Source organism: Catellatospora sp. KI3, assembly GCF_029948125.1.
Taxonomy (GTDB): Bacteria; Actinomycetota; Actinomycetes; order Mycobacteriales; family Micromonosporaceae; genus Catellatospora.
On record NZ_JASAMB010000026.1, the window covers coordinates 1 to 95,924 of the forward strand.

The 95,924-nt window shown below is 72.8% G+C and carries 80 protein-coding genes; 37 read left to right on the plus strand and 43 right to left on the minus strand.

Annotated elements, in window-relative coordinates; translation table 11 throughout:
- The 3 genes from QEZ54_RS30640 to QEZ54_RS30650 all read left to right on the plus strand — a co-directional run.
- On the plus strand, positions 1-510 hold a 510-nt coding region (locus QEZ54_RS30640), incomplete at its 5' end, for an RICIN domain-containing protein (RefSeq protein ID WP_281308227.1).
- 95 nt (positions 511-605) lie between these two features.
- A complete protein-coding gene (locus QEZ54_RS30645) occupies positions 606-2,144 on the plus strand; it encodes an alpha-N-arabinofuranosidase (RefSeq protein WP_281308228.1) in 1,539 nt (512 codons plus the stop codon).
- Positions 2,145-2,412: 268 nt separating this feature from the next.
- The gene (locus QEZ54_RS30650) at positions 2,413-3,906 is read left to right on the plus strand and encodes an arabinofuranosidase catalytic domain-containing protein (protein WP_281308229.1); all 1,494 of its coding nucleotides are present in this window, start codon (positions 2,413-2,415) and stop codon (positions 3,904-3,906) included.
- A gap of 44 nt (positions 3,907-3,950) precedes the next feature.
- On the opposite strand, the gene QEZ54_RS30655 is transcribed toward QEZ54_RS30650, so the two are convergent.
- The gene (locus QEZ54_RS30655) at positions 3,951-4,502 is read right to left on the minus strand and encodes a sugar O-acetyltransferase (protein WP_281308230.1); all 552 of its coding nucleotides are present in this window, start codon (positions 4,500-4,502) and stop codon (positions 3,951-3,953) included.
- A 27-nt stretch (positions 4,503-4,529) separates the two neighbouring features.
- Positions 4,530-5,159 (minus strand): NAD(P)H-binding protein, encoded by a 630-nt coding sequence (locus tag QEZ54_RS30660; protein ID WP_281308231.1) that lies wholly within the window; start codon positions 5,157-5,159, stop codon positions 4,530-4,532.
- Between the two features lie 101 nt (positions 5,160-5,260).
- Between QEZ54_RS30660 and QEZ54_RS30665 the strand changes: the two genes are divergently transcribed.
- From QEZ54_RS30665 to QEZ54_RS30690, 6 genes are all read left to right on the plus strand, one after another.
- A complete protein-coding gene (locus tag QEZ54_RS30665; RefSeq protein WP_281308232.1) occupies positions 5,261-5,620 on the plus strand; it encodes a helix-turn-helix domain-containing protein in 360 nt (119 codons plus the stop codon).
- Between the two features lie 205 nt (positions 5,621-5,825).
- Positions 5,826-6,449 (plus strand): GNAT family protein, encoded by a 624-nt coding sequence (locus QEZ54_RS30670; RefSeq protein ID WP_281308233.1) that lies wholly within the window; start codon positions 5,826-5,828, stop codon positions 6,447-6,449.
- A gap of 11 nt (positions 6,450-6,460) precedes the next feature.
- Positions 6,461-7,588, plus strand: a complete 1,128-nt coding sequence (locus tag QEZ54_RS30675; protein ID WP_281308234.1) for a ThiF family adenylyltransferase — start codon at positions 6,461-6,463, stop codon at positions 7,586-7,588.
- Between the two features lie 108 nt (positions 7,589-7,696).
- A complete protein-coding gene (locus tag QEZ54_RS30680; RefSeq protein ID WP_281308235.1) occupies positions 7,697-8,791 on the plus strand; it encodes a winged helix DNA-binding domain-containing protein in 1,095 nt (364 codons plus the stop codon).
- Between the two features lie 195 nt (positions 8,792-8,986).
- Entirely contained in the window at positions 8,987-9,214 is a 228-nt protein-coding gene (locus QEZ54_RS30685) for a hypothetical protein (protein ID WP_281308236.1), read from the plus strand.
- On the plus strand, positions 9,211-10,356 hold the full coding sequence (locus QEZ54_RS30690; protein WP_281308237.1) for an RICIN domain-containing protein: 1,146 nt from the start codon (positions 9,211-9,213) through the stop codon (positions 10,354-10,356). The genes QEZ54_RS30685 and QEZ54_RS30690 overlap by 4 nt, the downstream gene beginning before the upstream one ends.
- A gap of 141 nt (positions 10,357-10,497) precedes the next feature.
- Here the strand turns inward: QEZ54_RS30690 and QEZ54_RS30695 are convergent, their stop codons facing one another.
- A complete protein-coding gene (locus tag QEZ54_RS30695; RefSeq protein ID WP_281308238.1) occupies positions 10,498-12,060 on the minus strand; it encodes an amidohydrolase in 1,563 nt (520 codons plus the stop codon).
- A gap of 200 nt (positions 12,061-12,260) precedes the next feature.
- Here QEZ54_RS30695 and QEZ54_RS30700 point away from each other — a divergent pair, with 200 nt between their 5' ends.
- Complete coding sequence (locus QEZ54_RS30700; RefSeq protein ID WP_281308239.1) at positions 12,261-14,111, plus strand: glycosyltransferase family 39 protein; 1,851 nt, start codon at positions 12,261-12,263, stop codon at positions 14,109-14,111.
- 85 nt (positions 14,112-14,196) lie between these two features.
- Positions 14,197-14,892, plus strand: a complete 696-nt coding sequence (locus tag QEZ54_RS30705; RefSeq protein ID WP_281308240.1) for a copper homeostasis protein CutC — start codon at positions 14,197-14,199, stop codon at positions 14,890-14,892.
- A 51-nt stretch (positions 14,893-14,943) separates the two neighbouring features.
- On the opposite strand, the gene QEZ54_RS30710 is transcribed toward QEZ54_RS30705, so the two are convergent.
- Positions 14,944-16,383 carry an RICIN domain-containing protein gene (locus QEZ54_RS30710; RefSeq protein ID WP_281308241.1) on the minus strand — a complete coding sequence of 480 codons (1,440 nt, stop codon included), beginning with the start codon at positions 16,381-16,383 and terminating at the stop codon, positions 14,944-14,946.
- Positions 16,384-16,666: 283 nt separating this feature from the next.
- On the opposite strand from QEZ54_RS30710, the gene QEZ54_RS30715 reads away from it, so the two are divergent.
- Positions 16,667-18,313, plus strand: a complete 1,647-nt coding sequence (locus tag QEZ54_RS30715) for a fibronectin type III domain-containing protein (protein WP_281308242.1) — start codon at positions 16,667-16,669, stop codon at positions 18,311-18,313.
- A 78-nt stretch (positions 18,314-18,391) separates the two neighbouring features.
- Here QEZ54_RS30715 and QEZ54_RS30720 read toward each other — a convergent pair whose 3' ends face one another.
- Positions 18,392-19,408, minus strand: coding sequence for a LacI family DNA-binding transcriptional regulator (locus QEZ54_RS30720; RefSeq protein ID WP_281308243.1), 1,017 nt, complete (start codon positions 19,406-19,408; stop codon positions 18,392-18,394).
- 243 nt (positions 19,409-19,651) lie between these two features.
- Here QEZ54_RS30720 and QEZ54_RS30725 point away from each other — a divergent pair, with 243 nt between their 5' ends.
- From QEZ54_RS30725 to QEZ54_RS30740, 4 genes are all read left to right on the plus strand, one after another.
- On the plus strand, positions 19,652-20,581 hold the full coding sequence (locus QEZ54_RS30725; protein WP_348650591.1) for a sugar ABC transporter permease: 930 nt from the start codon (positions 19,652-19,654) through the stop codon (positions 20,579-20,581).
- Between the two features lie 72 nt (positions 20,582-20,653).
- Complete coding sequence (locus tag QEZ54_RS30730) at positions 20,654-21,454, plus strand: carbohydrate ABC transporter permease (RefSeq protein ID WP_281308304.1); 801 nt, start codon at positions 20,654-20,656, stop codon at positions 21,452-21,454.
- Positions 21,455-21,497: 43 nt separating this feature from the next.
- Entirely contained in the window at positions 21,498-22,838 is a 1,341-nt protein-coding gene (locus tag QEZ54_RS30735; RefSeq protein ID WP_281308244.1) for a sugar ABC transporter substrate-binding protein, read from the plus strand.
- 90 nt (positions 22,839-22,928) lie between these two features.
- Positions 22,929-24,965 (plus strand): beta-galactosidase, encoded by a 2,037-nt coding sequence (locus QEZ54_RS30740; RefSeq protein WP_281308245.1) that lies wholly within the window; start codon positions 22,929-22,931, stop codon positions 24,963-24,965.
- Positions 24,966-25,029: 64 nt separating this feature from the next.
- Here QEZ54_RS30740 and QEZ54_RS30745 read toward each other — a convergent pair whose 3' ends face one another.
- Positions 25,030-25,338, minus strand: a complete 309-nt coding sequence (locus QEZ54_RS30745) for a hypothetical protein (protein WP_281308246.1) — start codon at positions 25,336-25,338, stop codon at positions 25,030-25,032.
- A 134-nt stretch (positions 25,339-25,472) separates the two neighbouring features.
- Between QEZ54_RS30745 and QEZ54_RS30750 the strand changes: the two genes are divergently transcribed.
- The 5 genes from QEZ54_RS30750 (at position 25,473) to QEZ54_RS30770 (ending at position 32,267) form a co-directional block, all read left to right on the plus strand.
- Positions 25,473-25,973, plus strand: a complete 501-nt coding sequence (locus tag QEZ54_RS30750) for a hypothetical protein (protein WP_281308247.1) — start codon at positions 25,473-25,475, stop codon at positions 25,971-25,973.
- Between the two features lie 450 nt (positions 25,974-26,423).
- Positions 26,424-27,827: a glycoside hydrolase family 43 protein gene (locus QEZ54_RS30755; protein ID WP_281308248.1), complete on the plus strand. Its 1,404-nt coding sequence runs from the start codon at positions 26,424-26,426 to the stop codon at positions 27,825-27,827.
- A 63-nt stretch (positions 27,828-27,890) separates the two neighbouring features.
- Entirely contained in the window at positions 27,891-29,321 is a 1,431-nt protein-coding gene (locus tag QEZ54_RS30760; RefSeq protein WP_281308249.1) for a family 43 glycosylhydrolase, read from the plus strand.
- Positions 29,322-29,346: 25 nt separating this feature from the next.
- The gene (locus tag QEZ54_RS30765) at positions 29,347-30,858 is read left to right on the plus strand and encodes a family 43 glycosylhydrolase (protein ID WP_281308250.1); all 1,512 of its coding nucleotides are present in this window, start codon (positions 29,347-29,349) and stop codon (positions 30,856-30,858) included.
- 20 nt (positions 30,859-30,878) lie between these two features.
- Positions 30,879-32,267 carry an AbfB domain-containing protein gene (locus QEZ54_RS30770; protein ID WP_281308251.1) on the plus strand — a complete coding sequence of 463 codons (1,389 nt, stop codon included), beginning with the start codon at positions 30,879-30,881 and terminating at the stop codon, positions 32,265-32,267.
- Between the two features lie 72 nt (positions 32,268-32,339).
- Here the strand turns inward: QEZ54_RS30770 and QEZ54_RS30775 are convergent, their stop codons facing one another.
- Positions 32,340-33,266 carry a hypothetical protein gene (locus tag QEZ54_RS30775; RefSeq protein ID WP_281308252.1) on the minus strand — a complete coding sequence of 309 codons (927 nt, stop codon included), beginning with the start codon at positions 33,264-33,266 and terminating at the stop codon, positions 32,340-32,342.
- Between the two features lie 153 nt (positions 33,267-33,419).
- Here QEZ54_RS30775 and QEZ54_RS30780 point away from each other — a divergent pair, with 153 nt between their 5' ends.
- Positions 33,420-34,493 carry a hypothetical protein gene (locus QEZ54_RS30780; protein WP_281308253.1) on the plus strand — a complete coding sequence of 358 codons (1,074 nt, stop codon included), beginning with the start codon at positions 33,420-33,422 and terminating at the stop codon, positions 34,491-34,493.
- A gap of 283 nt (positions 34,494-34,776) precedes the next feature.
- Here the strand turns inward: QEZ54_RS30780 and QEZ54_RS30785 are convergent, their stop codons facing one another.
- The 6 genes from QEZ54_RS30785 to QEZ54_RS30810 all read right to left on the minus strand — a co-directional run bounded on the left by QEZ54_RS30785 (position 34,777) and on the right by QEZ54_RS30810 (position 41,573).
- Entirely contained in the window at positions 34,777-35,358 is a 582-nt protein-coding gene (locus QEZ54_RS30785) for a dihydrofolate reductase family protein (protein ID WP_281308254.1), read from the minus strand.
- Positions 35,359-35,421: 63 nt separating this feature from the next.
- Positions 35,422-36,261, minus strand: a complete 840-nt coding sequence (locus QEZ54_RS30790) for a helix-turn-helix domain-containing protein (protein WP_281308255.1) — start codon at positions 36,259-36,261, stop codon at positions 35,422-35,424.
- A 101-nt stretch (positions 36,262-36,362) separates the two neighbouring features.
- The gene (locus QEZ54_RS30795) at positions 36,363-37,685 is read right to left on the minus strand and encodes an extracellular solute-binding protein (RefSeq protein WP_281308256.1); all 1,323 of its coding nucleotides are present in this window, start codon (positions 37,683-37,685) and stop codon (positions 36,363-36,365) included.
- A 41-nt stretch (positions 37,686-37,726) separates the two neighbouring features.
- Complete coding sequence (locus QEZ54_RS30800) at positions 37,727-38,617, minus strand: carbohydrate ABC transporter permease (protein ID WP_348650592.1); 891 nt, start codon at positions 38,615-38,617, stop codon at positions 37,727-37,729.
- Entirely contained in the window at positions 38,614-39,552 is a 939-nt protein-coding gene (locus tag QEZ54_RS30805; protein ID WP_281308257.1) for a sugar ABC transporter permease, read from the minus strand. The genes QEZ54_RS30800 and QEZ54_RS30805 overlap by 4 nt, the downstream gene beginning before the upstream one ends.
- Positions 39,549-41,573 (minus strand): beta-galactosidase, encoded by a 2,025-nt coding sequence (locus QEZ54_RS30810; protein ID WP_281308258.1) that lies wholly within the window; start codon positions 41,571-41,573, stop codon positions 39,549-39,551. Before QEZ54_RS30810 ends, QEZ54_RS30805 begins: the two co-directional genes overlap by 4 nt.
- Before the next feature lie 159 nt (positions 41,574-41,732).
- On the opposite strand from QEZ54_RS30810, the gene QEZ54_RS30815 reads away from it, so the two are divergent.
- Together QEZ54_RS30815 and QEZ54_RS30820 are read left to right on the plus strand one after the other, a co-directional pair.
- Positions 41,733-42,752 (plus strand): LacI family DNA-binding transcriptional regulator, encoded by a 1,020-nt coding sequence (locus QEZ54_RS30815; protein ID WP_281308259.1) that lies wholly within the window; start codon positions 41,733-41,735, stop codon positions 42,750-42,752.
- Between the two features lie 129 nt (positions 42,753-42,881).
- Complete coding sequence (locus QEZ54_RS30820; RefSeq protein WP_281308260.1) at positions 42,882-44,267, plus strand: DUF1996 domain-containing protein; 1,386 nt, start codon at positions 42,882-42,884, stop codon at positions 44,265-44,267.
- Positions 44,268-44,315: 48 nt separating this feature from the next.
- On the opposite strand, the gene QEZ54_RS30825 is transcribed toward QEZ54_RS30820, so the two are convergent.
- The 8 genes from QEZ54_RS30825 to QEZ54_RS30860 form a co-directional block, all read right to left on the minus strand.
- Positions 44,316-44,909: a hypothetical protein gene (locus QEZ54_RS30825; RefSeq protein WP_281308261.1), complete on the minus strand. Its 594-nt coding sequence runs from the start codon at positions 44,907-44,909 to the stop codon at positions 44,316-44,318.
- 4 nt (positions 44,910-44,913) lie between these two features.
- A complete protein-coding gene (locus QEZ54_RS30830) occupies positions 44,914-45,555 on the minus strand; it encodes a response regulator transcription factor (protein ID WP_281308262.1) in 642 nt (213 codons plus the stop codon).
- Positions 45,556-45,569: 14 nt separating this feature from the next.
- Entirely contained in the window at positions 45,570-46,766 is a 1,197-nt protein-coding gene (locus tag QEZ54_RS30835) for a histidine kinase (RefSeq protein ID WP_281308263.1), read from the minus strand.
- Positions 46,767-46,882: 116 nt separating this feature from the next.
- Positions 46,883-47,878 carry a LacI family DNA-binding transcriptional regulator gene (locus QEZ54_RS30840; protein WP_281308264.1) on the minus strand — a complete coding sequence of 332 codons (996 nt, stop codon included), beginning with the start codon at positions 47,876-47,878 and terminating at the stop codon, positions 46,883-46,885.
- A 94-nt stretch (positions 47,879-47,972) separates the two neighbouring features.
- Entirely contained in the window at positions 47,973-48,341 is a 369-nt protein-coding gene (locus QEZ54_RS30845) for a hypothetical protein (RefSeq protein ID WP_281308265.1), read from the minus strand.
- 117 nt (positions 48,342-48,458) lie between these two features.
- Complete coding sequence (locus tag QEZ54_RS30850; protein WP_281308266.1) at positions 48,459-49,316, minus strand: NAD(P)H-hydrate dehydratase; 858 nt, start codon at positions 49,314-49,316, stop codon at positions 48,459-48,461.
- Positions 49,300-50,022: a histidine phosphatase family protein gene (locus QEZ54_RS30855; protein WP_281308267.1), complete on the minus strand. Its 723-nt coding sequence runs from the start codon at positions 50,020-50,022 to the stop codon at positions 49,300-49,302. Before QEZ54_RS30855 ends, QEZ54_RS30850 begins: the two co-directional genes overlap by 17 nt.
- A gap of 125 nt (positions 50,023-50,147) precedes the next feature.
- Entirely contained in the window at positions 50,148-51,062 is a 915-nt protein-coding gene (locus QEZ54_RS30860; protein ID WP_281308268.1) for a hypothetical protein, read from the minus strand.
- 168 nt (positions 51,063-51,230) lie between these two features.
- Between QEZ54_RS30860 and QEZ54_RS30865 the strand changes: the two genes are divergently transcribed.
- The gene (locus QEZ54_RS30865; RefSeq protein WP_281308269.1) at positions 51,231-54,332 is read left to right on the plus strand and encodes a BTAD domain-containing putative transcriptional regulator; all 3,102 of its coding nucleotides are present in this window, start codon (positions 51,231-51,233) and stop codon (positions 54,330-54,332) included.
- A 10-nt stretch (positions 54,333-54,342) separates the two neighbouring features.
- Here the strand turns inward: QEZ54_RS30865 and QEZ54_RS30870 are convergent, their stop codons facing one another.
- Together QEZ54_RS30870 and QEZ54_RS30875 are read right to left on the minus strand one after the other, a co-directional pair.
- Positions 54,343-55,071 carry an isocitrate lyase/phosphoenolpyruvate mutase family protein gene (locus QEZ54_RS30870; RefSeq protein WP_281308270.1) on the minus strand — a complete coding sequence of 243 codons (729 nt, stop codon included), beginning with the start codon at positions 55,069-55,071 and terminating at the stop codon, positions 54,343-54,345.
- A complete protein-coding gene (locus QEZ54_RS30875; RefSeq protein WP_281308271.1) occupies positions 55,068-55,742 on the minus strand; it encodes a hypothetical protein in 675 nt (224 codons plus the stop codon). The genes QEZ54_RS30870 and QEZ54_RS30875 overlap by 4 nt, the downstream gene beginning before the upstream one ends.
- 64 nt (positions 55,743-55,806) lie before the next feature.
- On the opposite strand from QEZ54_RS30875, the gene QEZ54_RS30880 reads away from it, so the two are divergent.
- The 4 genes from QEZ54_RS30880 to QEZ54_RS30895 all read left to right on the plus strand — a co-directional run bounded on the left by QEZ54_RS30880 (position 55,807) and on the right by QEZ54_RS30895 (position 62,348).
- Positions 55,807-56,505 carry a helix-turn-helix domain-containing protein gene (locus QEZ54_RS30880; protein WP_281308272.1) on the plus strand — a complete coding sequence of 233 codons (699 nt, stop codon included), beginning with the start codon at positions 55,807-55,809 and terminating at the stop codon, positions 56,503-56,505.
- 182 nt (positions 56,506-56,687) lie between these two features.
- Complete coding sequence (locus QEZ54_RS30885; protein ID WP_281308273.1) at positions 56,688-58,499, plus strand: cellulose binding domain-containing protein; 1,812 nt, start codon at positions 56,688-56,690, stop codon at positions 58,497-58,499.
- A 125-nt stretch (positions 58,500-58,624) separates the two neighbouring features.
- Positions 58,625-60,037, plus strand: coding sequence for a pectinesterase family protein (locus QEZ54_RS30890; protein WP_281308274.1), 1,413 nt, complete (start codon positions 58,625-58,627; stop codon positions 60,035-60,037).
- Between the two features lie 169 nt (positions 60,038-60,206).
- The gene (locus QEZ54_RS30895) at positions 60,207-62,348 is read left to right on the plus strand and encodes a sigma-70 family RNA polymerase sigma factor (protein ID WP_281308275.1); all 2,142 of its coding nucleotides are present in this window, start codon (positions 60,207-60,209) and stop codon (positions 62,346-62,348) included.
- 38 nt (positions 62,349-62,386) lie between these two features.
- Here the strand turns inward: QEZ54_RS30895 and QEZ54_RS30900 are convergent, their stop codons facing one another.
- Both QEZ54_RS30900 and QEZ54_RS30905 read right to left on the minus strand, forming a co-directional pair.
- A complete protein-coding gene (locus QEZ54_RS30900; protein ID WP_281308276.1) occupies positions 62,387-62,944 on the minus strand; it encodes a M15 family metallopeptidase in 558 nt (185 codons plus the stop codon).
- 164 nt (positions 62,945-63,108) lie between these two features.
- Positions 63,109-63,849 carry an SDR family NAD(P)-dependent oxidoreductase gene (locus QEZ54_RS30905; RefSeq protein WP_281308277.1) on the minus strand — a complete coding sequence of 247 codons (741 nt, stop codon included), beginning with the start codon at positions 63,847-63,849 and terminating at the stop codon, positions 63,109-63,111.
- Between the two features lie 49 nt (positions 63,850-63,898).
- Here QEZ54_RS30905 and QEZ54_RS30910 point away from each other — a divergent pair, with 49 nt between their 5' ends.
- Positions 63,899-64,810, plus strand: coding sequence for an AraC family transcriptional regulator (locus QEZ54_RS30910; protein WP_281308278.1), 912 nt, complete (start codon positions 63,899-63,901; stop codon positions 64,808-64,810).
- 88 nt (positions 64,811-64,898) lie between these two features.
- Here QEZ54_RS30910 and QEZ54_RS30915 read toward each other — a convergent pair whose 3' ends face one another.
- A complete protein-coding gene (locus QEZ54_RS30915; RefSeq protein WP_281308279.1) occupies positions 64,899-66,035 on the minus strand; it encodes a peptidoglycan-binding protein in 1,137 nt (378 codons plus the stop codon).
- Between the two features lie 307 nt (positions 66,036-66,342).
- Here QEZ54_RS30915 and QEZ54_RS30920 point away from each other — a divergent pair, with 307 nt between their 5' ends.
- Together QEZ54_RS30920 and QEZ54_RS30925 are read left to right on the plus strand one after the other, a co-directional pair.
- Positions 66,343-67,578, plus strand: coding sequence for an ATP-binding protein (locus tag QEZ54_RS30920; protein WP_281308280.1), 1,236 nt, complete (start codon positions 66,343-66,345; stop codon positions 67,576-67,578).
- Complete coding sequence (locus tag QEZ54_RS30925) at positions 67,575-68,264, plus strand: LuxR C-terminal-related transcriptional regulator (protein ID WP_281308281.1); 690 nt, start codon at positions 67,575-67,577, stop codon at positions 68,262-68,264. Before QEZ54_RS30920 ends, QEZ54_RS30925 begins: the two co-directional genes overlap by 4 nt.
- 40 nt (positions 68,265-68,304) lie before the next feature.
- Here the strand turns inward: QEZ54_RS30925 and QEZ54_RS30930 are convergent, their stop codons facing one another.
- Complete coding sequence (locus QEZ54_RS30930; RefSeq protein WP_281308282.1) at positions 68,305-69,243, minus strand: helix-turn-helix domain-containing protein; 939 nt, start codon at positions 69,241-69,243, stop codon at positions 68,305-68,307.
- A 100-nt stretch (positions 69,244-69,343) separates the two neighbouring features.
- Here QEZ54_RS30930 and QEZ54_RS30935 point away from each other — a divergent pair, with 100 nt between their 5' ends.
- Positions 69,344-70,375 carry a saccharopine dehydrogenase NADP-binding domain-containing protein gene (locus QEZ54_RS30935; RefSeq protein ID WP_281308283.1) on the plus strand — a complete coding sequence of 344 codons (1,032 nt, stop codon included), beginning with the start codon at positions 69,344-69,346 and terminating at the stop codon, positions 70,373-70,375.
- 6 nt (positions 70,376-70,381) lie between these two features.
- Here QEZ54_RS30935 and QEZ54_RS30940 read toward each other — a convergent pair whose 3' ends face one another.
- The 10 genes from QEZ54_RS30940 to QEZ54_RS30985 all read right to left on the minus strand — a co-directional run bounded on the left by QEZ54_RS30940 (position 70,382) and on the right by QEZ54_RS30985 (position 80,360).
- Positions 70,382-71,464, minus strand: coding sequence for a PIN domain-containing protein (locus QEZ54_RS30940; protein WP_281308284.1), 1,083 nt, complete (start codon positions 71,462-71,464; stop codon positions 70,382-70,384).
- A gap of 5 nt (positions 71,465-71,469) precedes the next feature.
- Complete coding sequence (locus tag QEZ54_RS30945) at positions 71,470-73,593, minus strand: MMPL family transporter (RefSeq protein WP_281308285.1); 2,124 nt, start codon at positions 73,591-73,593, stop codon at positions 71,470-71,472.
- A gap of 82 nt (positions 73,594-73,675) precedes the next feature.
- Positions 73,676-74,326: a tetratricopeptide repeat protein gene (locus QEZ54_RS30950; protein ID WP_281308286.1), complete on the minus strand. Its 651-nt coding sequence runs from the start codon at positions 74,324-74,326 to the stop codon at positions 73,676-73,678.
- 131 nt (positions 74,327-74,457) lie between these two features.
- The gene (locus QEZ54_RS30955; protein ID WP_281308287.1) at positions 74,458-76,002 is read right to left on the minus strand and encodes a choice-of-anchor P family protein; all 1,545 of its coding nucleotides are present in this window, start codon (positions 76,000-76,002) and stop codon (positions 74,458-74,460) included.
- Between the two features lie 211 nt (positions 76,003-76,213).
- The gene (locus QEZ54_RS30960) at positions 76,214-77,212 is read right to left on the minus strand and encodes a M23 family metallopeptidase (protein WP_281308288.1); all 999 of its coding nucleotides are present in this window, start codon (positions 77,210-77,212) and stop codon (positions 76,214-76,216) included.
- 103 nt (positions 77,213-77,315) lie between these two features.
- Positions 77,316-77,456 carry a hypothetical protein gene (locus QEZ54_RS30965; protein WP_281308289.1) on the minus strand — a complete coding sequence of 47 codons (141 nt, stop codon included), beginning with the start codon at positions 77,454-77,456 and terminating at the stop codon, positions 77,316-77,318.
- Positions 77,453-78,175, minus strand: a complete 723-nt coding sequence (locus tag QEZ54_RS30970; RefSeq protein WP_281308290.1) for a class I SAM-dependent methyltransferase — start codon at positions 78,173-78,175, stop codon at positions 77,453-77,455. Before QEZ54_RS30970 ends, QEZ54_RS30965 begins: the two co-directional genes overlap by 4 nt.
- Positions 78,172-79,008, minus strand: coding sequence for a glycosyltransferase (locus QEZ54_RS30975; RefSeq protein ID WP_281308291.1), 837 nt, complete (start codon positions 79,006-79,008; stop codon positions 78,172-78,174). The genes QEZ54_RS30970 and QEZ54_RS30975 overlap by 4 nt, the downstream gene beginning before the upstream one ends.
- A complete protein-coding gene (grrM, locus tag QEZ54_RS30980; protein ID WP_281308292.1) occupies positions 79,005-80,144 on the minus strand; it encodes a cyclophane-forming radical SAM/SPASM peptide maturase GrrM/OscB in 1,140 nt (379 codons plus the stop codon). Before grrM ends, QEZ54_RS30975 begins: the two co-directional genes overlap by 4 nt.
- A gap of 33 nt (positions 80,145-80,177) precedes the next feature.
- Positions 80,178-80,360, minus strand: coding sequence for a hypothetical protein (locus tag QEZ54_RS30985; protein WP_281308293.1), 183 nt, complete (start codon positions 80,358-80,360; stop codon positions 80,178-80,180).
- Between the two features lie 368 nt (positions 80,361-80,728).
- On the opposite strand from QEZ54_RS30985, the gene QEZ54_RS30990 reads away from it, so the two are divergent.
- Together QEZ54_RS30990 and QEZ54_RS30995 are read left to right on the plus strand one after the other, a co-directional pair.
- Entirely contained in the window at positions 80,729-82,471 is a 1,743-nt protein-coding gene (locus QEZ54_RS30990) for an NB-ARC domain-containing protein (protein ID WP_281308294.1), read from the plus strand.
- The gene (locus QEZ54_RS30995) at positions 82,471-84,819 is read left to right on the plus strand and encodes a hypothetical protein (RefSeq protein ID WP_281308295.1); all 2,349 of its coding nucleotides are present in this window, start codon (positions 82,471-82,473) and stop codon (positions 84,817-84,819) included. The genes QEZ54_RS30990 and QEZ54_RS30995 overlap by 1 nt, the downstream gene beginning before the upstream one ends.
- Here QEZ54_RS30995 and QEZ54_RS31000 read toward each other — a convergent pair.
- Together QEZ54_RS31000 and QEZ54_RS31005 are read right to left on the minus strand one after the other, a co-directional pair.
- On the minus strand, positions 84,785-86,902 hold the full coding sequence (locus QEZ54_RS31000) for an AAA family ATPase (RefSeq protein ID WP_348650593.1): 2,118 nt from the start codon (positions 86,900-86,902) through the stop codon (positions 84,785-84,787). The two genes, QEZ54_RS30995 and QEZ54_RS31000, sit on opposite strands and share 35 nt — an antisense overlap.
- A gap of 57 nt (positions 86,903-86,959) precedes the next feature.
- Positions 86,960-87,331, minus strand: coding sequence for a hypothetical protein (locus tag QEZ54_RS31005; RefSeq protein ID WP_281308296.1), 372 nt, complete (start codon positions 87,329-87,331; stop codon positions 86,960-86,962).
- Positions 87,332-87,460: 129 nt separating this feature from the next.
- Here QEZ54_RS31005 and QEZ54_RS31010 point away from each other — a divergent pair, with 129 nt between their 5' ends.
- The gene (locus tag QEZ54_RS31010; protein ID WP_281308297.1) at positions 87,461-90,247 is read left to right on the plus strand and encodes a BTAD domain-containing putative transcriptional regulator; all 2,787 of its coding nucleotides are present in this window, start codon (positions 87,461-87,463) and stop codon (positions 90,245-90,247) included.
- Between the two features lie 144 nt (positions 90,248-90,391).
- Positions 90,392-90,901: a hypothetical protein gene (locus QEZ54_RS31015; RefSeq protein WP_281308298.1), complete on the plus strand. Its 510-nt coding sequence runs from the start codon at positions 90,392-90,394 to the stop codon at positions 90,899-90,901.
- A gap of 50 nt (positions 90,902-90,951) precedes the next feature.
- On the opposite strand, the gene QEZ54_RS31020 is transcribed toward QEZ54_RS31015, so the two are convergent.
- The 4 genes from QEZ54_RS31020 to QEZ54_RS31035 form a co-directional block, all read right to left on the minus strand.
- Complete coding sequence (locus QEZ54_RS31020) at positions 90,952-92,655, minus strand: GDSL-type esterase/lipase family protein (RefSeq protein ID WP_281308299.1); 1,704 nt, start codon at positions 92,653-92,655, stop codon at positions 90,952-90,954.
- A gap of 125 nt (positions 92,656-92,780) precedes the next feature.
- Complete coding sequence (locus tag QEZ54_RS31025; protein WP_281308300.1) at positions 92,781-93,563, minus strand: class I SAM-dependent methyltransferase; 783 nt, start codon at positions 93,561-93,563, stop codon at positions 92,781-92,783.
- A 123-nt stretch (positions 93,564-93,686) separates the two neighbouring features.
- Positions 93,687-94,325 carry a M23 family metallopeptidase gene (locus QEZ54_RS31030; protein WP_281308301.1) on the minus strand — a complete coding sequence of 213 codons (639 nt, stop codon included), beginning with the start codon at positions 94,323-94,325 and terminating at the stop codon, positions 93,687-93,689.
- Positions 94,326-94,394: 69 nt separating this feature from the next.
- Positions 94,395-95,924 (minus strand): glycoside hydrolase 43 family protein (locus tag QEZ54_RS31035; protein ID WP_281308302.1); only part of this gene is annotated, 1,530 nt, incomplete at its 5' end.

Sequence of the window (95,924 nt, forward strand, 5' to 3'; positions counted from 1 at the left end):
AACAGCGGGGGCGGGGCGAAGGCGGCGTACATCTCCGTCCTCAACGTCCTCAACTCCGCCAACCCGCAGCCGTCGTCCACGGCGTCCCCGTCGCCCGCGCCGTCCTCCTCGCCGCCTCCGTCGGGCGGGGCCGGCCGGATCGTGGGGGCCCAGTCGGGCCGATGCGTCGACGTGCCCAACTCGTCCCAGAGCAACGGCACGCGGGTGCAGCTGTACGACTGCCACGGCCTGACCAACCAGCAGTGGACCTACACCTCCAGCAGGCAGCTGAAGGTCTACGGCTCCATGTGCCTGGACGCGGCCGGCTCCGGCAACGGCTCGGCGGTGCAGATCTACAGCTGCAACAACCAGGCCAACCAGCAGTGGAACGTCAACTCCAACGGCACCATCACCGGTGTGCAGTCCGGACGTTGTCTTGACGTGTGGAGCACCGCCAACGGTGCCCAGGTCCAGATCTACGACTGCAACGGCCAGGCCAACCAGCGCTTCAGCCTGGTAGCCAGCTCCTGACCGACGCCAGAGCGTCAACCGTCGACCCGGACCGGGAGCACCGGTCCGGGTCGACGGCGCCCCGCCACCGCGCCCGACCACCGACGAGGACCGACATGACCCATCCCGCTCCAGCTACCGCCCGGCTCACCCTCGACCCGGCGTTGCGGATCGCACCGGTGTCCCGGCGCACCTTCGGCGCGTTCGTGGAGCACCTGGGCCGGTGCGTGTACACGGGCATCTTCGAGCCGGACCATCCCGGCGCCGACGCCGACGGGCTGCGCACCGACGTGATCGAGCTGGTGCGGGAACTGGGCGTCAGCACGGTGCGCTATCCGGGCGGCAACTTCGTCTCCGGGTACCGCTGGGAGGACGGCATCGGCCCGGTCCAGCACCGGCCGACGAGGCTGGACCTCGCCTGGCACAGCACCGAGCCGAACACGTTCGGGCTGGACGAGTTCATCCGCTGGACCGGCAAGGCCGGCGTCGAACCGATGATGGCGGTCAACCTCGGCACGCGTGGCATCCAGGAGGCGGTCGACCTGCTGGAATACTGCAACTTCCCGTCCGGGACGCGGCTGTCGGACCTGCGCGTGGCCAACGGCGCCCCGCAGCCGCACGGCATCCGGATGTGGTGCCTGGGCAACGAGATGGACGGCCCCTGGCAGATAGGCCACAAGACCGCCGGGGAGTACGGGCGCCTGGCGGCGGAGACCGCGCGGGCCATGCGCATGATCGACCCGGGGCTGGAGCTGGTGGCCTGCGGCAGCTCGGGGTCGGGCATGCCGACCTTCGGGCAGTGGGAGGCCACGGTCCTGGAGCACGCGTACGACCTGGTCGACTTCGTCTCCTGCCACGCCTACTACCAGGAGAAGGACGGCGACCTGGCCGGCTTCCTGGCCAGCGCGGTCAACATGGAACGCTTCATCAACGACGTGGTGGCCACCGCCGACCACGTCCGGGCGAAGCGGCGCGCCGACAAGCGCCTGATGATCTCATTCGACGAGTGGAACGTCTGGTACATGGACCAGCCGGCCTCGCAGACCCCGCGGGAAGCGGACTGGCCGGTGGCACCGCGGCTGCTGGAGGACCATTACCACGTGGCCGACGCGGTCGTCGTGGGCAGCCTGCTCATCACGCTGCTGCGGCACAGCGACCGGGTCACGGCCGCGAGTCTGGCCCAGCTCGTCAACGTGATCGCCCCGATCATGACGGAACCCGGCGGCCGGGCGTGGCGGCAGACCACCTTCCACCCCTTCGCCCAGGCGTCCCGCCATGCCGCCGGCGAGGTGCTGCGCGTGGAGCCGACCTCGCCCACCTACCCCACGACCGAGTACGGCGAGGTGCCCGTCTTGCACGCGGTCGCCACCCACGACCCGGAGACCACCGGCACCACGGTCTTCGCGGTGAACCGCTCACTGGACACTCCGCTGTCGCTGGCGATCGACACCCGGCCGATGGGTTCGATGCGGGTCGTCGAGGCGTCCGTGCTCACGTCGCGGGACCCGTACGCGCGCAACACCGCCGACGCGCCCGAGCGGGTGTCGCCACGGTCCAACCCGTCGGTGTCGACCGATCGCGACGGGTTCACGGTCGCGCTCGCGCCGGTGTCCTGGAACGTGATCCGACTGGAGTCCGCGAGTCGAACCGGTTGACCGAGTGTTGCGCGCACATTTCCGCCGATGTATGTTAGCGCGCACATAGCGTCGAACGTTTTCGGCGCCCGGGAAGGTGTGGGCGCTCTCAACCGAGGGAGGTCCCGCAAGCCGCACCGAGCAGGCGCCTACGTCGACCACTTTGCTCTCGCCGCAGCGAACCCGAACTGACGGACCAACCGGACCGCAGCGCGTCGTCCACCGACGCGCGATGAACCATGCCCGGACGGCGGTCCCCAAGTCCCCCACCGCAACGGAAGAGGAAGCAATGGCACTCGATCAGAAGCATCGGCACCTGCGTACGGCCGCGCTCGCGGTGGCCACCGCGGCGGCACTCGTCGCGGGCCTGCTCACCGGCGCGGGCACCTCGCTGGCCGCGACCACCGGCCCGTGCGACATCTACGCCTCCGGCGGCACCCCCTGCGTCGCCGCGCACAGCACCACCCGGGCCCTGTTCGGCACCTACAGCGGCGCGCTCTACCAGGTCCGGCGCTGGTCCGACGGCGCCACGACCAACGTCGGCGTGCTCGCCGCCGGCGGCTACGCCAACGCGGCGACCCAGGACTCCTTCTGCTCCGGCACGTACTGCACCATCGTGCGGATCTACGACCAGACCTCGCGCCACAACGACCTCACCATCGCCCCCGGCGGCGGCGCCAACCCGACCGCCGACCAGGGCGCCAACGCCGCCGCGCTGCCGGTGACCGCGGGCGGCCACAAGGTCTACGGCGTCTACATCTCGGCCGGCAACGGCTACCGCAACAACGCGACCAACGGCATCGCCACCGGCAGCCAGCCCGAGGGCATGTACATGGTGACCGAGGGCACGCACGTCAACGACCGCTGCTGCTTCGACTACGGCAACGCCGAGACCAACAACATGGACACCGGCAACGGCGACATGGACGCGATCTACTTCGGCAAGCTGTGCTGGTTCTCGCCCTGCGCGGCGGGCCCGCGCGTGGCGGCCGACCTGGAGAACGGCCTGTTCGCGGGCGGCAACGGCTCCTGGACCGCGAACACCGGCCGCAGCAGCGCGTTCGTGACCGCGATGCTGAAGAACAACGGCACCACCACGTACGCGATCAAGGACGGCGACGCCCAGTCCGGCGGCCTCAAGACCCAGTACAACGGCGGGCTGCCGACCCAGGCGGGCTACAAGCCGATGACCAAGCAGGGCGCGATCATCCTCGGCATCGGCGGCGACAACAGCAACGGCTCGGTCGGCTCCTTCTTCGAGGGCGTCATGACCAGCGGCTACCCCAGCGACGCCACCGAGAACTCGGTGCAGGCCAACATCGTGTCGGTCGGCTACGGCAAGAGCGTGACGTTCCCGGTGAACGGGGCCACGTACCGGCTCACGAACCTCGCCAGCGGCAAGGTGCTCGACGCCGTCAACTGCGGCACCGGCAACGGTACGGGGATCCAGCTGTGGCAGTCGCTGGGCAACGCCTGCCAGCAGTGGCGCTTCAACAACGTCGGCCCGAACAAGTGGACCGTCACCAACGTCAACGCCAACCGGGTCCTGGACGCGGTCAACTGCGGGCAGGCCCTCGGCACCGCCACGAACCTGTGGGACTCGCTGGGCAACACCTGCCAGCAGTGGGCGGTGATCCCCGCCGGCAACGGCCGCTACGAACTGGTGGTCGAGAACAGCGGCATGGTCCTGGACGGCCAGAACTGCGGCACCGCCAACGGCACCAAGGTGCAGATGTGGATGTGGCTCAACAACACCTGCCAGCTCTGGTCCATCGCTCCGTAGCGTGAGCGCTGTGGCGCGGTCGCCCGACCGCGCCACAGCCCGCTTCACGCCGGCTTCAGGCGCCTGCGCTCGACGATGCTCGTCGCCGTCACCACGCTCAGCGGCGGCACGTCCTTCGCGACCACCGCACCCGCGCCCACCACCGAGCCCCGGCCGATCGTCACCCCGGGGGTGACCGTGACGGCGGCGCCGATCCACACGTCATCCTCGATGACGATCGGTGCGTGCGTGATGAAGTCGAGGCGTTCGTGCAGCTCGACGGGGTGCCCCGCAGTGCTCAGGGTCACGCCGGGCCCGATCAGGACCCGGTCGCCGATTTTGATGCCCCCGTAGTCGAGGAAGTAGCAGCCCTGGTTGATGAACACCCGCTCGCCGAACGACGCGCCGAGCCCGTAGTCGCAGTGGAACGGCGGCAGGATCGACAGCGAATCCGGTACGGGCCTGCCGAAGATCTCCGTGAGCAGCGCTCTGCGCCCGTCCAGATCGTCGAACGGCAGCAGGTTGAGACGCGCGGACAGGCTCATCGCGAGCTGCACGCGCTGCGCGAAGGCCCGCGACTCGGCCGTCCCCGTCTGCAGGCGTTGCTCGTTGCGCACGGACGATTGTGGCACGGCCGGCGGATCTCACCCGGCCTCGATGCCCAGATGGATGCGGTGGTGCGTCGGGTTCTCGATCTCGTCCACCACCGCCACCGCGAAATCCGGGTAGCTGATGCGGCTGGCCGCGTCGGCCGGGGCGAGGCGGTGCCGACCGGTGCCTGCGGCGGCATGGTCGAAGTCTCCGGCCGGGCTGAGCACCAGCCAGTCCAGGTCGGTCTCCGCAGCGCGGAGCACGGCCGTGCCCGCCGCGTGGCCGAGGTAGAAGGACCGGTACTCCTGGGGATAGCCGGGGGTGTCCATCAGCGGGGTGCCGGCGGCGGTGTCCAGTACCGAGGCCAGGCCGACGGTCACGAGGCGGCCGACTCCGGCCCGCGGCAGCCCGTCGAGCAGGGCGTGTGCGGCAGCCGGGAAGAACGTGCCCGGGTCGGCGGTGAGATCGACGGCGGCGTGCACGGCCGCGTCGTGCCCGGCGGCGACCCGCGCCACGTCGGCCGGGTCGGTGACGTCACCGGCCGCGATGCCGTCGGCGGCGAGGCCAGGGTGGCGCGCGGGGTGCCGTACCACCGCCGTCACCTGGTGGCCCCGCCGCCGCGCCTCGGCCGCGACGGCCCGGCCCGCCCGGCCTCCGGCTCCGAAGACCACGATCCTGCGCATGGCGTCACTCCTCAGGGTGCTGGCCGGGCACGCCCCGGCCTCCGGGGCGGACGGTATCCGGGTACGTGGTATCCGTTCGGATACCGGCTACCATCGCCCGGGTGATCGAACCCCTGGCCCCGGACATGTTCGACGAGATCTGTCCGTCCGATCTGTCGCCGATCCGGTTCGGCGACAAGTGGACCGGCATGGTGGTGCGCTGCCTGGAGCACGGCCCGCGCCGCTTCTCCGAACTGCGGGTGCCGCTGCGCGGCGTCACCGCGAAGGTGCTGACCAAGTCGCTGCGCACGATGGAACGCGACGGCCTGGTGCGCCGCAGCGTCGCGGGAAGGCAGGTCGCGTACGAGCTGACTCCGCTCGGCCGCAGCATGGTCGCCCCGATGGACGCGGCATGCGCCTGGGCCCGGGAGCACTGGGACGAACTGCTCGACGCCCGCGAAGGCGTCCTCGCCGACCGCTGAGGAGCGCCGCTGCCTCGGGAGACAGGCGGCCACTGAGCCGACTGTGCGCCCGCGCCGACCGCGCGGCGCATCCATGTGTCGACGTGGTTCGATGGCCCTGCCCGGCTGGCTGAGGCGGCCCGCCGCCGCGTCCCCCTACGCTGCAACAGATCAGCGGAGATCGAAGTAATGGCTATGGGGGCTCATCAGATCAAAGGGGTGGCGAGTGCCCTTTCCGGTGACCATCGACGGTGGCGACATCGTCCTGCGGGAGCTGTGCGAGCAGGACCTTCCCGCGCTGACCCGCCTCTACACCGATCCCGAGCTGACCCAGTTCATGGGATTCGACAAGCTGACGTCCGACCAGGTGCCAGAGGCGCTGAGAACGCATCTGGCCGCGGCCCGCCGCACGCCCCGCACCCAGTACACCCTGGCCATCACCGTCGACGGGGCACCCGACCTGGTCGGCGTGGTGCGGCTGCTGGTGGAGGAGTACGGCCGCAACGCCATGCTCGGCGGCCTCATCGTGATCCCGGAGTCCCCGGGCGTGGGACGGGGCGTGACCGCCTCCCGCCTGCTGATGGCGTACGGGTTCGGCCCGCTCGCGCTGCACCGTATCTGGGGCGGCAGGCGGACCGACTATCTGCGCATGCACGAGCGGATGACCCGCCTGGGCCTGGTGCAGGAGGGCTTCATGCGCGAACTGTTCCACACCCAGGGGGTATGGCACGACGTGGTCAGCTACTCGGTGCTGGCCCACGAGTGGAAACCCGACGGGGCCGAGGTGTCCATCATGGAGTCGACCGGCCCCGCCGCGCTGTCGGCCTCAGGCCCGGCCGGGCTCGTCTGAGAGGAGGACAGGTGACCATCCCGGAGCTGCTGTCGGAGCGGGAACGCGAAGGCGACGTGCTCGCCTGGCGTCCGGAACTGCTGCGCCTGGGCGACGAAGGCGACCGGCACCGGTTCGAGGCGCTGCTGCGCTCCGGCCGGGCACGCGAGGTCTGCGACACCTTCGCCGAGCAGGTGGCCGACCTGGTCGCCACGCTGCACCCGCCGCTGAAGGGCGATCGCGACCAGCTCGCCCGCCTGGCGGCCGAGTACCTGGGCGGTGCGCCGCTGTGGCAGGCCGGCACCTGGGTTTTCTACCCGTGGTCGGGGCGGCTGGTGCACCTGCTGGACCGCGACGACTTCCGGCTGCTGCGCACCGACCGCAACCGGGGGAAGATCAGCCGTGAGCAGCAGCGCAGTCTCGCGGGCCGCCGCATCGGCGTCATCGGGCTGTCGGTGGGCAACAGCGCCGCGCTGACCCTGGCCACCGAGGGCATCGCGACCGCGTTCACCCTCGCGGACTTCGACACCCTGGCGCTGTCGAACCTCAACCGGCTTCGCGCCGGCGTGCACGACCTGGGCGTCAACAAGACCGTCATCGCGGCCCGGCAGCTGTTCGAGCTCGACCCCTACCTCGACGTGGACGTCTACCCCGACGGGCTGCACGACAACAACATCAAGCGGTTCTTCCTGGGCGGCAGCGGCCCGATCGACCTGCTGGTCGAGGAGTGCGACGAGCCGCGCGTCAAACTGGCCGCCCGCGAATGGGCGCGCAGCTGCCGCATCCCGGTCCTGATGGACACCAACGACCGGGGCATGCTCGACATCGAGCGCTTCGACCTGGAGCCCGACCGGCCGCTGCTGCACGGCATCCTCGGCCCGATCGGCTCGGCCGACCTGGCCGAGCTCAGCCGCGCCGAGGTGATCGAGAACGTGCTCAAGATGATCGGCGAGATCAGCCCCAAGCTCGCCGCCTCGATTCCGCGCATCGGCGTCGAGCTGAGCAGCTGGCCGCAGCTGGCCTCCGGGGTCGGTCTGGGCGGGGCCCTGGTCGCCGACGCGGCCCGGCGGGTGCTGCTGGGCGAGCTGCGCGAGTCGGGCCGGTTCTACGTCGACCTGGATCAGCTGATCCGCGACGGCGCGGGGGCCGACCCGGTGTGAGCGGCCGGACCGCAGCCCGGGCGGGTGAGACCGGCCGGACGCCGAGGAGGGCGCCCGGCCGGTGCGCCGGTGCGACCGGGTCTCCGGCCACCGTGAAATGATCCGTCTGTGCTGACCCGCCGTGACCTGAACCGTGCGCTGCTGGCGCGGCAGCTGCTGCTCGAGCGCGTGCCGATGGACCCGCTGGCGGCGCTCGAGCACCTGGTCGGCCTGCCCGCCCAGGCGCCGAACCCGCCGTACCTCGGGCTGTGGACGCGGCTGGAGAGCTTCGCGATCGAGGACCTGTCGGCGCTGGCCGCCTCCCGTGCGGCGGTGCGGCTGGCGCTGATGTGCGGCACGGTGCACCTGGTCAGCGCTCGCGACGCGACGGACCTGCGCCCGCTGCTGCAGCCGGTGCAGGGCCGCCACCTGGACGCGGCGGCGCGCGAGCGGCTGCGGGGCGCGGATCCGGCGCGGGTGGCCGCCGCCGGGCGGGAGCTGGTCGAGCAGCGCCCGTACACGCTGAAGGAGCTGGGCGCCGAACTCGCCGGTCCCTGGCCGCAGGCGGACCCGGCCGCCCTCGCCGCGGCCGTGCGGGCCGCCGTGCCGCTGGTGCAGGTGCCGCCGCACGGGCTGTGGGGCGCGGTCGGCCAGTCGGCGTACACCAGCGCCGAGCACTGGCTCGGCACCGCCGGGGCGCCGCGGCTGACAGCGGGCGAGCTGGTGGTGCGCTATCTGCGCGCGTTCGGGCCGGCCGCCGTCGCCGACATGGAGGCCTGGTCGGGGCTGACCGGGCTGGGCGAGATCGTCGACGGCCTGGGCAGCCGGCTGGTCGCCTACCGGGACGAGGACGGCGTGGAGCTGCTCGACCTGCCCGACGCTCCGCTGCCGCACGAGGACACCCCCGCGCCGGCCCGCTACCTCGCCGACTTCGACGCGGTCCTGGTCTCCCACCACGACACCAGGCGCATCCTGGACGACCGGGACCGCCGTGACGTGTTCGCCGTGCCCGGCGTCGTCCCGGGGACGGTGCTGGTCGACGGCTTCGTCCGGGCGCTGTGGCAGATCACCCGGCGCAAGGGCGTGGCGACGCTCGTGGTGCGGCCGCTGTTCCAGATCCCCACCCGCGACGTGCACGAGTTGACCGAGGAAGGCGAGCGGCTGCTCGCCTTCGCCGCCGCCGATGCCACCCGCCGCGAGGTCAGGTTCAACTCCCGCTGGTGAGCGGCCGTCGTTCGGACGGGACTGCCGCGCGTTCTCCTATGGAGAGCGCTTTCACGAAGTCTTGCTCTTGTAGAAGTCGTTTTCGGAGAGCGATTGCTCATCTAAAAAGTATTGACTCCGGCCAAGTGGCAGTCATAATTTTCACTGTCTCGATCGAGCCGTGAACATAATGCTCGCCGTCCCCCGGAGGTCCTCATGTTCCGAAAACCCGCTGTGTCGAGTGCGGCGGTCCTGCTGCTCGCCGCCGGGCTGGTCAGTGTCGCCCAGCCCTTGCCCGCGGCCGCTGCCAGCTGCAGCGTCCTGTTCGACGACTTCCAGTACAGCTCGTCGAGCGACCCGGCGCTGGCCGCGCACCACTGGACGGTCCGCGGCGGGGCGGCGGACCGGGCATCCCCGGGGCCTCCTGGCTGCCGGCCAACGTGACGTTCCCCGTCGCGGACGGGCAGAAGGTCCTCCAGCTGTCGTCCTACACCGACGGCACCGGCGCCGGTACGGCGCAGACGGAGATCTACCACCAGCGGAAGTTCTTCGAGGGCACCTATGCCAGCCGCGTCCGCTTCACCGACGCGCCGGTGTCCGGCAACGACGGCGACCGGATCGTGGAGACCTTCTTCACGATCACCCCGCTGGCGTACCCGATGGATCCGAGCTACGGCGAGATGGACTTCGAGTACCTGGCCAACGGCGGCTGGGGCGAGACGGGCTCGGCGTTCTTCGAGACCACCTGGGAGACCTACCAGCCCGACCCGTGGGTCGCCGACAACGTCCATGCCGTGCAGCGCCGCAGCTACGACGGCTGGCACGACCTGGTGGCGCAGGTCAGCGGCGGCCGGGTCAAGTACTTCATCGACGGCGCGCTGGTCGCCGACCACGGCGACAAGTTCTACCCCGAGACCCCGATGTCGATCAACTACAATCTGTGGTTCATCGACAGCTCCGGCCACACCGGCGGGCGCAGCACCTACATCCAGCAGGTGGACTGGCTCTACTTCGCCGGCAACGAGGTGATCTCGGGCGACGTCGCCCGCAACCGGGTCAACGCCTACCGGAGCCTGGGCACCACGCACGTGGACGCGGTGGGCACCGGCGGCACCTGCACCGAGCCCGGCGGCGGTGGCGGCGGCACGATCCCGTCCAGCACCTGGTACAGCATCGTCAACAAGAACAGCGGCAAGTGTGTCGACGCCCGTGCCTCGGGCACCGCCAACGGCACCGCGATCCAGCAGTACACCTGCAACAACACCTACGCCCAGCAGTACCTCTTCCAGCCCACGAGCGGCAGCGACGTCCGGGTCAACAACCGGAACAACTCCGCCCAGGTCCTGGACGTGAGCGGGGTGTCGGCCGCCGACAACGCGGTCGTGCACCTGTGGGGCTACGTCGGCGGCGGCAACCAGCAGTGGACCCCGGTGGCCGAGGGCGGCGGCTACTACCACTTCGTGTCCGTGCACAGTGGCAAGTGCCTCGACGTCCCGAACGCCTCGACCGCGGACAGCGTGCAGCTGGTGCAGTACACCTGCAACGGCACCGGAGCGCAGTCGTTCCGGCTGGTGGCCCAGCCGTAGCTGCCCACCTCGTGAGCACGGGGGCTACCACTGCCGGTGGATGTCGTTCGACCTGTGCGGCGAGGGCGCGGCCGGCACGTACCGGATCATGAGAACAGGCGTCGACCCCGGCCGCTGGCACGGCCGGGGTCGACGCGGCGGCTACGCCGCGCTCCAGCGGACCTCGCCGCCGACGACCGTCGACAGCACCCGCGTACGCAGGACCGCCTCGGGCGACTCCCGGTAGAGGTCGGTGTCGAGCACGGCGAAGTCGGCGAGCATCCCCGGCACCAGCAGGCCCTTGCGGCCGTCCTCACCGGCGGCGTAGGCGGCGCCGACCGTGTGCGCCCGGATCGCCTCGGCCATGGTGATCCGCTGCTCGGGCTGCCAACCGCCGACCGGGCTGCCGTCGGGGCGGGTCCGGGTCACCGCCGCGTACAGGGCGGCGAACGGGTCCGGGTCCTCCACCGGCGCGTCGGAGCCGAAGGCCAGCGCGGCTCCGGCGTCGAGCAGGTCCCGCCAGGCGTACGAGGCCAGGTCGTGCCCGGCCAGCAGCGAGTCGACCAGGTCGATGTCGCTGGTGCAGTGGACCGGCTGCATCGACGCGACCACGCCGAGCCGCGCCAGCCGTGCCACGTCACGCCGCTGCAGGTGCTGCGCGTGCTCGATCCGGTGCCGCAGTCCGGGCGTCGGACCGAGCTCCTCGTACGCATCGAGCACCAGGTGGTTGGCCTGGTCGCCGATGGCGTGGGTGGCCACGGCGATCCCCGCGCCGGCCGCGGTGCGGAACAGGCGCAGCAGCTCGTCGTAGGGCACGATCGCGATGCCGTGGTCGCCGCCGCGCATCGGCCTGCTCATGTGGCAGGTGTGCGAACCCAGCGCCCCGTCGCTGAACACCTTCAGCGGGCCGGTGCGGAACCAGTCGTCGCCCTGCCCGGTCCGGCGGCCCTCGGCCAGGGCCGTCTCCAGATGCTCCAGCCGGATCGCCTTGTGCACCCGCAGCTTCAGCTCGCCCTCGGCCCGCATCCGCAGGTACGCCGCCCGGCAGTCCTCGCCGTCGATGTCGTGCACGCTGGTGATGCCCAGCGCCAGCAGCCGCTCCTGGGCGGTGCGCAGCAGGCTGCCGAGGTCGTCGGCGGCCGTGAACCGGCGCAGCGGCTCGGTGGCGGTCTCGCGCAGGATCCCGGTCGGACGGCCCGCGTCGTCGCGGACGATGTGCCCGCCGACCGGGTCGGGGGTCGAGGCGCCGATCCCCGCCGCCCGCAGCGCGGCCGAGTTCACCCAGAGCGTGTGGACGTCGACGGTGGTCAGCGCGACCGGGTTGTCGGGGCACACCGCGTCGAGGGCGTGCCGGTCCGGCTGGACCGGCGGCTCCCAGACGTTGCTGTTCCAGCGGCCGCCGAGCAGCCACTCGCCTGGCGGCAGGCCTGCCGCGCGGGCTGCGATCCGCTCCAGGGCCTGCGCCAGCGAGCGCGTCCCGGACAGGTCGACCGTGGTGAGGCTGTGGGCGTACTGCGCGGTGTGGATGTGACCGTCGTAGAACCCGGGGATCACCGCGGCGCCGTCGAGGTCGACGAGCTCCGCGCCCGGTCCGGTCGCGGCCCGGACCTCGGCCTCCGACCCGACGGACACCAGTTCGCCGTCTCGCACGGCGAGGGCCTGGGCGGTCGGCCGCCGGTCGTCGCCGGTGTGGATGGCCGCGTTGCGGAAGACCACGATGCTCACGCGAGCAGACCATACCGGCTTCGCCCTGGCGGCCCCAGCGGGCCCGGCTCAGTATCCGGGGCGCACTCTATCAGGGTCCGCCCTGGTCGCCCCGCTGTGCCGGGCACGTGGGGCCCGAACGGGTGCTGTGACCCGATCGGCGGGCCGACCGTGCGGCGTGTTCGCCGCGCTGCGCGTCGGCCGGCGGCTGTAATCGCCGGATGGGGAGCGAGTGGATGTCGCCGGGCGGCCGACCGCGGTGGGCCCGGCCGCTGTCACTTCTCCTGGTGACGCTCGCCGCCGCGGGTTACGCCTGGCACCTGGACCTCGCCCGGCTGCACCCTTACTACGGGCCGGCGGTCAGGAGCATGGCGTCCAGTTGGCGCTGCTGGTGGTACGGGGCCTTCGACCCCGAGGGCAACCTGACCCTGGACAAGCTGCCCGGCGCCTTCCAGCTGCAGGCCCTGTCGGCCAGGCTGTTCGGCTTCCACCACTGGGCGGTGCTGCTGCCGCAGGTCCTCGCGGCGGCGGCGGCCGTCTGGGTCCTCTACCGGCTCGTATCGCGCTGGCACAGCCCGGCTGCCGGCCTGGTCGCGGCCGCGGCCCTGGCCACCACACCCGTCGTCGCGGCGCTGGCCCGGACCCAGTTCGCCGACATGGCCCTGATCGCCCTGCTGCTCGTCGCCGCGAACGCCTGGCACCGCGCGGTCACCCGCGGCCGGCTCGCGCCGCTGCTGGGCTGCGGCCTCGCCGTCGGCCTCGCGTTCGGGGTGAAGATGGTCCAGGCGTGGGCACTGCTGCCGGTCTTCGGCCTGCTCTACCTGGTCGCGGCGCCGAACCCGCTGCGTACGCGCGCGGCCCACCTCGCGCTGGCGGCGGTGACCGCCGCGGCCGCGTCGGGCCCGTGGATCGCGGCGGTGCTGCTCGTCCCGGCCGCGGACCGGCCCTTCATCGACGGAACCGTCGACAACTCCCCGCTGTCCATGGTGTTCGGCTACAACGCGCTGCACCGGTTCGGCGACGGGGGCATGGGCTACGCCGCCGACGGGGTCCCGCTGGGGTGGAGGACGCTGCTGGCGGCCCCGGTCGCGGTCGAGGTGGGCTGGCTGTACCCGCTGGCTCTGCTCGGCCTGGCCGCGGGCCTCGCCTGGCGCGGCCGGGCCGCCCGCACCGACCAGCTCCGCGCCGGATACCTGCTGTGGGCCGGCTGGCTGGGGGTCTACGCGGCCGCGTTCAGCCTCGGCAGCATGGCGCACAAGTACTACGTCATCGCCGTCGCCCCGCCGGTGGCGGCCCTGGCCGGGGCCGGCGCGGTGCGGCTGTGGACGTGGCGGGCGCGGCCCCGGCTGCGCTGGGTCCTCCCGGCGGCCGCGGCCGTGAGCACCGCCTGGTCCTGGCACCTGGCCGCGGACCACCCGCAGGACATGCCATGGCTGCCCGAGGCCGTGCTCTGCGCCGGCGCGCTCGCCGCCGTCGGGCTCGCCCTGGCGATCGGGCGCCCGTCGCTGCCGCGCCACCTCGCCGGGCACAGCCAGGTCCGGCGCGTCGCCGGGCTCGCCGTCGCCGCAGCCGCCGCGCTCGCCGTGTTCGGCGGTCCGGCCGCATGGGCGGTGTCGGTCCACGACGGCATCGACCCCAGGCCCGCCGAGGCGGGCCGCCACACCGACGGGGTGAGGGTGGCGGGCGTCGTGCCGCCCCTCGGACTCGCGGACTATCTCGCCGAAAGGCGCGAGGGCCGCCGCTACCTGCTCGCCGCCCAGGGCTCCAAGATCGCCGGGCAGTACCTGCTGGCCGGGTACTCCGTCTTCACCATGGGCGGCTACAGCGGGAACGTGCCGTTCCCCGCGCCGGCCACGCTGGCCGAGCTCGTCGCCCGGAACCGGGTCCGCTACGTCCAGTTCGACCCGCACCGGAACCTGCGGTCGGCGCTCGCCCGGTGGGTCGGCTCGCACTGCGCGCCGATCGATCCGGCGGCCTACGGCGGAACCGGGGAGCCGTCTGTCTACGACTGCGGGCCCACCGGGGGCGGTCGTGCGAGCGCGCCGCCCAGGCACGGGTCGCGCAGCTCGTAGCGGGGGCGATCCGCCTCGGTGCCGAGGGGTGGTATCGCGAGGACTCGGTCCGACCGGGTGCCGGGCACGGCGATACATTGCTCCGGTGACCACGGTGGAGATCTGCGTCAGCGACGTGCCGACCGCGCTGGTGGCGGAGGCGGCCGGGGCGCACCGGCTCGAACTCTGCGCCGACCTGGGCCAGGGCGGCACCACGCCGAGCCTCGGCGCGGTCGCGATCGCCCTGCGCACGCTGACCACGGCCGGATTGCGGGTGATGGTCCGGGCCCGCGGCGGGGACTTCCGGGTGAGCGAGGTCGAGGAGCAGGTGATGCTCGCCGACATCGCCGCGCTGCGCGCGCTGCCCAATCCGCGCGGGCTGCCGCTCGGGGTGGTCGTCGGTGCCGTCGCCGACGGCCGCCTGGACCTGCCCGTCCTGGGCCGCCTGATCGAGGCGGCCGGGCCGCTGCCGGTGACCGTGCACAAGGCGTTCGACGAGGTCAGTGACCAGTTCGAGGCGCTCGACCAGATCATCGGGCTCGGCGCGGACGCGGTCCTGACCTCCGGCGGAGCGCCCACCGCGCTGGACGGTGCCGTACGCATCGCCGCGCTGCGGCAGCGGGCCGGCGACCGGCTGCGCGTCATCGCCGGGGGCGGCATCCGCTCGCACAACGTCCGGCAGGTGCTCACCGAGACCGGCGCGCGCGAGCTGCACCTGCGCGCACCGGTGCGGCGCGACGGCCGCGAGGCCACCGACGCCGCCGAGGTGCGCCGGGTCGTGGACGCCGTCCGCACGCACTGACGGGTGCGGGTGTCGGCAGGTCGGCACCCGCCGACACCCGGCCGCCGCGGTTCAGGACTGGGTCCGCGACCACTGCTGGTTGTTGCCGCTGCCGCAGCTGTACTGCTGGATGTCGCTGCCGTCGCCGGTGCCGGAGCCGACCACGTCCAGGCACTTGCCGCTGTGCCGGGCGACGAGCCGGTAGTAGCCGCCGGTGGCCTGCCACTGCCACTGCTGGTTGGTGCCGGTGCCGCAGCTGTACTGGATGATGTTGGCGCCGTCGGCGGTCGAGGCCGAGGCGACGTCCAGGCACTTGCCGCTGTTGGCGTTGACGATGCGGAACCAGCCGCCGCCGGCGTCCTGGAAGGACCACTTCTGGTTGCCGCCGCCGTTCCAGCTCCACTGCTTGACTTCGGCGCTGTTGGCGGTGGAGCTGCTCACGACGTCCATGACCTTGCCGCTGTTGCGGTTGGTGATCCGGTACACCGTCGCCGCGACGCCGCTGACGGTGCCGGCCGCCGCGTCGATCGTGATCTGGGGGTACCAGGTCAGGCTCATGCTGGTGGCGGTCGGGAAGGCGATCGGCAGCCACACGTACTGGGAGTCGTTGACGGGGCCGCCCCAGGCGCCGGCCCAGCGGTCGCCCAGGTAGAGGTAGCTCGTGCCCGCCGTGCCCTGGACCGGCAGCACGTACGCGGGCTGCGAGCCGAACGTGGTGCCGTCGCCCACATTGGTCCAGCCGGTCCACGGACCGGAGATGCTGCTCGCGGTGGCGTACTTGGCCTGGTTCGGGCTCCAGCCGGTGGCCGCCGAGGTCAGCATGAAGTAGGTGCTGCCGCGTTTGAACAGGGCCGGGGCCTCGCGGTGCGCGTCGTTCCAGAAGTTGCCGACCAGCGTGCTCACGCTGAGGTAGTCCGCGGTGAGCCGGTAGATGTGCAGGTCGTAGTTCTCGTCGGCCGCCGAGATCATGTAAGCGGTGCCGTTGTCGTTGTAGAGCGTGATGTCGCGGGACATGTGCTGGCCCAGCGGCCGGAAGCTGCCGTGGTAGGTGTAGGCGCCGTCGACCGTGGCCGAGGAGGCGACGGCGGCGCGCGCCTCGCCGTAGTCGGATCCGTTCTCCTTGTGCATCCACATCACGTACCGGCCGGTCGCGCTGTTGTAGACGACCTTGGGACGTTCGATGTTGGCGACGTTGAGTTCGGCGGCCGAGGACTGGGTGAGCACGTTGTTGCGGAACTCCCAGTTGCGCAGGTCGGTCGAGCGGTAGACCGAGACGGCCTTGAACGTGCCGTTGGGGTTGCGGTTCTCGCCGAACCAGTAGTAGTAGTCGCCGACCTTCAGCATGCCGCCGCCGTGGGCGTGCAGCACGCTGCCGGCGGTGTCGGTGAACTGGGTGCCGTTGGTGACGGTGACCGGTGCGGCGGTCGCGGGGGAGGGGGCGGTCAGCAGGGTGGCGCCGGTGAGCAGGAGCGCGAACAGGCATGCCGCGCCGCGTCGAGCGGGACGGAGCATTGCTTCACCTTCTTCGGGTAGGGCGGGCCCGGGCAGACCCGCCTCCTGCGGAATTTGCGGTGATTGGCGAAATGTTAGCGCGAACATTTATGAACGTGATACTGGCACAGCGCCCGCCGTTCGCCAAGAACTCGGGGCTGCCAACCGCGACGGGGGCGCCGACATCCAGACAGCGACGATGCTCGATGACATTGGTCCGATCTGGACCTATGCTGTAGGCAGCGGCGAGCCACCGGGCGTGTATCCCCACTGGTCACTCCTCACTCTGCAGGAGATCTTCGCCATGCCGTCTTCCGAAACGAGGCTCCGGTCGCCGCGCACCGCCGTCGCGCTGCTGGCGATCGCCGTGATGTCGCTGGTGTCCGCGCCCGCCGCGCACGCGGCCGCGGACACCGCGGCACCCACCGCACCCGGTGCTCCGACCTTCTCCCAGGTCACACCGTTCGCCCTGACCCTGACCTGGCAAGCATCCACCGACGACACCGGCGTCAGCGGGTACCTGATCCGCCGGACGCTGCCCACCGGCGGAACGTGGGTCGAGAGCACCTCCGGCCCCGCCACCACGCTCACGATCCGGGACCTCACCCCGAACAACGGCTACACGTTCACCGTCGTGGCCACCGACGCCGCGGGCAACTGGTCCGCCGCGTCGCCTGCGGCGGGCGTGCGGACACTCGCGTACACCGCCGGCAGCATGTGCTCGGTGGTCTACCAGCCGGTCAGCTCCGGCGGCGGCTCGTTCTCCGCCCAGGTCGCCATGACCAACCTGACCCCCGGGGTCTGGCAGGAGTGGACCCTGGGGTTCGCCCTCGCCTCCGGACAGCGGATAAACCCGGAGTGGGGTTTCCAGCAGAGCGGGACGCGCTGGCGCCAGACGTTCGTGTCGCTGTGGTCCAGCGGCGCCGGTCCGCTGCTGTCCGGCGGCACCAGGTCGGTGAACTTCACGGGCACCTACAGCGCCGGCGGCAACCCGCCGCCGACCGACTTCAGCATCAACGACCACCCGTGCACCGTGACGGGGCAGCCCGTCCCGCCGGGCTCGCCCGTGAACCTGACCGCGGGCGACGTGACGCCGGGCAGCGTCTCGCTCACCTGGACCGCGGCGACCGCGGGAACCAACCCGATCAGCGGGTACGAGGTGCTCGTCAACGGATACCGGTACACCTGCGTCGGGGTGAATCCGCTCGGCTGCCTGGTCACCGGCCTGTCGCCGGGCACGGCCAACGCCTTCGCGGTACGGGCGGTGGACACCGCCGGCCTGGTCGGCCCCGCGACGACGATCGTGGTGCAGACCCCGGCGGCGCTACCGCCGACGGCACCGGGCAACCCCGGCGTCTCCGCGATCACGCCCACCGGTGCCACCCTGACCTGGACCGCCGCGACGCCGGGCACGGCACCGCTGGCGGGGTACGTCGTATTCCGCCTGGACGGCGCCACGGAGACCCCGATCGCGGTCACGCCCAACGCGACCACAACGACCGCGACCCTGACCGGGCTGACCCCGGGCACGGCGTACTCCGTGCGGGTGCGCGCCCGCGACACCGGCGGAGTCCTGTCCGGACCGTCGGCGACGGTGGGTTTCAGCACTTCGGCCGTGCCCCGGACCTGCGCGGTCGGGTACACCGTGGCCGACTGGGGCAACGGCTCCGGCTTCACCGCGACCGTCACCGTCACCAACACCGGCAGCACCGCCCTGTCCGGTTGGACCCTGCGCTTCAGCTTCCCCTCCTCGCAGCGGGTGGTGCAGGGCTGGAACGCGAACTGGACCCAGCCGCCGGGCAGCCCTGACGTCACGGCGACGAACCTCGGCTGGAACGCGACCCTGCAGCCGGGCGCCTCGTTCTCCATCGGCTTCAGCGGCAGCTACAGCGGCGCCAACCCCAGGCCCACCGCCTTCACGATCAACGCAGGCGCCTGCGCCGTCTCGTGAGCCGGTGCCGGGTTGCCGCGAGCCCGAGCCCAGGGCCCGCGGCAACCCGGCCCGGCGGTGCCCCGTGCGGCGCCGTGGTCAGGCCGGTCGGGGCGGCGCGGTGCTGGCCCGGACCACCAGGCGGGTGGGCACGAGCGTGGTGCCGTGCTCGGTCTCGCCGTGCTCGATCTGGCGCAGGATGCCCTGCACGCAGTGGCGGCCGACCTCGGCGAAGTCCTGGTGGACCGTGGTCAGCGGCGGGATGAACGAGCCGGACTCCGGGATGTCGTCGAAGCCCACCACGCTGATCTGTGCGGGCACGGCACGGCCCCGCTCGTGCAGGGCGCGCAGCACGCCCAGGGCCATCTGGTCGTTGGCGGCGAAGACCGCGGTGCAGTCCGGTTCGTCGGCCAGCCGCAGGCCGGCCCGGTAGCCGGACTCGGCCGACCAGTCGCCGCGCAGCGGCGGGGGCACCTCCCGCCCGGCGGCGGTGAGCGTGTCGCGCCAGGCCTGGGCGCGCCGCTCGCCGGCGAAGGACTCCTCGGGGCCGGTGACGTGCCACACCGTGCGGTGGCCCAGGTCCAGCAGGTGCGTCACCGCCTGCCGGGCGCCGTCGGCCTGGTCGGTGTCCACCACGGTGTACCGGTCACCCGCGTCGGAGTCGACGACCACCACCTGCACGTGCGGGGGCAGGGTCACCGTCGCCGAGTCGAGCAGGTGCACCTCCATGATCACGATGACGCCGTCCACGGCGAGCTCGCCCAGTCTGGTGAAGGCGCCGAGCACGCTGTCCTGGGTCGGCACGGCGACCGGGATGAGGGTGATGGCGTACCCCTCGAGCGCCGCGTGGGTGGCGATCGCCTCCAGCGTGCGGCTGTTGCCGGTGGTGGACAGGGTGAACAGGATGACGCCGATGGTGCGGAACTGGCCGCTCTTCAGGGCCCGGGCCGCGCTGTTGGGCCGGTAGCCCAGCTCCTTCATGGCGTCGAGGACCTGCTGGCGGGTGCTGCCGACCACGCCGGGATGACCGGTGGAGACGCGGGAGACGGTCTGCGAGGAGACGCCGGCGAGCCGGGCCACGTCGGCCATCGACACGCGGGCCTTCGGCCGGCCCATCGCGCGCTCCTTCCGGTGACGCCCGCCGCCGGGCGCGATGATGCGGTGTAACGAATCCGAACCGGTGCTTGACGCCTGTCCGACGACGGTGACACTATCACTCGGCCAATGTTTACGTAAACATGGCCGCCTGTAACGACTTGCCTCCCGTTCGTGCCGAGCGCTCCTGGGCGTGGAGGCGGACCGCGGTCAGTGATGTTTGCGTAAACATAGTCAATCGCCGACCTGTCGGAAGGAGTAGACGTGACGGTGCTCGGCCCTCCGACGATCCAGGCCACCGGCAGAGCGGGCCGGGGTAGCCCCGCCCGGCGCCGCCGGGCCTGGACGGGCTGGGCGTTCGTCGGGCCGTTCATGGCGGTCTTCGCGTTCGTGTTCCTCGCGCCCATCGCCTACGCGGTCCAGCTGAGCCTGTTCCGGACCCGGATGATCGGCGGGACCAGCTTCGTCGGCCTGGACAACTACGAGCGCGCCTTCACCGACCCGCAGTTCTGGTCGGCGGTCGGCCGGGTGTCGCTGTTCCTGGCGGTCCAGGTGCCGGTCATGCTGGCCCTGGCGCTGCTGGTCGCCCTGGCGATCGACAGCGGCAGGCTCTACGGCAGGGCGTTCTTCCGGGTCGCCGTCTTCATGCCGTACGCGGTGCCGGCCGTGGTCGCCACCCTGATGTGGGGCTTCATGTACGGCTCCCGCTTCGGCCTGGTCGGCGACCTGAACGACGCGCTCGGCACCTCCCTGCCCGACCCGCTCTCCCCGGACCTGATCCTGGCCTCGATCGGCAACATCGTGACCTGGGAGTTCGTCGGCTACAACATGCTGATCCTCTACAGCGCGCTGCGGACCGTGCCGAAGTCGCTGTACGAGGCCGCCGACATCGACGGGGCCGGCCGGCTCCAGGTGATCCGGTCGATCAAGCTGCCCGCGATCCGGGGCGCGCTGCTCATCGCGACGATCTTCTCGATCATCGGCAGCTTCCAGCTGTTCAACGAACCGAGCATCCTGCAGAGCCTGGCGCCGAACGTGATCACCACCTACTTCACCCCGAACCTGTACGCGTACTCGCTGTCCTTCTCCGGCCAGCAGTACAGCTACTCGGCGACCGTCGCGATCGTCATGGGCCTGCTCACCGCGGTCGTCGCCTACGCCGTCCAGCTGCGCGCCGCGCGCCGGGAGCGCTGAGCCGTGGCCGCGACGACCGCCCGCAAGGCGCACCGGCGGCGCAGCCCGCTGCTGACCGCGCTCACCGCCGCCATGCTCGTCTACAGCCTGGTTCCCCTGCTGTGGCTGGTCGTCAACGCCACGAAGACGCAGGCGAGCCTGTTCGACTCGTTCGGCCTGTGGTTCTCCGGCGACTTCTCCCTCGGCGCGAACATCGCCGACACCCTCACCTACGACGACGGCGTCTTCGTCCGCTGGCTGCGCAACACCCTGCTGTACGTGCTGCTCGGCGCCGGAGGCGCGACAGTCCTCGCGACGCTGGGCGGGTACGCGCTGGCGAAGTTCGACTTCCCGGGCAGGCGCGGCGTCTTCGCCGTCGTCATCGGCGCCGTCGCGGTGCCGGGCACCGCGCTGGCCGTACCCACCTTCCTGATGTTCGCCAAGCTCGGCCTGACCGACACCCCGTGGGCCGTGATCATCCCCTCGCTCGTCTCCCCGTTCGGCCTCTACCTGATGTGGACGTTCGCGGCCCAGGCCGTTCCGGGTGAGCTGATGGAGGCCGCGCGGGTCGACGGCGCGGGGGAGCTGCGCACGTTCCTGCGCATCTGCGTGCCCCTGCTGGCGCCCGGCATCGTCACCGTCGCGCTGTTCACCATGGTCGCCACCTGGAACAACTACTTCCTGCCGCTGATCATGCTCAAGGACCCGGACTGGTACCCGCTCACGCTGGGCCTCAACGCGTGGAACGACCAGGCCGCCACCGCGGGCGGGCAGCCCGTCTTCCACCTCGTGATCACCGGCTCGCTGCTGACGATCCTGCCGCTGCTGGCCGCCTTCCTGCTGCTGCAGCGCTACTGGCAGTCCGGCCTGGCCGCCGGCGGCGTCAAGGACTGAACCCGCACCACCGACCGTCCTACCCCCGTTCGAGAGGACACTGATGTTCGCCAACCGACGCGCGCTCCTGCGCACCGCGGCGCTCGCCACGGCCGTGGCCACGGCCGCGGCCCTGGCGGCCTGCGGCACCGATGACAACGACGGCGCGACCACCCCCGTCACCGCCGACCAGGTGCAGTCCGCGCTGGAGGCGGGCGGCTCGATCACGGTATGGGCCTGGGAGCCGACCCTCAAGCAGGTCGTCACCTCGTTCCAGGCGAAGTACCCCAAGGTGAAGGTGAACCTGGTCAACGCCGGCACCGGCAACGACCAGTACACCGCGCTGCAGAACGCGATCGCGGCCGGCTCCGGCGTGCCCGACGTGGCGCAGATCGAGTACTACGCCCTGCCGCAGTTCGCGCTGGGCAAGTCGCTCACCGACCTGTCCTCGCTGGGCGCCGGCGCCCTGGACGGCACGTTCACCCCCGGCCCGTGGTCGTCGGTCAAGGTCGCCGGCGGCACCTTCGGGCTGCCGATGGACTCCGGCCCGATGGCGCTGTTCTACAACAAGGAGGTCTTCGACAAGCACCAGCTCGCCGTGCCCACCACGTGGGAGGAGTACGTCGCGGCGGCCCGCAAGCTGCACGCGGCCGACCCGAAGGCGTACATCACCAACGACACCGGTGACGCGGGCTTCACCACCAGCCTGATCTGGCAGGCGGGCGGCAAGCCGTTCAGCGTGGACGGCACCAAGGTGAAGCTCGACCTCGCCGACCAGGGCTCCACCACCTTCGCCGGCACGTGGCAGCAGCTCATCAGCGACAAGCTGGTCGCCCCGGTCGGGTCGTGGAGCGACGGCTGGTACAAGGGCCTGGGCGACGGCACCATCGCGACCCTCGTCATCGGTGCCTGGATGCCGGCGAACCTGGAGTCCGGCGTGCCCGCCGGCAAGGGCAAGTGGCGCGTCGCGCCGATGCCGCAGTGGACCGCCGGCGGCACCGCCGCCGCCGAGAACGGCGGCAGCTCGCTGGCCATCCCGAAGGCGGGCGCCCACAATGCGCTCGCCTACGGCTTCCTCAAGTACGCCACCGCGGGCGACGGCGTGAAGATCCGCATCGACAACGGCGCCTTCCCGGCCACCAACGCCGAGCTGAAGTCCGAGGCGTTCCTGAACAAGGAGTTCCCGTACTTCGGCGGGCAGAAGGCGAACGAGGTATTCGCCCAGTCGGCCGCCGACGTCGTCAAGGGCTGGTCCTACCTGCCGTTCCAGGTGTACGCGAACAGCGTCTTCAACGACACCGTCGGCAAGGCGTACGTCTCCGGCACCAGCCTGGCCGACGGCCTGAAGGCATGGCAGGAGGCCGCCGCCAAGTACGGCAAGGACCAGGGCTTCACGGTCGACTGACCGCCGGCCCCGGCGTCGCGGACAGGCCCGCAGCGACCGCCCGCGACGCCGGGTCCTCGCCGACCCGCGCAACCCGCAAGGAGCACCCCCGTGACCCACCCCGCCCGTCCGCACTGGCTGCGCCGGCCCGACCGCGCCGCCGCGGGCCTGGCCTACGGCGCCGACTACAACCCCGAGCAGTGGCCCCGCGAGGTGTGGCGCGACGACGTCCGCCTCATGCGGGAGGCGGGGGTCGACATCGTCTCCCTCGGCATCTTCTCCTGGGCCCGCCTGCAACCCGCCGAGGACACCTGGCGCTTCGACTGGCTCGACGAGATCATGGGCCTGCTGCACGAGCACGGGATCGCCGTGGACCTGGCCACCGCGACCGCCTCGCCGCCGCCGTGGCTCACCTCGAAACACCCCGAGATCCTGCCGGTGAACGCGCGCGGCGAGACGATCTGGCCGGGCGGCCGCCAGCACTGGCGACCCACCTCACCGGTCTTCCGCCGGTACGCCCTGCACCTGGTCGAGACGCTGGCCGGCCGCTACGCCGACCACCCGGCGCTCGCGGCCTGGCACGTCTCCAACGAGCTGGGCTGCCACAACGTCTACGACTACTCCGACGACGCCGCCCGTGCCTTCCGCGATTGGCTGCGCGCCCGCTACTCGACCATCGCGGCGCTGAACGAGGCGTGGGGCACCGCGTTCTGGTCGCAGGAGTACGGCGACTGGGCCCAGGTCCTGCCGCCGCGCCTGGCCGCGACCCACCCCAACCCGGGCCAGCAGCTGGACTTCAAGCGGTTCTCCTCCGACGCGCTGCGCGAGCACCTGCGGGCCGAGCGCGACATCCTGCGGCGGTACACCCCCGACGTGCCGGTCACCACGAACTTCATGGTCATGGGCGGGACCAAGGGCATGGACTTCGCCGCCTGGGCCGCCGACGTCGACTTCGTCGCCAACGACCACTACAGCGAGCCGGGCCCGCAGGCGCGCGACGAGCTGTCGTTCTCGGCGAACCTGACCGGCAACATCGCCGGCGGGCGGCCCTGGTTCCTGATGGAGCACGCCACCAGCGCGGTCAACTGGCAGCCGGTCAACGTCGCCAAGAAGCCGGGTGAGCTGGCCCGCGACTCGCTCACCCACGTCGCGCACGGTGCCGACGCGGTCTGCTTCTTCCAGTGGCGGCAGTCGGCGGCCGGCGCCGAGAAGTACCACTCCGCGATGCTGCCGCACGCCGGTGCCGACAGCGACGTGTTCCGCTCGGTGGCCCGCCTCGGGGCGACGCTGCGGGAGCTGGCCCCGGTCGCGGGTGCGACCCGTGAACCGGCGCCCGCCGCCGTCCTCTTCCACTGGGACTCGTGGTGGGCCGCCGAGGCCGACTCCCACCCGACCGACCGCCTGCGCTACCGCCAGGAGGCGCTGGACTGGTACACCGCGTTCCTGAACCTCGGCATCCGGGCCGACGTGGTCCCGCTCGGCACGCCGCTCGACGGCTACCGGCTGGTCGTCGCCCCGATCCTGCACGTGGTCAGCGAGCCGGTGGCCAAGACGCTGCAGGGGTACGTCGAGTCCGGCGGCCACCTCGTCACGACGTACTTCTCCGGCATCGTCGACGAGCGCGACCACGTCTGGCTGGGCGGCCACCCGGGCGCGCTGCGGGACCTGCTCGGCATCCGGGTGGAGGAGTTCGCCCCGCTGCTGGACACCGAGACTGTCACCCTCGACAACGGACTGCGCGCGGTGCTGTGGTCCGAGCGGGTGCGGGTGACCGACCAGGACGCGGCCGTGCTGGCGCGCTACGCCGACGGCGAGCAGGCCGGGCACCCGGCCATCACCCGCCGCGCGGTCGGCGGCGGGTCGGCGGCGTACGTGTCGACCAGGCTGGGGGCCGCGGGCCTGACCGCGGTGCTGGGCGGCCTGGCCGCCGCGGCGGAGCTGGAGAGCGACCTGCCGCCGGCCGTCCGGGGCAAGGTGGAGTCGGCGGTACGCCGCCAGGAAGGAGCCCGCTTCGCGTTCCTGATCAACCGTTCCGAGCAGCCGGTCACCGTCGCGGGGGTGCCCGGCGAACCACTGGTCGGCAGTCGTGGCCCCGACGGCGCGGTGACGCTGGAGCCCCGGGGGGTGGCCGTGCTGCGCCAGACCTGAGCGGCCTGCCGCCGCACCGTCCAGCCGCGCACCGGAGGTCCGGGGCGCGGCCGGACGTGCTGTGTCACCCGCGGGTGCTGACCCACACGTTGACGATGGTGTGGGACGCGCACGAAGCATAGGAGACCTGGCCCACGGGGGCCCAGTTGCCGGGGCACGCGATGTAGCCGACGCCCGGCATGAAGTGCTGCTGCAGCATGTTGACCTGGTGCTCACCGGTGCCGCCGGTGCAGATGCTCTGCGCCCAGTTGGCGCCGTAGGTGACCGTGCAGCCCGTCGGCGCGGCGGACGCGGCCGAACCGGTCGCGGCCACGGTGCCGGTGGCGACCAGCAGGCCCAGGGCCGCGTGGGCGGCCGCCTTCCTGAGCTTCATACTCCTCCTTCAGTTAAGAAGCCTTTCAATTAACGCGCACCCTATGGTCCGCGATTCGCACTCGTCAATACCGAAGGATGTCGATCAATGGTGCGCGATTGGAAAGGCCGGCTCGGCCGTGGTGCGATGGAGTCATGAGCCATGACGGATCCTCCACTTCGGACAGCGTCGCCGCGCCCGGCCCGGGAGCCGCGGCCGGCGGAGACGCGCACCTCGCGGTCATCCTGGGCGCGGCCCTGGCGCTGGCCGGCTACCTGCTGCCCTGGTTCAGGAAGCAGGACGGCTACCTCTGGTCGTACTCGGGCTGGCAGTACGCCGATCTCAGCGGTGGCGGCGGCTGGACCCTGGGCGCGATCGCACTGCTGGGGGCCGCGTTCCTGGCCGCCTTCTGGACCGGCCGCTCGAAGACGGCCGCCGTCGCCTGCCTGGTGTGCGGCGTCGCCGGCGGGTTCTGGGCGTCGGCGGTGGTCGCGGCGAGCTTCGGCACGCTGGGGGAGCGGTCCTCGCTCAACGACCTGACGGAGCTGCCGTTCGGCCCGGGCCTGCCCGCCCTGGCCCTGGGCCTCGGCCTGCTGGTCGCCATGGCGGGGTACCAGCTCGTCCGCCACCTGATCAACGAGAGCGCGGCCAGGTAACCCCGAGCGTCCCGGCGGTCGGCGGCGCTCGCCGACCGCCTTACATTCTTCGATCCGTGTGCGGTCCCGTTGACCTGCGGGCGAAAGGTTTCGAGCCTGCTCGCGGCGGTCTTGACACTCGAAATGTTATCGATAACATGCCTGTAACGCGGATCCGCTCGGACCGCGTGGTACGGGAACACCGCGCCCGAACCAGTAGCACGACAAACTATGCCCTCCATCCGTCCCTGGACGTAAGGGCCCTGTCGAGGCGCGGCGTGTTAACGGTAACAGCTGTGGCTTGACGGGTGCACCTGGCGTCCCCGCCGCGCACCGTCCCCACCCACCGCGACACCGCAGGCGCCCGCCCGGCGTCCGGCTCGCCGTGGCCGCAGACCGTTCCACCACCCGTCCCTGCACGTCCCGGGAGCGACGATGACCCACCGGTTCCGACGATTCGGGCTCGGCGGCATGATCACCACTCTGCTGCTGACCCTCGGCCTCACCACGGCGGCGCAGCCCGCGGCCGCCGCCGACCCCAACACCGCGTACCTCATGGCGCACTTCACCGGCGAGAGCGCCACCGGCGAGCAGATCTACTTCGCCACCAGCACCGACGGTCTGCACTGGACCGATCTGAACTACTCCCAGCCGGTGCTGCTGTCCAACGTCGGCGAGAAGGGCGTACGCGACCCCAGCCTGGTGCGCTCACCGGCGGGCGACAAGGTCTTCCTGATCGCGACCGACCTGCGCATCGCCAGCGGCAAGGGCTGGGACGCCGCCCAGCACGCGGGCAGCACGTCCCTGGTCGTCTGGGAGTCCGCCGACCTGGTCAACTGGTCGGCTCCGCGCCTGGTCAACGTCGCGGGCGGCATCGCCGGCGCCGGCTGCGCGTGGGCACCCGAGGCGATCTACGACGCGGCCAGCGGCGACTACATCGTCTACTGGGCGACCATCTCCCCGCTCAACGGGGTCGACAAGGCCCGCATCTACTACTCCCGCACCCGTGACTTCCGCACCTTCAGCACCGCCCAGCTGTACATCGACCGGCCCGGCAGCCAGGGCATCATCGACACCCAGATCATCGAGGTGGCGGGCAGCACCGGCGGCTACCGCTACATCCGCGCCTCCGGCGACGGCCAGATCAGCATCGAGGGCAGCAACTCCATCCTGTCCGGCTGGTCGCGCCTGGGCGACATCTCGCACCTGGGCCTGACCGGCGCGCAGGTCGAGGGCCCGATCCTGCACCAGTTCAACGGCCGCAACGAGTGGGGCCTGTGGGTGGACCAGTACGCCGCCGGCAAGGGCTACCTCCCGCTCACCACCACCAACCTGGCCAGCACCGGAACGTACCGGGTGCGCGGCACCTCCGAGTACAACCTCGGCGCCAGCCGCAAGCGGCACGGCTCGATCATGGGCATCACCCAGGCCCAGTACAACACCCTGCAGTCCCGCTTCGGGGGGAACGCCAACCGGCTGCAGTCGTACAACTTCAACACCCGGTACGTGCGGCACGCCAACTACGACGCCCGGATCGACGCCAACGTCAGCCCGCTGGCCGACTCGCAGTGGCGCATCCGGCCGGGCCTGGCGAACGCCAGCGGTTACGTGTCGTTCGAGTCGGTGAACTTCCCCGGCTACTACCTGCGCCACTCGAACTACGACTTCGCGCTGGTCCGCAACGACGGCACGGCGCAGTTCGCCGCGGACGCGACGTTCCGGCAGGTCGCCGGGCTGGCCGACGCCTCGGCGGTGTCGTACCAGTCGTACGGCAACACGAGCCGGTACATCCGGCACTACAACTACCTGCTGCGGCTCGATCCGATCAGCACCGCCACCGAACGCGCCGACGCCACCTTCCGCATCACCAGCTGACAGCCGGTGCGCCCCGGGTGGAGCCACCGCCCGGGGCGCACCCTGACCGGAAAGCGAGCCGTCGTGACCCACCGTTCCCGCAACCAGCCCCGCCGCGCATCCGCGGCGTCCCGATTCAAGAACTCGATCTCCCGGGTGCTCACCGTGTCGCTGCTGGCCGGCTCGCTCACCGCCGCCGTCGGGCAGCCCGCGGCGGCGGCCGAGATCCCGACCGGGGCCCGGTCCCTGCAGTCGGTCAACGTGCCCGGCTACTACCTGCGGCACAGCAACTACCTCGGCGGCATCGCGGCCGTCACCTCGGCCAGCGCCGCCACGGCCAAGAGCGACGCCACCTTCACCGTGACGCCCGGACTGGCCGGCGGCGCGGGCTGCGTGTCCTTCCAGGCCGCCAACGGCATGTGGCTGCGCCACCGCGACTACCGGGTGCGCCTGGAGGCCAACAACGGCAGCACCACGTTCCTGGCCGACGCCACCTTCTGCGTACGGGACGGCTCGAGCGCCGGGTCGGTGCGGCTGGAGTCGCTCAACTACCCGGGCCGGTTCATCCGCCACCGCGACTACGAGCTGTGGCTGGACACCTCGGCGACCAACCCGGGCACCTTCACGGCCGACAGCTCGTTCCTGGTCGGCACCCCCTGGGCGGCCGGCCGGCGCAGCCCCGTGATCAAGGGCCTGTACGGCGACCCGAACATCGCCTACCTCAACGGCCGCTACTACCTCTACCCGACCACCGACGGCTACGCCGGCTGGAGCTCCACCAGGTTCAAGGCCTTCTCCTCGACCGACCTGGTGAACTGGACCGACCACGGCACCATCCTCGACCTCGGCCCGCAGATCAGCTGGTCCGACAGCCGCGCCTGGGCGCCGACCATCGCCTACCGGAACAACCGGTACTACTTCTACTTCTGCGCCGACACCAACATCGGCGTCGCCACGTCGACCAGCCCCACCGGGCCGTTCACCGACCCGCTGGGCCGCCCGCTGGTCGCGGCCGGGTTCCGCAGCGGCCAGATGATCGACCCGCACGTGTTCACCGACGACGACGGAGCGTCCTACCTCTACTGGGGCAACGGCTACGCCTACGGTGTGCGGCTCAACGCCGACATGGTCTCGTACGACAGCGCGCAGGTGCGCACGTTCAGCCTGCCGAACTTCCGCGAGGCCCTGTTCGTGTTCAAGCGCAACGGCGTCTACTACATGTCGTACTCGGTGGACGACACCCGCTCGGAGAACTACCACGTCGAGTACGCGACCGGCACGACCCCGTTCGGGCCGTGGACCCACCGCGGCACGATCCTGGCCAAGAACCTCAGCCTCGGCGTCAAGGGCCCCGGGCACCACTCGGTGGTGAAGGCGCCCACCGGCGACACCTGGTACATCGCCTACCACCGCTTCGCCGTTCCGGCCGGGGACGGGACCAACCGCGAGGTCACCATCGACCCGATGCGGTTCAACGCCGACGGCACCATCCAGCCGGTCACCCCCACGCTCTGAACCGTCCGCCCTGAAGGGGATTTCCATGGCCATTCCCATCCCGTCCGGCCGGGGCGGCGTGCGGCGGCGCACCGTCCGGACCCTGCTGGCCGCGGTGACCGCTGTGCTGGTCTCGGCGGTCGTGGCGCTGGTCGCACCGTCGGCCGCGCACGCCGGTCCGGCGTTCACCAACCCGCTCAACAGCACCGGTCCCGACCCGTACATGACCTGGTACAACGGCAACTACTACCTGATGACCACGCCGTGGAGCGGGCCGCTGACCATGCGCAAGGCCCCGACGATCGCGGCGCTGAAGACGGCGACGCCTGCCGCGGTGTTCAGCGCGCACGCCGCCGGTCGCGACCACTCCATCTGGGCGCCCGAGTTCCACCTGCTCAACGGGCCGAACGGGCAGCGGTGGTACATCTACTACTCGGCCGGCAACGGTGACATCGAGACGCAGCGGGTGCACGTGCTGGAGAGCGCGGGCCTGGATCCGCTCGGGCCGTACACGTACAAGGGGATGATCTTCGGTTCGAACAACTGGTGGGGTATCGACGGCAGCGTCGCGACCATCAACGGCCAGCTGTACTTCACCTGGTCCGGCGTGCCGACCGTGCTGTGGCGCGACAGCGACCCGCACATCTACCTCGTCGCGCTGGCCAACCCGTGGACCGTCACCGGGGCACGCACCGCGATCTCCGCCCCGACCTACGACTGGGAGCGCCAGGGCACTCCGATGAACGAGGGGCCCGTCGCGATCCAGCGCGGCGGCCGCACCTTCATCACCTACTCCGCCAGCGCCTGCCAGGGGCCCGACTACAAGATCGGCCAGCTGGAGTACACCGGCGGCAACGTGCTGTCGGCGGGTTCCTGGACCAAGAAGGCCATCCCGATCTTCCAGCGCAACGACGCCGCCGGGGTCTACGGGCCCGCCCACCACGGATTCTTCAAGTCACCCGACGGCACCGAGGACTGGATCGTCTACCACGCGAACAGCTCGGCCGGGGACGGCTGCGGATCGACCCGCACCACCCGCATCCAGAAGATCACCTGGAACGCGGACGGCACCCCGAACCTCGGCGTGCCCGTCGCCACCAGCACGATTCTCGCCCCGCCCGCCGGTGAACCCGCCGGACCGGCCGTCGCGATGCGGCTGCAGTCGTACAACTTCAACACCCGGTACGTGCGGCACGCCAACTACGACGCCCGGATCGACGCCAACGTCAGCCCGCTGGCCGACTCGCAGTGGCGCATCGTGCCCGGCCTGGCGAACACCGCCGGCGGGTACGTGTCGTTCGAGTCGGTGAACTTCCCCGGCTACTACCTGCGCCAGTCGAACTACGACTTCGCGCTGGTCCGCAACGACGGCACGGCCCAGTTCGCCGCCGACGCGACCTTCCGGCAGGTCGCCGGGCTGGCCGACGCCTCGGCTGTCTCCTACCAGGGCTACAGCGCCCCGACCCGGTACCTGCGGCACTACAACTACCTGCTGCGGCTGGACCCGGTAAGCACCGCCACCGAACGCGCCGACGCCACCTTCCGACTCACCGCCTGACCCCCACAGGAGATGACCCGATGCGCAGAAGACCACCCTCGCGTACGGCGCTGCGGCGCGCCGCGTCCCAGCTGCTGGCCGCCTGCCTGGCGGCCGCGGCGGCCGTGCTCGCCGTGCCCGCCCCCGCCCAGGCGGCCAACCCGATCGTCACCCGGTTCGCGGCCGACCCGTCCGCGCACGTGTTCAACAACCGCATGTACATCTACGCCACCGACGACGAGAGCAACAGCGGCACCTACTGGGACTCCAACGCGTGGCGGGCGTACTCGTCCAGCGATCTGACCACCTGGACCGACCACGGCGCGCCGTTCTCGGTCACCGGGTTCAGCTGGGCCACCCAGTACGCCTGGGCGCCCTCGGCCGCCCAGCGCAACGGCTACTACTACCTCTACCTGCCCGTCGACCGCACCAAGATCGGCGTGGCCCGCAGCACGTCACCCACCGGCGGGTTCACCGACCCGCGCGGCAACCCGCTGATCGAGCGCGGCCGCGACGCCAACACCGGGGACGAGCCCATCGACCCGGCCGCGTTCGTCGACGACGACGGCCAGGCCTACCTGTACTTCGGCGGCGCCCGCGCGCCCAAGGTGGTCCGCCTCAACGCCGACATGATCTCCACCAGCGGTGCCGTGCAGAGCATCACGATCACCGGCGGCACCGGCTTCGCCGAGGCCGGGTTCATGCACAAGCGCAACGGGCTCTACTACTACTCCTACTCCACCGGCTGGCCGGGCCAGATCGCCTACGCCACCGCGAGCAGCCCGCTGGGCCCGTTCACGTACCGGGGCGTCATCCTCGACGCCGTCAACGTCAACACCAACCACCACTCGATCACCTCGTACAACGGCCAGTGGTACATCGCCTACCACCGCAGCGCCCGCACCGGCGGCGGCAACTACAAGCGCTCGCTGGCCATGGACTACCTGACCTACAACGCCGACGGCACGATCGTGCGGGTCACCCAGACCAGCAGCGGCGTCGGGACGCCCACGATCCCGGTCAACCGGCTGCAGTCGTACAACTTCACCGACCGCTACGTCCGCCACGTCAGCAACGACGTGCGCATCGACCCGAACGTCAGCCCGCTCGCCGACTCGCAGTGGCGGATCGCGCCGGGGCTGGCCAACCCCGCCAGCGGGTACGTGTCGTTCGAGTCGGTCAACTTCCCGGGCTACTACCTGCGGCACTACAACTACGACTTCGTGCTGGCCCGCAACGACGGCTCGACCCAGTTCGCGGCGGACGCGACGTTCCGGCGGGTCGCCGGGCTGGCCGACGCCTCGGCGGCGTCGTTCCAGTCGTACAACTTCACCAGCCGCTACGTCCGGCACTACAACTACCTGCTGCGGCTCGACCCGGTCAGCACCGCCGCCGAACGGGCCGACGCCACGTTCCGCGTCACCGGCTGAGCCCGGCCGTCGTGCACCCGGCGGACCGCGCCGGGTGCACGACGGCACCCGCGCCGATCAGGAGGCGCGGTCTCAGGACGCGGGCGGGCCGAGGACGACCTGGCCGTGCAGCGGGCCGGCGAGCACGGCCCGCGCGACGACGCCGCCGTCGGGGCGCAGCGTCTCGACCGCGTCGCCGGTGCCGGACAGCAGCAGGTCGTCGGTGGCCCACACCGCGGCCCCCGGGAACGGCACGGCCGTGCCGGTGGCGGTGTCGACCAGCTCGTACCCCGAGACGGTGATCTCGCGGCGGCCCACCAGCCGGGTCCCGTCGGGCGACCAGGCGAACGGGCCGCCGGGGAAGACCCGCGCCGGCACGGTACGGGTCGGTGCGCCGGTCTCCGCGTCGAACAGCTGCACGGCCCGCGTGTAATCGTGCGCCTCGCCCGCGGACCGGTCGGTGATCGACAGGGCGACCTCCCGGCCGTCCCGGGTGAACGTGAGGGCGCAGAAGCTGCAGTCGTAGGTGCCGTGGTCGAACCAGTGCTCGGTGCGCTTCGCGGTCTTCGCGTCGATCACCGCGAAGCCGACGGCGAACGGCTCCTTGCGGCTGACCATGCCGACCAGGCGGGTGCCGTCCGGGGACCAGCGCATGCCGCTGTCCAGCCACAGCTGCAGGTCGGGGCCCTCGTCGTCGACGAGCATCTGCGCGCCTGCCGCGATCTCCACGATGGTCACGCCGGTGTCGTCCTCGACGGCGTAGCGCCGCCCGGTCGGGTCGAGCTGGGCGCCCCCGGGCAGTTCCAGCGGGACGTACCGGCTCTGCGCCCGGTCGAGCACCGTGCCCGTGGCCGCGACGACCTGCCAGCCGCCGGCGAGCTGCTGCGGCGTACCCGAGAGGGTGGACAGCGAGGGCTGCGCCACCGGGTCCGCCGCGGGCGACTGGCCGCCGCAGGCGGCCAGCGAGACGGCGAGGGCCGCCGCCAGGGTCGTGCCGAGCGCGCCCGACTGCCATTTCATGTCTGCTCCCCGTGGTCGGTGTCGCGGGGGACGGCATGGCGCCGGAGGGTCGGCGCCCCCGCGCCGCGAGCCAGGATAGACGTCCTCGGCCGGGCATGCCGCACCCGCCGGGCGGCGGTGGCACCCCGCGGCGCGGACGTGCTCGGTAACCTGATGCCGTCGACGAGAGGCGTGATCGTGGCGGTGTTGCGGGCGACGCGGGAACTGCTGGACCGGTGTGCCGGCGCCTCGGGCGCCCTGCCGTGGCGGTGGGAGTCGACGGTCGTCGAGGTCATCGTGCGCCGCGGCTCCCGATCGGACGCGCAGGCGCTGCTGGGGACGTTCCTGGACGATCCGGAGGCACGTCGGCGGCTGGTGCCCGTGCTCGCCCAGCATGGCGACCGGGCGACGGCCGAGCGGCTGGCGGGGGCGTGCCTGGCGGCGGGGCGACTGCGCGCGGAGGCGCCGCCGGAGGTGCTGCACGCGCTCGGCCTGCTGGGCTACGAGCCCGCCGAGCCGGTGCTGTGGGGGCACCTCGAAGGTACGTACGACGAGGCGACCAACGCGGCGTTCGGGCTGCTCCACCTGCCCTGCCACGGCCTGCGCACCGAGATCGCCCAGGCGCTGGAGCGGCACTGCGGCGCCCACCTCTTCCCGGAGTTCCTGCCCGTGCTGGCGACCAAGACGGGTGATCCGTCCTGGCTGGACCGGCTGGTCGCGTGGGGCGACGGGGCGGCCTCGACCGACTGCAACGGCGGACTGATCCTCGGGATCGCGCTGCACGGCCGGCGTGCTCGGGCGGAGTTCACCCGGCTGCTGTGGGACCCGTGGTGGGAGGCGTACGGCGGCGGCACCGGGTCCGACCGCTGGGCCTACGCGGGCGCCCGCGTGCTGGGCCTGACCATGTCCGAGCTGTACGCCGACCTGACCGCCCGGCTCGCCTCGGACGCCGGCGCGCGGGACAAGGAGCACGGCCTGCGGACGTTCACCGCGCTGCTGGAGCACTGGACCAGCCGCCCCTGGCTCGGCGTGAGCGCGGCACCGGACCCCGCCGAAACCTGCGCCGAACTGCTCGGGCAGCTGTTCGACTGGTCCACCCCGCACCGGGACGACTCCGTGATCGGGCTCGCCGGCGCCGTCCTCGACCGCGACGACCCCGTGCTCGCCCGGCTCCACGGACTCGAGCACGAGCTGCAGGTACGGGCCGGGCACGAGCTGGAGCTACAGAGCCTCTTGCAGAACCTTTGAAGAATCCGTACAGACCGTGACCCGACGCTGGCTCCCATGCGCAAGATGGTGGTGTTAGCCGACCCGGAGATCGGACCATCGACCGGTTCATCAACTACAACAGCAACAACGACGGCAAGTGGGGCCTGGACCCCTGGTACCTCACCGGCAGCCCCGGCATCACCACCAGCGTGCAGGGCTGAACCGCACCACCGCTGCGCCGCCGCGGGCCGTCTCCGGCCCGCGGCGGCTCACGTTCGCCGCCTGCTGTCAGCGCGCCCCGTTCATGTCCGTACGATCCCGGTCAACGGCGCACCCGATAGCGCAGGTGAAGCACCCGTTCGCCCTGAACGACGACGTCTGGGCCGTCGAGCAGGTGCTGCGCGTCGACGGAGCCGAAGTAGCGCTTGCCGGACCCGAGCACGACGGGTGCGACGTCCATGCGTACCTCGTCGACCCAGCCTGCGGCGAGCGCCTGGCCGCCGACGTCGCCGGCGGTGACCTCGACCGTGCGGTCACCGGCAAGCTCCCGCGCCTTGGCCACGGCCGCCTCGATGCCGTCGACGAAGTGAAACGGCGCCTGGAGGTCCCAGCCCTCGGGCGCACCACGATGGCTCACCACGACCACATGGTCGATCCCACTCGGAGGCGTCCCATCCCAGCCGTCGGTGATGTCGAAGGCGTGACGGCCGGCGATGGTCACCCCGACCTCGTCCCAGTACGGCCGGACGTAGTCGAACGAAGCCTGCGACACCTTCAGCACGCCACTGCCGTCCAGTGGCACGTCACCGCTGACCAGCCACTCGAAGAGCGGACCGGGATCGTCGTTCTCAGCCGCGATGAAACCGTCTACCGAGACCGACGCGTTCAGGACGATCTTGCCCATGGACTCCTCCTCTGTTCGAAGTCCCAAGTCTCATGCGGTGTGAGCTGCGGCTCTTGTACGAAATCAATCGGCTGGGAGCGGCCAGCCGTCCAGGGCGTGATCGGGATGATCGCGCAGGAACCGCCGCCGGGCTTCGGCGTACCGGGTGGGCGTGAGCCCGGTGAACTCCCGGAACTCGCGCACGAAGTGGGCCTGGTCGAAGTAGCCCGCGTCGGCGGCGACCTCTCCCCAGTCGATCGGTGCGGCGACGTCGAGCGCCAGCACGGCGGAGCTGAAGCGGTAGCTGCGAGCCAGCCGCTTCGGCGTGACACCGATTACGGCCTTGAACCGCTTCGCCAGGTACGTGCTGCTGGCGCGGGCCGCCACACCGATGTCGCTGATCGGCACCGCCCCGCCGGTCGCCGCGATGGCGCTGCTCATCTGGCGGACCAGGTCGAGACCGTCGATCACCCGCAGCCGTCGCACCAGTTCCTCTTCGAGCAACATCAGCATTTCGTGAGGTGTGTCCGCCAGGGTCAGTCGGTGTCGCAGCGCAGCGACAGCGGGCTGGCCCCAGATCTGCTCCACTGTCGCAGGCCGGTCGCACAACTCGGCCGCGGGCATCGGCAGGAGCGGTGCCAGGCCCCACGGCCTGAAGTGGGCGCCCACGGACCGGGTCGGGGTCGGGTAGCCGAACTCCCACGCCCGCGTGGGCGTGGTGACCGCGCAGCCGTCGGCGTACTCCACGGCTGCTACGTCGGTGCCCGCACGGATGAGGAACGGCGCCCCGAGGTTGACGATGAGCAACGGCGCGGGCGCCGCCGGCAGCATCAACCGGGAGTACGGCGGGGCGCCTTCCAGGTAGTAGAGGTCGTCGATCAGCCCGTCCAGCGGCGGACCGGGCACCCTGGACACATACTCCACCCCGACATCATCGCCGACGGCCCGGCCGGCATCAGACGAACGCCGTCCGCGGGCCGGGGCACTGGAGCCCCGACCCGCGGACGGATGACGCTGGAGGGTGGCTAGGCGACCGGGATCGCCTGGTTCTTCAGGGTCTGGATCGTGTACGCCTGCGCGGCGGTGAGCGCGTCGAGCAGGGTGCCCTTGCCGGAGACGGCGGCCTTGAAGCCGTCGGAGGCGTTGGCGTAGGTGGCCGTCATGCTCGGTCCCCAGGTGAACCCGGACGGGACCTGCGTGGAGGCCTTGGCGAACACCTCGTAGATCTTCTGGTCGCCGTAGAAGGCGACACCGTCGGCCAGGGCGGGCAGGTTCGCGCCCGCCTTGGTGGCGGGGTACAGGTTGGCCTTCTGGTTGAGCAGGGTGAGCGCCTCGTCACTGGAGTTCAGCCAGAGGGCGAACTTGGCGGCCTCGTACGGGTGCTTGGAGGTCTTGAACACCGCCGTGGACGAGCCGCCCCAGTTGCCCGCGCTGGCCTGCGCGCCGTCCCACTGCGGCATCGGGGCGACGCGCCACTTGCCCGCGGTCTTGGGCGCGCCGCTGGCGATCGAGTTGGCGCCCCAGACCGCGGAGACCCAGGTCCAGGCCTGGTCGGTGTTGTAGGCGTTGTCCCACTCGGTGGTCCACGGCGGCACCGACGACACCAGCTTGCGGTCGATCAGGTCCTGCCAGTACTGCGCGACCTTCGTGGTGCCCGGGTCGGCGAGGCTGACCGTCCACTTCTGCCCGTCGTTGCCGAACCAGTGGCCGCCGGCCTGCCAGGCGAGCCCGGCGAACTGGTTGATGTCGCTCTGCGAGAAGTTGGTGATGTAGCCGCCGGCCGCCTTGACCTTCTCCGCCGCGGCCGCGTACTCCTGCCAGGTGGCCGGCACGGCGATGCCGGCCTTGTCGAACAGGTCGGCGCGGTAGAACAGCGCCATGGGTCCGGTGTCCTGCGGCACGCCGTACGCGGAGCCGGCGTCGCCGAGGCTGACCTGGTCCCAGGTCCAGGGCACGAACTGGTCCTTGGCCTTGGCGACGATGTCGCAGGCGCCCAGGTCGAACAGGCCGTCCTGCACGCGGAACCCGGGCAGGGCGTCGTACTCGATCTGGCCGAGGTCGGGGGCGTTGCCCGCCTTGAGCTGGTTAAAGAAGTTCTGGTACGTGCCGCCGTTGCCGTTCGGGCCGGTCTGCACCTTCACCTGGATGTCGGGGTTCTTGGCGTTCCAGGCCTGGACGACCTCCTCGATGCCGGGGATCCAGGAGGTGAAGGTCAGGGTGACCGGTCCGCCGCCGGACGGCGCGCACGCCGACGCCGGGTTCTGGGCGGGGGTGTCGGTGGTGGAGCAGGCGGTGAGGGCGACCGCTGAGGTCAGCAGCACGCCTATGGTGCGCAGGAACGCGCTCATCAGGACATCCTTTCGAGGGGTTGGTGAGGTGGAACGGGTGGTCACTTGACCGCGCCGGTGCTGATTCCGGTGCGCCAGAAGCGCTGGAGCAGCAGGAAGGCGACGGCGAGGGGTGTGATGGAGATCAGCGAGCCGACGATGACCATGCCGCGCAGCTCGGGGACCTGGGCGATCTGCGTGTTCCAGGTGTAGAGGCCGAGGGTGACCGGGAAGAGCCGCTCGTCGCTGAGCATGATCAGCGGCAGCAGGAAGTTGTTCCAGACGGCCACGAAGTGGAACAGGAAGATCGTCACGAGTGCCGGGGCCATCAGCCGGGCGGAGATGGTGAAGAAGGTGCGGACCTCGCCGGCGCCGTCGATGCGGGAGGCCTCCAGCAGCCCGTCGGGGACGCCCGCGGCGGCGTAGACCCTGGCCAGGTACACCCCGAACGGGTTGACCAGGCTGGGCAGGAAGACCGCCCAGAAGGTGTTGGTCGCGTGGACCTGGCTGAAGATGAGGAACAGCGGCAGCGCCAGCGCGGTCGCCGGGACCAGCACCCCGCTGAGCACCACGTTGAAGATGAGCTCACGGCCGGGGAAGCGGTACTTGGCCAGCGCGTACCCGCACATGGCTGCCAGCAGCGTGCCCAGCAGCGCGGCGCCCGCGGTGTAGGCGAGGCTGTTGAGCGTCCAGCGCAGGAACAGCCCGTCGCGGTAGCTCATCAGCTCGCCGAGGTTGTCCAGCAGCCGGAAGTCGGCGAACCAGAGCGAGTCGGTGCCGGTGAACTGCTCGCGGCTCTTGGTCGCGCCGACGAGCAGCCACCACAGCGGCAGCAGGAAGTAGACGGTGCAGACGCCCATGATGAGCATGGCCGCCGAGCGGGGCAGGACGCTGCCGCGTTCGCGCGGCCGGGTCTCGGCGGGGGTGACGATCGCGGTCGGGGCAGTGGTCACGGGTTGCTCCTGCGCTGTGCGGTCTTGAGGAAGGCGAAGGAGAGGACGAAGGTCGTCAGCGCCAGCACCACGGAGAACGCGGCCGCCAGGTGGAAGTTCGGGATCGACGACAGCGACAGCACCGTGAGGTTGGGCGTGTAGGTGCTCGACACGGCGGAGCTGAAGCTGCGGAAGACCTGGGGTTCGGACAGCAGCTGCAGGGTGCCGATGATGGAGAAGACAGCGGTGAGCACGATCGCCGGGCGGACCATCGGGATCTTGATGGACCAGGCGATGCGCAGGCGGCCCGCACCGTCGAGCCGGGCGGCCTCGTACATCTCGGTGGGGATCGACATCAGGGCCGAGTAGATGATCAGCATGTTGTAGCCGACGTAGACCCAGGTGACGACGTTGGCGATGGACCACAGCACGGTGTCGGCCGACAGCAGGTCGAACGTGCTGGTGATCGGCTTGAGCGGCGACAGGTTGGGCGAGTAGAGAAAGCCCCACATGATGGCGGCGACGACGCCGGGCACGGCGTAGGGCACGAAGAAGGCCAGCCGGAAGAAGCGGCGGCCGGTCACCAGGCCCGAGTCGAGGAGCAGCGCCAGGGCCAGGGCGAGGCCGAGCATGACCGGCACCTGGATCGCGCCGAAGGCCAGCATGCGGCCGACCGACCGCCAGAACGGCCCGTCGCTGAACACCAGCCGGTACTGGGTGAGGCCGCCGAAGACCTCCTGGGCGGGGCCGTAGGTGCCGGTGCGCTGCACGGTGTACAGCGACTGCACCACCGCGTAGACGATCGGGACGAGGTAGAACAGCAGGAACAGGACGGCGAACGGGCCGACGAACACGGCGGCGGCGCGGGCGTACCGGATGCGCCCGCGCCGGGCCGGGGTACGCGCGGGCGGCCGGTCCTGCGCCAGGGGCTCGGTGGTGGTGGCGAGCTGCGTCATCGGGACTGCTCCTGTCTGACCACGCGCACCGCGCCGGCGGGCACGCGCAGCACGGTGCCGACGTGCTCGCCGGTGATCAGCTCGTGGCCGGTGAGGTGGTGTTCGATCTCCTTCGCGCCGTGGTTGACCACGAAGGTGTAGCGGTGCTGCCCGCCGCGGCGGCGCACGACCTCGACCGTGCCGTCGCTCTCGGGCCCGGCGGCGGTGGCGCCCGCTTCGCGCAGCGCGCGGCGCAGCACGTCACGCAGGTCCGCCGGGTCGAGCGCGGTCGCGACGTACCAGGCCTGCCCGGAGCCGTGGCGGTTGCGGGTGACCGCGGGCACGCCGGGCAGCGGCCCGTCGGCGTAGCTGTCGATGGTCTCGGCGCCGGTGGTGCGCAGCAGCTCGGTCCAGGTGCCCGCGCGGGCGCCGCTGGCGAGGGTGGTCTCGTCGCCCGGCAGCAGCGGCACGAACTCCTCGACCGTCACGCCGAGCAGGTCGCGGAACGCGCCCGGGTAGCCGCCGAGCCGGACCCGGTCGTGCTCGTCGACGATCCCGCTGTAGAAGGTGACCACGGCGTGGCCGCCGGCTCGGACGTAGTCGGACAGGGCGGCCGCGTCGGTGTCGCGGACCAGGTGCAGGCAGGGCACGATCACGGCGCGGTAGCGGCTCAGGTCCGCCGAGGGCGCGACGATGTCGGTGGTGACGCCGAGTTCGCGCAGCGCGCGGTAGGCGGCGTGGACCTGGTCGAGGTAGCGCACGCCCTGCGACGGTCGCGCCTCGGTGTCGGTGGCCCACCAGGACTCCCAGTCGAACAGCAGCGCGGTGTCGGCCTCGACGGTGCTGCCGGTGATCTCCGCGAGCCGGTCGAGGGTCGACGACAGTTCGAGGACCTCGCGCCAGGCGGTGGTCTCGGTCCCCGCGTGGGGCACGATCGCGGAGTGGAACTTCTCGGTGCCCTGCGCGGAGGCCCGCCACTGGAAGAAGCAGAGCGAGTCGGCGCCGCGCGCGACATGGGTCAGCGAGTTGCGAAGCAGCTGGCCGGGTGCTTTGGGCAGGTTGTACGGCTGCCAGTTGACCGCGCCGACGGCCTGCTCCATGAGCATCCAGGGGCGCCCGCCGGCCAGGCCCCGGGTCAGGTCGGCGGCGAACGACAGCTCGGCGACGGGGTCGGCCAGCCGGTGGTCGAGGTAGTGGTCGTTGGCGATGAGGTCCATCGCCGGGGCCCACTTCCAGTAGTCCAGGTTGCGGATGTGGGCGGTGACCATGAAGTTGGTGGTCACGGGTGCGCTGGAGTGCCGGCGCAGCACCTGCTCCTCGGCCAGGTAGCAGTCGAGCAGGGCGTCGGAGCTGAAGCGCTGGAAGTCGAGCAGCTGGGCGGGGTTGCGCGCCGACAGCGCGAGCCGGGGCGGCTGGATCTCGGCCCAGTCGCCGTAGCGCTGGCTCCAGAACGCGGTGCCCCAGGCCTGGTTGAGGGTGTCGAGGTCGCCGTAGCGGTCGGCGAGCCAGGTCCGGAACGCCTGGGCGCTGGTGTCGTCGTAGCACAGGGCGTTGTGGCAGCCGAGCTCGTTGGACACGTGCCACATGGCCAGGGCCGGGTGGTTGCCGTAGCGCCGTGCGACCTGCTCGACCAGGGCGAGGGCGTGCTGCCGGAACACCGGTGAGCTCGGGCACCAGGCCTGCCTGCCGCCGGGGAAGCGGGTGGTGCCGTCGGCCGTCACGGGCAGCACCTCGGGGTGCTGGTGGGTCAGCCACGGCGGGGGAGAGGCGGTGCCGGTGCCGAGGTTGACGCGGACGCCGTTGGCGTGCAGCAGGTCCATGATCTGGTCGAGGGCGGCGAAGTCGTACCGGCCGGGCTGCGGCTCGATGGCGGACCAGCCGAAGATGTTGATCGCCACGAGGTCGATGCCGGCGGCGCGCATCAGGGCCATGTCCTGGTCCCACACGCTCGCGGGCCACTGTTCGAAGTTGTAGTCGCAGCCCAGGACGATGCCGGGGGACGCGAGCGCGGGGTGAGTGTGGCCGCGTGGCTGGTTCGGCATGGACCTTCCCTCTGTGCTGTGGGCGTTTGCCCAGGTGGAGCGTGTGTGCACGAGCACACATCCAACCGTGAAACGGTACGGATGAAGAATGTGTGAACGAGCACACACGCTAGCCACGGGCCCTGAGCGACGTCAAGTGGCTTCGTTTACAGTGACGACGTGACCACATCCGGTGCGCCCCGGCGATCCACCGTGAAGGACATCGCCGCCGCGGCGGGCGTGTCTCGCGGCACGGTGAACCGCGTGCTCAACGGCGGTTACGTCTCACCCGAGGCCCGCGCCGCGATCGAGTCGGCCATCGCCGAGGTCGGCTACGTGCCCAACACCGCGGCGCGCAACCTCAAGCGCCGCCGGTCCGAGGCCGTGGGCTTCCTGGCCCTGGAGCCGCACACCGTGCTGCTGGAGGACCCCAACATCGGGGCCATCATGCTGGGCGCCAACGCCGCGCTGTCGCTGGCCGGATACCAGATGGTCAGCCTGGTGATCGACTCCGACCGCGACACCGAACGGGTCGCCCGCTACCTCAGCGGCGGCTTCGTCGACGGCGCGATCATCGTCTCCGCGCGCGCCTACGACCCGATCACCAGGCTCATCGGGCAGATCGGCCTGCCCGCGGTGTTCGTGGGGCACCCACCCGACCTGAACAACGCCATCCCGTTCGTGGGCATCGACAACGTCGGCTCCGCCCGGGAGGTCACCCGGCGCCTGGTGGCGACCGGCCGCCGCCGCGTCGGCATGATCGCGTCCGCGCTCAACCGCGACTCCGGCACCGACCGCCTCACCGGGTTCCGGGAGGCCCTCGGCGACCTCTTCGACGCCTCGCTGGTGGCCGAGGTGCCGCTCTACGACTACGCCGGCGGCGTCACCGGCATGCGGGAGCTGCTCGCGCGCGAGCCCGGCATCGACGGGGTGTTCGCCGCCTGCGACGCGGTCGCCGCCGGGGCGATGCAGGTGCTGCGCGAGACCGGCCGCGAGGTCCCGGCCGACGTCGGGGTGGTGGGCTTCGACGACAGCTCATGGGCTGCCCGCACCCAGCCGCCGCTGTCGACCGTGCACCAGCCCGCGCGCGAGATCGGCCGCAACGCGGCCGAACTGGTGCACCGGCAGATCCTCGGCCACGAGGACGTGCCGCCCAGCGTCCTGCTGCCCTCGCCCGTCGTCTGGCGGCAGTCGGCCTGAGCACCGGCCGGGTGCCCAGAAAATGGGCATCTCCGGCGGCGTCCGCTGAGGACTTCGCCTCATGTCTCCGATCGCGACCGTCACTACGTTGAGAGACCTCGCTCTCTCGCGGAACGTAGGAGGTCGCGCATGACAAGAGACTGGATGAGACGGCCGGTGCGGACGCTCTGCCTCGGCGCCGGCGGCGCGGGGCTGGTGCTGGCCGCGGCCCTGGTGGCGCTGACCCCGGCGGCGAGCGCCGCCGAGCTGGTGGTGCAGGCCGAGGCGTACTCGGCCCAGTCTGGCGGCGTCGTCGAGGCGACCGTGGACACCGGCGGCGGCTCCGACGTCGGCTACCTGTCCCGCGGGGACTGGCTGCGCTACGACGGGGTGGACCTGGGCGCCTCCGGCGCGATGAACGTCTCCGTCCGCGTCGCCTCCGCCACCGGCGGCCCGGGGACGGTCGAGCTGCGCACCGGGTCCCTGACCGGGCCGGTGCTGGCGCAGTTCACCATCACGGCCACCGGCGGCTGGCAGACGTGGACCACCAAGACGGTGAGCCTCACCAGCCACCCGGTCGGTACGCAGTCGGTCTACGCCGTGATGGCCAACGCCGGCAGCGGCGCCGACTTCGTCAACCTCAACTGGCTGTCGTTCAACGCCGGCGGCCCGGCCAGCGGCTGGGTGAACGTCGACCCGGTGAAGTGGGGCGCGCAGCTGGCCGCCTTCCGGGCGATGGCCATGGCCCCCGCGCCGCCCGACGCCGTACGGGTGCCGGAGTTCAACGCGACGTGCACGTACAGCCACTCGCTCAAGGACGACCCGATCGTCTTCCCCCGGCTGCCCGGCGCCTCGCACATGCACACGTTCTTCGGCAACCGCGGCGCCAATGCGAACTCCACCGTGGACAGCCTGCGCGCGAACACCGCCACGACCTGCGCCCCGGCCCCCGCCGACCTCTCGGCGTACTGGGTGCCGACCCTGTACGAGCGCGGTACGGCGGTGGAACCGAAGGGCATCGTGGTCTACTACGGCTCGCGGCTGGCCGATCCCGGCCAGACGGTGCCCTTCCCGCGGGGCTTCGAGATGATCGCGGGCGACGCCCGTCTGCAGGCGCCCACCCCGGCCGGGTCGGTGAACCAGTTCTACTGCGTGGGCGGGACCACCGGCGGCGCGATCGGGCGCAGCGCCGACGGGAACTGGCCGGTCTGCTCGCCGGGCGGGACGCTGATGTTCCAGCTCGTGTTCCCGGACTGCTGGGACGGCACGCACCTGGACAGCCCCGACCACAGGTCGCACGTGGCGTACACGCCGAACGGGACCTGCCCGAGCGCTTTCCCCGTCGCGATCCCGTCGCTCTCGTTCGTCATCGCGTACCCCACCGCGGGCAGCGCGGACGGGTTCACCCTGGCATCGGGGATGGCCTCGTCCATGCACGGCGACTTCTTCAACGCCTGGGACGACGAAGCGCAGGGGCACCGGGTGAAGAACTGCATCGTCCAGTCGGCCAAGTGCAACACCGCCGGGCAGTTCTGAGCACGCGTCCGGGCGGGCCGGTGCCCGCCCGGACGCGGCCGCCCGGCGTCAACTGATCGTGATCGTGTTGATGTCGGGGGCCGACCCGGCGTCGTTGAAGAACCGGATCCAGCACGCGCCCCGAGGCAGCCGCAGCCGCACCGACACCCGCGCCGGGATCAGCCAGCTGCGGGCCCCGGCCAGCGTCAACACCCGCACCGGCCCGTCGTCGACAGCGACCTTGAGGGTACGCGGCTGCTCGGTCTCGTACACGATGGTCAGGGTCCGCACACCCGCCTGCGGCACTCCCGCGACCCGGACGGCGAGGGTGTTCGGGCCGCCGATGTAACCGACCCGGCTGCCGTCCACGCAGCTGGGGCAGTCGATCACCCGGGCACCCGCGCGGAGGTTGGCCGGATCGGCGGCGTGCACGGTGATCGGCCGGAACCGGCTGGTCGCCGACGCGACCGGCCGGGCCGACGGCGATCGGGTCGGCGGCCCGGGTGCCGGCGACGGCCGCCCGGACGGCGCCGCGGCGGACGGCCGTGCCGCGGGCACCGCGCCGGGCTGCGGCATGAGCAGCGGCGGCACCACGACGATCGTGGCGCCGACCGCCACGACCAGGGCAGACCAGCCCAGCAGCCGCGAGGACAGGAGGGGCACGCCGCTACCGCTGCCCGGTCCACACGGCGACCGCCTCGGTGCGGCGGCGTACGCCCAGCTTGGTGAAGATGTGCTGCACGTGGTTCTTGACCGTCTTCTCGGTCAGCAGCAGCCGGTGGCCGATGGCGGCATTGGACAGACCCTGGGCCAGCTGCGCCAGCACCTCCTGCTCCCGCCGGGTCAGGCCGAACCGGGACCTGGCCAGCAGCCGCCGCTCGGCGAGGTCGCGGCGGACCCGCTCCTGCTCGGCCTGCTCCCGTACGGTGGCGGCCGCGACGGCCGCCGCGACCGGGGAGAGCCAACCGTGCCCCGCCGCGACCGAGGCGACCGCCCGGTGCAGCTCCGGCGGGTCGAACGCGCCGTGGACGAGGTAACCGCACGCTCCGCCGCGCAGCGTGGCGGCGATGAGATCCGGACTGGCGTCACTGGTCAGCACCAGCACCCGGGTATGACCGACCAGCTCGCCCAGCACCGAGAGCCCGTCCGCCACCGGCATGCGGTGGTCCAGCAGGGTAACCGTGGGCCGGTTCCGGCGGGCCAGCGCGACCGCCTCCCGCCCGTCGGCCGCCTGCGCCGACACGCATACGTCCGGGCACAGTGCCAGGTAGCCGCTGAGCGCGGCCCGGACGATGGGATTGTCGTCCACCACCAGCACCGAGATCATGACGGCGTCGCGGCGTAGGCGGCCGCCCTGGACGAGCTGTCGGCGACCAGGGTCTCGACGACCGTGCCCCGGCCCGGCGCGGAGACCACCCGCAGCGTGCCGTCCACGGCGGCGGCCCGCTCGGCCATCCCGATCAGGCCGAGGCAGCCGCGCAATCCGGTCGGCACCCGGAAGCCGCGGCCGTTGTCGGCGACCCGCAGCGCCGTCGTCCCGGCGGCCTGGGTGAGCCGCACGGTCACCGCCGACGCCCCGGCATGGCGCGCGACGTTCACCAGCGACTCGCGCAGGATCTGGCCCAGCTCGTAGCGCAGGTCCACCGGCAGGTCGACCGGCGCGACGGACACCTCGACCACGACGCCTTCACGCTCGCTCCACTGTCGACAGACCTGTTCGACCGTCGCCGCGAACTCCTGAGCCGGGTCGTCCAGGCGCAGCCCTTCGAGCACCTGCCGCGCCTGCTCCGCCGCCGCCGTCGCGCCCGCCGACACCGTCGCGGCCAGCTGCTCGGCCAGGCCCGGCTGCCGGCGCAGCGAAGCGGGCAGCGCCAGCGCGGCGAACGACACCCCGCGCAGCGTCTTGGTGACCGAGTCGTGCAGCTCCCGGGCGAGCCGCGCCCGCTCCGAGGCCGCCGCCGTACGCTGTGCCGCCGCGAGCAGGTAGACCGACGACTCGACGTAACCGGCCACGGCGGCCGTGGTCACGGCGGCGGCTACGGCGGCGAGCACGTTCGCGATCGGGAAGGCCAGGATGAACCCGGCCAGGCTCGGCGCGTCCGCCACCGAGTCGAGCAACCGGGCGGCGACCAGGTAGCCGAGCCCGGCGTAGCCTGCGGCGAGCAGCAGTGACCGCAGGCCGACGAGCACGCCCGCCAGCGCGCTCGCGCCGACGGCGCAGCAGAAGAAGGCGACGTCGCCGCGATCGAGTCCGAGCACGATGACGACGAGCGCGGCGTCCCCGGCCAGGACCGGGAAGGGGCGGTCGACCAGCCGGGGGTGGCGCACCAGACAGACCAGGGCGAGGACCGCCGTGCACAGGACCAGCAGGATGACGGCCAGCAGCGGGGCGGGCCGGGTGCTCAGGCGGAGCAGTCCGCCGGTGACGGCGAGGGTCGCCGCCGTGCGGCCGAGCAGCACCGCCCGCGCGACAGCGGCCCGCGCGACGATGCGGTCGAGGGGTCCGGCTGTCGTGGTCACGAGGTTGCCCGGGGCATGCGCGATACCTGACGATCTTTGGGGGAGCGCTCTCTCTGAGGATCGGCCAACCGATCGGAGGTTGTCAAGATATGTATCGACGGCGAACCGCCCCGGCGTCAGCGGGCGGTGCTCTGGCGCCGGACGAGTTCGGCCGGGAACAGCGTGCGGTGGCCGGACGTGATGTCGCCGGACAGCAGCAGCCGCACGGCGGCGGCGGCCATCTCCTCGACCGGCAGGCGCATCGTGCTCAGTGGTGGGTTCGTGCAGCTGGCAGCCACACTGTCGTCGAACCCGATGACGCTGACATCCTCGGGCACGCGGCGACCACACGCCGTGAGCGCCTGCACCACGCCGGCCGCCATCAGATCGCAGGCCACGAAGACGGCGTCGAGGTCGGGGTGCTGCGCCAGCAGCTGCTGCGCGGCCTGGTAGCCGCCCTCCCGGGTGAAGGGGGCGGCCGCGCTTACCTCGGCCAGGCCCAGCTGCTCGACGGCGCGCAGGTGCCCGATGCGCCGATCGGCGGCGCAGCTGCTGATCACCGGGCCGTGGATCGCGGCGATCCGGCGGCGGCCGAGGCGGTGCAGCTCCGTGACCGCCGCGTACGCCCCGCCGATGTTGTCGGCGACCATCGCCGGGACCGTGGCCGCGGTCGGCACCAGCGAGACGGTGCGGCGGCACCGGCGGTGGAACCGCGCGGCCAGCGTCGGGGTGACATCGGACAGCACCGCGCCGAGGGTGACCCCGGCGGCGATCTCGTCCAGTGCCTCGGGTGCCGAATCGTGGCTGAGGGCGTGCACCCGCAACTGCGCGCCCGCGTCGGCCAGCAGCGGCATCATCCCGGCCAGGACCCGGCTGTAGTAGGGATTCGAGCCCAGCCATCCGCCGGGCGGATTGCAGGTCACGGCGATCACGTCGACCGCCCGCGGCCGTCCGGAAGCCAGGGCGCGGGCGGCCTCGTTGGGCAGGTAGCCGAGTTTGGCCACCGCCTCGTGCACCCGGACCCGAAGCGGCCCGGAGGCGCCGGGCGCGTTGTTGATCACTCGTGAGGCGGTCGCCCGGGACACCCCGGCGACCCGCGCCACATCATCGATCGTCGGCTTGGCACTGCTCATGACGCACCTGAACCCTCCGTCGCGTCCGGGAAGCGGTATCCCGACGGTACCGGAGAGAGCGCTCTCACTGGAAGCGGTCCCACGCGGTTAGCGCTCAGGCGGAATCGCAGTGCCGGTCGAGCACGTCGCGGTACAGCTGCTGCCACGCGTCCTGCCGGCTCATCGCGCCCACCGCGGCCAGCCGGTCGACCGCCGACTCCACCAGGGCCACCATCGCGACGGTCTGCGGTGAGGCCTCGTGTACGCCCAGCGCCTGCAGTTCCCGCAGCAGCTGCGCACCGGAGTTCGGGTCGGCCAGGTCGGCTACCCGCTCGCGCTGGGACTTGAGCACGGCCTGGGCCACCGACAGCGCGAAATGGACGTCGCGGCAGACCTCGTGGCCCTCGAGCTGCCAGATCGGTTGGACCTCCTGCAGTTTGCCGATCTGCGCCAGGGTGTCGCCGTCGGCGACTGGCTCGGTCATGGTCTGCCTCCCGCATCACGGTTGCCGCCGGCCGGCTCGGCGCCGACCGTTTCGCTGCGGGGCCTATGTCCGGCCGGTGCCCGGCCCAAACGCCGAAGACCGGGTGCCGGGGCGCCGTCAGACCGCGGCCAGCACTGCCGGTATCTCGTCGGCCAGTTCCCGCGCGAGGAAGCCGATCCGGCCGAAGCGCGGCGCCAGCCGCTGGGCGCTGCCCGCATGGGCGTACGCGGCCCAGCAGGCCGCCTGCGCCGGCTCCGCGCCCCGGGCCAGCAGGCCGGTCACCAGGCCCGCCCGCACGTCACCGCTGCCCGAGGTGCCGAGCCCCGCGCCGCCGGTCTGCTCCCACCACAGGCGACCGTCCGGATCGGCGACACGGCCGAACAGCGACACCACCGACCGGTACCGGCGCGCGATCCGCCGCGCCGCGTCGGCCAGGTCGTCGCCCAGCTCGTCGTCGCCGAGCAGGTACCGGGCCTCCTCCAGGTTCGGCGTGAGCAGGTGGCGGCCCGGCCGGCCGGTGATCAGCGCGGGCTCGCGGCTCAGCGCGCCGAGGGCGTACGCGTCGAGCACGATCGTCGCGTCGGGCGCCGCCGCGTCCAGCACGTACCGCATGATGGCCGCGGTGTGGTCGAGGTCGCCCAGGCCGGGTCCGATCGCGATGGCCGAGGCCCCGGCGGCCAGCTCCGCCAACCGGCCGGGCAGCGGGCCCGGCACCTCGGGCAGGTCGAGCACCAGCGCCTCCGGCATCTGGATGCTCAGCGCCGCCGCGGTGGACTCCGCCACGGCCAGCTGCAGCACCCCGGCACCGGCCCGCAGCGCGGCCACCCCGGCCAGCAGGACCGCCCCGGGCGTGTGCCGGGAACCGCCGATGACCAGGGCCGTGCCCCGGCTGTCCTTGGCGCCGTCCGGCTGCGGCAGGGGCCAGTCGCGCAGCAGCTGCACCGTGACGATCGCGGGCTCAGACGGGCTCGGCACGTACGCCCTCCTCGGCGGTGGGCCGGGTGTCCTCGGCCCGCAGGTGGGTGATGTCGTTGAACACCCCGGCGACCAGCCGGCCCGCCGCGTCGCGGGCCCAGGTGCCGACCGAGGCGTTGGCGATGACCTGCCGCCGGGCGCTGTCCATGAGCTGCTCCTCGCTCAGGTCCTCGACCAGGTAGCGGACGAGCTGCACGACCACGTCGTGGGTGAACAGCAGCACGCGCCCGCCGTCGTGGTCGCGGCGCAGGTCGGCCAGCAGCGAGCGCAGCCGCAGGGCCACATCGGCCCAGGACTCCCCGCCGGGCGGCCGGTAGTAGAACTTGCCCAGCCGCTGGCGCCGCTCGGCCTCCTGCGGATACAGCGTGCGCACCCCGTGCGTGGTCAGCAGGTCCAGCTGGCCCAGGTCGCGGTCGCGCAGCCGTTCGTCGCGGGAGGTGGGCCACGGTGCGCCGGCCAGTGCCGCCCGGGCGGTCTCGACCGTGCGCAGGTACGGCGACACCAGCACCAGGTCCGGCGGCGGGACCGCCCGCAGCCAGCGGTTCACGGCGCTCGCCTGCTCCAGGCCCAGCGGGGACAGGGGCACGTCGGGGTCGCGCGGGGCCAGGTCGAGCCGCTCCGCCCCGTCGCGCTCGGCCCGCAGCGCGGCGAGATTGCCGATGCTCTCGCCGTGGCGTATGACCCCCAGCCACTCCAGCTCGCCCATACGTCCCTTCCCGGTGCCGTCTGGAGGGGGCGTACCCCGTCCGTCCGCCGCGCAATCATCGCCTGCGGGCACGGAGCGGTGCCGCCGTGTGGCACGGCGGCACCGCTGCGCGGACGGGGGCTCGCTCAGGCGGCGAGGACCGGCAGGTGGATCGACCCGGAGCAGGTCGTCGATCCGACGTTCTTCACGTAGAAGACGATCTGCCGCGCGGCCGCGCCGCTGGGCTCGATGATCTGGCGGTAGTCCACCCGGGTGGTCTCCAGCTGGCAGCCCGAGCCGCTCGGCGAGAGGCCGACGACGTGCAGGTAGTTGCCGACCGGGGTGTACCAGACCCAGCCCACGCTGCCGCCGGGCGCCAGCGTGCCGGTGCTGACGGTGGAGCCCCCGCTGACCGTCGCCAGCTGGACGTCGGCCTGGCAGGTGATGGCACCGACGTTCTTGACCGTGAACCAGAACTGGCGGGCGGCGCCGGACTGGACGTACCAGCTGCGCACGACCTGCCACTGGCACGCGGAACCGCTGGTGGCGCCGCTGGCCTTGATCCCGGCCAGGTACGTCAGGCCGGCCGGGAGGTTGGTCCACAGGTAGGTCTGGCTGCCGCCGGGGACGACGCCGCCGGTGGAGCCGATCGTCCACGACGACACGCCCGACAGCAGGACCGTGGTGCCGCAGGCGATGGTGCCCACGTTCTTCAGGGTGAACTGGAACCGGCGCTCGCCGCCGTACACCTGCAGGTAGCGGCTGTCGGTGGTCGAGAACTGGCAGGGCGCGGAGGTGCTGGCGCCGGCCGGGACGTAGCCGACGGCGTACGCGACGTCGGCCGGGGCGTTGTTCCAGGTCCAGGTCTGCGACCCGCCCACGGCGACGGTGCCGGTGTACCAGGTCGAGTTGATGCCGATCTTGCCGGTCGCCGCGGCGGCCGCCCGCGCGTCGAGCTTCGGTGTGCCGGCGGCGCCGGGCTGGGCGTGTGCCACGCCGGCGGTCGCGATCGCCGCGGACAGCGCCAGTGCGGCGACTGCGGCGCGGATGAGCGTCTTCATGAGGACTCCTCGTCCGGGTCGGGCGCCCGGCTCACCATCGAGGCTGCGCGGCCCGGCTTGGCGTCGGCTAGCCGTCGGCTAGCCGCGCTGGCCCAGGTGGTTAGACTTGTCGATGCGTCAATGTGGACGGACGGTGGTTCGGGGTGCACTGATCCGTGGGGGAGATGCATGGAATGGCGTCTGCTCGGCCCGGTCGACGCTGTCGTGGACGGTCGGCCGCTGCCGATCACCCGTCCCCAGCAGCGCGCCGTGCTGGCGTACCTGCTGCTCAACGCGAACGTGACGGTCTCGGTCGAGCAGCTGGCCGAGGCGCTGTGGGGCGGGGCCGTGCCCGCCAGCGCGCGTACGCAGATCCAGGTGTGCGTGTCCCGGCTGCGCCAGCTGGCCCGCGCGGCCGGGGCGGGCGAACCGATCGCCTCCGGGGCCGGCGGATACCGGCTCGCCGTGGCCGAGGGCGACCTGGACCTGCTGGCCTTCACCGCCCTGGCCGCAGACGCCCGGCGGCACGCCTCGGCCGGCGCGGCCGAACCCGCCGCGGCCCTGCTGCGGCAGGCGCTGGGGCTGTGGCGCGGACCCGCGCTGGCCGGCGCCGCCGCGGCGTTCGTCGGCCCGGCCGCCGCGGCCCTGCACGACGAACGGCTGGCCGCCTACGAGGACCTGTTCGAGGCCGAGCTCGCCCTCGGCCGCCACGCCGCCCTTGTCGGGCCCATGCGCGACCTGGCGGCCGAGAACCCGTGGCGGGAGCGGCTGGCGGCCCAGCTGATGACCGCGCTGGCGCGCTCGGGCGACCAGGCGCAGGCGCTGCGGGTGTACGACCAGGCCCGCCGACGCCTCGCCGACGAGCTGGGCGTCGAACCCGGCGCGCAGCTCAGCGAGGTCCACCTGCAGGTGCTGCGGCAGGGGCTGCCGCCCGGCGGTTGCGCGCCCGGCGCCGCGGCCACCGCCCCGTCCGGACCGGCCCAGCTGCCGGCGGACCTGTCCAGCTTCACCGGCCGCGAACCGGCCCTGTCCGCCCTGGACGCGATGCTGGACCGGGCCCGCGGCAGCCAGGCCACCGCCGTCGTCGCGATCGTCGGCACCGCGGGCGTCGGCAAGACCGCCCTGGCGGTCCGCTGGGCCCACCGGGTACGGCACCTGTTCGGCGACGGCCAGCTCTTCGTCGACCTGGGCGGCTTCTCGCCCACCAGCCCGATGCCGACCGCCGAGGCCCTGTCGCGGTGCCTGCGCGCCCTCGGGGTGCCGCCCGGGCAGGTGCCCGACGACCTCGACGAGGCGGCCGCGCTGCTGCGCAGCGTGCTCGCACACCGGCGGGTGCTGATCCTGCTCGACAACGCCCGCGACACCGCGCACATCCGCCAGCTGCTGCCCGGCGGCGCCGACTGCCTGGTGATCGTGACCAGTCGCGGGCGGCTCGACGGGCTCGTCGCCCGGCACGACGCGCAGCGGCTGTCGCTGGACGTGCTGTCCCCGGCCGAGGCCGACGAGCTGCTCATCCGGGTGCTGGGCAGCGAACGGGCCGCCGGGCAGCACCCCGCGATCACCCGGCTGGCGCAGGCGTGCGCCGGGCTGCCGCTGGCCCTGCGCATCGCGGCGGCGGACCTGCACGGCCGCCCGCAGGAGACGGTGGCGGCCTACCTGACCCGGCTGCGCGACGGCGACCCGCTGTCCATCCTGGCCGTGGCCGAGGACGAGCAGCTCGCCGTACGCCACGCGTTCGCGCTGTCGTACCGGGCGCTGCCCACCCCGCTGCGGCGGCTGTTCCGGCTGTTCGGGCTGGTGCCCGGCTGCGACGTGACGGCGGAGTCGGCCGCCGCGATGCTGCGCTGCCCGCCCGGCGAGGCGGCGCCGATGCTGTCCGGGCTGGCCGACGCGCACCTGGTGTTCGAGCGGGCACCCGGCCGGTTCGCCGTGCACGACCTGCTCGGCCTGTACGCGACCCAGCTGGTCGAGGGCGAGGACAACCGGCAGGTCCGGGCCGACCTGTTCGACTGGTACCTGTCCAGCCTGCACGCGGCCGCCGACCGGCTGTACCCGCAGGTGCTGCGCCTGCCGCCCGCACCGGCGCCCGCACGCCCGCCGCAGCGCTTCGCCTCGCACGTGGAGGCCCGGGCCTGGCTCGACGCGCAGCGCCACGACCTGGTGACCTCGGTGCGCCATGCCGCCGACACCGGCCTGCACACCTGCGCCTGGTCGCTGGCCGACGGGCTGCGCGGCTACCTCTGGCTGGGCATGCACACCACCGAATGGGCCGAGGTGGCCACGGTCGGCCTGGCCGCCGCCCAGGCCGACGGACACCAGCGGGCCGAGGCCGCCGCCCGGCTCAGCCTCGGCGCACTGCACTGGCGGCGCGAGCGCTTCGCCGGGGCGATCGACGAGTACGAGCGGGCGCTGGCCTGCGCCCGCCGCGCCGACTGGGCCGAGGGGCAGGCGGCGGCGCTGGGCAACCTCGGGCCGGTGTACCGCATGTCGGGTCGGCCGCAGGAGGCGCTGCGGATCCTGGCGGAGTCGCTCGCGATGAACCAGCGCGCCGGCCGGGGCGCCGGGGCCGCGGTCAACCACAACAACCTCGGCCTGGTCTGCGCCGACCTCGGTCGCCTGGAGCAGGCCGCCGCGCACTACCAGGCCGCGCTGTCGTACCAGGACGGCGCGGCGGCCAGCCGGGCGCTCACCCTGTCGAACCTGGCCCAGGTCCTGCACCTGCTCGGCCACTCCGACGAGGCCCTGCGCACGGCGACGGACGCGCTGCGCCTGCACGAGCAGACGGGCAGCCGGGGGCAGGCCACGGCACTGTGCATCCTGGCCCGCGTCCACGGCGACCGGGGCGACCGGTCGCAGGCGGTACGGCTCGCGCAGCAGGCCCTGGCCATGGCGCGTGAACCGGCCGAGCCCCGGCTGGAGGCCAGCGCCCTGCACGCCCTCGGCGTCGTCGAGCGGGACACCCGGCCGCTGGTGCAGGCCCTGTCGCTGGCCCGTGCGGCGGGTGACCGGTACATCGAGGCCGAGGTCGCCGTCAGCCTCGCCGAGCTGGACGAGCCCGCCGCGCTGTCCTGGTGCCACGCGGCACTGTCGATCGCGCGCGAGTGCGGCTACCGGGTGCTCGAAGGACGGGCGTACGCGGCCCGCGCGGTGGCCGAGCACCGCGCCGGTGCGCCGGCGGCCGCGCTGGAGTGCGCCCGGACCGCCCGGCGGCTGCACGCCGAGACCGGCCACCAGCCGGGCGCCGAACGCGCGGACAAGCTGCTGGCCCGCCTCGGCGCGACCCCGTCCTGACCGGAGCGGCTCAGGTACCCGTGTTGACCTGCGCGTACGTGGGAAGGTCAGCCGGTATGGCCAGGCCGTCCCGGACGGCCGCGGCGGTCCGCACCGACGCCGCCAGCGCGGCGCGGAACAGCAGCGAGCCGGTGCTGATCCGCCGCACGCCCAGCTCGGCCAAGGTGGCGACAGTGTGCCGACCGGGTAGGAACAGCACGTTGACCGGAACGTCGACCGCCGCCACCACCGCGGCGATCTCCGCCGGCTCGGACAGCCCGGGAACGAAGACGCCGTCCGCACCGGCGTCGGCATAGCGCCGCACCCGGCGCAGCGTCTCGGTCAGATCGCCGGGCCGCTGCCAGTGGGTGTCGGTGCGGGCGTTGACGAACAGGCCCGGCACCCGCTGCTTGATCTGCCGGATCAGTGCCGCGTGGGCCCCGGCCGGGCCCATGGCGTCCTCCACGTTGACGCCGACGGCCCCGGCCGCCGCCACCGCTGCCGCCGCCTCGACCGAACCGGTCTCGATGTCGGCGGTGAGGCAGACCGGCAGGGTGGCCAGGGCGCCGACCAGGCGCAGCGTCTCGGCCACGGTGACACCCAGACCGTCGGGCAGGCCGTGCGCGGCCGCGACCCCGAGGCTGGTCGTGCCGAGCGCCGGGAAACCGGCGTCGGCCAGGGCGCGCGCGGACGCGACATCCCACACGTTCGGCAGGACGAGCGGGTCACCGGCACGGTGCAGCGCGGCGAAGTCCCTCATGCCGCGGCTCCTTCGCTCCGGCTCGCGGCCACCAGGGCCAGGGCGTGCGCGCTGCCGGGGCAGCGGCGGGGCCCGGCACCGAACGCCAGCTCATCGGCGAGTCGCACCGACACCGTCTCGCCCGCTTCGATGGTGAGCCCGCCGACGGTCGTCGTCTCGAGGGCCCGCCGCCTGGTCGCGGGGACCGGCGGATCCGCACGCAGCACCTCCGCGACGGGGCGGTGCCGGGCGCGCTCGATCAGAGCCGAAGTCGCCGCATACGCCTGCACCAGCACCCCGATCCGGGCCGCGGTCGGCTCGTCGTGCCCGCCGAAGGCCGCGACCAGCGCCTCGACCGCCGCGTCGGCGCGCGCTTCGTCGCCGGTACCCGGCTGATAGGCCTGCGCGACCTCGCGCACCAGCTCGACGACGTCCTGCTCGACGCCCATGGCCCGCGCCAGCGCCCGCACCGGATCGGTCGGACCGCCGGTGCGCAGCACCTCCGGCGGGATCGCGTCCAGGATCGCGACCGACAGCGCCCGACGGCGCTCGTGCGCCGGTCCGTCGCTGAACCGGCCGACCGTGGCGCGCAGCCACGCCACCCCGGACTGGGCCGGGGGCACCGGCGGCACCGCGAACCGAGGGTCGGTCAATACGGCGAGAGCGGCGTCGCGGCCGCGGATCTCCTGCATACGGCAAAGCTAGGGCCATGACGGTTCGGCGTGCGCCGAAGGGACCCCAGCCCACAATGGGACGATGAACCGAGCTTCGGACCTGGCGGCGCTGGCGGCCCTGCTGGCCGACCAGACGCGGGCGGCCATGTGCCTCGCGCTGCTCGACGGCCGCGCCTGGACCGCGGGAGAACTCGCGGCCCACGTCGGCGTCGCGCCGTCCACCGCGACCGGGCACCTGCACCGCCTGATCGACGGCGGGCTGCTCGCGGAGCGGCGCCAGGGCCGCCACCGGTACGTACAGCTCGCCGACCCGACTGTCGCCCACCTGATCGAAGACCTGTCGGCCCGCTTCGGGCCCCGGCCGGCCCCGGCGCGCGGACTGCGGGAGGCGACCGCGGGCGCCGCCCTGCGGCGCGGCCGGACCTGCTACGACCACCTCGCCGGACGGCTCGGCGTCGGACTGACCGACGCGATGACCGCGGCGGGCCTGCTCGACCAGGCCAACGGCTTCGCCCTCACCGCCACCGGTCTCGCCTGGCTGACCGACGAGCTGGAACTGAGCCCCGACGAGCTGCGGTCCGGTCGGCGCCCCGTCGCACGCGGATGCCTGGACTGGACCGAGCGCCGGCAGCACCTGGCCGGCACGGCCGGGGCCCAGCTGTGCCGACGGCTGCTCGACAACCGGTGGGTCGCCCGGATCGGATCCGGCCGGGCGGTGCGGCTGACCCCGGCCGGCAAGACCGCGCTCGGCCGCCTGCTGGAACTACCCGACCTCGACTGACGGGCGGCGGAACCCACCGCCGAACGGAACGTGCTCGGTTTTCTGTTATCCGGCGGCCCGGCCGCCCGTCTACCTACGAGAGCGCAGACGCCCTGGCACATCCGGGGTCCAGGACGCCGAGGCAGCGGCGTACGTCGGCTGTGCTCCGTCCGTTCCATACGGCTCCGATCTGGGAGAGGAATATGTCAAGGATCAGGTTCGCGAGGACCCCGGCGCGGCTGGCCGGTCTGCCGAAGTCGGCCCGTGCCGCCGCGGCGTCGGCCGTGGCCGCCGTTCTCGTCATCGCCGGGGTGGTCGCCGGCAGCCCGCCGGCCAGCGCGGCGGCGGTGGCCGCCTTCCCCGGCGCCGCAGGCCCCGCGATGTACGCCACCGGCGGCCGCGGCGGCGACGTCTACCACGTCACCAACCTCACCGACAACGCCGGCAGCCCGCAGCCCGGATCACTGCGCTACGGCATCAACACCACACCGGGCAGCGGCCGGACGATCGTGTTCGACGTGGCGGGCACCATCAAGCTCTCCCCGGCGGGCCGCCAGGGCTGGCTGACCGTCAACTCCAGCAACCTGACCATCGCCGGGCAGACCGCGCCCAAGCCCGGGATCACGATCATGGGCCAGGCCACCAAGGTCACCGGTAAGAACATCATCATCCGGCACGTGAAGTTCCGCCCCGGCAAGGACCAGGCCAACCCCGGGTCGGCGACCAACGACGGCATCTGGATCACCGGCGACAACGTCATCGTCGATCACGTCTCGGTCAGCTGGGCCGATGACGAGGGCATCAGCTCCAGCGACGGCGCCGGCCAGGTCACTGTCCAGTACTCCATCGTGTCCGACGGGCTGAACTACGGCGGTCACAGCTACGGCGCCATCATCGGCAGCGACGTGACCGGCTCGAACATCGCCTACCACCACAACCTCTTCGCCCACCACAAGAGCCGCCTGCCGCGGCTGGGCAACGAGACCGGCGCGGTGACCAACGCCGAGTGGAGCAACAACGTCATCTTCGAGGGCAAGGGCTACAGCGGCAACGACCAGCTCGCCAACGGAAACTTCGTGGGCAACACCTACCTGCGCCAGAACACCAGCAACGCAGAGGTGTTCACCGGGGCGACCGGTACGGCCGCGTACATCTCGGGCAACCGGGCCGACTACGACGGCGACTCGAACCTGACCAACGGCGTGGACATCGCCTGGGACCGGTTCACCGACGTCCCGACGCACAAGACGAGCCGCTTCAACGTACCCAACATCACCACCGAGTCGGCGGGCGCGGCGCTGACCAAGGTGCTGGACGGTGCGGGCGCGTTCTGGTGGGCGCGCGACGCGGTCGACACCCGAGTGGTCAGCGAGACCCGGTCGACCAGCGGCTCGGTCGTCAACGAGCCCAACTCCACCGAGTGGAGCAACCTGTGGAACGCCGGGCAGGTGAACAGCCCCAGCGGCTGGGACACCGACCGGGACGGCATGCCGAACGCCTGGGAGACGGCCGGCGGGCTGAACCCGAACGCCGACGACCACAACGGCGACGCCGACGGCGACGGCTACCGCAACATCGAGGAGTACCTCGACTACGCCGCGCAGGGCGGCAAGTCGCTGCCGACCCCGCCGCCCGCCTCGCCGTCGGCCTCGTCGACCCCCTCGCCCAGCCCCTCGACGAGCCCGTCGGCCAGCCCCACGCCGTCGACGCCGCCGCCCGCCGGTGCGTGCGGGGCGACCTACCTGACCACCAACTCCTGGCCGGGCGGTTTCCAGGGCGAGGTGACGGTGCGCGCGGGCAGCGCGCCCATCAGCGGCTGGACGGTCCGGTGGACGCTGGGCAGCGGCCAGGCCGTCACCCAGCTGTGGAGCGGCCGCCTCACCACCAGCGGTACGGCCGTGACCGTCGCCAACGAGTCCTACAACGGCGCGCTGGCGGCGTCGGCCTCCACCACGTTCGGCTTCACCGCGACCGGCACCGCGACCACCCCCGCCCTGACCTGCACCAGCCCGTAGTCACCGGGGCCCGCCGCCGTGCCGCCACCGCGCACGGCGGCGGGGATCCTCCGCCGACGGACCGGGGCGCGGCGGCCCACAGCGCCGCGCCCCGGTGCGCCACCGATCAGATGAGGAGCAGATCCATGCCTCACCACCTGTCCACCCGTCCGCGCCGAAGCACCCGGCTCGCCGTGGCGGCCACCGTCATCGCCGCCCTGGCCGCCTCGGCGTCGGTCGCGGTCGGCACCATCGCGCGGGCCGCCGCCGGATGCCAGGTCGGCTACCAGGTGACCGCCCAGTGGACCGGCGGGTTCACCGCCGCCGTCACGATCAAGAACCTAGGCGATCCGCTGACCGGCTGGAAGCTCGGCTGGACGTTCCCGGCCGGGCAGAGCATCACCCAGGCCTGGGGGTTCACGGCCGATCCGGTCTCCGGGACGGTCGTGGCCACCAACGTGGACTACAACGCCGCGATCGGCACCGGAGCCGTGGTCGAGGTCGGCTTCAACGGGAGCTGGACCACCGGCAACCCCGTACCGGCCGCGTTCACGCTCAACGGCACCGCCTGCACGGGCGGCACCGCGCCCACGGCCGCGCCGACCACGGCGGCGCCGTCGCCGTCCGCCACACCCTCGCCCAAGCCGTCGGTCTCGCCCAGCGCGTCGCCCGTCAAGCCGACCGTCGCCAAGGACGGCACCGGCACCTACACCACGGTGCAGGCCGCGATCAACGCGGTGCCCTCCGGCAACACCACCCGCCGCGTCATCACGATCAAGGCAGGCACCTACCGCGAGCAGATCAAGGTGCCTGCCGACAAGCCGCTGATCACGCTGCAGGGCCTCGGCTCGGCGGCGGCCCAGACGGTGATCGTCTACAACCGCAACGCGGGCAGCTACGGCGCCACGGGCAGCGCCACCGCGTGGATCCTCGGCAAGAACTTCGCCGCGTCCAACCTGACGTTCTCCAACGACTTCGACGAGAACTCATCGGACACCGGCGACCAGGCGCTGGCCATGTACATGGACGGCGACCGGGCGGTGTTCAGCAACACCCGGTTCCTGGGCGACCAGGACACGCTGCGGGTCGAGGACGGCAACCGGGCCTACTTCACCGGCAGCTACGTCGAGGGCACGGTCGACTTCATCTACAGCGGCGGCACCGCGGTCTTCAGCGGCTGCCAGATCTACGAGAAGCGCAGCTCCGGCGGCCCGATCACGGCAGCCTCGACGCCCACCGGGCAGAACTACGGGTTCCTGTTCTACCGGTCGACCGTCACTGGCGCCGCCGGCAACGTCACCCAGCTCGGGCGGCCCTGGCAGCAGGGCGCGCAGGTGGTGTTCCGGGAGTCCGACCTGAGTGCCACCATCAGGACCGCCCAGCCGTGGGCCGACATGGGCGACGCCGCCTGGAAGCAGGCCCGGTTCTTCGAGTACCGCAACACCGGCGCCGGGGCGACCGTCAACAGCAACCGCCCGCAGCTGACCGACGCCCAGGCCGCCAACTACACCCCGCAGAAGTACCTGGCGGGCACCGACGGCTGGAACCCGGTCACCTAGCGCCGCAGCGGACGTGCCAGACGGACGTGGAGGGGCCTTCAGGGACGAGCAGAGCGCTGCCCGTACCCCTGCGGGCCCTGCCACGTCTGCGCAGTTTCCGCCGCCGCGGACCGGTGCTACCTTCAGCCGGCCCGCGGCGGCATCATCCGTAGCCGACTGAGGAGACACGATGGCGACGAGCAGGCCCGGCGAGATGCCGGCGGCGGAGGTCGACGCCCTGGTCCGGGCCGCGCAGGCCGGCGACGAGGCGGCGTTCTCCGAACTGGTCTCCGCCCACCTGCCGGTGCTGCAGGGCTTCGTCGGCCGGACGCTCAACGGGCACGCCGACGTCGACGACGTCGTGCAGGAGACCCTGGTCCGGGCCATGCGCGGGCTCGCCGGGCTGCGCGAGCCGGACAAGTTCCGCTCCTGGCTGCTGGCCATCGCCTACCGCGAGACGCAGGCGCTGCTGCGGCGGCGGACCGCGGACCCGTCGCGCGCGGGGGAGCCGGCGGCCGAACCGGTGGACCCGGACGGGGACTTCGCCGAGCGGACGGTGTCCGAACTCATGCTCGCCGACCAGCGCAGAGAGCTGGTGGCGGCGGCCCGCTGGCTGGACGTGGACGACCAGCGACTGCTGTCGCTGTGGTGGCAGGAGACCCTCGGGCAGCTGAGCCGGGGGCAGCTGGCGGCCGCGCTGTCGGTCAACCCCAAGCACGTCGCGGTACGGGTGCAGCGGATGCGCGCGCAGCTCGAGGCGGTCCGGGGCGTCATCCGCGCGCTGCGTGCCGCGCCGCGCTGCCCCGGCCTCGACGAGGCCGTCCAGGGCTGGAACGGCGTCGCCGACCCGCTGTGGCGCAAGCGGCTGACCCGGCACGTACGCGACTGCGTGACCTGCGAACAGCACGCGCACGGTCTGGTGGCGCCCGAGGACCTGCTGCTCGGCATCACGGCCCTGCCGCTCCTGCTGGGCGTGGCCACGTCGGCCGCGGGAGGCGCGGCGAAGTGGTCTACGTGGGCGGCGGTCCGCGGGTACCTGTCCCGCAAGGCGGTCGCGGCGGCGGCGTCGTTGACGGTCGTCGCGGGCGGGGTGACGGCGTTCGCGGTGCTAGAGGAGCCGGCGACGCCGGACGCGCCCGCGTTCGTCAGCCCCGCCGTGTCCGGGCCGCCCCTGGCAACCGGGATCCCCAGCGCGTCCCCCACCCGGTCGAGCACCCCGTCCCCGGCGGCCGCCGTCGGCTCGGGCGTCGCCACCGCCGACATCTTCGTCGCGCCGGGCGGCTCGGACTCCGGCGACGGCACCGCCGCGCGGCCGTACGCGACGCTGGGCAAGGCCGTCTCGGTGGTACGCGCCGGGCAGACCATCGCGCTGCGCGGCGGCACCTACCGGCCCACCGAGCCCGTGGAGATCAGCGGCAGCGGCACCGCCGAGCGGCGCATCACGATCAGCAACTACCGCGACGAGCGACCGGTGCTCGACTTCGGCCGGGTCCCGGCCGACAAGTGGGGGATCACCCAGCGCGCCGACTACGTCACGGTGCAGGGGCTGGAGATCATGAACTCGCGCAGCCACGCCTACGTCTGCCGGTCCTGCCGGTACGGGGTCTTCCAGCGGCTGGTCATCCACGACAACGCCCGGTCGTCGCTGCTGCTGCGCGATGCCGGCACGATCGGCAACAAGGTGCTCGACTGCGACTTCTTCGACAACCGCGACCCCGCCGCCCCGGGCAGCGTCGGCGTCGGGCTGGCCGTGACGTTCGGATCCGGCACCGGCAACCTGATCCGGGGCAACCGGGCGTTCCACAACGCCGACGACGGGTTCGACTTCAACGACTTCGCCGACCCGCTGACCGTCGAGTACAACCGCTCCTACGGCAACGGCGTGAACCGGTGGAGCCTGCCGGGCTGGGACAGCGACGGCGTCGGCTTCAGCATCGGCGGCGGCGACCGGGCGGTGACCGCCGCGCACGTGCTGCGGCACAACGCGGCCTGGGACAACGCCGGTCACGGCTTCGACGACGGCGACGACAAGGGGGCGATGCGGCTGACCAACAACACCGCCTTCCGCAACGGGGGAGTCGGGTTCTTCCTGCGCGCGACGCCGGGAACCGTGCGTGACAACGTCGCGGTGGGCAACAGCCCGGTGGACGCGGTCGTCGCGGCCGCGACGGGGGCGGGGAACTCCTGGCAGACCGGCGACGGCACCACCGCGCTGTTCCGCTCCACCGACCCGCGCGCGGCCGAGGGCCGGCGCGCGCCGGACGGCACCCTGCCCGACACCCTCTTCCTGGCCACGCGCAGCGGGATCGGCGCCGACATGTCCGGCGGTTAGGGCCGGTACGCCGTGGGCCGCAGCGCGGCCGGAAGGCGTCAGTCCGCCGAGGCGTCAGGCAGCTGGGGCGGGCAGGGGCGGCCGGGTCGGGTCGTCAGCTCGAAGTGCCAGATCTCGTTCGCGTAGACCTGGCACAGGCCGTACGCGGCACCGTGCCGCTGGAGCCACCGGTCGGCCTCGGGCGGTCCGATGTCGACGGCCCGGCCGGTCACGTGGGTGGACCGGTCGGGGCCGTTGACGCGCCGGTCGGCCTCGGCCGGGCCGTACGAGGCGATCGCTTCGTCGAGCAGTTGCTGCTGGTAGCGGCCGCTGCGCCAGCCGGAATTGACCATGATCGCGACGCCGTCGGCGCGGGCGTCCGCGGTGGCCTGCTGCACTGCGGCGCGCAGGCCGGGGTCCAGGTCGGCGACGGCGGGCTCGGTGTCGAACGGCGTCACCGGCTCGCGCAGGTAGCCGTCGGCGGCGGTGCGGGCGTCCGCGCTCGCCGGACGGGTCTGCGCGAACGCCGCGTACGCGGGCACCGCGATCAGCGCCGCCGTGGCGACGCCGACCCCGGTGCGCCAGGCCGGTCTCGGTCGTGGGGGAGGGCACGTCATCGGAACTCCTCTCATGGCCACCGGCAAGGGACCGCGGTGACTCTCGAGGACCCACTCCAACACCCGGCGTGTTACCAGGCCGAGAGCCGATCACCACACACGGCCTTAACATCGGCCATTTCAGGCGGGCGTCCCGCGGGACGTGGGATCGTCCCAGCCCGGTGTCAACCGTTGCGCAGCAGCGAGTCCGCGACGCCGGGGGCGACCCGCCGGACGATCCGGAACGACCGCGCCCGGCCCACCGCGATCACCGGGACCCGCCGGGCGATGCCCGCCGCGATCTGCGCGGCGGCCGCGTCGGCGCTCATCGCCCCGTCGTTGCGGCCCGCCGTCATCGGCGTGGCGACCAGCGGCATCAGCGCCTCCTGCACGCACACCCCGGCCCGCTCGTCCTCCCACTGGTAGCGCAGCGCGCGCAGGAAGACCGACAGCCCGGCCTTGCTGGCGCAGTACACCGGTGCGCCCTTCTTCGGCGAGTAGGCCAGGGCGGAGGTGAGCGCGGTGAACACCCCGCCCGAGCGGCGCAGGTGCGGCCCGGCGGCACCCGCCAGCGCGATCGGCCCGGCGAGGTTGGTACGCAGCTCGGCCAGCACCGCCGTGTCGTCGGCCGCGGTCCAGCCCTGGGTGAACGCCTGCTGGTGCTGCACCGCCGCGCTCGCGACCACGACGTCGAGGCCGCCGAGCGCGTCCGCGGCCCGCGCGACGAGGTCGGCGCCGGCCGCCGGGTCGGCCAGGTCGGCGATCCACCCCGTCACCCCGGTCCGGCTGGTCGCCTCGGCCAGTCGTACCGCATCCCGGCCGCAGGTCGCCACCTGGGCGCCCCGCTGCGCCAACTGCTGGACCAGGGCCGCGCCGATGCCGCTGGTGCCGCCGGTGACCAGCACCCGCTTTCCGTGAAAATCCATGCCGCCAGCCTCGCCGAGGAAACCGCCGCCGCGCTTGTACGATCACGCCATGCAGGTCCGGGTCCCCGGCCACGAACGCACCGTCCACCCTGAGCTGGCCCGCGCCGCCCTGCTCGGCGTACGCCGCCACGGTGGCGGCCCGGCCGCCGACGCCGTCGCCCGGCTGCCCGCCACCACCCCCGTGCCGGAGCCGCTGCACCACGCCCTGCTCACCGAGCTGGTCGGGCACGGCTGGGCCGCGTTCACCGGCGCCGCCGAGCACCTGCTGGACCGTCCACGCGAGAGCGACGTGGCGGCCGTCGTCGAGCAGGGGGCACTGTCGGAGCTGCTGGCCCGGCTGCCCGCGATCCAGCTGCGCTACCACGTCGGCCACACCACGGAGCTGGACCTGGACGGCGACCGGCTGACCGTGGTCCATCGGGCGCTGCTCGGGTCGGTGCCCGGTCCGGCCGAGAGCCTGTTCACCGCCGCGATCCACCAGGTGCTCGTCGGAGCCTGCACGGGTCGGCGACCCCCGGTGACGCTGCTGCCGACCGGTGGGGGCAGCGTGCCCGCCGAGCGGTTGGCCCCGGGAGATCACCTGGCCGGCATCGTGCTCACCGGCTGGCGGCTCGACCTGCGCGGGCATGCGGTCGAGCCGACGCCGGCGGCGGCCGTACGCGATCTGATCGCGGCCGATCCCGCGCGCGCCTGGCGCCTGCCCGCGGTCGCGGCCCGCCTGGCCACCTCGGCACGGAGCCTGCAGCGGCTGCTGGCCGCCGACGGGCCCGGCTTCCAGGAACTGGTGATCCGCACCCGGCTCGGCCTGGCCCGCGGCCTGATCGAGCGCACCGACCTGAACCTCGCCGAGATCGCCGCCGCCTGCGGTTTCACCGACCACGCGCACCTGACCCGCTGCTTCACCGCCAGGCACGGCACCGGGCCCGCGGCGCTGCGCCGCGACAGCCGGGCGGCGGGTTAGCGCGCCCCGGAGCGCCGAACGCGGACCTGTGCGCGGCTTGGACCGGCGGCTCCGGCCGGTCGGGCCGACCGGAGCCGCGTCAGGGGCTTCAGATGAGCCGGCTCAGCGCCGCCCAGGTGTTCGGGCCCGGGATGCCGTCGACCGGTCCGGTGTATCCGCCGAGCTGGGCCATGCGCTGCAGCGCGGCGTAGGTGTTGACGCCGGGCGCGCCGTCGATGGGGCCGCCGTAGCCGTAGCCGGACAGCACCTTCTGGACGCCCTTCCACGAGCTGCCGCCCAGGACCCCGTCGATCGGTCCGGTGTAGCCGCCGAGCTTGGCCAGCCGCTGGAGTGCGGCGTAGGTGTTGGTGCCGGGTACGCCGTCGATCGGGCCGCCGTAGCCGAAGCCGCGCAGGACGGTCTGGACGCCCTTCCACGAGTTCACGCCCAGCGCACCGTCGACGGGTCCGGTGTAGCCGCCCTTCTGCGCCAGCCGCTGGAGTGCCGCGTACGTGTTCGCGCCCGGCACGCCGTCGATCGGGCCCGTGTAACCGTAGCCCTTCACGACCTGCTGCACGCCCCGCCACGTGTTCGCGCCCGGCACGCCGTCGACCGGGCCGGTGTAGCCGCCCGCCTGGCCGATCTCCTGCAGGATCACGCCCTCCGAGGAGGAGCCGGGGGTCGGGCCGGGCCCGGGGCTGTTGACGTGGTTCAGCGGATTGATCCGTACGCCGTTCGGGTCGATCATGTGCCAGTGCACGTGCGGGCCGGTGGAGCTGCCGGAGCCGTCGGCGCCGGCCGCGCCGCCGGAGCGGCCCACGATCGCGCCCGCGCCCACGGAGGCGCCGTCGGCCAGCAGGAACTGCGACAGGTGCAGGTACTGGCTGCGCCACCCGCCGCCGTGGTGGATCGTGACGGTGTGGCCGCCGGTCCCGTTGTAGGGGATGTTCTGGATGCTGCCGGCGCCGCAGGCCGGCAGGGCGGTGCCCACGCCCATGCCGAAGTCGATGCCGCCCAGCGAGCCGCGGCTGAGGTGCTCCTGCCAGGTGCCGGTGATGGCGTAGGCGCTGAACGGGTTGTAGATCGTCGGGGCGGCATGGGCCAGGCCGGGCAGCGCCAGCCCGCCCGCGAGCACGCCGCCGCCGACCGCGGCGCCGCGCAGCAGCAGACCGCGGCGGCTGAGCCCGGGGTCGGGGCTCTCGTCCTCGCCGCCACCGCAGCAGGGGTGCGCGTACTGTTCGGTCAAGGTTCCTCCTGGGTTCGGGGCACCGGTCCGGTTCATGCTTCGTCACCGGGTCCGGACACGTCGATCACAACCGATGCCGCGGCCGCCGACAACCCAACGGATACGCGGAATGAGCTGTGCGCTACGCGCCACCCGAAGTTCACCGTCGCCTTTGTACGCCTACGTCCCGAAAGGACACCTGTCCGCCTTCGCCGTGATCTGGCCATCCTGGCTGCTCTTGCGTACCTTGTCGTTCCGCGGGGTCGTGCGACCCGACGAATCCGCGGAGTTCGCGCGGCCGACCGCCGCCGTCGACACGGGGAGGGCCATGAGCCGCTGGAACAGGCTGTGGCGGGTCGCGGAACTGCCGACGACCAAGGCCGGCGTGGAGCGGGCGTTCTCGTACTTCATCGCCGGGGTCCGGCTCGGCACGGTCGCGCAGATGCTGCCCGCCCTGCACATCGGCGTGGCGACCTCGCCCCACCGCGCTGCCTACATCGCGTGCTGGGCCGCCGCGGCGCTGGCGTCGATCGTCGGCAGCGCCGTGACGCTGGTGCGGCGGCGGCCGCTGGGCGCGGCCGCGTCCTGCGCGGACTTCGCGCTCGCCTGCCTGCTGCTGGTGCTCGCGCCGATGGTGCTGCAGGAGGGCGAGCGCTTCGGCACCTGGGTCGCCTACCAGCCCGGCTACGCCCTGTCGGTCATCCTCGTCGCCGGCGGGGTGCGCGGCCGCGTCCTGTGGGCGGGCGGACTGCTCGGCATCATCGCCGCCTACACCGCGTACCTCGGCGGCGCGGTCGGCGGGAACATGACCTGGACCGCGCTCGGCAACATCCTCACCTACGTCGTCTACGCGCTGGTGATCCGGATGTTCTACGGGTTCACCCGCCGCATCGCCCGGGACGCCGACGACGCCCGCGCCCGCGAGGCCGAACTCGCCCGGCGCGAGGAGGAGCGGCGGGCCCAGGTGCTGATGCACAACGGCGTCGCCGTACTGCGGCTGCTCACCGAGCCCGCCGGCGACGCCGAGCGCTCCCGGCTCATCGACCTGGCCGAGGTGGAGCTGCGGCGCATGCGCTCCTATCTGCGCGGCGGACAGTCCCGGCAGGACGCCGCGGCGGTCGGGGCGGGGCAGCCGGTCGCGGTGGCCGCCCTGGTCGAACGGGTCTGCGGACGCTTCGCCGACCTGCATGTCGACGCGCTGCTCGACCTCGGCGCGGGGCTGCGGCTGGCCCCGGCGCGGGCCGACGCCGTCGAGCGGGCGCTGGAGAGCCTGCTGCTCAACGTCCGCGTCCACGCCGGCGCGAGCGAGGTGGTCGTCCACCTGGACCAGCACGACGACCGCACGTGGTCGCTCACCGTACGCGACGACGGCGACGGCTTCGACCCGCAGACGGTGACCCCCGGCATCGGCCTGCGCGAAGTCGTCGTCGGCGAGCTGTGCCGCCAGGGGTTCGAGGTCGACATCGACGCCGCGCCCGGCGCGGGCACCACCGTGACGATCAGGTCCGGTGCCGAACCGACCGCGACCGCCGTGGCCCACGACACCTCCAGGGGCGCGGCATGAGACCGGCTGTCGCCGTCGTCGACGACTCGCCGCTGATCCGGGAATCGGTCGGCCTGCTCATGCCCGGCCTGGAGGTCGCCGCCGCCGTGTCCACGGTGGAGGAGCTGGTGCGCCGCCGCCCGGCCGCCGACCTGGTGATCCTGGATCTGCACCTGGCCAACCTGGAGCAGCAGCCTGACGTGCGGCAGGGCATCGCCGCGATCCGCGCCGCGACCGGCTGCGGCTACCGGGTCTGCGTCTACAGCCAGGAGGAGCGCCGCTTCGTCCTGGCGGCATGCCTCGCCGCCGGCGCCGGTGGGATCGTGTCCAAGGCGCTGCCGACCCGGCGCGCCGAGGAGCTGTTCGTGGAGGTCGCCGCCGGTGGCACCGTGATGCCGCAGGCGGTGGTCGGCATCCTGGAGGTCCTGGTCCGGCGTGACTGCATCACCCTGCTCAGCGAGCGCCAGCGCCAGCTCCTGCGCGGGCGGGCCCGGGGGCTGAGCTACGCGCAGGTCGCCAAGCAGCTGTTCGTGAGCGAGTCGACGCTGCGCGGGTACTGGCTGGAGCTGACCCGTTCGCTGTCGGACTCGCTGCGCGACCTCACCCCCGCCGAGATCGAGCACGCTCTCGGGCTCGCCCCCGGCGACCTGCTCGAGCTGTGGCCCGCCGAGCCCACCGCGCCCAAGGACTGGTGGCGCACCGGCTAGCCTTCGTGATCGGCCGCCCGGCGGGGACCGGGCGGCCGGGTCAGGCGCTGCGGAAGGTGCGGCGGTAGACGTCCGGTGGCACGCCGACGGTGCGGTGGAAGTGGCGGCGCAGCGTGGTGGCGGTGCCCATCCCGGCGGCCGCGGCGATGGCGTCGATGCCGTGGTCGCTGTTCTCCAGCAGCTCCTGGGCCCGGCGGATGCGCTGCGTCGACAGCCACTGCAGCGGCGTCGTGCCGGTCGCCGACCGGAAGTGCCGGGCGAGGTTGCGCGAGCTCATGCCGGCCTGGCGGGCCAGGTCCTCGACCGTCAGCGGCTGGTCGAGGCGCTCCATCGCCCACGGGAGCAGGCCCGCCAGCGGATGGTCCTCGCGGGTGGGCACGGGGGTGGTGACGAACTGCGCCTGGCCGCCCGCGCGGTGCGGCGGCACGACCAGCCGCCGGGCCACCGCGTTGGCGACGGTGGCCCCGTGGTCGCGGCGGATGAGGTGCAGGCAGAGGTCGATCGCGGCGGCCTTGCCCGCCGAGGCGAGCACGCGGCCGTTGTCGACGTAGAGCACGTCCGGGTCGACGTCGATCTGCGGGTAGCGGGCGGCCAGCGCCTCGGTGTGGGCCCAGTGCGTGGTCGCGCGCAGCCCGTCCAGCGCCCCGGCGGCGGCCAGCACGAACGCGCCGGTGCACAGCGAGACCAGCCGGGCGCCCGCCTGGTGGGCGGCGCGTACGGCGTCGACCAGGTCTGCCGGGAGGTCGGCGTCGACGTCGGCCACCGCCGGGACGATCACGGTGTCGGCGTGGGCGAGCCGGTCGAGTCCGGCGTCGGGTTCGAGGTGGAACCTGCCGACGCGGACCGGGCCCGCTCCGCAGACCGTCAGGTCGTACCAGGGATCGGCCAGGCCGGTGGGGTCGCGGGTGAAGATCTCGAAGGTGGTGGCGAGCTCGAAGTGCAGCATGTTCTCGGTTACCGCGAGGGCGACGGTGGCCATGTCCGAAACTGTACGGGCAATGGCGTTCCAGACACTCGTCGAGCCCGCCCGGGGTTGACAGGATCCTCTCAGTCGAGCTGCTGAGCGCATGGAGAGTCAGATGACCAGAAGTCAGACCGTCGCGGTGTACGGTGCGTACGGCCACACCGGCAGATTCGTGGTGGCGCAGTTGCGGGCGCAGGGCTTCACGGCGCTGCCGCTCGGGCGCGACGCCGACCGGCTGGCGGAGTCGTTCCCGGACCTGGCGCACCGGGTGGCGTCGGTGGACGATCCGGCCTCGCTCGACCGGGCGCTGCGCGGGGCCGCCGCGGTGATCAACTGTGCGGGGCCGTTCGCCCTGACCGCCGGGCCGGTGATCGAGGCCGCGCTGCGCGCCCGGATCCCGTACGTCGACGTCGCGGCCGAGATCGAGGCGAACGTGGACACGTTCGCGCACTTCACCGACCAGGCCCGAGCCGCGGGCACCGCGGTGGTGCCCGCGATGGCGTTCTTCGGCGGACTCGGCGACCTGCTGGTCACCGCCGCGATGGGGGACTGGACGTCAGCCGACGAGGCGCATGTCGCGTACGGCCTGAGCAGCTGGCACCCCACCGGCGGCACCCTGGTCTCCGGCACCGTCTCCCGCGACCGCCGCGACGGCCGGCGGGTCCGCTACACCGGCGGCCGCCTGGCGTACCACGCCGCCGACGGCGAACTGCCGACGCTGGACTGGGACTTCCCCGCCCCGCTGGGTCCGCGCCCGGTGTACGGCGACTTCACCATGGCCGACGTGGTGACCGTGCCGAGCCACCTGCCGATTCCCGAGGTCCGCACCTACATGGCCACCGGCGCGGCCCGGGACCTGGGCACGCCCGGCACCCCCGCCCCCGTCGCGGTCGACGACCAGGGCCGCTCGGCGCAGACCTTCACCGTGGACGTGCTCGTGCGCGCCGGGGGCGAGCAGCGGCGCATCGCGGCCCACGGGCGCGACATCTACGCGATCAGCGCCCCGCTCGCGGTCGAAGCGGTCCGCCGCATCCTGGACGGCCGGACGCTGACGACCGGGGTCGCCTCGGCCGGCCAGATGTTCGACGCGCCGGACTTCCTGCGCGCCCTGTCGGCGGACCTGTCGCTGGAGCCGCGGTCCGCCTGAGCGTGCTCAGGGCCGGGCCGTGGTGAGCAGGTAGTCGTCGCTCTCCGCATCCCAGCGCAGGTCGACGACGCCCGCGGTCGCGGCCGCCTTGCAGAACTGCAGGAAGCTGCGGTAGCCCAGTTTCTTCTCACTGAAGTCCGGCTGCGCCCGGCGCAGCTGGTTCTTCAGACCGGACAGCGCGACCGGGCCCGCGTTGCGGCTCAGGTCGGCCACGACCGTGCCCAGCAGCCCGAACTCCGCCTCCGTGCCGCCGCGCTCGGGCAGCGACACCTCCGGATCGCCCTTGGCAGGCCCCTCACCCAGCTCGACGACGTCCCGTTCGGCCAGGTATCGCAGCAGCTCCCCGAAGGTGCGGAAGCCGTGGTCGGCCTCGTTGAACGTCGGGTCCTTGCGCAGCAGGGTGCGCTTGAGCCACGACGCGGTCACCGCGCCGCCGGAGCTGCCCTGCAGACCGGCCACGGTCTGGGCGACCAGCACCGCGAGGCTGTCGACGTCGCGCGCGGACTCCTCGGCGGCCGCCGCGGGCTCCAGCTCCGGCTCGACCGGCTGCGGCGCGGCCTCGGCGGGCCTGGCTGCGGGCTTCTGCCCGCCCCGGGAGCGCACCGGCCGGATCTCGACGCCTTCGAGCCGGTCGTAGTAGAGGAACTCATCGCAGGCGGGCGGCAGCAGCGCCGACGTCGACTGCTCGACGCCCACGCCGATGACGCGCTTGTTGAGCTCGCGCAGCTTGTGCACCAGCGGCGTGAAGTCGCTGTCGCCGGTGCCGAACACGAACGTGGAGATGTAGTCCCGCTCGAACGCCAGCTGCAGCGCGTCCACGGCCATCTTGATGTCGGCGGCGTTCTTGCGGGAGGTGCCCATCCGCTGCGGGATGTCGATCAGTTCCACATGCGACCGGGTCAACAGCCTGCGGTCCTCGTCGAAGTACGACCAGTCGGCGTATGCGCGGCGGACCACCACCCGGCCCCGCTCGGCCAGCGCGTCGGTGATGGGCCGCAGGTCGAACGTCGTCCCGCCGAGGTGGTCGCGGGCACCGATCGCCAGATTCTCGTAGTCCAGGAACAGGGCAATGCGATCCTCTTGATCCACGCCGATCAGCGTACGCCCACGACGGGGCGGGTGCCCGCGACGCCACGGGAGGGCCACCAGTTCGCCCGGCCGAGCAGCGACATCACCGCGGGCAGCAGCAGGCCGCGCACCACGACCACGTCGAGCAGCACGGCCACGGCCATACCGACGCCGATCTCCTTGACCGCGACCAGCTGCCCCAGCGCGAAGCCGAGGAAGACGATGCCGATCGACACCGCCGCCGCCGTGACCACCGGGCCGGTGGCGACGATCCCGGCCAGCACCGCCCGGTCGTTGGCGGCGCGGTCGTCGCCGGTGCGCCGGGACCACTCCTCCCGGATCCGGGCCAGCAGGAACACCTCGTAGTCCATGGACAGGCCGAAGACGAACACGAACAGCAGCAGCGGCGTGGTCAGGTCCAGCGCGCCCCAGGACTCGAACCCGAGCAGCGCCGAGCCCCAGCCCCACTGGAACACCGCGACCAGCACGCCCAGCGTGGCCAGCATGGTCAGCAGGTTCATCAGCAGCGCCTTCACCGAGGCCACCACCGAGCCGGTGAGCAGGAGCAGCAGCAGCGCGGTCGCGGCGACCACCACGGCCAGCGCGGCGGGCAGGCGCCGGCCCATGGCGTCGCGGGCGTCGATGAGCTCCGCCGCCGGGCCCGCCACCAGCACCGGCACCGCGGTGTCCAGCGCGCGCAGGTCACGCACCAGCTGCTGGGCCTGCTCACCCGCGGGCAGGCCGGTCGTCTTCACCTCCGCGATGACGGCCTGCGCGGGCACGTTCTCCCGCAGATCCACGTCGGTGACCCCGGGCAGGGCGCGCACCCGCGCCAGCAGCGCCCGGACCACGGGGACGTCGGCCGCGCCCTCGATCACGACGGGCACCGGCTGCGGGTACCTCGCCGCGAAGTCGCGCTGCACCGCCTCGTACGCCTGCCGGGCCTCGCTGCCCGCGGGCAGCGACCGGGCGTCGGAGTCGGCCAGGTTCACGTGCAGCAGCGGCACGCTCAACGCCAGCAGCGCGGCCGTCACCGCGAGGGCGACCGCGGCGGGTCGGCGCTGCGCGAACGCGGCCGTCCGCGCCAGCAGCCCCGGGCCGCGCCGGGCGGGGCGCCGCCACACCCAGGTCCGCGTCCCCGGAGCCGGGATGCGCCGGTGCGCCACCGTGATCAGCGCCGGGACCAGGGTCAGCCCGGCCGCGGTGGCCAGCACGACCACCAGCGCGCCGCCCAGCGCCATCGCGGCCAGCAGCGGCTCGGCGAAGACGAACAGGCCCGACAGCGCGACCGCCACCGCGAGCCCCGCCACCAGCACCGCCCGCCCGGCCGTGGCCACCGTCCGGGCCAGCAGCTCCGGCAGGGGCGCGCGGGGGTCGGCGGCCCGCTCCTCCCGGAACCGCGAGACGATCAGCAGGCTGTAGTCCACGGCGAGCCCCAGCCCGAGCAGGGTGACCACGTTGACCGTGTACTCGCTGACCGGGACCGCGCTCGCCAGGCCGGTCAGCGCCAGCAGGGTGCCCGCGACCGTGGCCAGCGCGGTGCCCAGCGGCAGGCTGCTCACGGCCAGGCCGCCGAGGATCAGCACGAGGACACCGCACAGCACCAGCAGCGCGACCGACTCGCCGAGCGCGGCGTCGGCGATCGCCTGGTCGCCGAAGTCGCGCTCGGCCAGCAGCGCACCACCGACGAGCACCTGCGGCGCGTCGATGCGGTGCAGCGCGGCGGCCACCTGGTCGGCGACGGCCAGGGCGTCGTCGTCGCTCAGGTCGGGCGACAGCTCGACCACGACCAGCGAACTCAGGCTGTCCGACGATATCTGGCCGGAGCCCGCGGTGTACGCGTCGGTGACCTTGACGACCCCGGGGATCGCGCGGATCTCGAACATGATCTGGGTGGCCTGGCCGACCAGGTCGCTGGCGAAGAAGTTCCGGCCGGAGACCACCGCCACCAGCTGCTCGCCGGTCGGGGTGAGCTCGTCGATGCGGGCCTGCGCCAGGGTCGACTCGGCACCGGGCCGCAGCCCGTCCAGCGGCTGGGTCCGGTCGTAGACCGAACCGCCGAAGACGGCACCGCCCAGGGCGATCACCGCCCAGGCCGCGAGCACGGCGTACCGATACCGGGCCACGGTCCGACCCAGCCGTGCGAGCATCGCGTCCTCCCGAGGCGGCCGGGCCGATCTGGACGGTCGCCCCGCCATGAGATACCGCCGGCTGTCCGAACGCAAGATATTCTCAGGGCACGATCTCCGCCTGCACGTGCGGCCTGGCCTCCTCGACCTGGCGCGCGATGGCGTGGGCGCCGCTGGCCCCGGCGATGGAGGCGGCCTGCCCGAGCAGTGCCAGGGCGTCGTCGCGGCGGCCCTGGGCGGCGGCGATGTAAGCCAGCCCGACCATGTTCGCGGCGACACCGGGCAGGAGCCCGATCTCCTCCCGCAGCCGCGTCGACTCCTCCAACCGCGCCCGCGCGGCGTCCAGCCGGGCGGCCGTGTGGTCGGCGTAGCCGAGGTGGCGCAGCGCGTACGACATCGTGAGCTTGTCGCCGACCTGAGCGGCCAGCTCAAGCGACCGTTCGAACAGCGGGACCGCGGTGTCGTCGTCGCGCAGCGACATCTGGTGGTAGGTGCCGACCCAGAACAGCGCCTCGCCCTCGCCGCGCACGTCGCCGAGTGACCGGTAGAGCTCGGCGGCGCGCCGGAACGCGGCCAGCTCGTCGGGGTTCTCGGCCCGATGCTCGCGGGATCGGGCCTGCAGGACCCGGCCGCGGGCCAGCAGCAGGTCTGCCTCCACCGCGTCGAGGTCCTGATCCGCCGCGTCCAGCCCGTCGTTGTCCCCGGCGAAGACGGCCTGCTGGCAGGCGAGCCCGGCCCGTTCGATGCGATCCACCGTTGCCACTGTGCCCCCGTTCATGTCATCTGTCCCGAGTGGACAATCTGCCACACGGATCCGGTGCGCGCTGCCCGGAACGCGGCGGGCCGGGCAGCCCCGGGGCGGGGCTGCCCGGCCGCGGTCCGCTGTCAGCCGAGGTAGCAGCTGCCCAGGACGATCTGCTGAGTCACGATGCCGAACAGCCCGAGCACCTCCACCCGGACGGCGTTCTGCACCAGGCGGCCACCGGGCCCGGTGGCGCTCTCGTTCAGGTGGACGACGGCGACACCGGGAATGCCGATCGTGGCCGGACCGGCGTTGATCGGCGCGCCGTTGATGCTGCCCACGACCTGCGAGGCGCGGGTGGTCCCGCTGCTGCCGCTGGTGCAGGTGCTGCTGACGGCGCTGAGCTGGATCGCCCCGCCGAGCAGCCGGGCACCGTCGACCGAGGCGCGTGCCGTCGTGGTGCCGTCAGCGGCCACGCAGCTCGCGTTGAGCACGCCCGTGGTCAGCAGCGGGGCCAGGTTGACCGCCGCCTGGGTCCTGACCGCTCCGGGCGGGCAGACGGCCTCCGGCGTACGGGGGACGGTGACCAGGCCGGTGGCTTCCAGGGCGAAGGCGCCGGCGGGTCCGTAGACGACGACGGTACGGCAGTCGGTCACCTGACCGGCGCCGCCGCCGTCGGTGCCGGTGGCGCGTACGCAGATCTGGTGGCTGCCCAGGCCCAGGGTCGGGGTGTCGACGGTGTAGCTCACGCCCGCCGGGCCGCTCTGCGGCAGGTCGGGGGTGATGGCGGCGTCGCCGATGGGCGTGAACGGCCCGCCGTCGACCCGCATCGCCAGCGTGTCGAGGCTGGACGCGATCACATCGGGCAGGATCGCGGGCAGCGAGCCGACGTCGGTCACCTGCACGCAGTGGCCGCCCGGGACGGTCGCGGCGGTGATCTGCTCCAGGCTGCCCTCGTTGTTCGGGCCGGGGTTGGTGCAGTCGGCGCCGTTGCCCACGGCGAAGGTGTAGATGTCGATGTTCTCCGGGATGCCCGCCAGCGGCACGTTGATGCTCCCGCCGCCCACGGCGAAGCCGTCGGACATGAACACCACGATCTTGCGGGCGCGCGACGACGCCTCGGCCACGGTACGGGTCTTGGCGATCGCGTCGGCGAAGTTCGTCTGCCCGCCGCCGACGTTCTTGTCCGTGAACGTGGCGACGCCGTTGATGTAGGTCGACGACAGCACCTGCTCGATGTCGCGGACCCCGTCGCCGTCGCCGTCGGTGGACGGGCCGGTGAGCAGCTGGTCTCCGGCCGCGGGCCGCACGTCCGCGGTGGCGGCGGTGACGCCGAAGGCGACCATGCCCACGTCGCCGATGGCGCCGGACTGGGCCTGGGCGTTGAGCGCCAGACCTGCGGCGATCTCGCACCGCAGGATGTTGCCGCAGCTGGGCGCACCCGGGTTGCCGGTGCTGCTGGAGGCGTCCAGTACGTAGATCAGCGAGGTGTTCGCCACGGGGACGCCGGTGCCGACCGAGGCGGTGCCGGTGACGGAGACCGGGCCGGGCGGCACGGCGGCGCCGTCCGCCGGGGTCGCGATGGCCACGGTGATGGCGGTGCCGCCGGGCAGGTTGGCGTCGGTGGCGAACGCCGGTGCGGCGACCAGTACGGAGGCCGCGACGAGCGCGATGAGCTTACGTTTCACAGCACACCTCTACGTATCGGAATTAATACGAATGTCGATGCTATGGACCGTGGCTCCGTACCGAAGTGGCGCAGATCAGACACCGTCGACCCGGGTTGATCTGCTATGGCTGAGCGTGGGCGGCACCCGACCGTCCAGGTCGGACGTAACTCCTTCGGGGGAGGCGCCGCGCTCGAACGGGTGACCGGTCCGGCGCCTCCCCGCCGCGCCGTCAGCCGCTGACGGCGATGTCGCCGACCTGGCCGCCGCCGGCCATGGTCAGCCAGCCGCCGTAGATGCCGTCCTTGGCGTAGAACGTGCCGTCCTGGATCCAGCCGATCCAGTTCCCGCTCAGTTCGACCCGGGTGGCCCCGCCCGCGTTCATCGCCCGCCAGGGGGAGTATGCGCCGTCCTTGGCGTACAGGACTCCGGCGGTGTTGACGAAGGCGAAGCGGTCGCCGCTGACGGCGATGTCGCGGACCTGGCCGCCGCCGGCCATGGTCAGCCAGCCCCCGTTGACGCCCTGCTTGGCGTAGAACGTGCCGCTCTGGAGCATGCCGATCCAGTCGCCGCTCAGCACCGCCTTGGTGGCCCCGCCGGAGTTGACCGGCTGCCAGGCGGCGTAGGCGCCGTCCTTGACGTGCAGCACCCCCGCGGTGTTCACGAAGGCGAAGCGCTGGGTGACGGCGCCGACGACCGGCAGGTCGGCGAAGGCCAGGTTGATCGGCGCCCCCTTGCCGACCGCGCCGCCGCAGCTGTAGGCGGGGGTCAGGTTGTACAGGGAGTCGTTGCGCCAGATCTCGAAGTGCAGGTGCGGACCGGTCGAGTTGCCGGTGCTGCCGACGTAGCCGAGCAGCTGGCCCTGGCGCACCGCCTGCCCGGCGGCGACCGCGGGCGCCTGGACCATGTGCAGGTACCGGGTGACGTAGCCACCCGCATGCGACACGGCCACGGTGTTGCCGCCGCCGGAGGTCCAGCCCGCGAAGGTGACCGTGCCCGGGTAGGCCGCGCCGATGGCCCGGCCGGAGTCGCCGGCGATGTCCACGCCGTAATGGTCGCTGTCGGTGCTGCCGCAGCGGTTGGACAGCACACCGGTCACCGTGCCGTCGACCGGCTGGATCATGGCTCCGGTCGCCGCCGCCGCCGGCCGCGCCGGGAGCAGCAGTCCGCTCGCGACGATCACAGCCGCGAGCGCCCAGCGTGCCGCTGTCGCCGTCTTCCGATTGTCCACTATGGCCTCCTGGTCCGCCGCGCTTGTGGGCGCGCGGACGGTACCAGGAAACATGTACACGGCTCGTATAGTGGCGCACATCGGCGGCCGGCGCGGACCTCGGCTAGCGCGTCCCCGTGCCGCCGCAGTCGCGGCAGGTCACCGGCCGCCCGCCGCGCCTGCGGCCCTTCTCGTCATGGTCGTCGACGTAGACCTGTCCGGTGCCACCGCATGGTCCGCAGGGCCGCCGAGCGTCGTGGTTCATGTGCCGTCTCCTTTCGCCGCGCCCGGACGACCGCCGGCCGGGCGGAGTATCGCGAGGTACATGTCCTGGTCGCCGGTTGTGGCGCAGCCTTCGACCAGGGTGGTGTGGCAGGGCCGCAACCCTGCGGACCGGAACAGGTCCACCAGGTCTGCGGGCCGGGCGTAGTGGCATTCGGCGATACCCCCGCTCTCCAGGCAGCGGGTGCGCGGGTCGAATCGCGAGCCGGAGGGGATGCGGCGGGGCTCCCCGCACATGGTCATCACCACCATCGCGCCGTCGGGTGCCAGCGCCGACCGGGCCAGCCGCACGGCCCGCAGGCGCTCGGCCGCCCCTGTCACGTAGTGCAGCGCCAGGCTGTCCACCACCAGGGCGAACCGTCCGGCGAGCGCCGGCATCGGGGTGGTGATGTCGTGCACGTGAAAGGTCGCCTCAGCGCCGCTGGCGCGGGCGCGGCGGCGGGCGTGCGCGACCGCCACCGCGGAGATGTCCAGCCCCGTCACGCGGTACCCGCGCTCGGTCAGCGGGAAAGTGATCGTTCCGGTGCCGCAGCCCAGCTCCAGGAGGTCTCCGCGGGTGATGCCGGTCCTCGGCAGCAGCTCGTCGAGGATGCCGAGAACCTCCCGGGCCGTGGGCTCGTCGCTCCAGTCCATCCGGGCGGCGGCGAACCTGGCGAGGTAGCGGGAGTCGAACCGCCGGGCGGAGACGCTCGGGGAGGTCACGCCGCCCCTCCGGGGTCGCCGACGGCGATTCGCCACAGCCGCGGGCAGTCCGGGTGCTCGATCGGTTCCGGCCATCGCCCGGGCACCGGTGGGCAGGGCCTGAGGGCGGGGTTGCGCCACCTGGCGGCCTCAGGGCTCGTCGTCGTGGCCCGATCGTCCCAGCCGAGGTGCTCGGACAGGGAATGCGGCGGCCGCAGGCACAGGGCCCCGTGCAGCAGGTGGTGGTACCACCAGCCGACCGCCCACAGATTGCGCGGACCGGCCTCGGCGGCCATCTTCGGCATGTCGCTGCCGTACCGTTCGAGGTCGATGCCGCTGGCCGCGCAGTCCCGCATGATCTCCGCGGCCGGCCGGTCGGCTCCGGTCCAGGCCCGCCGCCACGTTCCCCACACCCAGCACTCGCCCTTGCCGTCGAAGTACGGCGCGGCGACGCGGGGGGTGATCATCGGGTGGGTCCACCCGGTGACGCTGAAGACCCGCTCGTCGTCGGCGTAGTGGCGCAGCGCCGCGCTGAGATACGCGTACGTGCCCGGCTGGCAGACCAGGTCGTCCTCGAGGAAGATCGCGGATTCGTGACCGCTGAGGACCTGACTGACACCCGCCCGGACCGACTTCCCCAGGCCCAGGTTGCGCTCGCGCTCGACGACCTCCACCGGGCACCAGTCCACCCCGCGCAGGACCTGCCGTACCGCTCGTACACCCGCCGCGTCCCGGTGGTCCCGCGGCCCGTCGCTGAACGCGATGAGCCGCGGGATCCGCTCGGCGCGCAGCGCCAGCAGGGTCTGCGACAGCAGGTCGGGCCGCCGGAAGGCGAAGACGACGACGGGGATCATGCGCCCGGTCCCAGGCCGGTCCGCCGCTCCAGGTGGCGCAGCAGCACGTCCACAGTGGCCTTCTTGTGCACCTGGCAGGTACGGGTCTCGGCGACGTCGAAGCGCCCGTGCTCGAAGAACTTGTTGGACGGCGACCCGCCGCCGCAGAACCTCCAGTACTGGCAGGTCTGCCGGCACAGCTGCACGCCGGTGGCGATCTCGTCGCTGACCCGCTGGAACACCGGGTTGGACAGCATCTCGTCGATCCGGTCGACGAGCACGTTGCCCATCGTGATGCCCGAGGTGACCAGCTCAGGGCAGAAGGTCGTCACATCTCCCCGGCGGTCGATGTTGATGATCCGCATCGGCATGTTGGTGTTGTTGACCGGCTCCTCGCCGCCGAAGGCCAGGGCGGCCAGATTCGTCCAGATCTCACGGATCTTCACCGCGCCGTGATGGTGGGCGGCCCGGTCCAGCAGCCGCTCCAGGAACCTCTCGTAGCGCTGCGTCGAGGCCTGCGGTCCGAACGACGAGGTGGTGTTGCCGCCCTCGACCTCGTCGATGTTGAAACCGATGTCGTCGATGCCCGCCTCGACGAAGAAGTCGTAGTACTGCTCGGGGTAGTCCATCGTGAAGTCGGTCAGCACCGAGATCGCACCGAACCCGATGCCCGCCTGCTGCAGCAGGCGGACACCGCGCATGACGTCGGCGTGCGTACCCCGGCCCTTGCGGTCGACCCGCACCCTGTCGTGGATGAAGGCCGGTCCGTCGATGCTGACCCCGACCTTGACCCGGTGCCGCCGGATGAGCTCCACCCACGCCTCGTTCACCAGGGTCGCGTTGGTCTGGAAGCCGTGGCTGATGCTGCGTCCGTGCTGCTGGGCAACCTCGGCGGCGGTCGCGAAGGCCTCCTCGTAGAAGCGGGGCGGGACCGACAGCGGCTCGCCGAGGTGCCAGAGGAACACCACCGGATCCTGGACTAGCTCACTGGACAGCACGCGCTCGAAAGCCGCCCGCTGCACCTGCGGAGACATCCGGTTACTGCTGCCCCGCTCGGTGAGGTAGCAGTAGGAGCAGTCGATGTTGCAGAACGTCGTGGGTTGCAGGACTACCAGGGTCCGGTAACGAAGGCGCTGCGGCCCGGACTGCTCAGCCATCTGTCTCCTCAGCCTTCTGCCGTCAGGCGCCGGTCACCAGGACTGGGGCCACTGGTTGAACTGCGACCAGTCCGAGAAGTCGGCCGCGACCGACTCCCCGGCCTCGGCCACGTCACGCGGCAGGAACTCGGTGATGAGCCCGCGCCCGGCGGGCCCTTCGATCAGCGCCGTACGGAGTCTGCCGACCCGCTCGGGCGTGGCTGTCGCGACTGACATGTGCTCCTCCATCCTCTGGACGGCTGACTCCCAGCCGTCGCTGTCGTTGCCCGCTCCGGCATCCCGCCACTCGGTCGGCCTGGCCGGCCGCAGTAGACTGCACGGCACACCCTTTGCTGGAGAGGTGACAGGCGTATGGCGCCGAACCACGGTGTTCCGCGGTCAAGGCCACAGCTCCCGGAGGGCGCTGCCCCCGCGCTCGGCTCCCCGGGCCCCGTCACGCGAGCAGTCCACCAGGACGCACCCGGTTCGCCGGCCGGTGGCGAACCGCAGCGAAGGTTTTCCGCACCGGACCGTCGCGAGCTCCGCTTTCGACGGCGGGCCGCCCGTCGCGCGGCGAAACCCGGCGAACACGTGCCGGCGGGGCGATGAGCCGAACCCGGCGCGGTGACGCCGACCTGCCCCCTGGACCGGCCAGGGAACTGGTCGCGCTGTACCAGTCGCTCCGCGGCCGCAGGCCGCTGAGCATCGGCCAGATCGCGCTCCGGAGCGAGCTGGCGCCGGGGCACGTCAGCGAGGTGCTGCGCGGATGGAAGGCACCCAGCCCGAACGCCGCCGAACTGATCGCGCGGGCGCTGGGGGCCGACCCGGCGACCATGCTCAAGGCCCGCAGCCTGGCCGAAGCCCTCAGTGAACTCAACCGGCACCTGCGCGCCAAGGGCCGCGGCGGGTCGCCGGGCGGGCGGCTGGACGTCCCGCCACCCCCGAGCCACTTCTCTAGCCGGGCGGCCGAAGCCGACCGGATCGTGGCCGCGATCGACGCCTCGGCGGACCCGCACCGGGCGGTCGTCATCCAGCTCTACGGGCAGGCGGGGGCGGGCAAGACGGCACTGGCGTGCCACGTCGCGCACCGCATCCACGCCAGGTACCCCGACGGCTGCCTGTTCGTCGACGTCGGTGCCATGGACGACACGTCACAGGTCTACGCACGGCTGCTGACGCGGCTCGGTGTGGACGCGGGCTCGATTCCCGCGGACCCGGCCGAGGCTCGCGCGCTCTACCTGTCCACCGTCCGCAGGCGGTCGGTTCTCGTCGTCGTCGACGACGTCGCCAGCGCGGAGCAGGTCACCGCGCTGGTGCCCGCTTCACCGACGTGCGCGGTCATCGCCACGAGCAGGCAGCACCTCGACGCCCTCGACGACTGCTGCGCGATCCACCTCGGCGCGCTGACCCAGGCCGAGTCGGTGGCCCTGCTGGCGGCGATGACACAGCAGGCCGGTGCGATCCCCGGCCCGGATCTCTCCCGTCTCGCCGCGGCGTGCGGCGGCATCCCCGGGGCGCTGCGCATGGTCGCCGCCGAGCTGCGCAAGTCCGGACAGGACCGCGCCGATCCGCCCGCCCCGCCGCCGGCCGGGCCGCACCGCGGCAGGTCCGGCAGCAGCACCCCGCCGACCCTCGCGCGCTCCGGTCGGGAGGCCGGCCCCCGCGGCCCCATCACCGACAGCTCCCGATACGAGTACCGGCTGAGGACCACCGCCTCGGGCGGCTGGCGGGTCGTGGGCATCGTCACCGGCGACATCCGGCGGATCCGCAACATCGACATCTGGGTCAACCCGGAGAACACCGACATGCGGATGGCGCGGTTCGAGGAGTACACGATCTCGGCGATCGTCCGTTACGAGGGCGCCCGCAGGGACGCCGCCGGGCGGGTCGTGGAGGACATCATCGCCGAGGACCTCTCCCACCGGGTCGCGGGCGACGTGCCCGTCGCGGCCGGCACCGCGGTAAGCACGGGATCCGGGCAGCTCGCGGAGTCGCACAACGTAAGCGCCATCATCCACGTCGCCGCGGTCCAGGGCGAACCCGGCGCCGGATACCGGCAGGTCCGCGAGGTGGGGCGGTGCGTGACCAGTGCGCTCGCCGAGGTGGAGCGGGTCGCCGACGACCGGCGCCCGGTGAGCGTCCTGTTTCCCATGCTCGGCACCGGCCAGGGCGGCGGCGACGTCGACCGGACCGCGGCCGTGCTGGTCGGCGCGGCCACCGACTACCTGACCGAGGCCGCCGCGACGCGGGTGTCCGCGGTGTGGTTCCTCGCCCACACCTACGACGAACTCGCGGCGTTCCGCGACGTCATCGGGGGCGATCCGCGGTTCACGGCCGAGGCGACCTGATGAGCGGCAGGATGACGGTGACCAGCGTCGAAGTGGTCGGGATCATGCCGGTGCGCTCGCCGGAGTCGCGACAGCACTCCTTCGACCCGGCCGGTTTCCTGCGCGACAACGCCATCGGCGCCGTACGCGACGGTGACGCCGCCGCGCTGGGCGGCCTTGCCGCGGCCCTCGGCCAGTCCGTCCGCAACCTGCTGGAGGGCAGGAACCCGGACGTCGACCTGCCCCTGGCCGCGAGGTTCCTCTGCGACTTCGACGTTCTCGCCGCGCGGTTGGCCTCCGCCGCCGGTGACCCCGACGCTGTCCTGGCGGATCTGGACGGCGCTGCCCGCTGCCTGGCCGACGTGGACGGCGCCGCCGCAGCGCAGCTGCGGCTGCTCGCCCGCGCGCTCCGGCGCTCCTCGGCCGTGCTGCGCCTGGCCCCGGACCAGCTGCCCGAGCAGCTGCTGACCCGGCTGCGCGGCCAGGACGGGCCGCTACTGGCCAGGCTCCTCGGCAAGGCCGCGGCGTACAAGTCCGGCTGCTGGTTCAGGCCGCTGCACGTGACCGCCCGGCACTGGCAGCAGACCGTGCGGTACCTGCGCGGAAACGCCACCGCCGCGTGCTTCGCACCGTCCGGCCGGCTGCTGGTCGTCGACAACCAGCGGTGGCTGGAGTGCCTCGACCTGTCGGGCGGCGAACCGTCGCTGCTGTTCCGGACCGGCGACGGGGAGCCCACCGGGCTTGCCTTCGACGGCACGTACGCCGCGATCGCGACCCGGGACGGCCCGGTCGAGGTCGTCGATCTCATCCGCGGACGGCGGGATCCGCTGGTGCCCGTGGGCGGCGGGCGGGCGACCCTGGCCGTCGCCTTCGTCCGGCCGGGGTGCCTGGTGTCGGCCGGGACGGACGGCCGCGTCCGGTTGTGGGACGTCGCCGCCGGAGTGCAGACCGGCCAGTTCGACGCCGGCGACGTCAGCGTGCACGCCCTGCTCCCGATCGGGCCGGACAAGCTGCTGCTGGGCACCAGCCCGGATCCGGCCAGCCGGTGCGCCCTGCAGCTCTGGGACCTGCCGCACCTGCGCCAGGAGAAGCTGTTCGCCGAGCATGACTGGCCGGTCACCGCGCTCGACCTCGCCGCCGGGGCGGACCTCGTCGTCGCCGCCGCCAACGACGCCCTGTCCGCCTGGCGACTGCCCGACCTGACCAGCGCCTGGCGGGTGGTACGCGAGCACGTGACGTTCCACTCGCTCGTGTGCCTGCCTGAGGGACTCCTGGTCGGCGACAGCAGCGGATCGCTGCGGTTGTTCGCGCCCGACGACGGCGCGGAAGTCAGGCGCCTGCCGCCGCACGGCGGTCTCGTGCCCGCCATGGCCGTCGACACCGACCGTCGGCGGCTCGTCACCGTCTCCTACGACCAGACCGTCCGCTTGTGGGACGTGGCCGCCCTGGCGGAGCCTGACCCGTTCCACCACCAGCAGCAGGTGACCGCTCTGGCCGTCACGCCGGACGGCAGCCGGCTGATCAGCGGCAGCAAGGACGGCCGCCTGCTGCTCTGGGACGCGCGCACCGCCTCCCCGCGCGCCGAGCTCGGGCGGCACGGGCACTGGGTGAGCGAGGTCGTGGCGCTGGCCGGCGACCGGGCCGTCTCGGTCGGCTGGGACGGCGTGCTGCGGGTATGGGACCTGCACCGCCCAGGCGGGACCGCGACGGATACGGGCGATGCGCATGTCACCCACCTGGCCTGTACCAGCGACGGCAGCCTGGCCGTCACCGCGAGCACCGACGGGGCGATCCGGGTATGGGACCTCGCCGACGCGCGCCGGCTCGACATGGTCACCGGTCCGCCGGACGACCGGGTGGTGGCCGTCGCGGTCGACGGCAGCCTCGTCCGCTGGTTGACCGCGGCGGGGCGGCTGTTCCGGTGGCCGCGGGGGAGTGCGCCCATCGGCTCCGACATCCTGCCCGAGCCGGGCCGCGTCACCGCGTGCCACCTGGGCGCACCCGGCGGCACGCCCGTCGTCGGGCTGGCCGACGGCCGGGTCGTCAGCCTCGGGGCGGACGGCACCGCGGTGACCCTCGGCGCGGGCGTCGGCTGCGGTCCGACCGCGATCGTGCGCACTCCCGACGAGGAGTTGCTGGTGGCCACGTACGGCGTGCCGCATCTGGCCTCCGACCACACGGCGCGGCTGTGGCGCGGCCGCGACCGACGGCAGCCCGCCGTCCTGGTCGGGGACCTGCCCTGGACCGCCGCCGCGATCGCCCCGGACCGCCGACATGTGTACCTGGGCGACGGGTCCGGTGCGGTACACGTGGTGGAACCGGTCCCGCCGGCACTTAGCCGCCCAGGTCCAGGCCCAGACTGGCGATGAGCCTGTGGCCGACCATGGACCTGACCTCGCCCAGGTCCACCCCGGCCGCTCTGACCGTGTCGTGCTGCAGCAGGAAGTCGCAGAAGCCCTGATGGTAGAACCCGTACGTCACGGCGCCCCGGTGCGGCGTGAGCTCGAGGAACTGGGCCCAGTCCGCCAGCAGCCGCACGACCTCGAGTTCGGTCACCCGCAGCACTCCGGCCAGCAGTGAAGCCGGCACCGGTTCCCGGATCGCGGCCAGCGCGTAGACGGTGTGCAGGCTCAGCACCGCGTCGCCGCCCTTGGCCAGCATGCGGTCCAGGTGGCGTTCGTAGTACTGGTTCAGGCCCGTGGGGAGGGCACGCAGGTCCTCGGGGCCCATGCGGCCGTCCTCGAGGTCGCGGAACACGTACACGAGGTACATGAAGTTGAGCTCGCTGCGTTCGATGAGCGAGAAGACCACCTGCTCGCGGTCGTGCACCTGGGCGAGCCGGGCCGCCAGCTCCGGTCTGCTCAGCGAGTTGCGGATGAACTTCTCCACGTCCCCGCGGCTCTCGTCGGAGCGGTTCATCAGGTCGACGACGGTCGAGGCGCCGTCGATCTGCAGCGGCGCGGTCCGCAGCCGCCTGCTGAGGAGCAGGTACAGGCCGGCCGGCAGCACCGTCGGCAGGAAGAGCGTGTTGGTGCCGGGGCGGCCCGGGGCGGCCTCGTCCAGGGCGTCGACGACGATGACGAGCTTGTCGTCGGGGTCCAGCCGGGCCGCGGTCTCCTCCAGCAGGGTGCTGAGGTACCGCCCGTCGGCGTCGTCACCGTCGGCGGGAGCGGGCAGCCGCACCCGGTAGCGTTCGGAGAGCTGCGCGTGCAGGCTGTGCAGGAACGTCGACGTGCTGTCGAGGTGGGCCGCGATGTTGAAGTGCGCGGGCCATCCGTTGCGTAGGACCTCCTCCGCCAGCAGCGAGGTCTTGCCCACGCCCGGCAGCCCCTCGACGATCAGGTGGCCGCTCGGATGCCGGTCCAGGAACGACCTGAACTCGGCGAACGCGGACTCCCGGCCTACGAAACCGGCTGTCTTCTGCCGGAGGTAGGCCAGCTGCGGGGTGCTGCCTGGTGGCCTGGGCTGACCGGACCCGCCGCCCGGCGTCTCGGTGGAGCCGGGCGCGGACCGCGGCGCGGTCGCCTGGCCGTCGGACTCCGTCGCGGCGCGGGCCAGCAGCGCGGCGGCGAAGGCGGCGGCGGAGTCCGCGGCGTGGCGCTGCCACCCGGCTCGGTCGGCCTCGGACTTGTTGCCGTCGGCCCGGTCGCTGATCCCGCGCACCACCAGGGCCGCGACATCGTTGAGGTGTGCGGCCTGGGCGATCCCGGCGTCCTCCATGTCGATCGCGGCGGCGTCGTTGTTGTGCAACCGCAGCTGGGCGAAGAGTGCCGAGGTCCGGCTGTCGAGCACCACCTCGCCCGCCGCGATCGGTCGGAAGTGGACCCGCGACTCGGCCGACGTGTCCTGGCCCGCGCCGCGCCAGCCGTCGTGCAGATCGACGGACCGGGCCAGCTCCTCCAGCCGGTACGGCGCCGGCCAGGTCTGCGGCCGGGCGAGGAAGTCCTCCGCCGCGGTGCCGCCCTGGTAGGCGTCGACGCGGGTGGCCACCACTATGTCGCCGAGCCGCAGGTCGTCGTGCAGCGCACCGGCCACTCCGACGCACAGCACCAGGTCGGGACGGACCAGTCCGATGATCCGCTCGGTGATCACGCCGGCCCTGACATTGCCTCGCCCCACCTGCACCAGGCCGACCTCGCAGTCGGCATCTGTCAGCCGACCCACCTCATACCGCATCCCGGTAGGGTGTTCGTGCTGCTGGAGGTCGGTGAGGTGGGCGCGCACGGCCTGGTACTCCACGGGGAGCGCGCACAGCACCAGCGCCCGAGGGTGCCGTTGCACAACGGCCGAGGTCTGGCTGGTTGGGTGGGTTCGGCCGCGCGTCACGTCTCTCCCGGGCAGGGGTAACCAGGCACGATCATCAGCGACCCCGGAACGCCGCGTCGTGATGCGGCGCGGTGGCAGTCCGCCGTCGCCTATCCTACCCAGGCACGCCGTCGGGTTGTCGACCACTTTGGAGCGTCGCGTTCCTGCCGTCGGGAATGCCCGGGCGGCTGATGCGCGGGCGGATCAGCGGAAGCCGTCGCGCAGGCGCCGGAAGAATCCGCCCTCCATCGGCAGCGGCGCGGCGGGCGGGGGAGCCTGGCTCCGCTGCCGGGCCACGGGCTGGTCGTAGTCGGTCCGCGCGATGGCGTCGACCACCTGCTGCTCGGTGAAGTCCTCCGAACCCGGAATGTGCGGGACGAACCCGACGAGCATGCCGTCGCGCAGCACCTGCGCCTCCAGCCCGGCGGTGCCGTCGGTGTCCCACAGGGCCTCGCGCCCGTCGGGCAGCGCGATCCGTATTCCTGCCTTGCGGTCGCCGCCGGCCAGGGACAGATGGGCGGGAACACCGCGGTCGCGCAGCACGTCGACCACGCGCCGGGCACGCTTCTCATCCATGCGCCCACGGTAGCCAGCGAGACTGGACGCGAGCTGGGAATTTGCCGGCGGCGCGCCGGTCGGTGGCGTCCTGACGACTGGACCGGCCGTTGTGGCATCGATGATCGTGACTTAGATTCGTATGACGAGATGGCGGATCTGCGAATACGGGTGCTCGGCCCGGTCCGAGCCTGGCGTGACGGCGAGCCGCTCGACGTCGGGCCGACCGGTCAGCGGGCGCTGCTCGCCCTGCTGGCGCTCGCCCCCGGCCGACTGCTGAGCCACGACGAGCTCACCGGCAGCCTGTGGCCCGGACGGCGGCCGCCCCCGGCCGCCGCCAACATCATCCAGACGTACGTGGCGCGCCTGCGCCGCCTGCTGGAGCCCGGTCGGCCACCGCGCGCCGCGAGCGCCGTCCTGCCCCGGACCGGCGACGGCTACCTGCTGAGCCTGCCGCGGGCGGCCGTCGACGTGCTCCGGTTCCGCGACCACGTCGCGGCGGCGGCGACGGCGCACCGGCACGGCCGCGGCGACCGCGCCGTCGAGGCGTTGGCGCAGGCGCTGCGGCTCTGGCACGGCCCGGTGGCGGCCGACGTGCCGCTGCTCGCCGACCATCCGCTGGCCGCGGCGACGGCCGAGGAGCGGCAGCAGGCGCTGGCCCGGTACGGCGAGCTGCTGGCCGCGACGGGCCGCGCGGCCGAGGCCCTGTCCCCCTTGGCGGAGGCGGCGGCCCTGCAGCCGCTCAACGAGGTGTGGCAGGCGCGCCTGATCCTGGCGTACCAGGCGGTCGGCAGGCGCGGCCAGGCCTTCGAGACCTATCACGAGGTGCGCCGCCGCCTGGCCGAGGAGCTCGGCGTCGACCCCGGCGAGGAGCTGGCCGCCGCGCACGCGGCCCTGCTGCGCGCCGACGCCGCCGTCGACGTGCCGAGCCAGCTGCCGGCCGACAGCCCCGTGTTCACCGGCCGCGCCGACGAACTGGCCCGCCTCGATCTGCTGCTGGCCGGGCCTGCCGCCAGCGCCGCGGTGGTCGTGGTGTCGGGCCCGCCGGGCGTCGGCAAGACCGCCCTGGCGGTGCACTGGGCCCGGCGGATCGCGCCCCGGTTCCCCGACGGGCAGCTCCACCTCAACCTGCGCGGATTCCACCCGGACGGCGACGCGACGCAGCCCAGCGACGCCGTACGCAGCACGCTGGAGACCCTCGGCGTCACCGCGCCGCGTATGCCGGAGACGATCGACGCCCAGGTCGCGATGTACCGCAGCCGCCTGGCCGGCCGACGCATGCTGATCATGCTGGACAACGCCCGGGACGCCGAGCAGGTCCGGCCGCTGCTGCCCGGCGCACCCGGCTGCCTGGTCCTCATCACCTCCCGCCACCAGCTCACCGGCCTGGTCGCGGCCGAGGGCGCCCATCCGGTACCGCTGCGGCCGCTCGCGCCGACCGACGCCAGGCGCCTGCTGACCCGCCGGATCGGCGCGGCCCGGATCGCGGCGGAGCCCGCCGCGGCCGCCGAGCTGATCGACCGCTGCGCCGGGCTGCCGCTCGCGCTGGTCGTCATCGCCGCCCGGGCGGCCCTGAGCCCGGACCTCCCGCTGCGCGTCCTGGCCGGACGCCTGCGCCGCGGCGACCGGTGCCTGGACGCGCTCGCCACCGGAGATCCGTCCACCGACCTCAGGAGCGTGTTCTCCTGGTCCTACCGGGCGCTGCGGCCCGCCACCGCACGACTGTTCCGGCTGCTCGGACTGCATGTCGGGCCGGAGATCTCGGCCGCCGCCGCGGCCAGCCTCACCGGCCGGACCCGCCCCGAGGCCGCCCGGCTGCTCACCGACCTCGTCCAGGCCGGCCTGGCCACCGAGCCCGTCGCGGGCCGCTACCTGCTCCACGACCTGGTCCGGTCGTACGCGGTCGAGCTGGCCGTGCACGCGGTCCCGGCGCGCACCGCCCGCGCGGCCACCATGCGGATCCTCGACCACTACCTGCACTCGGCGTACCGGGCCGGGCAGCTGGCCCATCCGGCACCGGACGACCGGTTCACGCCCGAGGAGCACGGCAGCGCAGTGGTGCCGGAGCTGGCGACCGGGGCCGAGGACGCGCTGGCCTGGCTGGTCGCGGAGCGGGCCGTGCTGGTCGCCGCGGTGGAGTGGGCGGCGGCGCGGGCGCCCCGGCACGGCTGGCAGCTCGCGCGGTCGCTGGCGACGTTCCTGGACCGGTGCGGCCGGTGGGAGGACCTCGCGGCGGTCCAGCGCGCCGCCGTCGACGCGGCCCGCCGCGACGGCGACGCCGCCGCCCAGGCCGCCGCGCACCGCTGGCTGGCCCGCGCCTGCACCAGGCTGCGCCGGGTCGACGACGCACACCGCGAGCTGCTGCGCGCCGGTGAGCTGTACCGCGCGACGGGCGACCCGGCCGGGCTGTGCCGGATCCACCTGGACTTGGCGCTGCTGCGGGAACGGCAGGCCCGCTACCGCGACGCCCTGGCGCACGCGGGCCAAGGGCTGGCGCTGTTCCGCGCCGCCGGCGACGCCCAGGGCACGGCCCGGGCCCTCAACGCGGTCGGGTGGTACCACGCGCTGCTGGGCGACCATGCGGCGGCGCTGGAGCACTGCGAGGCGGCGCTCGTACACCTGGAAGGCCTGGACGACCGCGCGACGACGGCCTCGACGCTGGACAGCATCGGCTTCGCCCACCACCACCTCGGCCGGCCCGCGCAGGCCGTCGGCGTGTTCCGGCGGGCCGCCGAGCTTTACCGCGAACTCGGCGACGGCCACCTGGAGGCGTTCGTGCTGACGCACCTGGGCGACGCCTACGCGGCGGTCGGCCGCACCGAGGCGGCGCACGAGGTATGGCGGCAGGCCCTGGACGCCCTCGAACGCTTCGACCCGCCGGAGGCCGACCGGGTCCGTACGCGGCTGGGACGCCTGCCGGCCGACCGCGCGGGCTGAGTCGTCACCAGCGGTTCTGCGGCGATCCAGTCGCCGTCCAGTCGTGTCCGGCACGATCGGCACTCGACGAGCACCGCCGCGCGGGACGAGTGTCCCGGCCGGGCCGCGGCTGCGCAGTCGCCAGGACATCACAGAGGAGATTCGATGCGATCCATCCTGAGGCGCTGGGCGACGAGGTCGTCGCTGCTCGCCCTCGCCGCGGCCGCACTGGTGCTGCCGTCCGCCGCGCCCGCCCAGGCGGCCTGGGGCACCACGCTGCCGCTGACGCTGCAGATCCGCCACTACTGGCCGGTCGGCGGCAGTGTGCAGATCGGCTGGGTCGAGGGCACCGTCCAGTTCGACGACGGCGGGAGCGCGCTGCGCTACTCGCTCACCTTCTGCCGCCAGTCGAGCTACATCCTGCCGTACATGACGATCAACGTGAACTCGTACTGGGCGGGCGGCAAGAAGTACGCCACGTACGTCACCACCGTCTACCCGAACTACACGACCACGTCCTCGTCGCAGCCCTGCTACTCCTCGACCGGGACGGCCGCCGGCGAGTTCACCTCCGCCGACTTCAGCAACGTCGAGTTCATCGCCTACGGCAGCACGTTCGCCGGGCAGAGTCACGTGGTGGAGAGTCAGGACCGGATCTACACCAACCCCTACTGAGCGGCGCGGATGCCGGGGCGGGGCCGCGTGGCGCCCGCCCCGGCGCCGTGTCAGCCGGCGGTGCAGGCCGCCGCGGTGGGTACGGTCGTGTCGCCGCTCGGCCGGGACGCCTGGAAGCCCCAGGTGGTGCCCGCACCGGCCGGGACGGCCGCGTTCTGGCCGGCGACCCCGCGTGCGGTCACGGTCTGGCCGCTGACGGTCACGGTGGCGTTCCACGAGCCGGTGAGGGTGTGCCCGGCGGGCAGCGTGAACGTCACCGTCCAGCCGCTGATCCCGGTGGTGCCGGTGTTGGTCACCGTGTTGGGCTGCATGACGTACCCACCGCTCCATCCGGTCTGGAGGGTGAGCGCGGCCGCGCAGCTACCGCCGCCGGAGGCGGTGGTGACGGTGACGGCGGGGGAGAAGGCCGAGAGGTTGCCCACGGCGTCCCGGGCTCGGACCTGGTACCGGTAGGTGGTCGCCGCGGTCAGCCCGGTGTTGGTGAAGGACGTCGTGGCCGAGGTGCCGACCGAGGTGAAGGTTCCGCCCGACGCCCCGGGTGCCCGGTAGACGTCGTAGCCGGTGACGCCGATGTTGTCGGTGGCCGCGGCCCAGGTCAGGGTGGTGGCGGTGGCGCTGGTCCCGGACGCGGTGGGCGTGCCCGGCGTGGTGGGCGCCTGGGTGTCCGGCGGCGGGCAGGGCGGCGGCACCGCGTTGACGGCGGCGGTGAGGGCCGAGGTGTTGCCCGCCGCGTCGCGGGCCCGGACCGCGTACTGGGCCAGGCCGTTCAGGGTGCCGGTGAACGACGTCGCGGTGGTGGTGCCCACCAGGGCGAACGTGGAGCCGTTGGTCGAGCGGAAGACGTCGTAGCCGGTGACGGCGACGTTGTCGGTGGCGGCAGCCCAGTTGAGGGTGACCGCGAGGCTGCAGTTCACGCTCGCGCTGAGTCCGGTCGGCACGCTGGGCGGGGTGGTGTCGGCCGGTGTCGTGCCGCCCAGCAGCTGGATCAGCGCGGGGTACCAGCGGTCGGACATCTTCTGGAAGCCGGAATCGTCGGGGTGTACGCCGTCGCTGGTGTCGACGGCGGTGTCGAAGCCGGAGAACTGGTCCACGACCGTGACCGGCGACTGCGCGGTGGACTTGCCCGCCGCCCACGCCGGGATGGCGGCGTTGAGCGCCGACACGCCCGCGGGGCACCAGGAGCACCCGCTCGGGGTCATCGGGATGATCTGCGCCACCAGCACCTTGATGCCGGGGTTGTCGGCGCGCATCTGGTCGACGAGCTTGCCGTACGCGGTGAGGATCGTCGCGGTGGGCAGGTTGCTCCAGATGTCGTTGGTGCCCAGGTGCATCAGGACGACGTCCGGGTGGGTGGCGGCCAGCCAGCCCGGCAGCTGGTTCTGGTCGGCGATGCCGGTCGCCTTGAAGCCGCCGTGCCCTTCGTTGTCGCCGTCCCAGCCGTTCAGGCCGCAGCCGCCGCCGGGCAGCGTGCCGACGAAGTCGACGCTGGTGAACCCGTTGCGCTGCAGGCGGTCCCAGAGCACGGCGCGCCAGCAGCCCGGCCCGCCGGTGATGGAGTCGCCCAGCGGCATGACGCGGACCGGTGCCGCGGCGTGGGCGGCGGGCGGCCCGGCGATCGCGATGGCGGCGACGGCGGCCAGCGCGCAGAGGGCGGACAGGATGCGGCGGCCGCGTGCGGTGCGACCGGTGGTGCGGGGAGCGGGTGCCGGCGGCGGTCCGTGCAGGGCCGACCGGAGCGGATGGTGCCGGGACATGGGCGTGCCTCCGGGGGTGGGAGTTTTGAGAGCTTCGATGGAAGCGCTCCCACCATGCGACGCCACGGCACCCAAGTCAAGCGGAGCCCGCCAGCCGGACCGGTCCAGGACCTCCGGCTGGCGGGCTACCGGCTACCGGGACTGCGACGCAGTTCGGCGCGCAGTTGCAGGAACCGGAAGAGCCCGGGTCGGCCGGCGATCGGCTCGTACCGGTCGACGACGGCGTCCACGAAGGCGGGACCGTCCGCCGCCGGCAGCCGCGACGTCCAGTCCGAGAACCCGACCGTGCACCACTGCGCGAACTGCTCCCGCGAGCCGAAGTCCCATTCGCGGTCGGCGACCGACTGCGCGGTCACCTCCAGACCCGCGCTGCCCACGATCTTGGCCAGATCGTCGGGGTCGATGTGCACGTACGGCTGGGCCAGGTCGGCGAAGGCCGCCGCCCAGCGCGGATCGCGCGTCACGTCCATCGCGACCCGCTCGACGCTGCGCCGGGGACCGTGGCAGACGAACTGCACCAGCGCGCGCCCGCTCGGTTTGAGCGCCGCCGCGATGGCGCGGTAGGCGGTCTCCTGGTCGGGCACCCAGTGCAGCGCGTTGAACGAGACGACGAGGTCGAACTCCGGCCCGAACGTCATGGTGGTGACGTCACCGAACTGGAACGACACGTTCGCCGGGCCGCCGTCGGCGGCGTGCGCCGCGTCGATCATCCGCGGCGAGGCGTCCACGCCGAGCACGGATCCGTCCGGTACCCGGGCGGCGAGCTGCCGGGTCACGTACCCGTCGCCGCAGCCGACGTCGAGGACGCGCTCACTGCCGGCGACCGCCACGGACTCCAGCGAGGCCGTCGCCATCGCCCGCTGCAGCCCGCTGATGTGTACGTATCCAGCACCGTCCCAGTCGGCCATGCGATCCCCCGAAAGCGTCAGAACATCCCCCTGAAATACGCATATGGGATTCTTCCGGCTGGAGGCGCGGAAAGTCGACCGACCGCACTTCTGGAGTGGTTCAAGACGGTTGCGGGCGGTACGTCAGCGCGCGGGCGCGCAGTTGGCGCTGACCCGCAGCACCGAGTACTCGCGGTCGTCGGTGGTGATGCCCGAGGCCACGCCGTCGAAGACGGTCTCCGTCTTCTGGAAGCCGCGGCGCTGCTCGTAGTGCAGGTGCGGGGCGCCGGAGTCGCCGGTGCTGCCCACCTTGCCGATCTGCTCACCCTGCCGCACCCGCTGGCCGACCCGGACCAGCGGCGGCTCCAGCAGGTGCAGGTATGCCGTCTCCCAGCGCCCGCCGTGATCGATCTTCACCCAGTAACCGCCGCCGCTGCCGCGCGGGCCCTGCGGGTTCTGCGGCGTACGCCCGCCGAGGCTGCCGTTGACGCCCGCCGCGACGACCTCGCCGTCGTAGGACGCCAGCACCGGCCGCCCCCACGCCGTCCTGCCCTCCATCGGGAACAGGTCGACGTCGTTGTCGCCGTGCCCGGGATAGGTGCCGAGCTGCCACTTCTCCCCGCACGCGACCGGCAGCTGGAACGGCGGCCGCGGCCCGGCGGGCCAGAACCACATGACGGCGGCGGTCCCCGCCAGCACGGCCAGTGCCACACCGGTCCCCAGCAGCACCCGTGCCCGCCGCCTGGCTCGGCGGCGGGCACGGGTGGCCTGGTAGACGGTCATGACCTCAGATGATGGCAGACCGCGGCAAGCCGTCGAGGGCTCGGCCGACCGTCGGCCGGGTCCGACCGGTCAGGGTGTCGTCAGCGCGAACTGCCGCACCGTGACGGAGCCGCCCAGGGCCTGGGTGGCGTAGTTGAAGATGCCGAACCGGTAGCCCATGAAGAACTGCCAGGCGTTGTTGAGGGTGAAGGCGGAGCCCAGCGAGGTGAAGTTGACGCCGTCGGTGCTGTAGGAGAAGCGGGCCTGGCGTCCGCTGCCGGGCCGGATGTCGGCGTTGGCCCGCAGCCAGAGCCGACCGCCGGAGACCGCGGCGGAGGCGACCTCGGTGCCGGTGCCGGTGGTGTTCCAGCTGCCGTCCATGGTGAGGCCGTTGGTCATCACGACCCTGGTGGTGCCGTTGTCGCGCTTGACGCCGATCCAGGCCGAGGAGTCGCGCAGCATGGCCAGCCCGCTGCGGTCGCCGTCGCGCATGGTCGAGTAGTCGAGTTCGATCGTGGCGGTGGAGGTCGGGCCCTGGATGCGGTGGGTCAGGGTGTTGCGGGCGTTGTAGAGGTCGCTGGTGACGGTCGCCGTCTGCAGCCGCAGGCCGTTGTTGACGCTGTACCTGCTGGTGTCGGGGTTGTGGTTCCACTCCCACTGCGGTCCGAGGGCGGTGCCGGCGAAGGTGTCGGTGCCGATCATCGGTTTGACGGTGCGGGTGGTCAGCGGCTTGGGGTAGCTGGTGCCCCAGGCGCCGTTGACGAGCTGGAGCTGCGGCCAGCCGTCGGCGGTCCAGGTGACCGGGGCGAGCACCGGGATGCGCCCGCCGGGGAAGGCGTCGACGAAGGCCATGTAGTACCAGGCGCCGTTCTGGGTCTGCACCAGGCCGCCCTGGTGCGGGACCCCGCCGCCGGAGACCGGGCCGGGCAGGTTGAGCAGCAGCTGCTGCATCGTGTACGGGCCGAACGGGTTGGACGACTTGAGCACGTACTGGCCGTTGGCGGGGCGGGTCAGGAAGATGTAGTAGCTGCCGTTGCGCTTGTAGAAGCGCGCCCCCTCCAGCGTGCCGACGCTGGACGGGGTGGTGAACACCTGCTGGGTGCGGACCTGGCTGAGCCCGTCGGCCGACAGCTGCGCGACGCTGATGTTGCTGTTGCCGTACGCGACGTACATGGTGTCGTTGTCGTCCACGAGCAGACCGGCGTCGTAGTAGCAGTTGTTGATCGTGGAACGCTTGCTCCACGGGCCTTCGACGGTGCTCGCCGTGTACACGTAGGTCTTGTTGAACTCCATGCAGCCGATCCAGTAGAACGTGCTGTTGGCGGGCCGGTAGTTCAGGGTCGAGGCCCAGATGCCCTTGACGTAGGCGCGTCCGCCGCTGAGGTTGTACGCGCTGGAGTGGTCGAGGGTGGGCACCGAGTGCCCGGCGAACTCCCAGTTGACCAGGTCGTAGGAGCGCAGGATCGGCGCACCGGGGGAGTAGTGCATGGTGGAGGCGGAGTAGTAGTAGGCGTCGCCGACCCGGATGATGTCGATGTCGGCGAAGTCCTGCCACAGCACCGGGTTGGTGTACGCGCCGCCGGGCTGCGGAGACGAGGACGCGGACGGGCTGGGCGTGCT

Coding starts and splice junctions, on each gene's coding strand:
- QEZ54_RS30900 (WP_281308276.1), bottom strand. CDS start 62,944: ATGACGTGCCCTCCCCCACGACCGAGACCGGCCTGGCGCACCGGGGTC.
- QEZ54_RS30890 (WP_281308274.1), top strand. CDS start 58,625: ATGCCTCACCACCTGTCCACCCGTCCGCGCCGAAGCACCCGGCTCGCC.
- QEZ54_RS30975 (WP_281308291.1), bottom strand. CDS start 79,008: ATGATCCCCGTCGTCGTCTTCGCCTTCCGGCGGCCCGACCTGCTGTCG.
- QEZ54_RS30905 (WP_281308277.1), bottom strand. CDS start 63,849: ATGGATTTTCACGGAAAGCGGGTGCTGGTCACCGGCGGCACCAGCGGC.
- QEZ54_RS30930 (WP_281308282.1), bottom strand. CDS start 69,243: ATGGCCACCGTCGCCCTCGCGGTAACCGAGAACATGCTGCACTTCGAG.
- QEZ54_RS30885 (WP_281308273.1), top strand. CDS start 56,688: ATGTCAAGGATCAGGTTCGCGAGGACCCCGGCGCGGCTGGCCGGTCTG.
- QEZ54_RS30990 (WP_281308294.1), top strand. CDS start 80,729: ATGAGCCGAACCCGGCGCGGTGACGCCGACCTGCCCCCTGGACCGGCC.
- QEZ54_RS30845 (WP_281308265.1), bottom strand. CDS start 48,341: ATGACCGAGCCAGTCGCCGACGGCGACACCCTGGCGCAGATCGGCAAA.
- QEZ54_RS30700 (WP_281308239.1), top strand. CDS start 12,261: ATGGGGAGCGAGTGGATGTCGCCGGGCGGCCGACCGCGGTGGGCCCGG.
- QEZ54_RS30780 (WP_281308253.1), top strand. CDS start 33,420: ATGCCGTCGACGAGAGGCGTGATCGTGGCGGTGTTGCGGGCGACGCGG.
- QEZ54_RS30645 (WP_281308228.1), top strand. CDS start 606: ATGACCCATCCCGCTCCAGCTACCGCCCGGCTCACCCTCGACCCGGCG.
- QEZ54_RS30770 (WP_281308251.1), top strand. CDS start 30,879: ATGCGCAGAAGACCACCCTCGCGTACGGCGCTGCGGCGCGCCGCGTCC.
- QEZ54_RS30710 (WP_281308241.1), bottom strand. CDS start 16,383: ATGCTCCGTCCCGCTCGACGCGGCGCGGCATGCCTGTTCGCGCTCCTG.
- QEZ54_RS30810 (WP_281308258.1), bottom strand. CDS start 41,573: ATGCCGAACCAGCCACGCGGCCACACTCACCCCGCGCTCGCGTCCCCC.
- QEZ54_RS30860 (WP_281308268.1), bottom strand. CDS start 51,062: ATGAAGACGCTCATCCGCGCCGCAGTCGCCGCACTGGCGCTGTCCGCG.
- QEZ54_RS30785 (WP_281308254.1), bottom strand. CDS start 35,358: ATGGGCAAGATCGTCCTGAACGCGTCGGTCTCGGTAGACGGTTTCATC.
- QEZ54_RS31025 (WP_281308300.1), bottom strand. CDS start 93,563: ATGGCCGACTGGGACGGTGCTGGATACGTACACATCAGCGGGCTGCAG.
- QEZ54_RS30865 (WP_281308269.1), top strand. CDS start 51,231: ATGGAATGGCGTCTGCTCGGCCCGGTCGACGCTGTCGTGGACGGTCGG.
- QEZ54_RS31005 (WP_281308296.1), bottom strand. CDS start 87,331: ATGGATGAGAAGCGTGCCCGGCGCGTGGTCGACGTGCTGCGCGACCGC.
- QEZ54_RS30910 (WP_281308278.1), top strand. CDS start 63,899: ATGCAGGTCCGGGTCCCCGGCCACGAACGCACCGTCCACCCTGAGCTG.
- QEZ54_RS30870 (WP_281308270.1), bottom strand. CDS start 55,071: ATGAGGGACTTCGCCGCGCTGCACCGTGCCGGTGACCCGCTCGTCCTG.
- QEZ54_RS30945 (WP_281308285.1), bottom strand. CDS start 73,593: ATGCTCGCACGGCTGGGTCGGACCGTGGCCCGGTATCGGTACGCCGTG.
- QEZ54_RS31015 (WP_281308298.1), top strand. CDS start 90,392: ATGCGATCCATCCTGAGGCGCTGGGCGACGAGGTCGTCGCTGCTCGCC.
- QEZ54_RS30935 (WP_281308283.1), top strand. CDS start 69,344: ATGACCAGAAGTCAGACCGTCGCGGTGTACGGTGCGTACGGCCACACC.
- QEZ54_RS30920 (WP_281308280.1), top strand. CDS start 66,343: ATGAGCCGCTGGAACAGGCTGTGGCGGGTCGCGGAACTGCCGACGACC.
- QEZ54_RS30805 (WP_281308257.1), bottom strand. CDS start 39,552: ATGACGCAGCTCGCCACCACCACCGAGCCCCTGGCGCAGGACCGGCCG.
- QEZ54_RS30735 (WP_281308244.1), top strand. CDS start 21,498: ATGTTCGCCAACCGACGCGCGCTCCTGCGCACCGCGGCGCTCGCCACG.
- QEZ54_RS30895 (WP_281308275.1), top strand. CDS start 60,207: ATGGCGACGAGCAGGCCCGGCGAGATGCCGGCGGCGGAGGTCGACGCC.
- QEZ54_RS30925 (WP_281308281.1), top strand. CDS start 67,575: ATGAGACCGGCTGTCGCCGTCGTCGACGACTCGCCGCTGATCCGGGAA.
- QEZ54_RS31020 (WP_281308299.1), bottom strand. CDS start 92,655: ATGTCCCGGCACCATCCGCTCCGGTCGGCCCTGCACGGACCGCCGCCG.
- QEZ54_RS30720 (WP_281308243.1), bottom strand. CDS start 19,408: ATGGGCCGGCCGAAGGCCCGCGTGTCGATGGCCGACGTGGCCCGGCTC.
- QEZ54_RS30745 (WP_281308246.1), bottom strand. CDS start 25,338: ATGAAGCTCAGGAAGGCGGCCGCCCACGCGGCCCTGGGCCTGCTGGTC.
- QEZ54_RS30840 (WP_281308264.1), bottom strand. CDS start 47,878: ATGAGCAGTGCCAAGCCGACGATCGATGATGTGGCGCGGGTCGCCGGG.
- QEZ54_RS30750 (WP_281308247.1), top strand. CDS start 25,473: ATGAGCCATGACGGATCCTCCACTTCGGACAGCGTCGCCGCGCCCGGC.
- QEZ54_RS30650 (WP_281308229.1), top strand. CDS start 2,413: ATGGCACTCGATCAGAAGCATCGGCACCTGCGTACGGCCGCGCTCGCG.
- QEZ54_RS30995 (WP_281308295.1), top strand. CDS start 82,471: ATGAGCGGCAGGATGACGGTGACCAGCGTCGAAGTGGTCGGGATCATG.
- QEZ54_RS30965 (WP_281308289.1), bottom strand. CDS start 77,456: ATGAACCACGACGCTCGGCGGCCCTGCGGACCATGCGGTGGCACCGGA.
- QEZ54_RS30775 (WP_281308252.1), bottom strand. CDS start 33,266: ATGAAATGGCAGTCGGGCGCGCTCGGCACGACCCTGGCGGCGGCCCTC.
- QEZ54_RS30660 (WP_281308231.1), bottom strand. CDS start 5,159: ATGCGCAGGATCGTGGTCTTCGGAGCCGGAGGCCGGGCGGGCCGGGCC.
- grrM (WP_281308292.1), bottom strand. CDS start 80,144: ATGGCTGAGCAGTCCGGGCCGCAGCGCCTTCGTTACCGGACCCTGGTA.
- QEZ54_RS30875 (WP_281308271.1), bottom strand. CDS start 55,742: ATGCAGGAGATCCGCGGCCGCGACGCCGCTCTCGCCGTATTGACCGAC.
- QEZ54_RS30755 (WP_281308248.1), top strand. CDS start 26,424: ATGATCACCACTCTGCTGCTGACCCTCGGCCTCACCACGGCGGCGCAG.
- QEZ54_RS31010 (WP_281308297.1), top strand. CDS start 87,461: ATGGCGGATCTGCGAATACGGGTGCTCGGCCCGGTCCGAGCCTGGCGT.
- QEZ54_RS30880 (WP_281308272.1), top strand. CDS start 55,807: ATGAACCGAGCTTCGGACCTGGCGGCGCTGGCGGCCCTGCTGGCCGAC.
- QEZ54_RS30855 (WP_281308267.1), bottom strand. CDS start 50,022: ATGGGCGAGCTGGAGTGGCTGGGGGTCATACGCCACGGCGAGAGCATC.
- QEZ54_RS30765 (WP_281308250.1), top strand. CDS start 29,347: ATGGCCATTCCCATCCCGTCCGGCCGGGGCGGCGTGCGGCGGCGCACC.
- QEZ54_RS30985 (WP_281308293.1), bottom strand. CDS start 80,360: ATGTCAGTCGCGACAGCCACGCCCGAGCGGGTCGGCAGACTCCGTACG.
- QEZ54_RS30715 (WP_281308242.1), top strand. CDS start 16,667: ATGCCGTCTTCCGAAACGAGGCTCCGGTCGCCGCGCACCGCCGTCGCG.
- QEZ54_RS31030 (WP_281308301.1), bottom strand. CDS start 94,325: ATGACCGTCTACCAGGCCACCCGTGCCCGCCGCCGAGCCAGGCGGCGG.
- QEZ54_RS30730 (WP_281308304.1), top strand. CDS start 20,654: ATGCTCGTCTACAGCCTGGTTCCCCTGCTGTGGCTGGTCGTCAACGCC.
- QEZ54_RS30820 (WP_281308260.1), top strand. CDS start 42,882: ATGACAAGAGACTGGATGAGACGGCCGGTGCGGACGCTCTGCCTCGGC.
- QEZ54_RS30685 (WP_281308236.1), top strand. CDS start 8,987: ATGTTCCGAAAACCCGCTGTGTCGAGTGCGGCGGTCCTGCTGCTCGCC.
- QEZ54_RS30795 (WP_281308256.1), bottom strand. CDS start 37,685: ATGAGCGCGTTCCTGCGCACCATAGGCGTGCTGCTGACCTCAGCGGTC.